Origin of the sequence: Ruoffia tabacinasalis (assembly GCF_005864045.1) — a bacterium.
Classification (GTDB): Bacteria; Bacillota; Bacilli; order Lactobacillales; family Aerococcaceae; genus Ruoffia; species Ruoffia tabacinasalis.
The window spans coordinates 1-90582 of the sequence record NZ_VBSP01000004.1 but is presented as its reverse complement, the minus strand read 5'-3'; the positions used below and the strand labels follow the sequence as shown (position 1 = coordinate 90582).

Annotated in this window: 88 protein-coding genes, 1 pseudogene and 1 riboswitch; of the genes and pseudogenes, 40 read left to right on the top strand and 49 right to left on the bottom strand. The window is 35.5% G+C overall.

Features of this window, described 5'->3' with window-relative positions:
* The coding region (locus FEZ33_RS02545; protein WP_212746656.1) for an ATP-binding protein at positions 1-674 on the top strand (674 nt) is incomplete at its 5' end.
* Between the two features lie 182 nt (positions 675-856).
* On the opposite strand, the gene FEZ33_RS02540 is transcribed toward FEZ33_RS02545, so the two are convergent.
* Both FEZ33_RS02540 and FEZ33_RS12395 read right to left on the bottom strand, forming a co-directional pair.
* Positions 857-1105 (bottom strand): response regulator, encoded by a 249-nt coding sequence (locus FEZ33_RS02540; RefSeq protein ID WP_138403826.1) that lies wholly within the window; start codon positions 1103-1105, stop codon positions 857-859.
* On the bottom strand, positions 1105-1776 hold the full coding sequence (locus FEZ33_RS12395; RefSeq protein WP_171031254.1) for a sensor histidine kinase: 672 nt from the start codon (positions 1774-1776) through the stop codon (positions 1105-1107). The genes FEZ33_RS02540 and FEZ33_RS12395 overlap by 1 nt, the downstream gene beginning before the upstream one ends.
* Before the next feature lie 767 nt (positions 1777-2543).
* Here FEZ33_RS12395 and FEZ33_RS02530 point away from each other — a divergent pair.
* The gene (locus FEZ33_RS02530; protein ID WP_138403824.1) at positions 2544-3176 is read left to right on the top strand and encodes a hypothetical protein; all 633 of its coding nucleotides are present in this window, start codon (positions 2544-2546) and stop codon (positions 3174-3176) included.
* Positions 3169-3825, top strand: a complete 657-nt coding sequence (locus tag FEZ33_RS02525; RefSeq protein WP_138403823.1) for a hypothetical protein — start codon at positions 3169-3171, stop codon at positions 3823-3825. Before FEZ33_RS02530 ends, FEZ33_RS02525 begins: the two co-directional genes overlap by 8 nt.
* Positions 3826-3883: 58 nt before the next feature.
* On the opposite strand, the gene FEZ33_RS02520 is transcribed toward FEZ33_RS02525, so the two are convergent.
* From FEZ33_RS02520 to FEZ33_RS02510, 3 genes are all read right to left on the bottom strand, one after another.
* Positions 3884-4795 (bottom strand): hypothetical protein, encoded by a 912-nt coding sequence (locus FEZ33_RS02520; RefSeq protein WP_138403822.1) that lies wholly within the window; start codon positions 4793-4795, stop codon positions 3884-3886.
* 97 nt (positions 4796-4892) lie between these two features.
* On the bottom strand, positions 4893-5411 hold the full coding sequence (locus FEZ33_RS02515) for an NUDIX hydrolase (RefSeq protein WP_138403821.1): 519 nt from the start codon (positions 5409-5411) through the stop codon (positions 4893-4895).
* A gap of 12 nt (positions 5412-5423) precedes the next feature.
* Positions 5424-6281, bottom strand: coding sequence for a GNAT family N-acetyltransferase (locus FEZ33_RS02510; RefSeq protein WP_138403820.1), 858 nt, complete (start codon positions 6279-6281; stop codon positions 5424-5426).
* A 90-nt stretch (positions 6282-6371) separates the two neighbouring features.
* On the opposite strand from FEZ33_RS02510, the gene FEZ33_RS02505 reads away from it, so the two are divergent.
* Positions 6372-6998: an HD domain-containing protein gene (locus FEZ33_RS02505; RefSeq protein ID WP_138403819.1), complete on the top strand. Its 627-nt coding sequence runs from the start codon at positions 6372-6374 to the stop codon at positions 6996-6998.
* 101 nt (positions 6999-7099) lie between these two features.
* Here the strand turns inward: FEZ33_RS02505 and FEZ33_RS02500 are convergent, their stop codons facing one another.
* From FEZ33_RS02500 to FEZ33_RS02480, 6 genes and pseudogenes are all read right to left on the bottom strand, one after another.
* Positions 7100-7918 (bottom strand): metallophosphoesterase, encoded by an 819-nt coding sequence (locus tag FEZ33_RS02500; RefSeq protein ID WP_138403818.1) that lies wholly within the window; start codon positions 7916-7918, stop codon positions 7100-7102.
* 108 nt (positions 7919-8026) lie between these two features.
* Positions 8027-8266, bottom strand: a pseudogene (locus tag FEZ33_RS02495) (ATP-binding cassette domain-containing protein); the annotation flags it as partial.
* A 1-nt stretch (position 8267) separates the two neighbouring features.
* Positions 8268-8369 carry a DNA/RNA helicase domain-containing protein gene (locus FEZ33_RS12685; RefSeq protein ID WP_138403816.1) on the bottom strand — a complete coding sequence of 34 codons (102 nt, stop codon included), beginning with the start codon at positions 8367-8369 and terminating at the stop codon, positions 8268-8270.
* Between the two features lie 117 nt (positions 8370-8486).
* On the bottom strand, positions 8487-8627 hold the full coding sequence (locus FEZ33_RS12390; RefSeq protein ID WP_171031253.1) for a hypothetical protein: 141 nt from the start codon (positions 8625-8627) through the stop codon (positions 8487-8489).
* 9 nt (positions 8628-8636) lie between these two features.
* On the bottom strand, positions 8637-8930 hold the full coding sequence (locus FEZ33_RS02485; protein ID WP_212746655.1) for a hypothetical protein: 294 nt from the start codon (positions 8928-8930) through the stop codon (positions 8637-8639).
* Positions 8931-9301: 371 nt separating this feature from the next.
* Positions 9302-10045, bottom strand: coding sequence for a sugar phosphate isomerase/epimerase family protein (locus FEZ33_RS02480; protein ID WP_138403814.1), 744 nt, complete (start codon positions 10043-10045; stop codon positions 9302-9304).
* A gap of 209 nt (positions 10046-10254) precedes the next feature.
* Here FEZ33_RS02480 and FEZ33_RS02475 point away from each other — a divergent pair, with 209 nt between their 5' ends.
* The 5 genes from FEZ33_RS02475 (at position 10255) to FEZ33_RS02455 (ending at position 14827) form a co-directional block, all read left to right on the top strand.
* Positions 10255-11172 carry a phosphate/phosphite/phosphonate ABC transporter substrate-binding protein gene (locus FEZ33_RS02475; RefSeq protein ID WP_138403813.1) on the top strand — a complete coding sequence of 306 codons (918 nt, stop codon included), beginning with the start codon at positions 10255-10257 and terminating at the stop codon, positions 11170-11172.
* 97 nt (positions 11173-11269) lie between these two features.
* The gene (gene phnC, locus FEZ33_RS02470; protein ID WP_138403812.1) at positions 11270-12100 is read left to right on the top strand and encodes a phosphonate ABC transporter ATP-binding protein; all 831 of its coding nucleotides are present in this window, start codon (positions 11270-11272) and stop codon (positions 12098-12100) included.
* Between the two features lie 14 nt (positions 12101-12114).
* Entirely contained in the window at positions 12115-12894 is a 780-nt protein-coding gene (phnE, locus tag FEZ33_RS02465; RefSeq protein WP_138403811.1) for a phosphonate ABC transporter, permease protein PhnE, read from the top strand.
* Complete coding sequence (gene phnE, locus FEZ33_RS02460; protein WP_138403810.1) at positions 12894-13670, top strand: phosphonate ABC transporter, permease protein PhnE; 777 nt, start codon at positions 12894-12896, stop codon at positions 13668-13670. The genes phnE (FEZ33_RS02465) and phnE (FEZ33_RS02460) overlap by 1 nt, the downstream gene beginning before the upstream one ends.
* Positions 13671-13684: 14 nt before the next feature.
* A complete protein-coding gene (locus FEZ33_RS02455) occupies positions 13685-14827 on the top strand; it encodes a metallophosphoesterase (protein WP_138403809.1) in 1143 nt (380 codons plus the stop codon).
* Between the two features lie 113 nt (positions 14828-14940).
* On the opposite strand, the gene FEZ33_RS02450 is transcribed toward FEZ33_RS02455, so the two are convergent.
* From FEZ33_RS02450 to FEZ33_RS02425, 7 genes are all read right to left on the bottom strand, one after another.
* Positions 14941-15579: an ATP-binding cassette domain-containing protein gene (locus FEZ33_RS02450; protein WP_138403808.1), complete on the bottom strand. Its 639-nt coding sequence runs from the start codon at positions 15577-15579 to the stop codon at positions 14941-14943.
* Entirely contained in the window at positions 15567-16424 is an 858-nt protein-coding gene (locus tag FEZ33_RS12555) for a hypothetical protein (RefSeq protein ID WP_212746654.1), read from the bottom strand. Before FEZ33_RS12555 ends, FEZ33_RS02450 begins: the two co-directional genes overlap by 13 nt.
* Complete coding sequence (locus tag FEZ33_RS02445) at positions 16421-17065, bottom strand: hypothetical protein (protein WP_138403807.1); 645 nt, start codon at positions 17063-17065, stop codon at positions 16421-16423. Before FEZ33_RS02445 ends, FEZ33_RS12555 begins: the two co-directional genes overlap by 4 nt.
* 179 nt (positions 17066-17244) lie before the next feature.
* Entirely contained in the window at positions 17245-18267 is a 1023-nt protein-coding gene (locus tag FEZ33_RS02440; RefSeq protein ID WP_138403806.1) for a hypothetical protein, read from the bottom strand.
* Positions 18268-18364: 97 nt separating this feature from the next.
* Complete coding sequence (locus tag FEZ33_RS02435) at positions 18365-18769, bottom strand: hypothetical protein (protein ID WP_138403805.1); 405 nt, start codon at positions 18767-18769, stop codon at positions 18365-18367.
* A gap of 100 nt (positions 18770-18869) precedes the next feature.
* Entirely contained in the window at positions 18870-19667 is a 798-nt protein-coding gene (locus tag FEZ33_RS02430) for a hypothetical protein (RefSeq protein WP_138403804.1), read from the bottom strand.
* A 351-nt stretch (positions 19668-20018) separates the two neighbouring features.
* Complete coding sequence (locus FEZ33_RS02425; RefSeq protein WP_138403803.1) at positions 20019-20621, bottom strand: accessory gene regulator B family protein; 603 nt, start codon at positions 20619-20621, stop codon at positions 20019-20021.
* A gap of 329 nt (positions 20622-20950) precedes the next feature.
* Between FEZ33_RS02425 and FEZ33_RS02420 the strand changes: the two genes are divergently transcribed.
* The 3 genes from FEZ33_RS02420 to FEZ33_RS02405 all read left to right on the top strand — a co-directional run bounded on the left by FEZ33_RS02420 (position 20951) and on the right by FEZ33_RS02405 (position 23867).
* Positions 20951-22231: a sensor histidine kinase gene (locus FEZ33_RS02420; protein WP_138403802.1), complete on the top strand. Its 1281-nt coding sequence runs from the start codon at positions 20951-20953 to the stop codon at positions 22229-22231.
* Between the two features lie 23 nt (positions 22232-22254).
* A complete protein-coding gene (locus FEZ33_RS02415) occupies positions 22255-22968 on the top strand; it encodes a LytR/AlgR family response regulator transcription factor (protein WP_138403801.1) in 714 nt (237 codons plus the stop codon).
* Positions 22969-23522: 554 nt separating this feature from the next.
* Positions 23523-23867: a hypothetical protein gene (locus FEZ33_RS02405; RefSeq protein ID WP_138403800.1), complete on the top strand. Its 345-nt coding sequence runs from the start codon at positions 23523-23525 to the stop codon at positions 23865-23867.
* Positions 23868-23969: 102 nt separating this feature from the next.
* Here the strand turns inward: FEZ33_RS02405 and FEZ33_RS02400 are convergent, their stop codons facing one another.
* Positions 23970-24782 carry an APH(3') family aminoglycoside O-phosphotransferase gene (locus FEZ33_RS02400; protein ID WP_138403799.1) on the bottom strand — a complete coding sequence of 271 codons (813 nt, stop codon included), beginning with the start codon at positions 24780-24782 and terminating at the stop codon, positions 23970-23972.
* Positions 24783-25021: 239 nt separating this feature from the next.
* Between FEZ33_RS02400 and FEZ33_RS02395 the strand changes: the two genes are divergently transcribed.
* The gene (locus FEZ33_RS02395) at positions 25022-25768 is read left to right on the top strand and encodes an NAD-dependent epimerase/dehydratase family protein (protein WP_138403798.1); all 747 of its coding nucleotides are present in this window, start codon (positions 25022-25024) and stop codon (positions 25766-25768) included.
* A 40-nt stretch (positions 25769-25808) separates the two neighbouring features.
* Here FEZ33_RS02395 and FEZ33_RS02390 read toward each other — a convergent pair whose 3' ends face one another.
* The 3 genes from FEZ33_RS02390 to FEZ33_RS12825 all read right to left on the bottom strand — a co-directional run bounded on the left by FEZ33_RS02390 (position 25809) and on the right by FEZ33_RS12825 (position 28979).
* A complete protein-coding gene (locus tag FEZ33_RS02390) occupies positions 25809-26501 on the bottom strand; it encodes a DNA alkylation repair protein (RefSeq protein WP_138403797.1) in 693 nt (230 codons plus the stop codon).
* A gap of 109 nt (positions 26502-26610) precedes the next feature.
* Entirely contained in the window at positions 26611-27162 is a 552-nt protein-coding gene (locus FEZ33_RS02385; RefSeq protein ID WP_138403796.1) for a DUF7010 family protein, read from the bottom strand.
* A gap of 113 nt (positions 27163-27275) precedes the next feature.
* Positions 27276-28979, bottom strand: a complete 1704-nt coding sequence (locus FEZ33_RS12825; RefSeq protein WP_138403795.1) for an ABC transporter ATP-binding protein — start codon at positions 28977-28979, stop codon at positions 27276-27278.
* A gap of 220 nt (positions 28980-29199) precedes the next feature.
* Between FEZ33_RS12825 and FEZ33_RS02375 the strand changes: the two genes are divergently transcribed.
* The 4 genes from FEZ33_RS02375 (at position 29200) to FEZ33_RS02360 (ending at position 35187) form a co-directional block, all read left to right on the top strand.
* Positions 29200-30579: an ABC transporter permease gene (locus FEZ33_RS02375; protein ID WP_212746653.1), complete on the top strand. Its 1380-nt coding sequence runs from the start codon at positions 29200-29202 to the stop codon at positions 30577-30579.
* 24 nt (positions 30580-30603) lie between these two features.
* Positions 30604-32055 carry an ABC transporter permease gene (locus tag FEZ33_RS02370; RefSeq protein ID WP_212746652.1) on the top strand — a complete coding sequence of 484 codons (1452 nt, stop codon included), beginning with the start codon at positions 30604-30606 and terminating at the stop codon, positions 32053-32055.
* Between the two features lie 106 nt (positions 32056-32161).
* On the top strand, positions 32162-33964 hold the full coding sequence (locus FEZ33_RS02365) for an ABC transporter substrate-binding protein (protein ID WP_138403794.1): 1803 nt from the start codon (positions 32162-32164) through the stop codon (positions 33962-33964).
* 272 nt (positions 33965-34236) lie between these two features.
* Positions 34237-35187, top strand: coding sequence for a LysR family transcriptional regulator (locus tag FEZ33_RS02360; RefSeq protein ID WP_171031252.1), 951 nt, complete (start codon positions 34237-34239; stop codon positions 35185-35187).
* Between the two features lie 81 nt (positions 35188-35268).
* Here the strand turns inward: FEZ33_RS02360 and lepB are convergent, their stop codons facing one another.
* The 4 genes from lepB to mnmE all read right to left on the bottom strand — a co-directional run bounded on the left by lepB (position 35269) and on the right by mnmE (position 39758).
* Entirely contained in the window at positions 35269-35796 is a 528-nt protein-coding gene (gene lepB / locus FEZ33_RS02355) for a signal peptidase I (RefSeq protein ID WP_138403792.1), read from the bottom strand.
* Positions 35797-35940: 144 nt separating this feature from the next.
* Complete coding sequence (gene mnmG / locus FEZ33_RS02350; RefSeq protein ID WP_138403791.1) at positions 35941-37854, bottom strand: tRNA uridine-5-carboxymethylaminomethyl(34) synthesis enzyme MnmG; 1914 nt, start codon at positions 37852-37854, stop codon at positions 35941-35943.
* A gap of 13 nt (positions 37855-37867) precedes the next feature.
* Positions 37868-38356, bottom strand: coding sequence for an NUDIX hydrolase (locus FEZ33_RS02345; protein ID WP_138403790.1), 489 nt, complete (start codon positions 38354-38356; stop codon positions 37868-37870).
* A gap of 22 nt (positions 38357-38378) precedes the next feature.
* A complete protein-coding gene (gene mnmE, locus FEZ33_RS02340) occupies positions 38379-39758 on the bottom strand; it encodes a tRNA uridine-5-carboxymethylaminomethyl(34) synthesis GTPase MnmE (protein WP_138403789.1) in 1380 nt (459 codons plus the stop codon).
* A gap of 284 nt (positions 39759-40042) precedes the next feature.
* Between mnmE and treR the strand changes: the two genes are divergently transcribed.
* Complete coding sequence (gene treR / locus FEZ33_RS02335) at positions 40043-40768, top strand: trehalose operon repressor (RefSeq protein WP_138403788.1); 726 nt, start codon at positions 40043-40045, stop codon at positions 40766-40768.
* Positions 40769-40799: 31 nt separating this feature from the next.
* Positions 40800-42233, top strand: a complete 1434-nt coding sequence (locus FEZ33_RS02330) for a serine hydrolase (RefSeq protein WP_138403787.1) — start codon at positions 40800-40802, stop codon at positions 42231-42233.
* 43 nt (positions 42234-42276) lie between these two features.
* Here the strand turns inward: FEZ33_RS02330 and FEZ33_RS02325 are convergent, their stop codons facing one another.
* Both FEZ33_RS02325 and FEZ33_RS02320 read right to left on the bottom strand, forming a co-directional pair.
* Positions 42277-42717, bottom strand: a complete 441-nt coding sequence (locus tag FEZ33_RS02325) for an anthrone oxygenase family protein (protein ID WP_171031251.1) — start codon at positions 42715-42717, stop codon at positions 42277-42279.
* A 19-nt stretch (positions 42718-42736) separates the two neighbouring features.
* A complete protein-coding gene (locus tag FEZ33_RS02320; protein ID WP_138403785.1) occupies positions 42737-44035 on the bottom strand; it encodes a GerMN domain-containing protein in 1299 nt (432 codons plus the stop codon).
* 197 nt (positions 44036-44232) lie between these two features.
* On the opposite strand from FEZ33_RS02320, the gene FEZ33_RS02315 reads away from it, so the two are divergent.
* Positions 44233-44799 (top strand): NADPH-dependent FMN reductase, encoded by a 567-nt coding sequence (locus FEZ33_RS02315; RefSeq protein WP_138403784.1) that lies wholly within the window; start codon positions 44233-44235, stop codon positions 44797-44799.
* A gap of 434 nt (positions 44800-45233) precedes the next feature.
* Here the strand turns inward: FEZ33_RS02315 and FEZ33_RS02310 are convergent, their stop codons facing one another.
* The 12 genes from FEZ33_RS02310 to FEZ33_RS02255 all read right to left on the bottom strand — a co-directional run bounded on the left by FEZ33_RS02310 (position 45234) and on the right by FEZ33_RS02255 (position 57571).
* Complete coding sequence (locus FEZ33_RS02310) at positions 45234-45815, bottom strand: sugar O-acetyltransferase (protein WP_138403783.1); 582 nt, start codon at positions 45813-45815, stop codon at positions 45234-45236.
* 23 nt (positions 45816-45838) lie between these two features.
* On the bottom strand, positions 45839-47497 hold the full coding sequence (gene treC / locus FEZ33_RS02305) for an alpha,alpha-phosphotrehalase (RefSeq protein WP_138403782.1): 1659 nt from the start codon (positions 47495-47497) through the stop codon (positions 45839-45841).
* Positions 47498-47572: 75 nt separating this feature from the next.
* Positions 47573-49048 carry a PTS system trehalose-specific EIIBC component gene (gene treP / locus FEZ33_RS02300; RefSeq protein WP_138403781.1) on the bottom strand — a complete coding sequence of 492 codons (1476 nt, stop codon included), beginning with the start codon at positions 49046-49048 and terminating at the stop codon, positions 47573-47575.
* 173 nt (positions 49049-49221) lie between these two features.
* Positions 49222-50421 (bottom strand): hypothetical protein, encoded by a 1200-nt coding sequence (locus FEZ33_RS02295; RefSeq protein ID WP_138403780.1) that lies wholly within the window; start codon positions 50419-50421, stop codon positions 49222-49224.
* 11 nt (positions 50422-50432) lie between these two features.
* Entirely contained in the window at positions 50433-51227 is a 795-nt protein-coding gene (locus FEZ33_RS02290; protein WP_138403779.1) for a hypothetical protein, read from the bottom strand.
* Positions 51227-51913, bottom strand: a complete 687-nt coding sequence (locus tag FEZ33_RS02285; RefSeq protein ID WP_138403778.1) for an ABC transporter ATP-binding protein — start codon at positions 51911-51913, stop codon at positions 51227-51229. Before FEZ33_RS02285 ends, FEZ33_RS02290 begins: the two co-directional genes overlap by 1 nt.
* Entirely contained in the window at positions 51900-52280 is a 381-nt protein-coding gene (locus FEZ33_RS02280) for a GntR family transcriptional regulator (protein ID WP_138403777.1), read from the bottom strand. The genes FEZ33_RS02285 and FEZ33_RS02280 overlap by 14 nt, the downstream gene beginning before the upstream one ends.
* A 138-nt stretch (positions 52281-52418) precedes the next feature.
* Positions 52419-53153: a glycerophosphodiester phosphodiesterase gene (locus FEZ33_RS02275; protein ID WP_138403776.1), complete on the bottom strand. Its 735-nt coding sequence runs from the start codon at positions 53151-53153 to the stop codon at positions 52419-52421.
* 3 nt (positions 53154-53156) lie between these two features.
* On the bottom strand, positions 53157-54287 hold the full coding sequence (locus FEZ33_RS02270; protein ID WP_138403775.1) for an ABC transporter ATP-binding protein: 1131 nt from the start codon (positions 54285-54287) through the stop codon (positions 53157-53159).
* Between the two features lie 27 nt (positions 54288-54314).
* Positions 54315-55175 (bottom strand): carbohydrate ABC transporter permease, encoded by an 861-nt coding sequence (locus FEZ33_RS02265; protein WP_138403774.1) that lies wholly within the window; start codon positions 55173-55175, stop codon positions 54315-54317.
* Complete coding sequence (locus tag FEZ33_RS02260) at positions 55175-56059, bottom strand: carbohydrate ABC transporter permease (RefSeq protein WP_138403773.1); 885 nt, start codon at positions 56057-56059, stop codon at positions 55175-55177. The genes FEZ33_RS02265 and FEZ33_RS02260 overlap by 1 nt, the downstream gene beginning before the upstream one ends.
* Before the next feature lie 195 nt (positions 56060-56254).
* Positions 56255-57571 (bottom strand): ABC transporter substrate-binding protein, encoded by a 1317-nt coding sequence (locus FEZ33_RS02255; RefSeq protein ID WP_235888747.1) that lies wholly within the window; start codon positions 57569-57571, stop codon positions 56255-56257.
* Between the two features lie 250 nt (positions 57572-57821).
* On the opposite strand from FEZ33_RS02255, the gene FEZ33_RS02250 reads away from it, so the two are divergent.
* Entirely contained in the window at positions 57822-58652 is an 831-nt protein-coding gene (locus FEZ33_RS02250; RefSeq protein WP_138403771.1) for a glycosyltransferase family 8 protein, read from the top strand.
* Between the two features lie 42 nt (positions 58653-58694).
* Here FEZ33_RS02250 and jag read toward each other — a convergent pair whose 3' ends face one another.
* The 4 genes from jag to rpmH all read right to left on the bottom strand — a co-directional run bounded on the left by jag (position 58695) and on the right by rpmH (position 61208).
* Positions 58695-59657 carry an RNA-binding cell elongation regulator Jag/EloR gene (gene jag, locus FEZ33_RS02245; RefSeq protein ID WP_138403770.1) on the bottom strand — a complete coding sequence of 321 codons (963 nt, stop codon included), beginning with the start codon at positions 59655-59657 and terminating at the stop codon, positions 58695-58697.
* A gap of 21 nt (positions 59658-59678) precedes the next feature.
* A complete protein-coding gene (gene yidC / locus FEZ33_RS02240) occupies positions 59679-60515 on the bottom strand; it encodes a membrane protein insertase YidC (protein WP_138403769.1) in 837 nt (278 codons plus the stop codon).
* A gap of 9 nt (positions 60516-60524) precedes the next feature.
* Positions 60525-60890, bottom strand: a complete 366-nt coding sequence (gene rnpA / locus FEZ33_RS02235) for a ribonuclease P protein component (RefSeq protein WP_138403768.1) — start codon at positions 60888-60890, stop codon at positions 60525-60527.
* A 180-nt stretch (positions 60891-61070) separates the two neighbouring features.
* Entirely contained in the window at positions 61071-61208 is a 138-nt protein-coding gene (gene rpmH, locus FEZ33_RS02230; protein ID WP_138403767.1) for a 50S ribosomal protein L34, read from the bottom strand.
* Positions 61209-61747: 539 nt separating this feature from the next.
* Between rpmH and dnaA the strand changes: the two genes are divergently transcribed.
* The 6 genes from dnaA (at position 61748) to gyrA (ending at position 70714) form a co-directional block, all read left to right on the top strand.
* A complete protein-coding gene (gene dnaA / locus FEZ33_RS02225; protein WP_138403766.1) occupies positions 61748-63085 on the top strand; it encodes a chromosomal replication initiator protein DnaA in 1338 nt (445 codons plus the stop codon).
* 172 nt (positions 63086-63257) lie between these two features.
* On the top strand, positions 63258-64406 hold the full coding sequence (gene dnaN / locus FEZ33_RS02220) for a DNA polymerase III subunit beta (protein WP_138403765.1): 1149 nt from the start codon (positions 63258-63260) through the stop codon (positions 64404-64406).
* Between the two features lie 375 nt (positions 64407-64781).
* Entirely contained in the window at positions 64782-65009 is a 228-nt protein-coding gene (gene yaaA, locus FEZ33_RS02215; protein ID WP_138403764.1) for a S4 domain-containing protein YaaA, read from the top strand.
* Positions 65009-66130, top strand: coding sequence for a DNA replication/repair protein RecF (gene recF / locus FEZ33_RS02210; RefSeq protein ID WP_138403763.1), 1122 nt, complete (start codon positions 65009-65011; stop codon positions 66128-66130). Before yaaA ends, recF begins: the two co-directional genes overlap by 1 nt.
* Before the next feature lie 3 nt (positions 66131-66133).
* Positions 66134-68053 carry a DNA topoisomerase (ATP-hydrolyzing) subunit B gene (gene gyrB / locus FEZ33_RS02205; protein ID WP_138403762.1) on the top strand — a complete coding sequence of 640 codons (1920 nt, stop codon included), beginning with the start codon at positions 66134-66136 and terminating at the stop codon, positions 68051-68053.
* A gap of 45 nt (positions 68054-68098) precedes the next feature.
* Positions 68099-70714, top strand: a complete 2616-nt coding sequence (gene gyrA / locus FEZ33_RS02200) for a DNA gyrase subunit A (RefSeq protein ID WP_138403761.1) — start codon at positions 68099-68101, stop codon at positions 70712-70714.
* A 71-nt stretch (positions 70715-70785) separates the two neighbouring features.
* Here the strand turns inward: gyrA and FEZ33_RS02195 are convergent, their stop codons facing one another.
* Positions 70786-71979: a 3-phosphoglycerate dehydrogenase family protein gene (locus FEZ33_RS02195; protein ID WP_138403760.1), complete on the bottom strand. Its 1194-nt coding sequence runs from the start codon at positions 71977-71979 to the stop codon at positions 70786-70788.
* Positions 71976-73076: a 3-phosphoserine/phosphohydroxythreonine transaminase gene (gene serC, locus FEZ33_RS02190; RefSeq protein WP_138403759.1), complete on the bottom strand. Its 1101-nt coding sequence runs from the start codon at positions 73074-73076 to the stop codon at positions 71976-71978. The genes FEZ33_RS02195 and serC overlap by 4 nt, the downstream gene beginning before the upstream one ends.
* 236 nt (positions 73077-73312) lie before the next feature.
* Here serC and rpsF point away from each other — a divergent pair, with 236 nt between their 5' ends.
* From rpsF to FEZ33_RS02155, 7 genes are all read left to right on the top strand, one after another.
* The gene (gene rpsF / locus FEZ33_RS02185; RefSeq protein WP_138403758.1) at positions 73313-73612 is read left to right on the top strand and encodes a 30S ribosomal protein S6; all 300 of its coding nucleotides are present in this window, start codon (positions 73313-73315) and stop codon (positions 73610-73612) included.
* Between the two features lie 35 nt (positions 73613-73647).
* A complete protein-coding gene (ssb, locus tag FEZ33_RS02180; protein ID WP_197104116.1) occupies positions 73648-74202 on the top strand; it encodes a single-stranded DNA-binding protein in 555 nt (184 codons plus the stop codon).
* A 41-nt stretch (positions 74203-74243) separates the two neighbouring features.
* Positions 74244-74477, top strand: a complete 234-nt coding sequence (gene rpsR / locus FEZ33_RS02175; protein WP_138403756.1) for a 30S ribosomal protein S18 — start codon at positions 74244-74246, stop codon at positions 74475-74477.
* 181 nt (positions 74478-74658) lie between these two features.
* Positions 74659-76662: a DHH family phosphoesterase gene (locus tag FEZ33_RS02170; protein WP_138403755.1), complete on the top strand. Its 2004-nt coding sequence runs from the start codon at positions 74659-74661 to the stop codon at positions 76660-76662.
* 12 nt (positions 76663-76674) lie between these two features.
* On the top strand, positions 76675-77127 hold the full coding sequence (gene rplI, locus FEZ33_RS02165; RefSeq protein ID WP_138403754.1) for a 50S ribosomal protein L9: 453 nt from the start codon (positions 76675-76677) through the stop codon (positions 77125-77127).
* Between the two features lie 215 nt (positions 77128-77342).
* The gene (dnaB, locus tag FEZ33_RS02160; RefSeq protein ID WP_171031250.1) at positions 77343-78743 is read left to right on the top strand and encodes a replicative DNA helicase; all 1401 of its coding nucleotides are present in this window, start codon (positions 77343-77345) and stop codon (positions 78741-78743) included.
* A gap of 238 nt (positions 78744-78981) precedes the next feature.
* Entirely contained in the window at positions 78982-80319 is a 1338-nt protein-coding gene (locus tag FEZ33_RS02155) for a hypothetical protein (RefSeq protein WP_138403753.1), read from the top strand.
* Positions 80320-80414: 95 nt separating this feature from the next.
* On the opposite strand, the gene FEZ33_RS02150 is transcribed toward FEZ33_RS02155, so the two are convergent.
* The 3 genes from FEZ33_RS02150 to FEZ33_RS02140 all read right to left on the bottom strand — a co-directional run bounded on the left by FEZ33_RS02150 (position 80415) and on the right by FEZ33_RS02140 (position 85168).
* Positions 80415-82460: an LPXTG cell wall anchor domain-containing protein gene (locus FEZ33_RS02150; RefSeq protein ID WP_138403752.1), complete on the bottom strand. Its 2046-nt coding sequence runs from the start codon at positions 82458-82460 to the stop codon at positions 80415-80417.
* 160 nt (positions 82461-82620) lie between these two features.
* Positions 82621-83910 carry an adenylosuccinate synthase gene (locus FEZ33_RS02145; RefSeq protein WP_138403751.1) on the bottom strand — a complete coding sequence of 430 codons (1290 nt, stop codon included), beginning with the start codon at positions 83908-83910 and terminating at the stop codon, positions 82621-82623.
* Positions 83911-84220: 310 nt separating this feature from the next.
* Positions 84221-85168 carry a C39 family peptidase gene (locus tag FEZ33_RS02140; protein WP_138403750.1) on the bottom strand — a complete coding sequence of 316 codons (948 nt, stop codon included), beginning with the start codon at positions 85166-85168 and terminating at the stop codon, positions 84221-84223.
* A gap of 263 nt (positions 85169-85431) precedes the next feature.
* Between FEZ33_RS02140 and FEZ33_RS02135 the strand changes: the two genes are divergently transcribed.
* The 6 genes from FEZ33_RS02135 to FEZ33_RS02110 all read left to right on the top strand — a co-directional run bounded on the left by FEZ33_RS02135 (position 85432) and on the right by FEZ33_RS02110 (position 90226).
* Entirely contained in the window at positions 85432-85767 is a 336-nt protein-coding gene (locus FEZ33_RS02135; protein ID WP_138403749.1) for a MerR family transcriptional regulator, read from the top strand.
* 27 nt (positions 85768-85794) lie between these two features.
* A complete protein-coding gene (glnA, locus tag FEZ33_RS02130) occupies positions 85795-87138 on the top strand; it encodes a type I glutamate--ammonia ligase (protein ID WP_138403748.1) in 1344 nt (447 codons plus the stop codon).
* 108 nt (positions 87139-87246) lie between these two features.
* Positions 87247-87343: riboswitch (TPP riboswitch) on the top strand.
* 108 nt (positions 87344-87451) lie between these two features.
* Entirely contained in the window at positions 87452-87748 is a 297-nt protein-coding gene (locus FEZ33_RS02125) for a thiamine-binding protein (RefSeq protein ID WP_171031249.1), read from the top strand.
* On the top strand, positions 87717-88505 hold the full coding sequence (locus FEZ33_RS02120) for an ABC transporter permease (protein WP_138403746.1): 789 nt from the start codon (positions 87717-87719) through the stop codon (positions 88503-88505). The genes FEZ33_RS02125 and FEZ33_RS02120 overlap by 32 nt, the downstream gene beginning before the upstream one ends.
* A 1-nt stretch (position 88506) precedes the next feature.
* A complete protein-coding gene (locus FEZ33_RS02115) occupies positions 88507-89493 on the top strand; it encodes an ABC transporter substrate-binding protein (RefSeq protein WP_138403745.1) in 987 nt (328 codons plus the stop codon).
* Between the two features lies 1 nt (position 89494).
* Positions 89495-90226 carry an ABC transporter ATP-binding protein gene (locus FEZ33_RS02110; protein WP_138403744.1) on the top strand — a complete coding sequence of 244 codons (732 nt, stop codon included), beginning with the start codon at positions 89495-89497 and terminating at the stop codon, positions 90224-90226.
* Positions 90227-90582: the final 356 nt, after the last annotated feature.

The following is a 90582-nucleotide window of genomic DNA, read 5'->3' as shown; positions in this document are numbered from 1 at the left end:
ACAAGCAATATAACGATTTGGGCTTCGAAGATCGCTTTAAGCTTTTAGTAGACAGCGAACATTCTCGTCGCAAAAGTAATAAGCTTCAACGCTTAATAAGGCAAGCTGCATTCGAAGTTCCTTCAGCATCAATTGAGGAGATTCAATATTTCGAAGACCGACGGTTACCAAAAGAAGAGATCTTACGCTTAGCTTCTGGGTTGTACTTAGAAAATAAGAATAACATCATTCTAATGGGAGCAACTGGGGCTGGGAAAACCTACTTAGCCTGTGCCTTTGGTATAGCTGCTTGTCGTCAATTTTATAAAGTACAGTATGTTCGCCTACCTGAACTTCTAGATGAGTTTAAAATAGCAAAAAATCAACCAGATGACAGCTATAAGAAATTAATGCGTAAGTATACGAAGAAAGAACTACTCATTATTGATGAGTGGCTTCTTCATGACTTAACAGAAGAAGAACTATACTTGACCATGGAAATCATAGAAAAAAGGGAAAAGACGACATCTACGATCTTCTGTACCCAGTTCAACACTGCTGGATGGCATTCTAAGTTGGGAGGTGGACCAACAGGCGAAGCAGTTATTGATCGGATTGTTCATAATTCCTACACCATCACTATCGATGGTGAAACATCTATGCGTGAACGACTGGGTTTATCCAATAACTTCTAGGATATTACTATGAAAAACTAATATAATCCTATGGATTATGTAAAGATATCCCATAACTAACTTAAATCACAGTGGTTATGGGATATTTCTTTAGTGGTACATTAAGCTGGCAAAAGGTGGTACATTCTTTGGCAAACAGTGGTAAGAAAGTTGGCATCAGTGGTACAAATGTGTGGCAGTAGTCAGTCATCAACCTTTCTTATCTCTTTAGCTAAGTCTAAACCATTCATATCATGGTTTAAATCAATATCAAGAAAATAGATTGCATTCGAAGCTTTTTCAGACCTAATTGCTTCTAAAAGAATGAGTGGGTTCACAGATGCCAGGCTGAGTTCCATATCAAGTGATTCAATCATAATGTAATTAGCAATGACTTCACTCATATAGGCTAATTGCTTCTTGTCATCTTCGCAAATATAAATAGATTGCATCAAATCACCTCTCTTGGGATGATCAGCTCTTGAGTAAACACCTGATCATTAATTTGAGTATTAAGCAGTATCATAGACTTATCTACTAGTCTATCTAAGTTAAAGAGTCCAATCCCTCGTTCTGCCCCTTTGGTTGAATATCCGTTTTCTTTTAATGTAACTAAACTTTCAATATTTACTCGGCAAGAGTTTTCTACAATTATTAGGGACTCCAATTCTTCTTGGATTAATGAAACCGATAGCTCTCCATGTTGAATTTCTGCCGCTTCTTCGATGGCATTATCTAAAATAATGCCTAACATACGTGGCAATGATAATGTTTCATCTGTTTCAATAAACATACTTTCTGACACTTCAATGTTCACAACAATCCCTCGTGACTTGGCATATAATAGTTTAGTATAGATTAAGTTTCGTAAGTCAGCATTTTGTAAGTAAATTAGTTTACCTAATTGCCGATTGGTATCATCTGTTTGAATGTCATGTTTATCTAAGACTCGTTCAAAATAATCCCGTAATTGATCCCACTCTTCAGCTTTTATGAATCCATCAAGACTAAGCAATATATTTTGATAATCATGACGAAACTGACGAACATCATCATATTGCCTTGTAATCAACTGATTATATTGTTGATTAACTTCTTCTTGAGCTTTTTCTTGTTCAATCATTCGAATTTGCTCACTGCTATTGTGAAAGAATATAAGTACTAGAACAAATAATACACTCGCGAATAAATAAACACTTCTAAATATAGTAAGCATTGAATCATTGAGTAAGAAATACTCGAAAAGATTCATCAGTTGAGCATAATAAACAACAAAGAAAATGCACAAAATAATAATATAAATGAATGTTTTTGCATTGATATAATATCTGTAGAACCACTTTATAAGTTGTCGAGTAAGGAAAGTCAGAATACTAATAAAAGCTAAAGTAATTATAATTGTCATCCAAAAATGAGGTAGTTGAACATAGCTCATTGATTCTGTAGCTATGTAATAAATAATTAAAGGTAAAGCACTATATATAGTACTAATAGAAACAGTTCTGTAATGCCAGTAAGTCGATACGAAAAAGACCATAAATATTAAAAATGTTTGTAAAGCTTCACGGTAATTCAAATTTAATTGCGCTGTGATTATAACAACGATGATACATATAAAACCTGAAACTACTTTATTTATTTTTGGCTTTTGAATGAAATATGAGTATAAAATATAAGTTGGTACAATATATTGAAAAATATTGAAATTCATTGTGCACTCCTTTACTTTAGGCTGATTATGAGTGAAAAAACATCGTTTATGAATAAATTAACTTTACTATCATCATATCTATTATAGTATAAGTAAGAAGTTGAAAATTGTTTTGTTACTGAAAGTATAGATTTGCTAAAGTATTTCGTCAACAATAAATTCCAAGGAGGATGGTTTAAATGAAATTTTCACGCAGTACTGTAGTTACGTTAGCCGTTATATTTTTGATAAATTTCTTTACAATTTCATTAGTTGAAGCACATGATGGTTTTGGAGATTTTCCGTATGAAGGTACTTATCTCACCGATGAAAACCAAGCGATACGAGGGTTTACTTTCGATACTGAGTCGCAATCAATTACTATTCTTACTCAACAGTCGAGTCAAAATGAAGATATTCGTCGTTTATTAGAGATTAGAAACAGTGGAAACCATACTGCTTTAATCGATCCATTTATCTCAGCTGAAGAAGTAAATGACATGCGCGAAAAATGGGGATTAGACGATATAGATTATTCAAAAATATTGCTAGAAGCAGCAGATAAAGTAGAGCCTTGGATGACTCGTAAGGATGCATTGAGACTCGCTTTTCAAGAAATTCCGGGAGTGCATTCTTTATCGGACATTGATTCTGACTTCAATAGTGATATTTTGATTTCAAAACCTGAAATTCTACAATCCCAAGATTTATGGATTGTTGGCATTATGGGAGACCCACGGATTCTTCGTTTTGAGATGAACGAGAGTACCGACAGTATCACAGATGAGTACGGAATCGTTTATACCTTAGAAGAAGGTAATCAAAATGAATAAGTTAATAAAATTAATTATTCTTTTAGGTTTAATCGTCACGCAGGTTCAAATCGTTTCAGCTCAAATCTTTGATTATGATGGAACTTATCTAACTGATGATGAAACACAAGTTATTTCAGGTTTTCACTTTGATCAAAAAAATAATACTGTTGTTGTTATTACCCAAAATTCACCCACCATGAATCCAACTAATTTGAGTAACCGGACACGTCTAAGTAATATCCAAACTTATATAGATGATCATATTGATTTTAACTCTATGACCAATGAAGAAGTGAGCTCATTCAATGAAAAACATGGTATTGACTATGCTGAAGCTTATCGAGCAACAGCAGATATCGTAGCAAATAGTGGTGGTGAGACTTGGCGTTTTATCTTTGATTTACAAAATCCAGGCATTCTAAATTTAGCTTCTTTCAACTTTTCATCCAATTCGGCGCAAGGTAGGACGCCACACGTCCTGTATATCAACGAGCCTAATATTAAGTTCAATCGAAATTTATGGGAAGTATCAATGTATGATATTTCTACTCCCCTATTACGTTTTGAAGCTAATACTAATACAACTTATATTAAGGATGACTACGGTGTTGTCTACAATTTAGAAACTGATGTTCCTGACGATCTCGATTTTCTTTTGTTTGATTAAGCCTCATCATAAAATACAAATATCCCCATCAGCTTGGTTGCTGATGGGGATATTTAACTTATTCTCCGCTATATCTCAATGAATTCTCATACGTTAATTGGCGGTCATGGAATGCCTGGATTTCTGCTTCAATACTTGGGTAAATTTCTTTTACTACAACATCTTCACTGCTAGCACTATTTTGAGCTTCTTGATATAGTGACAGGACTTTATCGGGTCCTGCTTGATTCAGTCTTCCATAAGTTAATTCTGAATTAGCGATAATAATCGAACTAATTGCACTGTATGTTTCATAGTTCTCATTACGCAATAGATTTAAATCAGGGTATTCATTCGCAATATCTCGGTACAATTCTAAGTATATATCTTCGCTACCGGCTTCTTGATGAGTATGATATCGATTGACTAAAAATTCACTATCGACCTCACGTAATTGTTCACGGTTAATTGGTTGTTCTGTAATCATATTGTCGTGGATTATATAAGCAAGCTCTTCTTCAGCATTGCGGTTAAACGTCACTTCTGGCTGAGGGATTAAGATATCTTCATTCTCATCATAGACAAAGTAGAAGTTTTCAGTCGTCATGGCTGCTTCTTCATCACCATAACGCATTGAATAATCATTAATATTTGTGTTAAGAATATAAAGTGTTCTCTCTGAATTATCGTCAATACCATCCACTTCAAAGTTCTCTTCAACTTGAGTCATATCAATAGTATAGTAGACTGAGCCATTGTAATCATCTGTTATTATCATTTGGTTACCACGCAAGATAGCCGACTGACTCGTCATGTCACCTTCATACGACCAGACACCTTGAATCTCTTCTGGGATTCCTTCAAACTCATTCAACTCTTGGGCCAATATTAATTCCGGTTGCTCTAGCGTCATCGATTGATCATGGGCTGTTACATTGACAATAGCTATCGTACATAATAAAGCTAAAACAATATCACGAATACGTCTCATCTAATCCCTCCCTATTGCTTGTTATATCAATTATAGCAATCATTCAAAGGGAATGGTGTGAAGTTTGCTTGAAGTTTATGACGTTATTGTGACATTCTTAAGTTAATTTAAGGTGCTTTAATTTGATTTCTTTAATTCGCTCTATGACTTCATTTGTTAAACGGACTAAACTATCTGTATTTGATATAGCTAAGACTTCGTCTTCACTCAACCACTGGAAACCTTGAGTCTCTCCTGCTTGTAATTGAATGGAGTTTTTATCTATATTAGTTAAACAAAAGAAACTTTTTTGTAAATATCGTTTCTCTTCTCGAATAATGACTGGCGTCAATTCATAGAGTGCATCTGCTTTAATCCCTGTTTCTTCATATAATTCTCGCCAAGCACCCTCACTAAAGTCTTCACCTTTGATTGTACTTCCACCAGCAGTTAACTCATATTCTCCTGCACGACTTTCTTTATCATCCGAACGCTTCATTAAAAGATAATCCCCATCAACATGCTGCACAATAATATTCACAATCTTATGATAGGTACCTTCAGGAATCGTATCTCCTCGTCCATGATTCGTACTAACGATGTTTCCACTCCGATCAAATAAGTCCCATAATTCCAAAAATTCCCTCCGTTATTCTTTTAAATAAACGACTTCTGATATGACCCCAAAGCCATTCTTTTGATATAAATGTTTAGCGTGTGCATTTTCTTTTTCTACTGATAAGCGAAATAGACGTTCGTCCTCTGCATTTAACTGCTTCATCATTTGATAGATACCTTGCGTTCCAAAGCCCTGTCCTTGATAATTTGGATCCACGGCTAAGCCAAGGAGATAATAATATTCTTCCGTTGTGTTCACTGAACTGGAGCCAACAATGTCTCCCTCCTGATTCAAGAAAACAAAGATCTCATGATCATCTTCACCAATACTGCCTTCTGCATAGGTCATCGCTTCTTGAAAAGAACTCTCGAAAACTTTTGCTTGAAATGAAGCGATACTTCTCGCATCTGTCATCACTGCTTTTCGTACTTGGATAGTTGCTTCTGGATATTCTTGCTCAACCATTACTTTAGCTTCCATCAAATATTCTGTCTCGTGCCAGTCGATTTGATACGTTCTGTGTAGATAATTCGTTTTTTCAATGAAGCGTCGCTCACTTATGTAAGATATATCAGCAATACGAAAGGATTTAATAATCTCTTTAGCTTGTTCTATTAGAGCTGTGGCAATACCTTGTTGTCTATAAGTTGGGTGCACAATCACTGATAATTCAGCTTCTTCAATATTATCAGCATATATGGATAGAAAACCAATCAAGTAATTTTCAACCCAAGCAAATAAAAATGCGGGCATTCTTTGGTCAAAATTAAAGCGATTATCTAAATAAATATCATGATATGTTCCGTCATGCGTTTGAACCATTGCTTCTAATTCATTGATTTGCTTTATTGTCGTATTATCTAAGGTGTTTCTTGCTTCTATCTTCATCTTATTTCCCCTATTTTTTAATTAATTCTAATTTTAGCACATTTAATTCTAATTATGTTATACTAACAAAAATATCAATGAGGTGTTAAAATGATAAATCAAAAATTAGTTGAGTATATTGAATCAAAAATAATTCCTCAGTACAAAGCCTATGATGGCGCTCATCAACCTGATCATGTATATCAAGTAATTGAGAATAGTTTGGATATCGCAAAAAATTATAATGTGAATCTAAACATTGTCTATGCTATCGCAGCTTATCACGATATTGGCTTAAAGTTTGGCCGACAAGGACATGAATCAGCCTCTCGTAAAATTATCGAAGCGGATTTTGTCTTAAAAACATTTTTTACTGATAATGAAATAAAGACGATTGCCCAAGCAGCAGAAGATCACCGTGCATCTTTACCTTATGAACCCCGTTCACTTTATGGCAAGATTATTTCTGAGGCGGATCGCGATATCAACTTTGAAAGATTACTGAGTCGAACCATTCTATATAGTTTGGATCACTATCCTGACTACGTTAAAGAGGATACTTTTAAACGGGTTTATACGCATATGATTGAGAAATATGGTCCTTCAGGACGAATTAAACTTTGGCTAGAATACGAGCCTAATGTCGAGAACTTAAAAAAAGTTCATGCGACTCTTGCGGACGAAACAGCCTTTCGTAAAGCTTTTGAACCTCTGTACTCAAAATACAAACAAAACTAATCATATTTACAACATTATCTTAGGAGCTTCTTCCTAGATAATGTTATTTTTATACTAAAAAAGCTTAACCATACTTAGAGATAGTTAAGCTTTTTAGCATTTCAATGTAAATCGACGATGACAATTTCAGGTGGATTAAAGATACGTGGGAACTGTTGATTTTGAATCATCAAGCCGCGACTGACAATCATCGTAGCCTCATTCTCTAATTCATATTCGCCACCGGCGTAAGCTGGGAAAAAGCCCTGTTGCGGTGAGTAAAGGCCGTTAATTAAGCCAGGTAATCGGAATTGTCCTCCATGAGCGTGTCCCGCTAATATTAAGTCAAACGGGTATTTTTCATATTGTTCAACTTGTTCAGGGCGATGACTGATTAAGATATTAAGATACTCTGTATCTATTTTTTTTCCTACGTACTTCAATTGTTTTTTAAATGTACGTTTGTGTTTCGCATCATCCACACCATTTATTACTAGTGTTGTTTGACCCACTTCTACTTTCGCACGGTCTCCTTCTAACACTTGAATATTCATCTCGCGAATCAAGCGTTTAAAGCCAGCTAAATGTTTCATACGTAATTCATGATTCCCCGTGACGTAAAATGTTGGGTAATGTTGGCCTAACCAATCGAGGAGCTTAGTTGTTGGGTGGACATTTCCAACGTAGTCGAAAAGGTCACCTCCTAAAAGCACAATATCAGGCTTTTGTTCGGAAATTTGTTCTATCAAGATAGATTGATTATCACCAAACTGGTTATTATGTAAATCACTTAAGAACATCACCCGAACATTATTGTTTACTTTATTGCTCTTCATTTGGTATTTTCTAATTTGAATGCTTGTATCAAAGGCTCTTCTTACAATTGCAACCCCTGCGAACGTTAAGGCTAATTTAGTTAATGTCTTCATTTTCATCGTCATCACCCACTCCCTTATAACTTACTATTCTACTACGAAAACCCTCTCATTTAAGTTAAATTTTACTAATAATGTCGTCATCAATTTCTCTTTTAGTCACTGGAATCTCATTTAACGAAGATGTATGAGCTTTTCTTCATCTATTTGATACACTGGATCAGCGACTCGGCTCACAAATTCCTTATCATGAGATGTAAAAATAACCGTACCTGAATACTTCTGGATAAAGCTTTCTAAAGCTTCAATCGTAAAAACATCGATAAAATTAGTTGGCTCATCTAGAATCAATACATTACTTGCTTTGACAAACATCTCTGCCATAGCCACCCGTGTTGCCTCACCCCCACTTAATTTATTCAAGGTGATTTTGATAATTAAAGTTATTGAAGGCATCCCTGTTTGATAATAGAAGATGAGCTTCATCTACTAAGACAACGTCCGCTTGCTTTCTCAAATCGTAATATGCTTGTGGTCTCCACTATATTGTAATGATCCAATTCGTCCGACGAATATTTCCGATTTCACCGTTCTCTACAATCGCTTTTATTTTTTGATAAAGCGGGTTATTACGTTAATTGAACATAATTGCATAAGAAAATTCATCTTTTTTAGACTCTGCAACTTCGTTTAATTTTTTAACCTGTTCTGTATATACACCTGCTGACTTTTCGTTTAATACGTGTAAACCATTTTCCAAAGCATAAATCGCCATTTCAGGGTGTTAGTAATGTGGTATCTCTTTCAATACTGCGTCACCGTATCCACTATTAACCATCTCTTTATAGTTACGATAAATTTTAGTGTTTGGAAAGTCTGCTTTGATTTTCTCGTCTTTAGCCTCATCAATATCTGTAACCGCTACTACTGCCATTTTGTCAACTTTACCTTCAGTGACTAAACTTCCATAGAATCCACCTTGTTGTCCGTATCCAATAATACCTAAGTTAACTTGTTCCATTTCCATGTCTCCTTTTAATAAACTATTTTTTCTAACCATTTGTTTTGGATAGCTCACTTTTAACTTTCTTTTTTAGAAAGTGAATAATGCAATCCGAAACCTTTAAAGAGCTTATAATAGGAAACAAGAGCACTTTCAACTGATAAATGAAATAAATAGCTCTTTATATTTAGTTTTTAAGACTCACATTTTCTTATAAGGAAACTTATTTTATATTATTAATTTTTTTGACATTCTTTCACAATCGTATCCTTTTTAAATTAAGTATTTCCATAGACATGTGTGAAAATATTTAATAAAAAATTTACTCTTTTTCATCCGAGTCATCGAATGTTTTATTTTAATTTTTTCATGTTTATTTGGTTTTTCTATCAAAAAAACTGCAATTATTCCATTAATTGCAGTTTTAAAGTACTATTTAATTCTGACTATTTCTTTTTTAATTTCTCGATTTCGCCTTTTACCGTCTCAAATGGATTACCGCCACATGGGTATTCAATTGCCCGATTGACTTCTTCTGAAAATACAGCTAATATTTCGAGCATACTGATATCCCTTTCATCAATCAGAGTCATTTCTTTAGTATCGGCTTTAATGTTTTTCATATGAATGAACGTGACATCATCTTTTAATGCTTTCGCACTTTCTAATGGGGACTGGCCTGTTGCTAAGAAGTTTCCTGTATCAAAAGTCATTCCAGCGTCAATACCTGCGTCTTTAAGTTTACTAAGAATCCTTTTTATCTTCTCTGGTGTTGAGTAGTCTTCTTGATCGTTCTCTAATGTAAGGTGTAAGATACCGTATTCTGTCATTAGAGATTTAAGTATTTCAATATCCACATCATTTATATCTTCATCATAACCTGCAATGATTTTGAATTGTTTAGCACTTAATTCGCTATATTCTTCAAAGTACTGACGCAAAGTTTCTTTACTCATTAATACGCCCGGGAATAAAACATCAGGTACAGCAAAGAATAAAGTCATATTCAATTCTTCGGCTTTTTCTTTTAATTCGGCTAATTCTTTTCTATCACGTAAATACTCACGACGAATCTCAACTGTTTGAATCCCCAAGTCTTTGATTTTTTCTAACCATTCAATCTGAAATTGCCCTTGTTTCATGAGTTCTTCGAATACATATGTATTCAGAACTAAATTTTTATCTTCCATATGATGTATCTCCCTTTAATTGAATAAATTATAATAAATATTTTGTAAGTGTTACCATTTTTTTGGAAAGCTTGAAACTTTTATATCTTTGATAGTAAAATTGCGAACAATTTTGCTCTCTTTACCAAAATAATATATATAATTTACACAATCTTTACAATTATAACGTATAATCAATATAGATTAATAGAATGGGAGAGATTCATACAATGTTTAAGAAAATCAAAACGCTTTTGTTAAGTAGTTTAGTATTAGGTGGCTTAGTTGGTGCCGTCCAACCTAACCAAGCTGCTGTTGCTCAAGAAGAAGCTTTAGAAGTACAATTTGTTCCGACAAATAACGATGGTTCAATGGAAGCTCGTGCACAACCTCTTGCTGATTTCTTATCAGAGCAATTAGGTCGTGAAGTGAATGTTACCTTAGCAACTGATTATACGACGATTGTTCAAGCGATGGCATCGGGTCAAGTAGACTTAGGTATTATGCCACCTGCTGCTTATGTTCAAGCGCGTGACTTAGGCTCGGCTGAAGCAATCTTAACATCTGTATTAGGGGCCTTCGATGATGAAACAGGTTTACCAGTTGAAGGTGAGACGACTGGCTCATTCCAAGGTGAAATTTTAGTTCGTGCTGATAGTGACATGGAAGAATTAACTGACTTAGTTGGTAAAAAGATCGCAACATTAAGCCCTAATTCAGCATCAGGTTATATCTATCCTGTAGCAGAGATGATTGAAGCTGGTATTGATGTAACAAGTGATGTGACTTTAACAACAGTTAATGACATTCCAAGTGAAATTACAGCCGTATTAAACGGTCAACAAGATGCAGCATTCGTATTCGAAGGTGCGCGTGTTGTATTCGGTGGTGCTTTCCCAGATAACGACTTAATGGAAGAATTAAAAGTTCTTTATTTAACTGACGGTGAAATTCCTAATGACGCTATCGCTGTTCAACCAGATATGGATGAAGAATTACGCGAAGCAATCAAAGAAGCATTCTTAACAATGGCAGATTCAGAAGAAGGACTTGAAATTATGTCATTATGGAGTCACGAAGGCTATACAGAAGTAGATGAGTCAGTATATGACCAAATCTCAGAATACACTGAGATTGCTGCTCAATAATTTTTAACCTTACATTTATGATGGCTACCTTTCACGCGTGATGTTATCGTTGAAAGGTGGCTATTTTTTTAATGACTTACTATAACGGAGGTATTCAATGATAGAATTCAAAAATGTATCAAAAGTATTCGACAATGGCGTCGTAGGTTTAAACGATATTAATCTGACGATTGATAACGGAGAATTTGTTTGTATTATTGGTTTAAGCGGAGCAGGTAAAAGCACTTTACTACGGAGTTTAAACCGGTTAAACAACATTACTCAAGGTGACATCTCTATTAATGGGGAATCGATCACACAAGCTAATGCCAAAGAATTACGTCATATGCGTCGTAATATTGGCATGATTTTCCAACAATTTAACCTCGTAAGAAAAAACACAGTCCAAAAAAATGTTATTTCAGGTCGTTTAGGCTACTACAATAACTGGCAAACTCTACTTGGTCTCTTCTCTAAAGAAGATTATGATCGAACTGAGAAAGCTTTAGAAAAAGTCGGGTTAGCTGATAAACTAAAAGTTCGTAGCGATTCCTTAAGTGGAGGGCAACAACAACGTGTATCCATCGCTAGAACAATTGTCCAAGAAGCTGAACTAATTCTAGCAGATGAACCTGTATCTGCCTTAGATCCTGTTACGTCTGAAACAGTCATGAATGACTTCAAGCGCTTAAACGAAGAAGCAAATCGCACAATCATTATTAATATCCACTCAGTGCCCTTAGCTCGTAAATATGCTTCACGTATTATTGGGATGCGAGACGGCGAGATTGTCTTTGATGGACCTGCTTCAGAAGCTACCGATGCTAAACTTAGTGAAATCTATGGTAAAGCTATCTTTGAAACTGAAAAAGAAGCTCGTCAAGAAGCAATAGAGGCACGTATTGAAAGCGACGTTCAACAAGAAATTCAAGAAGAAACAAACATATAGAATGGAGGTCGAACATGAAATTAAAACAAACCATTCATGATAATTTGTTCAAACACATGGGCTTAACATTCTTGATTATTATTCTCTTTTTAGGTGCTGGAACAGTCATTGATGCTGATTGGACTGAAGTGATGGAGAATCACCGACAAGCAACGATTTTTCTTCAGGGGTTCTTACAACCTGAGTGGAGTTACATTAATCAGTTGGTTGAACCGATGATTGAGACTATATTAATGTCAGTTTCAGGGACATTCTTAGGCGTTGTCTTTGCTATTCCTGCAGCCTTTTTAGGCACTTATATTGTCACACGAAACTATATTATTACTTATATCTTCCGTTCATTCTTTAGTCTCATCCGGACGGTACCCAACTTACTTTTAGCCGCTTTATTTGTTGCGATTATTGGTATAGGTGAATTAACTGGGGTCTTAACGATTGCGGTGTTTACATTTGGGATGGTGTCACAATTGATTTTTGCAAATATTGAAACCATTGATGATGGACCGATTGAAGCAGATGAATCTATTGGTGCAACGCGTTTCCAAATCGCCGTGAACTCTATTTGGCCCCAAGTATCACAAAGTGTCTATGCATACGCCTTGTATGCCTTTGAAGTGAATATACGCGCTTCTGTTGTCTTGGGTTACGTTGGTGCTGGAGGTATTGGTGTGATGTTAAATACTGCGTTAAGCTTTATGCAGTTTGGTCGAGTGAGTTTAATCATCATTATTATTCTAGTTTTAGTGTCAGCAACAAATTGGATTAGTGAATATATTCGACGGGAGGTTATCTAATGACTAAAAAGAAACTGATTAATTATAGTCTACTGATTATCCTTGTTCTCCTGGTCGTTTACTCATTCATACGTTTAGACTACTCAAATATTGTTAACTTACAGTTTAATCATGTTTGGAATATCTTTATTAGTTTACTGCAACCAGATATAAGCTATGTATATGATGGCTCAAGCGAAGATTTAATCCATCTAATGTTTGAAACCGTTGTGATTGCTTTTTATGGAACCATTTTAGGATCGGTTCTATCTCTACCATTTATCTTACTGAGTGCCAAGTCTATTTGGGGGCGATTCCAAATAATTCCAACGTTGAGTCGAGGATTATTGAATTTACTCCGCTCAATTCCAGCTTTAATCTATGCTATCCTATTCGTAAGAGTAGTTGGACCAGGTCCATTTGCTGGAGCGTTGGCTTTAGGTGTTCAATTAATTGGTATGCTTGGTAAATTAGTGAGTGAAGAATTAGACCGAGTAGACGAAACTCCTGTTGAAGCGGTTGTAGCTGCTGGTTCGACGAATATGCAGTCCTTTCAATATGCAAGACTGCCACAAGTCGTACCAATCGCAGCTTCTCATATTCTCAACCACTTTGAAATCAATGTTCGGAGTGCTACGACACTTGGATTAGTTGGTGCCGGAGGTATCGGAGCCCCAATTATATTCGCCCTACAACAACGTAATTGGGCACGTGTTAGTATTATATTAATTGGAATTATAATGGTTGTCGTATTGATTGACTTATTCAGTACAGCTATTCGAAAGAAATTACGTTAGAAAGTGGTGGAGTAATGAAGAATGTATCAATACTCGCAACAACGGATGTACATGGATATGTTGATGAAGGCTTAGCAAATCTTAAACAAGTTAGGGAAGATTTAAAAGCAAACTTACTCATCGATAATGGAGACTTTCTTATTGGTAGTCCTTTAGCTACTTATGGCTACAGCCAAAGTCAATATACTCCTTTAGTAGAATTAGCTAATGAGATAGGTTATGATATTATGATTCCAGGTAATCATGATTTAGATTTTGGTTTAGAATGGCTGCTTAAGCAAGTGAGTAAACTTGATGCTGAATATGTATGCGCTAATTTATATGATAATCAAGGTCAGTTAATATTTAAACCCTATACAACCAAGACGATTAACGGTGTAAAGATTGCTGTCATAGGACTTCTTACTGGTGCATGCAGTCAATTAGCTACAAACTCGTCAGTATTAGATGTGGTGGTTAAACCACCGATCAACAAATTGAATAGTTTAATCACCCAAGTTAAACAAGAGTCTGATCTTATTATTGTTGCTTATCATGGCGGATTAACGAATCATCCGTCGACCGGAGACCTTTGGACTTATCCTTCTCGAGAAGATGAAGCGTATCAGCTTATGGAACAATTTCCAGATATCAATAGTTTGATTTGTGGCCATCAACATTTTATAAATGTTGGTATCCACCCAAGTAATATTGCATTGATTCAACCTGGTACACAAGGAAAAGTGGCTGGCTATCAAGTATTTAGCTTTGCTGATGAAAACTCAGTGACAATTGTAGATAATAAAATCATTCAACTGAATACTCAGGAGATGTCTTTTGATACCCGCTCTGATTATGAAGATTGGATAGAGACACCAGTGGATTTAGCAAAAGTGGCTGAATATATTACGGAAAATTTTCCAGCTGACTTTCATTTTTTAAATTATACAGCTCAAACCTTAGATGATTTAATCGCTGATACTCAAGGTCCTTTCCCATTAAGTCGTTATTATTTATCAGGAGAAGAATTAGCGGATCACTTGGATTTAGAAGGTATCATTGATACTTCTAAAAATTATAACGTCATAGCCTCTCCAGGAATATTACCTGATTATCGTATTCGAGAGCAGTATTTAATTCCATTGTTTGATGAAATTGTTAAATATCAAGCGTATTAATAAGAAGCCAGTACTGATATGCTCACATCAGTACTGGCTTCTTTTATTATCTTTATTAAATGATTATATACAATACAAAATGGAATCCTTTATCCTCGTAATATAATTGTAGATTAAAATGATTGTTGAATACTTCCCTCTTTTATTTCAAAGACATAATCACATAAGTAATCAATATCTTCTGAATTATGTGATGTTATTAAAATTATTCTACCTTCTTGCTTTAAACTCATAATAAGTTCCCTAATTAAAATAACGCCGCTTTTATCAAGACTATTCATTGGCTCATCTAAAATCAGTAATTCTGGATTTTCCATAATTGCTTGTGCCACACCTAGCCTCTGCTTCATTCCTAAAGAAAAGTTTCTAACTTTCTCTTTATTATTTGGATCTAAGCCAACAGATTCTATCGCATTAAGAATACCTTGTTTTTCAATCTTCCCATTTATATCTGAGAGTAATTTTAAGTTCTGATATTGATTATAATCTAGAATAAAAGAAGGTATCTCGATTAAAAAACCAGTGTTTAAAGAGAATTCAATGTCTTTTCCAATTCTATCGGAATCCATCCATATTTCACCGGTATTTAATGGTATAAGACCTAGAATCGATTTCATTAAAATTGTTTTTCCGCTACCATTATCCCCAACTAACCCATATATATGTCCGGAGGAAAGTTCTAAATTAACATCTGAAAATAACTCTTTATCTTTAAATTTTTGACTCACATTCTTAACTATTAGTTGTTCCATAAAATTAGTTTTCTCCTTAATTTGTCGTTATAAGCAATATAATAAATTGCAGTAATCATTATTATTATTCCTACAACTAAAATTGTTATGGCAAAGCTCAGTGTAGGGTATCCGTCAAGTTGAGATGTCGAAATATTTGACAAAGAAATCCAAGAAAAGACAGAAATATAAAAGCCATAAAATTTATTAAAGTGTCTGATTGCCAGACATAAGAATATGAATACAGAGTATAATACCAGTCCAAGTCCTGGTCTAATTATATTGAATAGCATCAACATTAATCCTGAAAAGAAGAATATTAAAATCATCATTATTACAGTCATTATAAAAAGTTGCAGGGGTGTGTAATTAACCACTAATGTCGAAGGAATATTTATAGCAATTTCGTATTGATTAATAATATCTGGATAATAATTAAGTGATCCTATCAACTTTCCCCAGTCATTAGAATGAAAAGTAATATATGAAAGCGAAATAATAATATAACTAAGCATAATATTTATTATATATATAAAAATACTAAAGATTATATACAATATTTGTGATGTAATCCATTTACTCGTAGAAGTTCTGTGAATCAGATAGGACTGCATCTCATTATTCATAGGAATATTCGATAGTATAAGCAAAAAAGATAGTGTTATGACAATTATAAAAATTGGATCTGTGTGTAAAAAAGGATAAAGAGATATGTGTAAATCTAAATTAAATTCATCAGCAAAAGCAAGAATTGGATTTAAAATTGAATACATATATAACCATTGCAGTATTATAGCAAATAGAACTCTTTTTTGAGTATAATTTGTAACGAGATGAATCCAGATCATTTGAAAGATTTGCCTCATCGATATCCTCCTTCAAACTTCTTTTTATATAAAAAGATAATGAGTAGAAAAATAATAACTACTACTGTTATTAGATATAAAATAGGATAGATTGTTGATATCCCAATATTATTTTCAATATCCCCTTCTCCAAAGTACAAACCTAGAGAATTATACATTGAAAAAACTTTGCGAGGATCTAATAGAAATGGCAATATTTTTACTTTATCTAAAAAGATAATCACAACATTTGATGTTAAGGGGACAGTAAATAGAACAAGTTTGTTCTGGCTAAAAAAACTAACAACTAAACTGATTAAAGACATGCAGTTCATCTCAGCTGATTGTTTAAATATTAACCATCCATAAAACCATATAGCCGAGTGTTCTCTTATTAAGAAACCATTGGATAGTCCATATAGAATGTTAGAATTACTTTCAATAGGATTTGTAATCAAAGGAAAGTTCAAAGATAAAAGATATATTACTATCGCATTGCTTAGTCCAACAATTAAGAATGAACAAGAAATACATATAAATATTTTACTCAAAAAGTACTTACTTTTCCCCATCCTGGGTAAGGTATATTGTAAAACGCCTTGTCTTATGTCTCGTGCAATAAAGTCAGCGACAAATAGATTTACAATCGTCGATAATGCCAATGATATCGACGTATGATTAGTACTAACGGTCCATATATAGGCTATATTTACTTCATGTGTACGCTCAAAAAGTAACTCTTGATAGAACGGTATAATCAAAAATAAAATATAACCTAATATTATCAACAAAAAATATGAAGTTAGAATATTGTTCCTTAGTTCAGAAGTAATATACTTAATCAATGTAATGTTAACTCCTTTTTAGTTTCAGCATCAGTAAATATATATGTAGGATAAGTCACTCCATCTACTTCCTGTTCAATAACTCCTAACCACACAGGGATATATATGTCTGATTCTTCACTCGTTTTAGAGCCTAACAAATGCAGATACACTAGTTCCAAGGATGATAATTTAGTATCGTTAAGAATAATTATATTCTCATATTTATTTTCAATTAATGAAATTATTTCTTCAGCATTCAAATTAATTTGACTTAATCTTTCACCAACTTTGTTATAACCCCTAAGATCTGAATTTTCTAGACCATTTTCAGAAAAAGTTAATTGAAACACAGTATCTTCAGCAACAATACCTGCTTCATAATCTCCCATTGCAAAATCATTAATAGGGATATCTTCTATAAAAAATTTAACTGAAGCCATGTATAAATCAGTCGCAGTCTGACTAATCTCCTCATCGCCACCTTCAACGTTAAAGTATTCTTTTAATAATACACTCATCTCATTCGCTGTAATACTTTGTAACTCAATTGAATAGTCTAATTCAATACCTAAACTATGTATTAAAGTATCAATTTCTTGCGTAATTTCCTCTCTAGTCGCAAAAGATAAATCATCCTCCGTCGACACTTCAAGTCCATTCTCTTTAACTACATTTTGAACATCATAATACACAAAACCTTCACTTCTGGTATATCCATAAGCAATGCTGTTCTCCACTTGAGCAACGCTCAATATATAAGACTCATTCTCGAAAGAATACCGTTCCATTGTTAGTTCTGGTATTGAACTATGTTCAAAATCTGCAACTTCCAGATTATGATATTCCGCCACTCCTTCTAAAAAGTCATTCACATCTTGTTGTATTATTTCATATTTAAAACTTTCTTCAGGATATTCATCATGTATAAGTTCATCACTAACTGAATACTCACCTTGTGCAGTGACAGTGCTTAAGTGAATATTCACCATAATCATCAATCCTAACAAACTAGTAAATAACTTCATCAATTTATTCATAATTTTTCTCCTTATCTTATGATATGAAAAAACTACATAGCAGTCTAATTTCTCAGAAAAAATCGCTATGTAGCAAATAAGATTTCATAATTCTTTATTAAGGTGCCCAATATCCTTTAACTGTCGCACTATTTCTAGATTGACCTGCGTCCATTGATGCTGCTAAGTAATAATCTTCACCGGCTATTGCTAAGCCACTATAGTACGGAAGATATTGACGATAGTGCCCAGAATAGTCCCTATAATCAGTCGCTATCCCTCCGCCTGTTGCGAATCTCACTCTAAAAGTTACGTATATTCCACCATAAATACCAGAGTTTGGTGTAACTGCTGCTGAAGCATAATCGTATTTTTTTCTATATCCACCACTATCTCTATAACCTCCCGCAGTAACATTAACCGTAAATGGCGTTCTATCTTGAGCTAATACTTCTTCTCCAGGCATAAATATGCCTGTTAAAGATAATATAAATAGAAAAATTAATTTTGATTTGTTTTTCATAATAAAATCTTTCTTCTCGTCTTATATTTTTTATATTATGTGGCTATAATATTAGTTAATAAAAAACAACATACTTACACATCGTTTTAGTGTAGTGCTATTAATCATAATATGATTTATCTTGTAAATTAAAATATGTAATTTTATTTATCGATTTTGATTTGTATATTGTTGCTTTTACTTTCCAATCATTATACTTTAAATCATTGTCTGGCTTTTTTTCTATGAGAGTAAATATCCAATTCTGTTTAATAGTATCTTTATTTTCTTCTTCTTTTACTAACTCTAGATTTTCAACCAAATAATCTTTTTCGCTTTCTAAAGATAAGTAATACATCTCAGTTAGGTCTCCATTTATTAACATTTTTTCTAAATAGTTACTTTCGACTAATTCAATGTACTTTTCATTCATTAATTTAATTAGTTGTTCACTATCATAAGAATATGAAGTTGGTGAGTTCTCACCTTCAGAATCTTGTTGGCTTTCATTCATAGCAATCGCTTCTAATTCTAGAATTTGAGCAAATTCTTTAGCTTCTTTATATGTAATGTTATACGTTGCTTCAATAAAATCTTTTTCAATTGTTTTTACTGTACTATTGTATACCTTAGCAGCTCCTCTTTTTATTGCATCACAAATTCCATTACCATACGGACAAGCTCCAATCGCAAATGGTGTAATATCAGAACCATCGTCATATAATATCGTAAAGTTATCTCCAAAGTAATCTTGTGTTGTACTTCTCGCTTCTATAAATTCACTTGTAGACTCTAAATGCTCAAAATCATGAGCAATATCATGTGCATGTACTTTCTGCGATGTAATCAATGTACCTAATAAAAAGATCAAGAGCGAAAGAAAAAAAGTTCCTTTTATAAAATTTTGCTTATTATACATATATTTTGTCCTCTCGTTTTTTTACTTTATTTTAGCTAAAATTAGTTATAGAAATCTAAACAGTTATTTATTTAGGGGATATTTAATTATATTTTCTCAACAATTCAAAAAATAAACTATTATCATAGCACAAAATCCAACGTAATATAAACGTTACTTCTAAACAGTCAATTCGCTCTTACGCTTTTGAAAGAAGTTTCAATAAACTTAAATTCCATCAAAGAGGTTATTAAATTTTTATTTGATATAACTGTTTGACTCCCATGATTCCTAATTAAATACGTTTGAGATAATTCACTTATGGAAGAATAATTCTGATCACTAAATTTAATTTTATATATTAACTTAACTTTAAAATCTAGCAGTCCGCTTTTCCTTAAATAAATTCAGAATTTGATTTCTAATTCCCATAACTAGTAATATTACATTGGCATTCAGTGCTAATGTTATATATTGCATGATATGTTTCTTACCTATAAAAAAAGCAATTACATAAATAATTAACATAACTAATAGAATGATTTTAATTTGATTAGTATTCTCGATAAAAACGAGATTCTTAACAAATATTTTTATCCATTGATGTACAATTCCAAACACTACTAAGAAAGATATAATAAAAATCCAATGAAGGGTTGAGTAATCCAATTCGAAAAACTTTAGACAAATCGACATTAATGTAAACATCACTCCTGAATAAAACAAACAATAACTTGGTCTGCTTGCATGATATCCACCACCATAAATTCTTAGAGGAATGAAAAAGGTAATAACAAACATTAATTCTATTAATACGCCAAACACAATAGCAATTAACCCAGCTATTATGAAGCATATAATTTGATGTATTACTACATTCATTCCAAAATCAATACATTCTTTTTCAATATCTGATAACCTATAAGCATTCTCAATCATTAATATTGTCTTGTTGATAATTTTTCTTTTTAACATAGTCTCTTATATCCTGACTCGCTTTGAATTGATAAATAAACATCAAACTTCTTTGACTCACTACATTCCAACTCACTAATCCTATTAGTGAGTTATACAATAACTTACCGAATTTTTTTTTGAAATTAACCAACTATCATTCTTCCCTCTATTTCACTATATAATACTTTTATCAATAATCAGTAAAGTTGTAATGAAAACCCTATAAATTGTAATAGAAAAGTTTTATTGTGTCTTATCATATTTAATATCATTTTTTGAATTTTAAATGTTATACTTAATTTTATTCTAATGAGAGTTGAATTCATAAACTAATTAGGTGGTGCTACTTGGATTTTTTTAATATTTTTTATGCAATTGTTAATCCCTTTTATCTTTACATATTATGGTTATACTTTACTGTATGGTTCGGTAAAAGTAGTGCGACAATAAGCAATAAGTTATTAATTTGGTTGATTTCATATTTAGCTATTACTTTTTCTTTCTTATTTATTCAAATACCGTATATCACTCTTATAACTAATCTAGCTAGTTTTAGCTTAATTTTGAGTTTGTTTAAGGGTGTTTTATCAAAAAAAATATTATCTGTTTTTATTTTGGTGTCTTGTTTATTAAGCATCGAAATATTAGTTGTTTCACTTTTTAATAATCCAACACCTACTTTAATAAAACAGTATAATTTTCAAAATATCACATCTCTAGTCTTAAGCTACTTAATAGAATACGTATTAGTAAAATACTTAATTCGAAGAAAATATAATTTTATTTCAATTTATAATAATCGTTTACTTTCTTTTAGCCAATTAGTCATTCCATTATTAACAACTATTGTTTTCCTTATCTTTATTAAAGATTCCTCTATTTCCGAATTTCAATTCATTACCTTAGCTCTATTTTTTATATTAATTAATGTCATTTTATTTGAATTATATGATGCTCTTTCAAGAAGTTTTAATTTATTAAGCGAACAACAAAATTTCAAACAAGAACAATTAGATTACGCTAATCAATTAAAGATGATAAAGTCTCATGATGAAGAATGGCGTGAATTTCGTCATGATTTGGCTAACCGATTAACGCCTCTGTATGGGTTTGTTGATCAATACCCTAACAGAGAATTACAAGATATTATTTTCGATATCGTTCCAGAACCACTTAAAGAACCAATAAGCAAGACAGGGCATATTGCCATAGACAGTATTATTAACACTAAACTTCAACCTGCATCTACTGAAAGTATCAATTTAACAACTGAAATATGGATACCGAAGAAAATTAAAATTGATAGCATTGATTTAGCTGTGCTGTTAGGTAATTTACTTGATAATGCAATAGAAGGCTGCTTGACTATCCAAGAAAATCGATTCATTGATATCAAACTACTATTTGAATCAAATCAGCTTAAATTAAGGATCTCCAATTCTTTTGATGGTGAGGTCGATAAGCAGGGCGAGCGAATTTTGTCACGGAAAAGAAATAATAATATACATGGATTTGGCTTATCGAGTGTTCAAAAAATTGTTAATAAATATGATGGAATGCATGATATTCACTACACACATGATTCGTTTTCAATTAAAATACTTTTATTCGAACCTGTTGTTGAATAGATTTGAAAATTAGGAGGGTGTTTATGGTCGAAATATTAATTTGTGATGATCAGGAATTTATTACAGAGTGCTTAAGTAAATATATACTGGATCAAATTATTATTAAAAACTTAAATGTTACAGTTAAAAGTTTTTTGACAGGCGAAAGCCTAATCGAATACTTGCAATATGCTCAACCAAAAAAACGGATTATCTTATTAGATATTGAAATGATTCCTATGGACGGCTTATCAGTAGCAAAGTATATTCGTAATGCTTTAAATGATTATACAACTGAAATTATTTTTGTAACAGGTACAAATGGTTATGAACGTGATTTGTTTGAAGTTCGTCCTTCTGGGTTTATTTCTAAGCCGATTAATTTTGATGCTCTTTACAACACGCTCACAAGAGTTTATAACCTTCTGAACTCTGAACATGTATATTTCCAGTACTCTCAACATGGAATAAAGAAATCAATTCGCTTAGATGACATCCTCTATTTTGAGAGCATGAATCGGAAAATTAAGTTAGTAAGTACAAACCACACTGATTCATTTTACGAAAAAATGACTACACTAAACAACAGACTTGTTGATTATCCTCACTTTGTCTCTTGCCATCGATCTTTTACTATCAATGTTAATAAGATTATAAGAAGAGAAGGATCCCGTCTTATAATGACCGATGATAAGTCTATTCCCATTAGCAATAATAAAAAAGACTTGGTTGAAAAAGCTTTGTTGCAATTTATATAGCACCAAGACAAAAAGAAGGAAAACTGATGACTCATTTTCCTTCTTTTCTTTATTTAAAGCCAATTACTAACTCTTTACCACTCTTTTTTGCTAATTCATCGAGAGTTTGAATCGTGACATTTAAGTTTCCATTTTCAATTCATGCAATAACCGATTGGATCTTCCCCGTCTTTTCAGCAAATTCTTTTTGTGTCATATGCTGTGACTCTCTTAGTTGCATAACTTTAACGGCGATATCTAATCTGATACTTTCTTTTCTATACTCTTCTTTTAAAATGCGGATTCTGAGCAATATCCTTATTTATCAAGTCTCTTATTTTACTCATTATAATCCCCTCAAACCAGCTTAGTCATTCGTCTACTAAAACCAACTCATCCTAATCCGACTCTAATTTTTTCCCAATGAATACATTCCAAAGTAGTTTTAAATTTTCGCTAGTTTTAGTATGGCAGATGATGCAGTATTATTTTTCCTGTTTATCCATTCTTCATACTTTAGACCAATGTCGTACACGTTTGAATTGACTAAAATGGTATTATAAGGAGTGATTCAGATGGAAAAGATTAATAAATTTATTGCAAAAACGCCTCGAAAATTCTGGCTTTACAATAGTATTGTCGCTCTTATCTTTTTTCTTATTGCGCCACACAATTTTTTTCAAGCAATTTTATTCCCGTTTGTTGTCATCACAGTTCGCTACATCACTTTGAATTATTTAACAAATGTCACCGTTAAATACTTGGGCTTTTATCCCTTCAAGAAAGATATAAAATGGTTCTTAATTACTTTGGCAATTAGTTTTGTGCTTTATCAAACGTCATTTACCATTATGATTTTAGGTGGATTACTCATTCTATGGCAGGAAGGTTATTTTGATCACTTCAAGATTAAGAAATAACTTAAAAAGGGGCCAGTACTGATGAACTAGCCCCTTTTTTAACTCTTATTGTATAATGATGAAAACTAGGCCGATACTAATTTTCATCATTATCAAACTTAATTAAAACAACTCATCCAACAAGATATAATACTTAATCTTATCCCAATCAGGCTCTATCCCTATTTTTTGGAAGAACAACTTCCCGTAATTTTCAACTTCGTATTCAGTATAGGTTCTTAGTACACCGAATTTACCACGAAGATTATCCAATAAGCTTCGGTAACATAAAGCAATATCTTGGTAGATATCTGATACACCACTTTGCCCAAGGTCAATAAAGCCTGTTAAGTAGGAACCACTAGCAATTAGATTAGGTAAACTAAAATCTCCATGAGACAATACTAATTTCTCTTCTTCAGGACGATTATTATCCAACCAATCCCATAATGCCTCTGGGCTATTGAATCCATCTTCACCAAACGTTCCTTCCTCAGCATCATTCACATCAACCAAGTTCTTTTCTACACGCTCTTTTGCTGCTGCTAACTTGTCTTCTAACAATTGTGAACTGGGGCAATGTGTTATATCCACATTCCAAAGTAACTTAAGACTATCAGCTAACAACTCAATTAAATCCTCAGTCGATCGTCTGACAATGACTTCATAAGACGGATCTCCTTTTAATTTCTCCATTAATAAGTAGTTTATTCCTTCGACTTGAATATTTTCTAAAATTTCAGGTACTGGTAGATGATAATTATTCCACCAATTAAGCATTAGCACTTCGTTTTTAACTTCATCAGAAGATGATTCTATCTTAAGAACGCAATCATCTAAAATCATTTTCTTTGCCTTCGATTTACCTATCAAATCAATTTGAAAATTCTGGTTATCAATATATTTTCGGATTTCTTTGGGTATTACTAGATTCATCTCATCACTCCTCAATTCTATTCAATACTCTATTATATACATGTAATAGGAAAGCGATATCATTTTGTATTACTCTTGATTTTACACCATGGAAGTCATTTTGCAAATGGATTCGAATCTTTCATTACTTTTTTATAAACAAATTGTACAATATTCTTTTCTTCGCAAGTGTTTTTAATTGTATTTTTTGCACTATAAACGTAATCTTAAGTAACAATATAATAAAAGGAGACAATACTATGGCAAAGATACTCATAACTGGAGCAACAGGTACCATTGGTGTCGAATTAGCAAAGCACCTTATTACTAAACACGCGCTTACTTTAGTCGGACGTGATTTTTCTGACCTTCCTGATGATATTCAAAATAAAGCAACCATTGTTAAACGCGATTTACTTGAACCTGAAAATTGGAACGGCTTACTAGATGGCATCGAATATGTCATTCAATTGGCTGGTGAAGCTGATCAAGAGGCTGATTTTTATGACAGTTTATTAGATTTAAACTACAAAATCCCACATAACTTATATAATGAAGCGACTAAAGCGAAAGACTTGAAGCGCATCATTGTCGCTAGTTCTATCCATATCGTTGATGGTTATCCAAACGGGGTTGAAGTCAAGACCACGGATCCAATCCGTCCTGCTAACTTATATGGCGTATCTAAAGCATACTTAGAAGGTTTAGCTGCTTACCATGCTTATTCAAATGGCATTGAATCCATTGCGGTCCGGATTGCTGATTATAAAGCGAGCGACGAAGAATTAGATGAAGAAGTTGATGAGTACGGCATGGCGATGTACTTATCTAAAGAAGATATGAATCGTCTCATAGATGGCTGTATCGAAGCAGAATTAAAAGAACCCTTCTTAATTATTAATGGAGTCTCTAATAACACATTTACTCGCCTATCTAATGAAGAAGCAAGAGTCAATTTAGGTTACAATCCTCAAGATAATGCGTTCGAGAAGAAGAATATTTTTTAATCAACAAAAGACGTAGATGAAAATCTACGTCTTTTGTTGTCTACATATTTATATGTTTTGATGCTTCTCGAATTGATAAAGGAGCTAGTTCGGTCTGATACTGCCTAAGAAAATTCTTGACCCATTCTTCATTTATTCGCGCATAATCACGTAATGCCCAACCAATGGCTTTATTAATAAAGAATTCGTTGCTTCCTAAATTATTCATAATCGTTCGAGTCAGTAATTGAGTATCGGTTGCTTCCTTCATACTTAATTGATGAATAATCGCTACGCGTCGCAACCATAAATCATCTGATACACTCCATTCAATGATTGTTTCTTTTAACTCTGGATACTGTGTTTGAAGATAGCCCACTCTTTTCACTAAAGCATCCACAGAATCCCACCAGGACTTTGTTGTAATAAGTTTTTTCAAATGATTGATATCGTCTTTTTTCAAATACGTTTGCATATCATTTAAATAGTCAGTGGCAACATATTGGAATTCACGTTCCTCCTGTTGCCAACATTCTTGGACGAAATTCCAATCGATAATAGGTGTATCTGGATTCACTTTAGACAGTGCTCGTGCTTCTTGTTTAGCTTCTTTAAAATACGGCTTTATTATATTCCGACGTGCCACGCTTTTAAGACCTAAAAAAGGAAACTGATTTCTTAAGTACGCTGACATTGCTTGGGCATCGTCTGTTCGGTGGCCTTTCATCTCTGTGATTAATTGTTCAGTATCCATTGTGATTCCTACTCCTTTCAACAAATTTTTGATATATTCTCAATCTTGGAGGATGGATTTGAACTTTCTTTTAAATCCACATCTCATCACTTTCTTGCTCTTCCTCAAGTTAAATGATGTATCCTGATAGTAAGTATAATGCATTCATCAATAAGAGCCCCCCGGTTGCATAACAAGCTAGCCCAGCACTTTTAGCGGATATTATTAATTGATTGTCTTTACTTTTACCATAAATAACGGCCAATATTACTGATAGAACAATCGGCATAATAATATAAGCAACTTCTTGATACAGCCAAGCATACATTAGAAAATGAACCGCACCTACGATGCTAAATATAAAAGGAATGATAGTATAGTGCTCTCTTTGGAACATAGCAATCAACAATGGTATTGCTAACAATTGACTCATCGCAATGATAATACTTAATGAATTTAAAATGCCCGTATCCGGCCGTAAGGTAAACGCACCAACAATATATAAAATGAGTAAAGCGATTGGTAAAGCAACCATTCCCTGAAACAGAGTGGCAATAGCTGCATAGTTTAATTTGATTTTTTGCCATAATACTCCGCATATTAACCATGTTATACCGTAAGCGACCAGAAAAGGGGCACCTGAGTAATTTACTCTAGCAAGCTCTTCCAACAATTCAATCATAACTTTAGCTCCTTCCTAACTTTAAACAACTTCTCTATGACTTAATCCTACCTGATTGCGTTTAATTCACCTAATAAAAAACATCCCTACTTCATAAGTAAGTATGCCATATGTTAATAATTAGCTACATAGTGTCCGGGAGTTACCTCTTTTAATGCTACAACTTCTTTATTTGGTTGCCACGCTTTTAGCGGATTAGAGTCTACCACCTTCGACTTCATCTGTGCATCTAACCTTGGAACAGCTTGAAGTAATTGTTGTGTGTAGGGGTGTAACGGATTCGAGTATAATTCATTCGTTTCTGCAACTTCTACAATTTGTCCTTGTTTCATCACAGCCACACGATCACTAATTTGTTTCACGACGGCTAAATCATGAGCAATAAATAAGTACGTTAAACCTAATTTGTCTTGTAATTTCTTTAAAAGTTCAATAATTTGAGCTTGGATTGACACGTCTAAGGCAGATAAAGGCTCATCAGCCACAATAAAATCGGGCTCAACAGCTAACGCACGTGCAATCCCAATCCGTTGTCGTTGCCCTCCTGAGAACTCATGGGGGAAGCGTGTCGCAAAGTTTGGATCGAGCTCAACTAAGCGAAGCAATTCCTCCACTCGCGCCCGTCTTTCTTTCGAGTTCTTTACTAAACCGTGCGTGTCTAGAGCTTCTCCAATAATATCTTCGACTTTCATTCTGGGGTTTAATGATGCATAGGGATCTTGAAAGATTATTTGCATATCTTTACGGACTTTCAACATTTCAGCTTTGGTTAACTGTTGTAAATCAAACCCTTGGAAGATAATTCGTCCACTCGTTGGTTTATATAATTGAAGGATGGCACGCCCTAATGTGGATTTTCCAGAACCTGACTCGCCTACAAGCCCTAAAGTCTCTCCTTTATAAATATCCAAATTAACTTGATTGACAGCCTTTAATTGCTTCCCTTTACCAATATCAAAGACTTGTTCCAATTGCTCAACCGATATTAAAGGTTGAGCTTTATCTTTTTCTTGGGTATTTTTTTCTTCTTCAATTCTTGGGACAGCATCAAGCAATAGGCGTGTATATGGATGTTGAGGGTGATTAAATATCTCATCAATCGGACCTTGTTCAACGATTTCACCTTTTTGCATCACAATCACTCGACTACAAATTTGAGCGACAACACCGAAGTCATGTGTAATCAGCACCACTGATAAGTTCAATTCTTTTTGTAACTCTTTAATCAGTGCTAAGATTTGAGCTTGAATGGTCACATCTAAAGCCGTCGTTGGCTCATCCGCTATGAGTAAACTTGGATTCGCTGCTAAGGCAATCGCAATCATAATTCTTTGTCTCATCCCACCCGAAAACTCATGTGGGTAGTGATTAAAGCGTGTTTGAGCATCTTTAATACCAATGGATGTCATCAATTCAATTGTCTTTTCTCGTGCTTGCTTTTTGCTCATCCGTTGATGCAAGCCAATCACTTCCACCACTTGATCTCCAACAGTCATCGTTGGGTTAAGCGAACTTAAAGGATCTTGGAAAATCATCCCAATCTCTTCACCTAATATTTTTCTTAATGCTTTTGGTTTAATGTCTAAAAGTTTTTGCCCATTAAATTCAATCTCACTCTCAGGATGAATCATCGCATTATCAGGTAATAACTGAGTAATCGAGCGAGCGGTCATACTTTTCCCACTACCTGATTCTCCGATAATCCCAACAATTTCACCTTTTTCTACTGAAAAGGAAATATTTTTTAATACTTCCTCTTGTTGGTCTTCACTTTCAAAGCTTAAGCCTAGTTGGTTGACCTTCAAAATCTCAGACATTGACTCACTCCTATACTTCTTTATCTACGTTAATTTCACTTTTATATACAGCGAGTATTATAACATAGGGATTTTGCCAAAGAGACGAACTCATTCGATAATCGTCATTCATAAATCCGAATGCTAGCCTTCGAAAATCCCCATGACTGGTTTTAGTCTTGAAGCGTTATACTAAATTAGTCTGATTCAATCCGTTATTTTTTCTTTGGAGGTGAAATATTTGAATCAATCTGAACAATGGTCTTTGATTTACCAACAAATGCAAAGACAATGGCTTTATAAGGTAGCCCTTTGGGTACTCGGCTTTCCTTTACATATTATCTTTTTCGTCCTTCAAATCGTAAATTACTTGAAGAACAGAGCCCAACCAGCCGTCGAGCGACTCTCTCAGACAGAGAAAGAAGCGATAAAACAACAATTATTAGAAGAAGAGCGTAATAAACAACGCTACTTCAAACAAAATATTAGTAAAGAGCAAACTGAAAAAATCGTTGATCAGCGATTAAATAACTACATACAATCTTTAATCACTGAAGATGATGATATTTCAAAAAGTGTTTCTCTTTCAGATATTTATTCCCAATGGGTTTCGACCCCAATCGGCTTTATTTCGAGTATTATGTTAGCTTTACCGATGTATCTTTTAATGATAATTTATCGTTTTCCAATTGTTAGATACATTGCTGAAAGACTATTCTTAATGGTCTTTGTTATCTTTGGGGTGACTTGGATTGTCTTTACTTTACTTTATTTTTCACCCTCAGATCCAGCCCAAAACATCTTAGGTATTCAAGCAACACCTGAACAAATTGAGAATTTCAATGCGCTTCATGGCTTAGACGATTCGTATTGGGTTCAGCTCCTGCGAACAATTAAAGGAGTTGTAACCTTTGATTTAGGCTTCACATATGTGGGGAATGAATTGGTTATCGACGCTTTAATGCGCCGTTTCCCTATTACTTTACAAGTTACTTTCTTCTCTTTAGCTATTTCATTAGTTATTGCGATTCCTGCTGGTATTTATTCGGCGGTGAAAGTGAATTCTTTATTTGACCAGTTCTTTATGTTCATTGCTTTAATCGGTCTATCTATTCCAACATTTTGGTTAGGTTTAATCTTTATCTTAAACTTTTCAATTCGTAATCGTTGGTTGCCTGCAACCTTTAATCCGGACAATCCGTGGTCACTGCTGATGCCTGCGATTGTCTTAGGAACAAGCTTAGCTGCTTCTGTTGCACGAATGACCCGGGCTTCGACTTTAGAAGTGATTCATGAAGATTACCTTCTAACAGCCAGATCAAAAGGAATGTCGAATTGGCGCATCATTTGGCGTCACATTATTCCTAATGCGCTCATTCCAGTTATTACAGTGATTGGTCTGCAATTTGGTGGGATGTTAGGTGGATCAGCAGTCACCGAACAAGTTTTTAATATTAATGGGGTTGGTAGTTATATTGTAGAGAAACAATTTGTGCCGGATATTCCAGCTGTGTTAGGCGGGGTTATCTATATCGCGATTATTGTCTCTCTAGTCAATTTAGTCGTTGACCTACTGTATGCACTTATTGATCCACGAATTCGAACAACGTTAAAAAATTAAACTTAGATAGAAAGGAGTTTGGCTTTGATTCAATCTTATTCACCGGTAGCAAAACGCTATTTACGTTTTGCTTCGACACTTTCGATCGTCTTCTCATTAGCGGTCATTTTATTTACATATTTAAGACAAGGAACAGATTGGAGTTTAGTGACTATCGGCTTCGCCCTTACTCACCTGATACTCAGCTTCATAAACTTCTTTATTGCCAGACACATTCAAAACAATGGAAAAGTTCACCCTGTGCACCGCGTATGGGGTTTTGTCCTTATGTTATCCGTCTTATTAGGGAATCCATTTAACTTTATAACGGGGATGTTCTTAATATTACGTAAACTCATGTCGTATCAAATTTATTTGATTTTTGCGGTCCTCGTTGACTTAACGATTATTGCGACAACGAGTTTAAACTTTTTCAAACCTACAATGAGCCCGACGTTTATTATCGGTTTAGTCCTATTGGGCGTCAGTTTACTCTTTCATTGGGGACTTTCTCTATTTAGTGCTCATTTGAAAAATGTATCCAAAACTCAGTTATATATTATTATCGCCTTCCTTGTAGTCACTTCATTCAGTGGAAATTTATTAGGATTGATTGCTGCTTGGTTAATTTGGCGTGAACATCATAATCAAGCAAATGTGCGCCGACGTAGTGTCTTTTCAAACATTTCTCGTCATGAAGTTGCTATCTTTGGGCTTTATATTATTACCTTTATATTCGCCATGGCAATTACAAGTTACTTAACCTTTGAGTATAGTTACGCCGTAGAAAATAATTATACGGCGATTTTACAGGCACCAAGTATGACGTATCCTTTAGGAACTGATAATTTCGGGCGCGATGTCTTTTCACGCATGGTCTTTGGTGGTCGGATTTCTTTATTAGTTGGGGTCTTGGCTACTTTAGCGCCTCTACTAATTGGTGGTTTCCTAGGTGCAGTCTCAGGTTATTACTCACACCGTGTTGACCAAACAATTATGCGTTCCTTGGATGTTTTGTACGCAATTCCGGGTATTTTACTAGCGATTACGATTGTGACGGCTTTTGGTACCTCAACGCAAAACTTAATTCTTGCTTTGAGTATCGGTGGCATTCCTGGTTACGCCAGAACAATGCGGGCCAACGTCCTTCAAGTGAAGCAATTAGAATACGTTGAAGCTGCCCACGCCGTTGGGGTTAGTGATGTAAAAATCATTTTGAAACATATTATTCCTAATGCGAGCGCCCCTATGATTATTCGCTCATCGCTTACTGTCGCGACGGCAGTTATTTCAACAAGTAGTTTAAGTTATTTAGGTTTAGGAGTTGAAAGTCATATTCCTGAGTGGGGTAACATCTTACGTATCGGAAGTGATTATCTAGAAACACAACCTTACTTAGCTATCTATCCAGGTTTAGCTATTATTGCCCTAGTTTTATCATTTAACTTCTTAGGAGACGGCTTACGTGATGCTTTAGATCCTAAGATGACTCAATAACACGTAAGCATTTTATGAAGAAAGTTGGTGAGCTGTATCGATGAACACAGATGAAGATTGTTGTAAGTGTCGTAAATATTCAAAGCAAAATAAAAGGAGATTTTTCATGAATAAAATTTTAAACAAATTATTTTTAACAGCCTTAGTATTAGTTGGGGTAGTCGCTCCAGTCGCAACTACTGTACAAACTGCCAATGCTCAAGAAGCCATTCCCATTACTATCTTAGCTCAATCAGCATCTGAACAAGATGTTAATATTGTCCGTGACCAATTAACTCGTGCTGGCTTCCAAGTTGAGACAAGTTTACAACCGGATTATGCAAGTTTTAATGCTCAAAAAGAAGCAGGTAATTATGACTTAGCTATCTCAAGTTGGACGACCGTTACAGGGAACCCTGATTATGCTGTTCGTTCATTATTTAAATCAGATGGGGATAACAGTATTATGAGTAACCCGGAAGTGGATGAGCTAATTGAACAAGCAGCAACGGAAACACCAGAAGAATATGTGGATACATATACTGAATTCGAGAATCAATTAGTGACTGAAAATGCATATATCGTGCCTTTATATACATCACTAAAAGCACAAGCCTTTAATCAAGAAGTATTAAACCCAGATTCCATTCGTTTGTCTAAATCAAGAGCCTTTGCTTGGGAGCCCGTTTCTTATGTTGATGACAGTCAACATGCTGAACGTCCACTACTTTTAACACAAACGTCATCACAATTGACTTCATTAGACCCAATTAAAGGGAACGACGGAAGTATCAACCAATTGAATACGAATATGTATGTACGTTTAATCAACCTAACGGATGATGACCAAATTACTTCAGAGAATTCATTAAGTTATAATCATGCGATTGCAGACGGAAACTCAGAGTATTACTTCATCTTACGTGATGATATTAACTTTGCTCAAATCAAAGACGGTGCAGCAGTTGATACAGGTGATTTAGTATCGGCTGAAGATGTTGTTTACTCACTCAATCGTGCCAAAGACCCTAATTCAGTTCCTGATCACCGTACTTATAGTTTACATGAGCATATTGACGAAGTTTCAATTGTCGAAGATATTGCTGAATTAGAAGAAGCGACACTTTCTGGAAGTGACTCATCTGTAAAAGATGCCTTAGAAGAAGGGTTAGAAACACCTATCTCATCTGTTGTTGCTTCTGAAGATGAGGTCGATAATGCAAATGGTAATTATCAAGTCGTTAAATTAACAACAACACAACCATTTCCACAAGTATTAAATTACTTAGGTCACCAATCAGCAGGTATCGTGTCAGAACAACAAGTTGAAGCAATAAATACTTATGATATCGAGTCTTATGATGTAAACTCAGACATCGCTTATGGAGACCAACGTGCTGTCACTGAAGGTGGCTCTTATGATAACCATCTATGGACAAGTGGTCCTTACATCATGGTTGATAAAAATGATTACCAAGCAAACTTTGTTAAAAACCCAGCATACCGTCCTGATACAGATGCAGATGCAAACATTGAGCAAGTCACAGTCCGCTTTATCGCTGATTCAAGTAGTGCTTTATCTGCCTTACGCTCGAACGAAGTTGATCTGTACTATGGTTTAGGTGAAGTTGATTACCCAATTGTTGAGAACGAGTCAAGTTTAGCACTCCAATCAATTCCAAGTAATGCGGTAACTTATATGTTATTCAACGTCAATACACCCGGCCGCCCGGTATCAGACAGTGCTGACTTAAGAAAATCAGTTCTTTATGCTATCAACCAAGAAGAAATTAATGCTGCTTACCAAGGATTAAAATTACCAGCTTACTCAACATTATCGCCACTTGTTGAAACTGGGAATACTTTAGTCGCTGACCAAGCAAAAGTAGAAGAGTTTAGAAACAATTACTTAAATTCAGCTACTGAATAAAATGTTTAAGCCCTCAACTACCTTGTAAATAGGATGGTTGAGGGCTTTTTCTGTGGAATAATTTCGTAGTTATCTCGGAATCGTTTTAGAACCGAATGCGGGTTTACAGTTTTTCTCAAGTTTTTCATTAAAATTTTATATAGTCAATTAACATTTACAACAAATTGCGGTATGATAATTAACATTGAAAGATTTATTACGGTATATTTAAATATCGTATCCAAATCCAACTTAGAGAGCATTTCTATAGTTTCAGAAAGGAACGGATGTATTTGAATATACAGCAATTAAAGTATTTAGACTATATTGAAAAAACCGGATCGATTAACCGCGCAGCTGAGTTGTTATTTGTATCCCCTTCAACCATATCAGTCTCACTTAAAGAACTCGAGGCTGAAGTCGGTCAACAATTATTTACCCGTTCAAGTAGCGGAATGACCACAACACATGAAGGGCATGAATTTATAACTCAAGCTCGACAAGTCTTAAGCCAACTTGATGTCATGCGCGATTTGTTTGTTAATAATGAGTCGGAACGTCAATTCTTTTCTGTCTCAAGTCAGCATTATGACTTCGCTTCAGAAGCTTTCAGCAAATTTATTAATAAACATCCAGGTGAACGCTTTGTCTATCGCTTCTTTGAAGTAGATACCTATTCAGTCATTAAAAATGTTTCGCAAAATGTTAGTGAAATTGGCTTCGTATACTTAAGTGAATTTAACCGCCGAATGTTAACTCGCTTATTCGAACAAGAAAATCTACAATTCCATGTGATGTGGGAATTCCAGCCTCATGTCTTTATTCGAAAAGACCATCCTTTAACTGAATTTGAAAGTATAAAATATAAGGACTTAATGGATTATCCTGCGATCACATTCGAACAAACAGAGCATCAAAACGACTTCTTAACTGAACATCCCTTAGAAGTTCAAGCAAATGATCAGAAGGTTGTTGTAAGTGACCGGATGAGTGCAATTAATATCATTACGGGGTCAAATGCTTATTTAACAGGCTCGGGCATTATGACAAACCGCATTACTGATGATTATGTTACGTCAATTCCTTTAGAAAGCTCAGAAAGTCACCATATTTGCTGGATTGCTCCGAAGAATCAGGAATTATCAACGAATGCGCAAAATTATTTGAAGATAGCTGATCAAATACTATGTAAACGTGTTAAAAACTTGGAAAGTGTTCATTCACCAGATAATTATACAATTTAATCGGTTAAACTAACCATTCACACAAATTAACCACCTCCATTAAACGGTTTAAACACGTCTAGTGAAGGTGGTTATTTCTATTTAATCAGTTTCATCGACGGTTCCAAAAGTATCTAATGGCCAAAATCTGAATAATATTTCAGCATTAATTGATTCTTCAGGAATCGGTCCAAACTCTGTACTATCGAATGAATGATTTCGGTTATCTCCCATAACAAAGTATTCCCCTTCAGGAATTGTTAATGGAGCAAAATTAATGGTGTTCGTATTATTCTGAAGAGTTTCTTCCGATAAGTAAGTTTCTGATAATGGTTCGTCGTTAATATAAATCACATCATCTTGAGATGAAATTGTATCACCAGGTAAGCCAATCACACGTTTAATGTATTGCTTTCCTTCCTCAGTCGGCGAATCAAGTATCACGATATCAAATCGATCCACCTTGAAGATATTCGCACCGAATAATCGATCGCCGTGTGCTAAAGTATAATTCATCGAAGGTCCATCGACTTCAAAGGGTGTAAACACAAATAATCTTAGTAAAACCATTCCAACGATGAGTAATAAAAATAAGCCATTCTCTTTAAAAAAACGTTTAATACTGTTCATGATAATCTCCTAGCAAATAACATAATAAGAATATTATACATCCCATATAAATACTTAACAACCTTTGGGCCTAAAGCTAATGATTTCTTAAAAAATATGGAGGCGGCACGCTGAATCATCAGTGTGTCGCCTCCATTTATAATGTTATGATGCTGTTGGTTCGCCAACACGTTTAATTTTACCTTGTTGGATATAAACAGAAAGGATCGCAATATCTGCTGGGTTTACCCCACTCACACGACTTGCTTGTCCTAAAGTGCTTGGATTGATTAGTTTTAATCGTTCTCTTGCTTCATTTGCTAGGTTCCCAATTGCATCCCAATCAATGTCTTCTGGAATTTGTTTTTCTTCCATAGCACTCATTTTTTCTACTTTTCGAACAGCTTTATTAATATAACCTTCGTATTTAATTTGAATTTCAACTTGTTCACCGACTTGACGGTTCAATGGTCCTTCTTCGCGAGGAATTAATGTCACTAAGTCAAAGTAACGAATTTCTGGTCGTTTTAATAAGTCGCTTGCTAAGATCCCATCTTTTAATAAGGCTGATCCAACACGTTCGAATAAATCAACTAAACCTTCCGTATGTGGTGTTAAGCGGATTTTGCTTAAGCGTTCTAACTCTTGATCAACGAGTGCTTGTTTCGCTTTGAAAGCTTCATAATGGTCTTCAGATACTAAACCAATCTCGTGTCCAATCTCAGTTAAACGCATATCAGCATTATCATGACGTAATAATAATCGATATTCCGCACGTGACGTAAGTAAACGGTATGGCTCTGTTGTCCCTTTTGTTACTAAGTCATCAATCATCACACCGATATAAGCTTCATTACGTTTTAAGATGAGCGGGTCTTTTCCTTGGACTTTACGTGCTGCGTTAATACCAGCCATAATTCCTTGACCTGCTGCTTCTTCATAACCACTTGTTCCGTTCATTTGACCTGCAGTAAATAAACCAGGTAATGATTTCACTTCAAGTGACAAGTCTAATTGATGTGGTATAACGACATCATATTCAATCGCATAGCCTGGACGCATCAGTTTCGCATTTTCCATACCTTTTACCGTACGTAACATCTCAACTTGAACTTCCTCTGGCAATGATGTTGAAAGGCCTTGAACGTACATTTCTTTCGTGTTTGCGCCTTCTGGTTCAATGAAGATTTGGTGACGTGGTTTGTCACTGAATCGAACGATTTTATCTTCGATAGATGGACAATAACGAGCACCAACACCTTCTACCATTCCACTAAACATTGGGGCACGGTGTAGGTTTGCTTGAATAATTTCGTGTGTTTGGGCATTCGTATGCGTTAACCAGCACGAAACACTTTCTTCTTTGAAGTCTTCGTCGGGAGTTAAAAATGAGAAATGATTCGGCATTGTATCACCAGGTTGCTCAACAGTATCTTCAAACGTTACTGAATCAGCGTGGATTCTTGGCGGTGTTCCTGTTTTGAATCTAGCTAATTCAACACCTAATTCCAGTAAGTTTTCAGATAATTTGATCGAAGGTAATGTATTATTTGGCCCAGATGAATAATCTAAATCACCAATAATAATTTTACCACGTGAAGATGTACCGGCTGTTAATACAACAGCGTCAGCTAAATACTTAGCACCTGAGTTTGTAATAACACCTTTTACTTGGCCATCTTCGACATATAATTCTTCAACCATTCCTTGTTTAAGTGTTAAGTTTTCTTCTTCTTCAAGAACTTGACGCATGTTTTTTGCATACGTTTCTTTATCTGCTTGGGCACGTAAAGCTTGTACTGCTGGGCCTTTACTTGTATTTAATAAACGCATTTGAATGTAGTTTCTATCGATATTGCGCCCCATTTCGCCACCCAGTGCGTCGATTTCTCGAACGACTACCCCTTTGGCTGGTCCACCAATGGATGGATTACACGGCATAAACGCAATCATTTCTAAGCTTAATGTTAATAAAAGTGTTTTAGATCCCATACGGGCTGCTGCTAAAGCGGCTTCTGATCCAGCATGTCCTGCTCCAACAACAATAACATCATATTGTCCTGCTTCATATATTTGCATAATTAACTCCTTTCTAGTCTTTCTTCTCTTCTTTAAATTCAACGGTATGTTCGGTTAATTCGCCATTTGTATCATAAGTAAATTTTGCTGAGAAATATGGTGTATGTTTCACTAACCAATCTAAGTAAATGTAATCCCCTTCCCAAGTCGGTTTTGCCATGACTTGGTCATAAGGAACCCATTCCAGTGTTCCTTCATCGCATTCTTCAAGGAGTTCGCCTTCGAACTCAGTCACGACATAGACAAAACTATACCAATCTTCACCATCATGTTTGAAATCTGGAAAGGTAATAAAGCCTCTTAAATCAAGTTTTGTAGCGGTTAAGCCTGTCTCTTCTTTAATCTCACGGATGGCGCATTCTTCAGGTGTTTCACCTGCTTCAAATTTACCACCGACACTAATCCATTTTCCTTCATGAATGTCATTCGGCTTTTTATTGCGATGCAGCAGTAAAATCTCTGATCCATTATCGAGATAACAAATAGTTGATAGTTTTGTCATGATTTTGTCGTCCTTTCTACCTTTACTTACCTAAACAGAATTGGCTAAATAATTTATTTAATAGTTCGTCTTGGACAGAATCTCCGGTAATTTCACCAAGTAAATCCCAAGCACGTGTGAAGTCCATCTGAATTAAATCAACAGGCAACATCATCTCAGTTGACTCAAGCACTTCATCCAGTGAGCTAATTGCTTGGCGTAGTAATTGTGTATGACGTGTGTTCAGTAAATAGTTCACGTCACCAGACTTGATTTCACCACTGAAGAATCTTTGTTCAATTTGAGCTTCTAACTCATCAATCCCAGATTCTTCAAGCATCGATGTTGCGATTAAATCGGCATCTTGAATGTAAGGTTCTAAGTCAGCGTGAGTTAATTTAGGCTCTAAATCTTGTTTATTTAATAAAATAATGCGATTTTGATCCTTAGTTAATTCTAGGAGTTCAATGTCTACTTCTTGTAAGGCTTGCGCTTGGTTTAAGATTAGAATCACTAAATCTGCTTCTTCCATAACTTTACGACTGCGTTCAACACCAATTCGTTCAACGACTTCATCAGTTTGGCGAATTCCAGCTGTATCGATAAGTCGAAGTGGTACACCACGAACGTTAACGTATTCTTCAATCGTATCACGCGTTGTTCCTTCAATATCAGTTACAATTGCCTTCTCTAAACCAGTTAATCGGTTTAATAAGCTTGACTTACCAACGTTTGGACGTCCGATAATCGCAGTATTAATTCCATCACGGAATAAACGGCCGTGTTGCGCTTGATGTAAGATTTTTTGGATTTGTTCCTTCACATGTACGGCTGTTTCATTCAGTTGCTTCAATGACATCTCTTCGACATCATCGTATTCTGGGTAGTCAATTGTTACTTCCACTTGTGCAAGTGTGTCTAGCATTTCCTGACGTAATGAACGTATTTTAGTTGAAAGACTTCCTTGTAATTGGTTCATTGACGCATCCATTGCTTTATCCGTCTTCGCTTGGATTAGGTCCATCACTGCTTCTGCCTGTGATAAATCAATACGACCATTTAAAAATGCACGCTTCGAAAATTCTCCTGGCTCAGCCAATCTCGCACCATTCGCTAAGACTGCTTCAAGTACTCTTTGGATAGCCATAATCCCACCGTGTGAGTTGATTTCAACACTATCTTCCGTTGTATAAGATCTTGGTGCCTTCAATACACTCACCATCACTTCATCAATGACTTTTCCTGTTTCAGGGTCAATGATATGGCCATAGTTAATTGTATGCGAATCTACGTTATTTAAGTTCTTACCTTTGAAGATTTTACTCGCAATCTCAATCGCTTCATCTCCACTCAATCTCACAATGCCAATCGCACTTTCTCCCAGTGCTGTAGCAATAGCTGCAATTGTATCTGTTGTATACATTGAATGACTCCTTTCTAATTTTGCTCACAAAAAAAATGCCTAAACTCCCCCTATATGCATGATTTCTCCATGTTGATATACGGTTCGTAAGCACTTTGACTGCTACTACATTCAATTTCTTTAGCATTATACAAGATTCATTTGAATATTGCAAATGGTTTTGATAGGTTGGGGTGAGAAATTTTATCTTATTTACACTGCCTCCCCAACTCTCACCTGAATATCATTTACCTTCCTATCAGTAGCGTGATAGAATAGGGTTGATTAAAGAAGAGGTGAGTTTTATGAATAAGTTTGAATATATATACCTAGATATTGAAAACAAAATAAAAGAAAACATTTATCCAGTGGGGTCTTTACTTCCAGGTGAAACTTCACTCGCAACAGAGTATAATGTTTCTCGTGAGACGATTCGTAAAGCGCAACGGATGTTATCAGATAATGGATTTATCTTTAAAAAACAAGGACACGGGTCCATTGTTTTAGATTATCGACGTTTCGCTTTGCCAATTAGTGGTTTAGTGAGTTATAAAGAATTAAGTGAGGAAAATAATCTCGCCAGTACGACACAAGTTATTAAAAATGATATTATTCCTGTTCCAGATTTTATATTAAATGATGTAAAAATGAGTTCCAAAGAGAAGTTTATTCACTTAATTCGAACACGCTCAATTGCTGGCGAAGTCGTGATTATCGATGAAGATTATATTCGTCAAAGTATCGTGTCTGAAATACCAAACCAAGTAGCAGAAGATTCCATCTATCAATACTTTGAAGGCGATCTTGGTCTAGAAATCGGCTTCGCATCGAAAGAATTTATCGGTGAACCCGCCGATGATTTAGATATTAAATACTTAAAAATTAAACCAGAAGACTACACAATCACAGTGAGGAGCCAAGTATTTCTAAAGGACGCGACGTTTTTTCAATATACGATTTCACGTCACCGAATTGACCGCTTTCGTTTTCAAGAGTTCGCTCCGCGTCATAATCGGTTTATAAATCCGTGATATAATGAATATCGCTTAAAGGAGTTAATGAATGCAAAATAATCAAAATTTGCGGTGGGGTCTAATTATCCTCATTGTAATAGGCTTTACTTTTATTTTATACCTTAATTACGACAGTAAAGGAGAGGCGCCTAGTAAAACATCTTCACAAGATGTATCGTCTCAAGCAAATCAATCCAGTGAAGAAACTGTCGAAAGTGTTAGCGAAGCGAGTTCTCAAACGGATGAATCAGAACTAGAGAGTGAAAGTGACGTGGAAACGACACTGGACGTAGATACAACTAACCAAAGTAATCGCGTGGCAGTTGTACCTAGCCAAAGTAGCGAAGAAGAAAGTGATTCTTCTGAAAGTAGTTCTGAAGATGAAAGCCGAGAAGAAGATGAGACAAATGAAGCTGAATCCGAAGCAAGCAGCGCATCATCTGAAAGCAGTTCTGAAGATGAAAGCATCGAGGAAGACGAGACGAATGAATCAGAATCCGAAGCAAGCAGTACGTCATCTGAAAGCAGTTCTGAAGATGAAAGTACCGAGGAAGACGAGACAAGTGAGTCTGATTCCGAAGCAAGCATCGCATCATCTGAAAGCAGTTCTCAAGATGAAAGCCAAGAAGACGAATCGACAGAAAGTTCTTCAGAATCTGAGCTTACATTTGACGACATCTATCAAACTGATTTGATGGACGAAAATGGAATTGAACCTTTAGACTTAGACGCCTATAAAAATATGGCTGATGTCATAGACCAAACACTTACTGAGTTTAACGTCAACTCATCTAAAATTAGTTTAGCTTATTATAACTTCCACAATGATGAACATTACTATCTGAACGAGAATGAATTATTTACTGCAGCAAGTATAACGAAAGTTCCACTGTCTGCCTTATATATTGATTTAATCAACTCAGGTGAGTATCAATTAGATAGTGAACTTGATTACAGTGAAGCATTATTTGAAGCCGGGGCTGGAAACATTACAAACGGTCCTTTGGAAAACAGTTATAGGATAGAGGAACTGATTACAGAAGCAGTCACTCATTCAGATAATACTGCAATGAATATACTTAAAGCCGAGTACGATAAAGAATTCGGTAATTTCCGCGAAGATATTTTAACGTTTGCTGGAATTGATGAGAAACCAGAAGACTTCTTAAACAATAATCTAAGTTCAGCTTATATTACTGAGCAAGTATTAATTAAAATTGCTCAAGATGAATCCTACAGTGACTTGATTAACTTAATGTTTGAAACAAGTCCGGCCCAATTGTTCACGTCATATGTTAATAATGAGATGATGGCGAATAAATTTGGTCGCTATGAGCAAGCAGTTAACGATAGTGGAATCTATTATGAAAATAATCAGCCCCAGTACGCTTTAGTCGTTCTTTCCGATAATATTAATCAAGCTGATCAATTTCTAGAAGTAATGAACTTACGAGTGAATCAATGGTTTAGAGCACATAATTAATGCAAATAAAAAGTGGGTTTGGACAATTTCCAAACCCACTTTTTTAATAGAATAATTCAAGCAAAATAATTGTTGAAGCTAGCAAACCCACAATAGCTCGAATCGTATTCCAGCGAGTCCACTCGCTAACATATTCTTGCCAACTGGTCTCATCGGCTTCATTCATCAGTCGATTGTTCCAGGGAACATTTTTCACAATGGTTACTAAAAAGCTTCCGATAATATGTAGCAAACTCCCCACCCAAAACAAGATAGAATTCATATTCATCAAAACCATGGCGACCGCTAGTAAAGGGGATCCAAAGAACAACAGGAAAAATGGACTGTTCTGTATTACATCATTGATTCGATTCATTATTCGAATACCAATACGAGCATCCTCTTCTTGCTTTAGCACAGGCATAATAGTATTAGAAAAAGTAAAATACAATCCACTGATAGTTGTGTTAAATAGAATAAACATAATTACGATTATGTTAGACATCATTTGCTCCTACCCACTGTTAAAGTGATTCTGAACCGGTTGTTGTTTGACTTTCATCTGTAGTTGCAGATTCATTCATTGACGAAGCGTTCGATGTTGACTCACTTGATTCAACTGACGCATCGACGGTCTCTAAAGGAGTCGTTATTGTACTCACTTGATAGATACCATTCGTAGGGTATTCTAGCGTATCTGGTAACATACCACTATTATTCACTGTTAAACGTACTTGATCCGTATTAAAGAAATTCCCTAATGTCGTTACAATTGAAGCAATCACTGCTTGTTCTGAAGCTTCATGACTATTCAATACAGCTACTACCCCAGGTGAGAAGTCAATAATGACAACTCCTTCATCTAAAGTGACCGATTGGACTGTAATCGTATCATCTAAAATGCCCATCTCTTTAAACATACTATCAAAAGCACTTGCGAAATTCCCGTTCGTTTGCCACGAGAATGCTGCTTGCCCAGGCTCAACCATCGCATCATCCGTTGTCGGCAACATCACTTCAACATTATTGATAATACGGTTCTCATGATAGATTGCTTGTGCTTGCCATACTTGCGTCACCGTACCTGCTTCGTCTGCTTCGACGGTCGCTACGACACCTTCATTTTGTGCATAATATTCGACTAAAGTACCTGATTCAAGTGTTGAAGTAACTTCAATCACATTCTCTAACTCCAGATCTCTTATCGTTGCTTGGCTATAGATCGCAGTAATCTCACTTGTTGTCGCCGCATCACGTTGCCAATTTGTACCAACTTGCAGGGGTGCTTGCAGCAAGAGTTCAGATTCCTGAGTCGCTTGGTTAGCCATCCCTGTTAGATGGTTCACATATGGATTTAATTCTGAACTTTCTTCTAGGCGAGTGATTTGTGAATTTCCCCAACTAAAGATGTTCACGATGGGAGCTTGATCTGTTATACGTGTTTCCACTTGCATCATGTTCAATGTTTGGTCCACAAAGTCAGGGTAGTCAATACGTGACGTCTCCCCATTACTATATTGCTTAATTTGATACATATCATTTGGTAAGTAATCTTCAATATCTAACTGAACGGTCTCTTCTAAAGCGACCCATTCACTCGTATCGAAGCTAGTTAGAATCTGGCTATTACTTGTTTCTTCAGGTTCTTGACTTTGAGTGTCCTCACCTTCTGCACTTTCATCTTCTGTCTGGTTGCCTTCTAGACTTTGACGTTTCTCTTCAATAATACTTTGGTTCTCTTCGCTTAAGGTAATCATTGGTTGACTTGCACATCCGACGAGCAAGAAAGCGAGTGAGCTTAAAATAAGTTGTTTTAATTTCATAAGTATTCACATTCGTCTCCTCAAAATATTAATTTCATTATAGCATAGTCTTCTTCGTTGAGTAGAGTGTTGTGAGGAATTTACTAGATAATTTTATAGTAATAAAGTTTATATTCATTTATTAGCATATTCGTTTGTAAAAATCTCATACTTAAGCTAAAATTGTTAGGTTATTAAAATTATTAGGAGGCTATCATATGGTTAAAATTGGTATTATTACAGGTAGTACACGTAACTCACGTGTTAATTTACAAGTGGCAGAATGGATTTTAGAATTTGCGAAAGCTCACAATAATAACGCAGAATTCGAATTAGTGGATATTAAAGAGTTTGATCTTCCACGCTTTGACGAGGTTATTCCTCCTATTGCAACAGATGATCGTCCAAATCCTAACGTTAAGAGATGGTCTGATAAAGTGAAAGAATTAGATGGCTTTATCTTTGTTACACCAGAATACAATAAAGCTGTAACGGGTGGCTTAAAAGATGCGATTGATTACTTAGCAAGTGAATTCTTCCACAAAGCAGCTGGAATTGTGTCATACGGTGGACAATTAGGAATTAGCGCAAGTGTGATGATGCGTCCAATGTTAGGTAACTTAAAAGTTGCTGTTGTTGGTCCTCAAGTAACATTCAGTATGAACACCGACTTCGAACAAATGAGCACGTTTAAACCTGCTGATTACCATACAGATTCAATAAATAATATGTTAAACGATGTTGTTAGCTGGTCAGAAGCTTTACAAACAGTACGTAATAAATAATTATATAGAAAAAGCTGTCTAACTCTAAGTTAACAGCTTTTTTTGTGCAATAAAAAAACAGAACTCTTAGAAGTTCTGTGGTAGATGGATAACGATATTTGTATAAAATATGAGAGGTTTGGGGGGCTTCTAATATTTGAACAGACTCGTTATCGATATATCTGTTATAAGGGAATGGTTCCTTAAGGAAAAGTATATGCTGTTTATTCTGAGACACATTGGCTATGTCTCATTACAAATATGATAACACCCTTCATAATTATTTGCAACAGTTTTTATTTATAAAAAACCAATAAAAATATGCTTTCATTAAGTTTCCACAGAATAAACTATAACAGTTATAAGAAAAATTGAAACAGTTTATTATCTGTAGTAATAGAAATAGAATAAGAGCGAAACACCCTATGACAGTGCTTCGCTCTTATCTCACAGCTTTATTTATCTTTTATTTGATCTGTTTGATCGATTTCTCTAACAATGCGCGCAGGCGAACCCATAACTAATGAATTAGCTGGAATATCACGTGTCACAACACTTCCAGCTCCAATCACACACCCGTCACCAATCTCTACTCCTGGCATAATAGCAACATGGGCTCCAATCCAAACATTATTTCCGACGACAATCGGTGAAGCTTTCTCAAGCCCAATATTACGACTTGAATAATCCAATGGATGAGCAGCTGTATAGAAACCAGTGTTAGGACCGATAAAGACATTATTTCCAATTGTAATGCCGCCACCATCCATGAAGTAAACATTACTATTAACAAATACGTCATGCCCAAATTGGGTAAGTGACCCATAATCACAAGTTAATGGACTAGAGATTCCAACGTTGTCTAACTTTTGTTGAAATAATTTTTCTTGAATGTCTTGTCGCTTTTCTTCTTCTAAAGGTGACGTTTGATTAAATTGAAAACACAAGCCTTGCGCAATTCTACGTTCTTCCACAAGTCCTTCGCCATAATTCGCGTCATACCACTCGCCATTTAGCATCTTTTCACGTTCTGTCATAGTCTTCTCCTAACATTTGTCTATTATTTTATTAAAAATGCCACAGTCTCGTAAGCTTTCAACGTGATTGAATCAGACATTATCTCTAAAGCGCCATTACCAATCAGTTTCTTAGCTGATAAGCCTTTGAATTCATCTGGTAAAGTTACTGTAACTTCGCTTGGATAGAAATGACTGAGGACTAATAACTTCTCATCTTCTAATTCACGCACATAAGCCATTACTTCTGGATGATCTAATAATAACCCACGGTAAGTCCCATCACTTATCACATCGTATTCACGACGTAGTTTAATTAACTCTTGATAATATGAAAAGATTTGGCCATTCGCTAATTCATTAGTGGCATTCACTTCTTTATAATTCGGTGCGACATTTAACCAAGGATCGCCAGTTGTAAACCCTGCGTGATCACTGTCATCCCATTGAACGGGTGTACGACCGTTATCACGTGATTTCGCTTGAATAATCTCAAGAGCTTCCTCTTCTGAAACACCTTTATCTAAGAGAATTTGGTAATTGTTATGCGTTTCAATATCATTGTATTCTTCAATCGACGTATAATTAGGATTGGTCATTCCAATCTCTTCACCTTGATAAATATAAGGCGTTCCGCGTAGAAATTGAATAGTTTGAGCTAACATCGTCGCTGTTTCAATCGGATAGTTCTCAACATCTCCGAAGCGGCTATTCGCACGTGGTTGGTCATGATTACTTAAGAATAAAGCATTCCATCCGTCACCATCTGACATTCCTGTTTGCCATTCATCTAAAATTCGTTTTAACTCAAGAAAATCAAAGTCAGGATTGCTCCATTTCTCCCCATTTTCATAATCCACTTTTAAATGATGGAAATTAAATATCATACTTAACTCTTCTTCAGCCGGATTCGTGTAACGAACACCATTGGGTATGTTTGTCGATGACATTTCCCCGACAGTGACAATATCTTCACGTGTCCCAAAAGAGGCTTTATTTAATTCTTTTACCCACTGATGAACGATTGGTGTATCGGTATACAATGACTTTTCTTGAGCTGAACCTGGTTCTTCACTATCAACAAAAGGTAATTCTTTCCCAATCACATTGAGTACATCAAACCGGAAGCCTTTGACCCCTTTGTCTAACCAAAAGTTTAAGACTTTCTGCAATTCTTCACGCACATTTGGATTATACCAATTTAAATCTGCTTGGTGCACGTCATATAAGTGTAAATAATATAAATCAGTATCGCCGAATTTCTCCCAAGCCGGTCCACCAAATTTAGAATCCCAATTGGTTGGCAACGATCCGTCTTCTTTAGCTGGTTCTAAGTAGAAGAAATCTTGATAATATTGATCCCCTGCTAAAGCTTTTTGGAACCACTCATGTTCCGTTGATACATGGTTAAATACCATATCCATCATTAAATCAATCCCACGCTTTTGAAGCTCTTCCATTAACTCATCGAAGTCTTCCATTGTCCCATAATCTGGATTGATCCCCGTATAATCACTCACATCATAACCATTGTCATATTGCGGTGAAGGATAGAATGGACTTGACCAAATCATATCAATACCAAGCTCTTTTAAGTAATCTAATCTTTTTATTATTCCTTGTAAATCTCCATAACCATCACCTGTTGTATCTTGAAATGATTTTGGATAGATTTGATACATTACACGTTTTGATAATTTCATTCTTAAATTCCTCCTGTAATAAAAGAGCAGCAAGTTAGGATCAACTTGCTGCTTCTATTGTATATATAAACTTGCTTATGCTTCCTTCTCAGATTTGCTGTTAAAGAATGGGATATCGAAGTTTAATCCAGCATCTGTTAAGAAACCAACTTTATTAAAGACAAGTGTTAGAACAAATGGCACCACTAATGCTACTACCATCGCAATCCAGAACCACATTTGTGAATCAATATGAATAACTAGGAAACCAGGTAATCCACCAACACCAATCGCATTCGATTGAACGTTAAATGTTGTTGAAATAAAGCCGGCAATTCCTGATCCTAACATCGCTGCAATAAATGGATAAATATATTTCAATGTTACCCCAAACATCGCTGGCTCTGTAACACCTAAGAATGATGATACTGCTGATGGAATCGTAATTTGAGACTCATCTGCGTCTTTACGCGTTAACCACCATACACCCATTACAGCTGAACCTTGAGCAATATTAGATAAAGCAATCATTGGCCACAGACCTGTTGTACCAGTATCTGCGATTAATTGTGAATCGATCGCATTTGACATGTGATGTAATCCAGTAATAACTAATGGAGAGTAGAGTGCTCCGAATAAGAAACCGAATAATGATTTTAATGGTCCTGATAATCCAGCCAGAACAATTGTTGAAATTCCGTCACCAATCCACCAACCAATTGGTCCAAGCACCGTATGTGCAAGAATGACTGCTGGTAATAGTGATAGAAATGGAACAAAAATCATTGATACCATTTCTGGAACGACACGACGCCAGAATTTTTCTAAGTAACCTAATGACAGACCCGCTAACATCGCTGGTACAACTTGTGCTTGGTAACCGATCATATCTAATTGAACAAAACCAAAGTCCCATTGTGGTACTTCACCTGTAGCTAATGCATCTGCTGCTCCATAGGCATTCAGTAATTGAGGTGATACTAATGTAAGTCCTAGTACAATACCTAGAATCTGTGTTGTACCCATCTTACGTGTCACTGCCCAAGTAATACCTACCGGTAAGAAGTGGAATATTGCCTCACCCGGTAACCATAAGAAATGATTAATTCCATTCCAGAATACAGATGATTCTGCAATTGTTTGTCCGCCTAAACGTTCCCACGCAACACCTTCTAAAATATTACGGAAACCTAAGATAAGTCCCCCTACGATAATAGCTGGAATAATCGGTGCGAAAATTTCAGCTAAGAACGTCATTGCTCTTTGCCACCATGATTGGTTTGTTTCTGATGCTTGTTTTACATCTGCTTTTGAAGCTTCTGATACGCCAGAAATCGCCGCAAAGTCTTTATAAAATTCTGACACGTTATTACCAATAATGACTTGAAATTGACCTGCTTGCGTAAAACTTCCTTTTACAGATGGTATAGCTTCAATTGCTTGAATATCCGCTTCACTTGGATCTTTTAACGCGAAACGCATACGTGTCGCACAGTGCGTTGCAGCATTAATATTATCGGATCCACCAATATGCTCCAATAAGGCTTTAGCATCTTTTTCAAAATTTGCCATGTTCATCCTCCTTTTACTTGTCTATACAACTTGTTTACACCTTATATTATATAATGAAAGCGTTTGACTTGCAACTTATATGTGTCGTATTTTCGAATTTTTTGTAAAGAATCTGTAATAATTGAGATGTAACACAAAAAACTGCAAACACCTAAGGCATTTGCAGAAAATTCTTAATATTGACGAGTTACAAAGTTTGTAGATAGGAATTGATATTGTGAGCTTCCTTTAATGGTATAAATCTTCTCCCCATCTGTCTCTCCACTTAAGATATCGACATGTTCTACTCGAACTTGCTTCTCATCTTCAATCATACTCATGTACAATTGACTATTTTGTAAAGTATAGGCGATTCCTTTGAAGTCCAAAAACTCTCTATTCCAAAGTTCTTCGAAATCCTCCCCATCAAAATCATATTCATACATAGTCATAAGACTAGAAGGATCCTCGACCTCTTCAGTATGTGCCGTATCAATCTTCAAGTAATACAAATGATTTTCCCTAACCATGACCAAGTTCGTTTCACCATAAAATTCTTCATCATCCGTGGACTCAGAATTACTTACGACAATATCATTCACCTCAAGGGTAATGGGATCAATGACTGCCACTTCATAATTGTTATAAGAAGAGAGTTGGCTATGATTAACTGACAAGGAATCTGGATTAACGTGGCTTTTCAGTATGAGATGGAAATGAGGTTGATCTAATTGATAACCTGCATTCGATAGCGCATAATAGTCCGTTAAGTCTTCCTCAATACTCTCTTCATTCACTACCTCAGCGGTCTCTTTATTGATAGTTAATTGAGTCGTATGGGTAGGATTCCGTTCCATACCATCGATTGTCAACAATAGATAATAGTTGGAATCATCTTCAGCATAGCTAATAACTGAATAGTTAGAATCCTTATCTTCTCCTAAGTCATAACTCCCTTCAGTGAAAACCGAAGCGTCCTTATCCACGATCTTATAATCGAAGATTAAGCTATCATCATCTTGATCTCTCAGGTAGGAACTTTGATACCATAATTGAATGGAACTATTCGGATTAACTACCCCATATTCACGCAGATTAGGTCTATTCGTTAATGGAAATGCTGAATACACTTCATCATAGACAGATTGCATTAATGACTGTGAAGAAATGTAATCATTGATGAGGTGAGTGAACTTGCCATCTTGCTCCATGAAAGCAACATAACTAACTTCTTTGTCTTTGTCCTTCAATACAAATTCTAAGTCCGCCCAATTGATATCTTCATCTTGAGACTGGACTTGGATTGGATTGACCTGGGTCTGACTAACCCATATTACTATCACTACAAGGACCATAAGAATAATCCAAGATAGAGTTAAGGCATTTCTTTTCATATTCAACCCTCCTATATACTAATGTAATAATTCATGAGCCAATACATCCATCCACTATGGATGATTAGATAGCCGACTAGGAATACGATAACCATTGTTGTCACTTCTGTAGTAGTCAATGGATTGCGAATCGATAGGAAGAATCCTATCAATAAAGCTAACATGATTACATCATAGACCAAAGTCAGACCTATTGTCTTAAGTAATCCATGACCTTTATAACTAAAGATCAAGATACAGTTATTCATCAAGACTAATAAGAAACAAATCCCAAAGCCATAGTTGAATAGGGCTGTCAAAGGATGAAGCGGAAATAAGATATAACTTATAGTAAATTGTTGAGCTATCTGAAGAAGAACCCCTAATCCTAAGTAATTATCTTGGAACACCATCTGAAGAATCCAATGGGTTACATAGAAAATCCCTAACTGTAACAAGAGTAGGCCCGACATCAGCAGTAATATGGTTGCTACTTTAGCAAAAGCAATCGGTGCTCGGTTCCCAGGTAAGATAAGTAAGCGGTACATATAATTTCCTTGAAAATACCATTCACGTAACCAGATAAAAACAGCATATAAGATTAAAGCAAAGGCTGCTCCTCCAATAACCATCGGATATAAACCAGATGAATCAAAAAAATCTGTTAAATAAAGTGCTACAGGATGACCTTCACGAACAGTCTGACGGTTTCTTATTATCATATTACCGATATTGAAAGCTTGGACTAAAAGCACACTAATCATGAGTAGGCCATAGAATATACGAGCGCGTCTCAACTCATCAGTTAATAAGTTTAAGAATTTCATTATCTATACACCTCCCGCATCTTATCCACAATACTATGCCCTTCTTCAAAACGGACTGATTCTGGATAGAATTCATTCACCACATGGCCATCTTTTAACATAACGACTTTGTCAATTAACATCTCAATATCATTAATCTCGTGGGTTGATATGAGAACACCTCGCCCTTCAATAATCTTAGAAGTAAAGACACTAGCAATCTCTTCACGCGTAAGAATATCAATACCAGAGAAAGGTTCATCCATAATAACGTAGTCTGTATCTAAGGACAGACCTAATAATAAGTTGACCTTGGCAATATTCCCTTTGGATAAGCGACTAATCTGATCATGGCGGTTCAGATGGAAGAATTCAATCATTTCATCCGCCCGTTTAGGATTGAATGAAGTGTAATAGGTTGCCATAAAATCAAGCGCTTGTTGAATGGTCATATGCTTCAAGACAATAATCTGATCTGGAATATAGGAGATACGGTTGAAGTCTTGGAAGCGAATCGCTTGGCCATCGATTAAGAATTCACCTGAATCATTAGGCAATAACCTCATTAAGAGATTCATTAAGGTAGTCTTTCCTGACCCATTCTCCCCAATCAAGCACGTAATCTCTCCTTTGTTGATAGTAAAGGACACATCCTTCAATACCTCTTTCTTACCGAAAGACCGACTTACTCCTTTAATCTCTATCATCTATACCACTCCTTTCCTCAATATATTCCCCTAAAGAGGCTAATAGTTCATGGGCTTCAATCCCAAGAGGTTGAATCGCATCATAGAACTGGACCATCGCATCATGTAACATGCTTTGTTTCAACTTTTCAATCACTTCTGTATTCATCGTTACAGTACTTGGTACATTTGGCTCTGACACAATAATCTCCTCCTCTTCAAGTTCCTTAAAGGCTCTCTGAACGGTATTAGGGTTAATCTTAAACTCTTGGGCAATCTCTCTACGCGAAGGGAGCTTATCCCCCGCCTTATAGTCTCCCACCACAATGATTTGCTTATAATGATGCTTCAATTGCTCATATATGGGGGACCGCTTATCAAATTCCATGGTCTAGCCTCCTCCCTAAAAGTGTATTATCCACTTAATACAATTCACAAGTGTATTATATGAGTAATACAGTTAGATGTCAACAAAAAATCCTGATAAACCTTTGAGGAGTTTATCAGGATATGGAAAGTCACTCTATTAAACTAACGTCATGGCTAATTCGACTTCATTGGTAATAATTCCTTCAATGCCTAAGTCTAATAAGGCTTGAATATGTTCTCTTTCATTGGCTGTGTAGGCATTAATGCCTACATTAAGGTCTTTACATTCCTTCACTATCTCAGGGTTCAAAAGAGCTGAGACGAACATAGGATGATAATGTTCCACCCCATATTTTTTGCAGTATTGTCCTGGATTCAATATGTTAGCTACTGTTAAGAAACCACATGCTATGTTCGAATCGATTTCTTTAATCGCTTGAATTGAAAAATGATTGAAAGAAGAGAAGATAACACGGTCTTCTAAGCCACGTTCTTTCACTAAGTCTACGGTAATGCCTGCCATCTCATCATAAGCAAAGTAAGATGTCTTCAGTTCAATATTAACCATAATATCGGTTGTCTGGAACCAGTCTAAAAACTCAACTAAAGTGGGTATCTTAATATTATCCGTACTCTCATCTTCTAAGTCTTCCATCCCATTACGGAATTCATACGTTTTTAATTCTTCTAAAGTCAGATTCGCGATGAAGCCTTGGCCATTCGATGTACGATCAATTTTTTCATCATGACAGATTACAATTTCTTTATCTTTAGTTAATTGAATATCTAATTCAATCCCTTGAGCACCGTATTCTACAGCTTTAGTAAATGCGAGCAAAGTGTTCTCAGGGAATCTTCCGCTATAACCACGGTGTGCAATTATTTTACTCATATCTTATAGGACTCCTTCTACTGAACGTGCAGTAAGAATTGTTTGTTGGCTCTCTTTATCAAACAATAAAGCTCTCGTTAAATCAAGTGAAATGTGTACTTCAGTCTCAATTGGAACCATACGTGGTGGGTTGAATCTGGCTGCACATTCACGTTTGGCAGATTCTAGGTCGAAATAAACAAAGGTATCTGAACCGATTTGTTCTACATTCTTAGCAAGGACAGTCACGGTATTCTCGTCTTCTGCAGTAGCTTGATAGTGAATATTCTCTGGACGAATACCTAGTAAGACTTCTTGACCTTGAATATCAACATGAATACGGTCAACCAATTCTTGAGGTAGGTAGATTTTTTTATCTGTGGCTGTGAAGAAGACATCACCAGCTTCTTTGACTAATCTACCTTCTAACATATTCATCTGTGGGCTTCCGATGAATTCTGCCACAAAGACATTGTCAGGGTTATAGTAAAGGTTAGCAGGTGTATCGAATTGTCCAACGTTCCCAACACTAATCACCGCAATACGCGTTCCCATTGTCATTGCTTCAGTCTGGTCATGGGTTACATAGACAAAAGTCGTTTGTAGCTTACGGTGTAAGCTGACAATCTCAGAACGCATGGTGACACGTAATTTTGCATCTAAGTTAGATAAAGGCTCATCTAATAAGAATACTTTAGGATTACGAACCATGGCACGACCTAGCGCCACACGTTGACGTTGACCCCCTGATAAAGCTCCTGGCTTCTTATGCAATAATTCAGATAATTGTAAGATTCTTGCGACTTCATCAACACGCTTATATCGTTCTTGCTTATTCACACCCGCCATACGCATGGCAAAGGCAATGTTATCACGTACGGTCATATGGGGATATAAAGCATAGGATTGGAATACCATCGCGATATCGCGCTCTTTAGGAGGAATATTATTGACTAATGTATCACCAATATACATTTCACCTTCTGATATTCCTTCAAGTCCTGCAATCATACGTAACGTCGTAGATTTTCCACATCCTGAAGGTCCTACTAATACAATAAACTCTTTATCTTCAATATCTAAATCAATGTTTTTAACAGCTTTATAGCTATCCTCATAAACTTTTGCTACTTTTTTTAATTGTAATTTTGCCATATTATTTCCTTCTCCTTAACATTGGAATTAACCTTTAACTGCCCCTGAAGTCAAGCCTTTAACCATATTACGTTGACCTACAATGAATATCACTAAACTTGGAATCATACAGATCACAACACCTGCAACCATTAGAACTAATGATTGTGAATCCACACTATTTAGCATACTAATACCAATTTGAACTGTTCGGTTCGAATCATCATTCGTCACTAATAACGGCCACATATACATGTTCCATCCCGCTAGGAATGATTGAACTGCCATAGCACCAATTGTAGGTTTAATTAATGGTAAGACCATTGAAAAAGCAAATCGGAAGTCACTACAGCCATCTATTTTAGCTGACTCATAAATCTCATATGGGAAGTTTTCTAGTGCTTGCACACATAAGAATATATTGAAGGCTGAAACAATAAAAGGAATTATCAATACAGTGATTGAATCAGTTAATCCCCAGCCTGAAACCATTAAGAATTGTGAAATAATAACGGCTTCTCCAGGAATCATCATTGTCGATAAGATGAGGCCATAGATAATGCCTTTCCCCTTAAAATTCAAAAATCTAAAAGCAAAGGCTGCTAAGATTGAAGTTGTTATCTGCAATAAAGTAATTGAAACAGCTACAATTAGCGAGTTCATAATATAGCGACCGATGGGTGCAATATCAAATACATCAACAAAGTTTGTTAATGTTGGGTTTTGAGGGAATAACACACTATTCGGATCATATAATTCACCTGATGGTTTTATCGCCATCAAAAATGCATAAATTAATGGGAACATAATAATTAACCAGGCAATAACATTTAATACGACTAGGGCAAATCTCCCTAATTTTCGGCGTCGAATATATCTTTTATCAGTAGCATTTATTGGTGCTTGCATTAGCTATTTGCCCCCTTTCTAAATTTAAACATAATCACTGTGAGTATCATTACAATAATGAATAATACAACAGACTCCGCTGAAGCAAATCCATAACGGTAATTCATAAAAGCATTTCGGTAGATATCGTAAACAATTACGTTCGTAGATTGTCCTGGACCACCTTTTGTTAAGATATTAATCTGCCCGAAACCTTGGAAAGCATTAATGACATTCGTCACAATAACGAAGAATAACGTTGGCTTTAAAGAAGGGAGTGTGATGAATATAAATTTCTGAAAACCATTCGCTCCATCAATTGACCCACTTTCATATAATGATTCATCAATACTTGCTAAACCTGAACTGAAATAAAGAAAATTCATTCCACTGTTTAACCAACCAGTTAGAATACCTACTGCGAGAAGAGCATAGTCTGGATTCGCTAAATAGTTAGTAAATGTACCAAATAAACGGTTAACAATACCTACGGTTGGATTTAGCATCACTTGAAAAATCATCGCCATTCCTGCAGATGCTATTGCCATAGGCATTGCATAACTTGCACTGAAAAATTTAATACCTGGGAATGTTTTCTGACACAATAGAGCAGTTAAGAACCCAATAACTACTCCAACACCTACAACAATTAATACAAAGTTTAACGTTACCAGCACACTATTCCAGAAACTACTACTAGTTAATAACTCTTGATAGTTACCTAAACCAAGAAACTTTGCATTCTCCCCTAAATTATTCGTTAGGAATAAACTTCTATAAAGCGTCTGAATGAATGGCCAAAACATGAACACACCTAAAACTATGATAGCAGGTAATAAATAGCCATAACCTTTTATTCGATCAAATAAAGAGCGCTCTTCTTTAATGATTTTTGCTTGTTCCATATTTGTCTCCTTGTCTTTCTTTTCTAAAAAATAAAAGTTGGGTATACGACGTCAACAGTATATTCCCAACCTTTAAATTTATGTTAATGATTAAATGTACTTCTATAAAATTACAATAGGATACAACCACTTCTTAGTTTTTAAACTAAGATTAAGTAATTGTCTCCTATTGAATTGTTCTTATATTAAAGAATATTATTGGTTTGCTGCGTTGTAGTTTTCAATTGCTGCGTTTACTTGATCAGCCATCGATTGAGTTGCTCCAGCTGCGTCTGTTGAACCATTTAATAAGTTTTCTAATTCATTCTCATAAATTTGACGTGCTTCTTGGTTCACACCAGATAATGCTCCTTGTGATTCAGGAGTTGACTCATGTAATTGGTCAATCGCTGTTTGGAATTGCGGGAACTCAGCTAAGTTATCTAAGAATACTTGCTCTTCGTGAGTTGCTGTTGTGATTGGGAAGTATCCTGTATCACGATTCCATTTCGCTTGTGATTCTGGTGAAATTAAGAACTCAATGAATTCCCAAGTTGCTTGTTTCTTAGCGTCGTCACCAGATTCGATCATCCATAATGAAGCTCCACCGATTGAAACGCCACCTTGGTCTTCTTCGTCAACACCTGGGAAGTAGGCAGTACCTACTTCAAAACGTCCGTCAACTTCTGTTAAGATTTGACGTAAACTTGCAGTAGAACCAATTGTAATTGCCGATTGTCCAGCTACGAATTCAGGTTGTCCACCTGTACGTCCTACGTTAGGGATTGCTCCGGCTTCCATACCTTCTAACCATTTAGAGATAGTTTTTTCCATTGCTCCGTTTTCAACGAATACAGTTTCAGTTGGCGCGCCTTCACGTCCATTACCGTTGTCATAGATATCTTCTTCTTGTTTAGAGAACCATTGTTCTAAATACCAACCGTAGATTTGTAGAGAGATTGGCATTGCTGCTCCAGCTTCTTGTAATTGTGGTGAAATTTCAAGGATTTCTGCTAAAGAACTAGGTGCTTCTTCAATACCTGCTGCTTCAAAAATGTCAGCGTTATAATACATTATTGGAGTTGAAGAGTTGAATGGCATAGAGTTTAATTGACCATCAATTGTATAGTATGCAGCTAAGTTTGGTTCGATTTGAGAGATGTCGTAACCACTTGAATCTATATAATTTTGAACCGGTACAGTTAATCCCGAATCAATCATAAAAGTAGTTCCTAATTCGAATACTTGAACAATGTCAGCTCCAACTTGAGATCCTGAAGCAGATGAGCGTAATTTTGTTAACGTCTCATCATAAGTTCCTTGATATTGTGCATTAACAATAATACCATCTTGAGATTCATTGAATTCATCAACTAATCTTTGTAATGCTTCACCAGCATTACCACCCATTCCATGCCAGAAAACTAATTCAACAGGCTCCTGAGCATAAACACCTGTTGCAGTTAATCCTAAGTTACCCACAAATAATATGGCTAAAATAATAAATGTAAAAACTTTTTTAATTGTATTCAAGATACAATTCCTCCTTATAATTAATTTTAGAAACGCAACAACCCTGCATTCATTTCCGACTTTTATCATATAAAGTGGATATTAATTTAACGTAAATATTATGTAAAGATTGGTCTTTCTATGTAAAGTTTATGTAAATTTAATGTTAAGGCATCTTATTGTATCGAACTTTATAATAACTATTCCTTCATATTCAACTAGCTCTAATTTTGGTATAATCGATTCAACAGTAAAAATGGAGGCTTTTAAGATGAATCTATTATTTTCAATTTCTGATAATTTTACGGAACCACTCCTTACTACCTTATTATCCATTAGAAATAATACAAAAGAAGAATCGTATGTTGTCTATGTACTTCAAAAAGAAGAATTAAAAGATAACAAGTTAATTCATAAATTTTGTCAGCAACTCCAAATGGAATATAAGCCTATTATTATCGGAAAGAATATATTCCAAAACGCTCCCGCTAGTGAAAGATGGCCCGAATCAATCTATTATAGATTGCTAGCCCATGAATTTCTTCCTTCAGATCTTGATAAGATTCTATATTTAGATGCTGATGTTTTGTGTATTAATGATTTATCCTTCTTATATAATAAAAATATTAATGATTATCTCTATGCAGCGTCTAGCCATACTCGTTTAGAAGTAACGGATACTATAAACCGTCTACGCTTAGGTAATCGTGAATTGAAAAGCTATTTTAATTCCGGTGTTCTACTGATGAATTTAACTTTGATTCGACAAGAAGTGAAAAGTGAAACCATCTATAATTTCATAAAGGAAAATCATGACTTCTTGCTTATGCCCGATCAAGATGTACTAAATGGTCTATATGGAAACCAAATCTTACCTCTACCTGATGAATTATATAATTTTGATTCAAGATTACCTTTTCTTTATGAAATAATGAGTCAAAAAGAGATTTCCTATGATTGGATTATGGATAATACCGTTATCTTACACTTTTGTGGTAAAAATAAACCTTGGAATGAAAGTGAACGAAGTAAATTCTCTGTACTTTACAAGCATTACTACTCTCAAATGAAGCGTGTAACTAATAAAATCACCTCCAAATAAAAAAGCTAGGACCGAAGTCCTAGCTTTTTTGTGTGAATTCACTTATTTATATTCTACTACTAAATAACGATTTGGTTCTTTACCTTCTGAGTGTGTTTTAATTCGATCAATTCTTGCTAAATGTGCGTGAATTTGCTTACGTTCATATGCTGGTAAAGGATCTAAGATTACGGTTTGTTTCGTCTCTAATACTTCATCGGCCGTTCGTTGAGCAATTTGTCTCAGGACATTTGCGCGACGATCACGGTAATCACCCACATTCAATAGAATAGATGTGCGACGACGGTATAAGCTTTGGAAGTAAGTTTGCGATAAAATCTGAAGGGAATTAATGATTTTACCATGCTTACCAATAACTAAGCCTGATTTATCCGTTTCAATATTAAACATCACTTGTGAACGTGATATTTCAAACTCAACATCAGCTTTCGCACCGTAGGATTGAATCACTTCTTGAATGTAGACTGCCACTTTCTGACTTGCTTCTTCAATTGTAAATGTCTCTTGTTGGTCGTCTTCATCTGATTTTGATTCAGTTATTGCTTCAGCTTTTACTTCTTTTTCAGCTTCTACAGAAGGTTTTGGTTGAGGTTTTTTCACTTCTTTTTTAACTGGTTCTTCAGTCACAGTTTCTTCAACCGCTTTTGCTTCAACCACTTCTGATTTTGGAGCAACTTTTTCTTTAGGTTGTTCTTTCACTTCAGTGATTTTAATTTCTTCGTCAACTTCAACAACCATCGGTTCGGCTTCAATGGGAGTCTCTGTTGTATCTGATTTTACTTTTTGCTCTTCTTCCAATTGTTCAGTAATTTCTGATAATGATAACTCATTTTTCGCTGTTACTTCAACAATGGCATCTTGCTTACCAAAACCAAATAATCCTTTTTTACCTTCACTAATAACATGAATTTCTGCTTCAGAACGTGAGATGTTCAGTTCGGCTAATCCTTTTTCGATTGCTTTATCAACCGTCTCAGCTCTAACAGTTGTACTGTGTTCTAACATCGTATCTTCCTTTCGAGACTTCTATTTCTTTTTACTAGTGGCACGTCTTAATTGACGTTTTAATTCTCGTTGTTTTTCTTTTTCAGCTTCTGCTTTTGCTTCACGCTCAGCAATAATCTTGTATGGATTATTAAAGATAAATGTTTGAGCTAGTGTAAAGGCATTTGAAATTACCCAGTATAAAGCAATCGCACTTGGTAGTGTGAAACCAATTAATAAGATCATTAATGGTGAAACAAATGTCATACTTTTCGTCATAGTATTTTGCACAGGATTACTCTTCATTGAGAAGTATGTTGTTGCAAATGTTAATAGAGCAGCAATGACAGGTAAGACGAAGTATGGGTCAGGTTGACCTAAGTTCATCCATAAGAAGTTACCTTGACGTAATTCTTCTGTTCTTAAGATTGCTTGATAAAGTGCCATCATTACTGGTAGTTGAATTAACATTGGTAAACATCCAGCAAATTGATTTACACCGCGGTCTTGCATTAAAGCTTGTTGCTCTTCTTGCATTGCTTCCATTGAAGCACGGTCCTTGTTAGGATATTTAGCTTTAATTGCATCTAATTCCGGTTGCAGCTCTTGTGTTTTGCGCTGTGTTTTAATTTGCATTTGGAATAATGGTAGTAATAATGCACGAATAATTATCGTAAAGACTGCAATACCTAAAGGATAGCTACCACCAAATAAATTAGATAACCATAGAATCAGTTGAGATAAATTATAAATAATATAACGATCCCATAAACCAGTACTTTCAGCATTGACTGCCTCTTGTGTGGAACCACATGCTGTCAGAAAAACTACAAAACCTAGTAATACTAAGACTTTGAGCCATTTATTATATTTTTTCATTGACGCCTCCTACTTTTTATTTATTATTGGATTCTTTTTATCAAGAATCCCCGCTATATTCATAACGTGAATAATCGAGCTTTTTACTTCGTGGAAAGTCTTTGTTTGAATATCTTTTCGAGCGATCAAAAGAAAATCGATATCTGATTGTATCGCAGGCTCTAATTCTTGCAAAGCTTGTCGAATGTAGCGCTTAACTTGATTTCTTTCAACCGCATTCCCAATCTTCTTACCAACCGATAATCCGACACGAAAATGTGCTTGTTCAGGTTTCGGATAAACATAAAGCACTAACTGCCGATTGGCTACGGATTCCCCTTCACGAAATGCCCGTTGAAACTCATATTCTTTTTTTACACGATATTCTTTTCTCACAAACTTCCCTCATTCATCTAAATTCTTGACATTCACTGTCTTTCATTATAGCGAATTTTCTACTAAAAGAAAAACGGTTTCTGTCGTTTCATCTATATTAATACAAAAAAACAAGCATTCATCTAATCCAACGATCTTTTCGCGAAATTAGATGAATGCTTGCAATAAATATCATTATTATTATGCTGATATTTTCTTACGTCCTTTTAGACGACGTCTTTTTAAAACATTACGGCCGTTTTTAGTACTCATTCTCTTACGGAATCCATGTACTCTACTACGTTTACGTTTCTTTGGTTGATAAGTTCTTTTTGTCATGGTATACACCTCCTAAATGCAATATGTGTACAATACTCAAATATTTTATAGAAGTAAGGGATGATTGTCAAGTTATTAATTAATTATTTTTTTCAAATAAATTCTATTTGCTTTTATTTTACGTTATACATTTTAACATAAACACTGCAACTTATAAACAAACTTATCCACAACTAATTTTACCTTGTGCATAAGTTGAAATGTATATTTTTTTATCCACAAGTTTTTCTTTGAGTTATGAACATATCAACAAGGTGTTTATTGTGTGTATAATTTCACTCAGATTTAGTGCATAACTTTTTAGAATGTGATAAGATAGGCAAGTATTGAGACTAACTTATCCACAACTGGGTGTTGATAACTCTATTTTAATTCACTTATGCACAGTTCTTTTTCACCTGTTGATAACTCAAATGTGCATGAGTGCATAACTTATTTTTGTTTTTATAGCTTGTGGAAAACTCATAATATGCTAAAATTATTTTACTTATAATTATATGGTGAAATTTGTTTTCGGTAATTGAGAGGAATTGAATCTAATGGAAGAAAAAGAAAAATTTTGGAGGGATTGCCAGCACTATATAAGTGAACGCCTGTCCGATCAATCATTCGATAATTGGGTTGCACCAGTCTATCCAACTCGAATTGGAGATCAGACTATCACTTTAGCTGTACCAAATGCTCTAACCAAAAACTATTGGGAAAGACATCTATCTGGTTACGTCATTCAGTTTAGTCTTGAAGTGTATGGTTTAGAATATACACCGACTTTTGTAATCGTACCTGAAGATCAACGTGAATCGAATCAAGCTAAGAAAGTCGTACCTGAGGTCGAAGACACAGGTGAATTCTCAGAATCACAGTTAAACCCAAATTACGTGTTTGAGACATTTGTTATCGGTGAAGGTAATAAGATGGCTAATGGAGCGGCTTTAGCGGTCGTTGATTCGCCAGGAAAAACCTACAATCCTCTATTAATATACGGAGGCGTTGGTTTAGGTAAAACTCACTTAATGCAAGCAATTGGTAATGAGATCAAGCGCAAGCAACCCTCAGCAAGAATAAAATACTCTACCAGTGAATCTTTCATGAATGACTTTATTACAGCGATTCGTGATGGGTCACAAGCAGAGTTTAGAAGTATGTACCGTGAAATTGATGTTCTATTAATAGATGACATTCAGTTTTTATCTAAGAAAGATAAAACTCAAGAAGAGTTTTTCCATACATTTAATGAGCTTTATAATAATAATAAGCAAATTGTTCTAACGAGTGATCGTCTACCGAACAACATTACAAATTTGGAAGAACGTTTAATAAGCCGCTTTAAATGGGGCTTATCAACGGACATTACTCCACCGGATTTGGAGACACGGATTGCGATTCTTCGTAAAAAAGCGTCTAGTGAGCAATTAGATGTGAGCCCTGATACATTAACGTATATCGCCAATAACGTCGACACCAACATTCGTGAATTAGAAGGTGCTTTAGTGCGAGTGATTGCTTATGCAGCCATTCAAGGAAAAGAAATTGATACCGAACTTGCTGCCTCTGCATTACATAATATCATTAATAAAGGCGAAGCGAAGCCTCTAACACCTGATGAAGTTATTGATTACGTCAGTCGCTATTATCAAATCACCCCTGAAGACATTCGTGGTAAAAAACGAACTAAAAATATTGTCTTCCCGCGCCAAGTAGCGATGTATCTAACACGTGAATTAACGGAAATGTCTTTCCCTAAAATCGGAGAATACTTTGGGAATAAAAATCATACAACCGTCATTCATGCCTATGAGAAAATCACAGATGAGATTGAAACAGACATTCAATTGAAGAATGAAATCAATCAATTGAAGCAAAGACTTCAAAGATAAATTATTAACATGTGTATAAGTTGTGACTGAACTCTGGACTTATGCACATGTTGACGAACAAGCATTTTGGCTTACATTCATGCATCAATGATGATTATGCACAGAATTAACAGCCCCTACTACTACTATTACTTATTTATTAATATATAATATATATATAAGGAGTGACGATATGAAATTTACTATTGGAAGAGCAGCATTTACTGCACAATTAATTGACGTATCTCGAGCAATTCCCTCGAAAGCAACAATCCCTATTTTAACTGGTATAAAAATTACAGCGACAAAAGAAGGTATTACTTTAATTGGTTCTGACGCTGAGATATCTATTGAAAGTTTCTTATCAGTACAAGATGATTCTTTAGGTTTAGAAATTGAAGAAACTGGTAGTATCGTTGTAACAGCTAGAATTTTTAATGATATTGTACGAAAACTACCTACAACTAAAGTGACGATCGAAACAAATGAGCAATTCATATTAACAGCTACTTCAGGAGAAGCGATTTTCTCATTGAACGGTACAGATGGACAATCATACCCTCGCTTACCTGAGATTGAATCCGATCGTAAGATCAACTTACCAACGGTATTATTTAAAGAATTAATTAGTCAAACAATCTTCTCAGCATCAAATCAAGAAAGCCGTCCTGTCTTAACAGGGGTTCACTTAATGATGAACGAAGGTCACATTACAGGTGTTGCTACAGATAGTCACCGACTAAGTCGTCGCCAAATCCCTGTTGAATTTACAACGGATCAAGCTAACTTTGAAGCAATCACAATACCTAAGAAAACATTGAATGAATTAGAACGGATTGTTCAAGATGATCAAATGATTGAAATGATTGTGACAGAACAACAAGTTATCTTTTTAATTGATAATTTAACAATCTATTCTCGTTTACTTGAAGGGAATTATCCTGATACAGATCGTTTATTACCTTCATCACATACGACTGAAATTGTCTTAAACGCAGATCAATTCCTACATGCGATTGACCGTGCAAGTCTAATGTCACATCAAGGTAAAAATAACGTCGTTCAATTAGACATTACGGATGACAACATTGATTTATCTGTTCAAGGAAGCAGTTTAGGTTCCGCGAATGAATCAATCAGTGCTAAGTCAATCACAGGTGAACCAATTAAAATTTCATTTAACCCTGATTATATGAAAGATGCTTTACGCTCATTTAGTGGTGTTGACATTAATGTTGGCTTTACTTCAAGTGTCCGTCCTTTATTAATTTCGGCTCTTGAGAAAAGTGAAACACCTAACAATGAATTACTGCAATTATTAACACCAATTCGTACGCACTAATTTTGAAATGAAGCTCCTGTCTTATCTAGCCCAAGCGGTTAGTAAGATTAGGAGTTTTTTTATATTAAGTTGTCTGAAACGAGCAACTAAGTTATAATGAACTGTTGCGAAAATAAGTAGTTTCGCTTAGAAAAGTTATCCCCATGTGCATAACTTTTCTAAGCGAGAAGAATTATTTTAAAATTAGTTGCCAAACCAGTCATTTTCCATAAATACAAAAAATAGCCGGTTTTGGGTAAATGTTAAAAAATAAGCTTTTCTACCTAATAATGTATTTAAAAGCTAAAATGACGTAAAAATAGCTATTAAATTTGATGTTTAGACAATTTAAAGGTATAATATAAGAGAATAAATATGCTGATTGGGTGATAAAAAATGGATGAACGTGTAATAGAAATTACGACGGAGTATGTAACTTTAGGTCAAGTTTTAAAAATTACTGATATTATCCAAAGTGGTGGAATGGCAAAATGGTATTTAAGCGAATATTTTGTCTATGTAAATGATGAAGAAGAACAACGCCGTGGACGTAAACTACGCGAAGGCGATGTCATTGAATTCCCTCACGAGGAAGTAAAAGTATTCATTAAAAATAGAGATTAATGAAAGTAAAGCAACTACAACTAAAAAATTATCGTAATTATGAATTGCTTGACTTAACATTTAATGACGGCTTAACGATTTTAACTGGTGAAAATGCCCAAGGAAAAACCAATCTCCTTGAGGCGATTTTTTTGTTATCCATGGCAAAAAGTCATCGGACCAACCATGATAATGAGTTAATTCGTTGGGGTGAATCTTACGCTCAAGTTGAAGCGACAATTGAAACCAAAAATTATGACTTTCCTTTGTCACTGTCTTTAGGCCCTAAAGGTAAAATTGCTAAGGTAAACTATATTGAACAAGCAAAGCTAAGTCATTTTATCGGAAAATTAAATGTCGTTTTATTTGCACCGGAGGATCTTCAGTTAATTAAAGGCTCTCCTAGTTTGAGACGCAAATTTTTAGATTCTGAGTTGGGACAATCCCATCCAGTTTATCTACAAGCACTTCTTGATTACAATCGCATTTTAAAGCAGCGCAATCGCTATTTAAAAGAAAATGGCTACAAAAAACAATTCGATCCAGTTTATTTTGATGTGATTACGGACCAGCTCATCGAAAAAGCGGTTGAAATCATTACTTATCGAATTGAATTTGTAGAAGCTCTTGATGAACTTGCTCGCCCTATTCATAAGTCACTTTCAAATCAACGTGATATTTTGAGTTTGGAATATAAGAGCAGTACATCGAAGTTAGATTATGAGCAATTAGATACACTTGACCAACAATTCCATCGTTTATATGAGAATTCTCTCGAAAGAGAAAAAGAACGGGGCGTTACCGCTTATGGGCCCCATCGTGATGATTTGTATTTTTCATTGAATGAAAAAGATGCACAAAACTTCGCATCGCAAGGACAGCAAAGAACAATTGTCCTATCTTTGAAGTTAGCTGAGATTGAATGGCTAAATAATCGGATTGGAGAATATCCAATTTTACTATTAGATGATGTCTTATCTGAATTAGATGATAATCGACAACATATATTAATGAGCCAGATTGAAGGGAAAGTTCAAACATTCCTAACGACAGCTACAATTAAAGGGTTAAACCTGACACAATTAGAACATGCACAAATCTTGTATGTTGAAGATGGGCAGATTACCGAAGAAGGAGAGTAGAACATGCCAGATAATATTAATGAACAAAACTATGACGCGAATCAGATTCAAGTCCTTGAAGGTCTTGAAGCGGTTCGTAAGCGTCCAGGTATGTATATAGGAACGACAAGTATTGATGGTTTACATCACTTAGTGTGGGAAATCGTTGATAATTCAATTGACGAGGCACTTGCAGGTTATAGTGATCATATCGAAGTCGTTATCGAAGCAGATAATACAATTACAGTTACCGATAATGGTCGTGGAATTCCAGTAGATACTCAAGAAAAAACGGGTCGTCCCGCTGTTGAGACCGTCTTTACGATGCTTCACTCTGGAGGTAAATTCGGTGGGGGCGGTTATAAAGTTTCCGGAGGACTTCACGGGGTAGGTGCAGCAGTCGTAAACGCACTGTCTTCTCACTTATACGTCGAGGTTTCCCGTAATGGTAAAGTATACCGTGAAGAATTTGAACGCGGGAATATCGCGAAAGAATTGGAAATCGTCGGAACATCTGAACATACAGGAACAAAAGTAAACTTTAAAGCCGATCCAACGATCTTTACTGATACAACGGACTTTAAATACAATATCTTAAAAGAACGTATTCGTGAATTAGCTTTCTTAAATAAAGGTTTACGTATTAGTCTAGAAGATAAACGTGAAGAGCGTGAAGAATCAGATAGTTTCTTCTACGAAGGTGGTATTCAAAGTTTTGTTGAATATATCAATGAAGACAAGCAAGTTTTACATGAGAAACCAATTTATTTAGAAGGTGAATCTGACGGGATTCAAGTTGAGATTGCTTTACAATATACAACCGATTACGTAACTAAAATTCTATCTTTTGCTAATAATATTCATACCCACGAAGGTGGAACACATGAATCTGGGTTAAAAGCTGGATTAACGCGTGTCATCAATGATTATGCACGTTCAAATAACTTACTAAAAGACTCAGATGATAATTTATCTGGAGATGATACTCGAGAAGGTTTAACTATTGTATTGTCTGTTAAACATCCGGACCCACAATTTGAGGGACAAACAAAGACGAAACTTGGTAACTCTGAAGTTCGTACAATTACAGACCGTCTTTTTTCGTCTAATTACGAATCTTTCTTATTAGAAAATCCAAAAGTAGCAAAAATCATTATCGAAAAAGGTATTTTAGCTTCACGCGCAAGAAATGCGGCAAAACGTGCCCGTGAAATGACACGTAAGAAATCTGGCTTAGAAATTGCTAACTTACCAGGTAAGTTAGCTGACTGTTCAAGTCGTGATCCAGAAAAAAGTGAATTATTTATCGTGGAGGGTGACTCTGCCGGTGGATCAGCGAAACAAGGACGTTCAAGAATGTACCAAGCAATTTTACCCATTCGTGGTAAAATTCTTAACGTTGAAAAAGCGTCAATGGATCGTATCTTAAATAACGAAGAAATCCGTTCATTATTTACTGCAATGGGAACAGGTTTTGGTGCTGAATTTGATGTATCAAAAGCTCGTTATCATAAATTAATTTTGATGACCGATGCGGATGTTGATGGAGCACATATTCGTACGCTATTATTAACATTAATTTTCCGTTATATGCGTCCGTTACTAGAAGCGGGTTACATTTATATTGCTCAACCGCCTCTTTACCAAATTAAACAAGGTAAAAAAGAATTGTACCTTGATACAGACGAACAATTACGCAAATGGCAAGCAGAAAATCCAGATGCGCGTTACTCTCTACAACGCTATAAAGGTCTTGGAGAGATGGACTACGAGCAACTGTGGGATACAACAATGAATCCAGAAAATCGTCGCTTACTTCGTGTAACGATCGATGATGCTGAGATTGCTAACGATGTTATGGAAATGCTTATGGGGGACGAAGTTCCGCCACGTCGTGAATTTATTGAAGAAAATGCCGTTTATGTACAAAATTTAGATACATAATTACTACAACGTATCTATGTCTCATAAACAGAAAGGAATAAAAATATGAGTGAAATTTTCGGAGATAATCACCGCGAAATTGAATCAATTAATCTTCCAGATGAAATGCGAACGTCATTCCTTGACTATGCAATGAGTGTTATTGTCTCACGTGCACTTCCAGATGTACGTGATGGTTTGAAACCCGTTCAGCGCCGTATTTTATATGGGATGAATGAATTAGGAGTTACCCCTGATAAACCACATAAGAAATCTGCACGTATTGTTGGGGATGTTATGGGGAAATATCACCCCCATGGGGACTCAGCAATCTATGAAGCGATGGTACGTATGGCACAACCATTTAGTTACCGTCAATTACTCGTGGATGGGCACGGGAACTTTGGTTCAGTCGATGGTGACGGAGCAGCGGCAATGCGTTATACGGAAGCACGTATGTCGAAAATTGCCTTAGAAATGCTTCGTGATATTAATAAAGATACTATTGATTTTCAAGAAAACTATTCTCAAGAAGAAAAAGAACCCGTAGTATTACCTGCTCGTTTCCCTAACCTGTTGGTAAACGGTGCGGCTGGTATTGCTGTGGGGATGGCAACAAATATTCCGCCACATAATTTAGGTGAAGTCATTGATGGTGTGATTGCGCTAATGCACAATCCAGAAATTACTGTCGAAGAAATTATGGAACACATTCCAGGTCCGGATTTCCCAACGGGTGGTATTGTTATGGGGAAATCAGGTATTCGTAAAGCCTACAAAACAGGTAAAGGGAAAATCATTATCCGTTCAAAAGTAGACATTGAACCCATTGGTAATGATCGTGAACGTATTATTGTTTCAGAATTACCCTATGGAGTAAATAAAGCGAATTTAGTTAAACGTATTGCTGAATTAGCTCGTGAAAAACGAATCGAAGGTATTACTTATGCTAACGACGAGTCTGCACGTGAAGGGACACGTGTGGTTATTGAAGTAAGACGTGATGTTTCTGCCAGTGTTGTCTTGAATAACCTTTACAAATACACTCCAATGCAAGTGTCATTTGGTTTTAATATGCTTGCGATTGACGGTGGCGTACCTAAAGTCCTAGGTATTAAAGATATTCTTGATAAGTATTTAGATCACCAAATTGAAGTGATTCGTCGTAGAACTGAATTCGAGAAACGTAAAGCAGAAAATCGTGACCATATCTTACAAGGATTATTGATTGCTTTAGATCATATTGATGAAATTATTACGATTATCCGTTCATCTCGTGATGGTGAGACAGCTAAAACACAATTAATCGAAAATTACGGACTTACAGATGTCCAAGCACAAGCAATACTCGATATGCGTTTAGTTCGTTTAACTGGCTTAGAACGTGAAAAAATTGAGAAAGAACACAATGATTTACTCGCATTGATTGAACGCTTAACTGAGATTTTAAGTAACCAAGAGCGTATGTTTGAAATTATTGAAGATGAATTAACAGATTTAAAAACACGTTTTGGCGATGAACGTCGAACGGAATTACAAATTGGGGATTTAATGAACATCGATGACGAAGATTTAATCGATGAAGAAGATGTATTAATCACTTTAACTGCTAACGGATATGTGAAGCGAATGACTCAAGATGAATTCCAAGTTCAAAACCGTGGTGGACGTGGTGTTAAAGGTATGGGCTTAGGAGATAACGATGAAATTCAAACACTTGTCTCAGCTTCAACCCATGATACCCTATTATTCTTTACGAACCTCGGACGCGTATTCAGCCTTAAAGGGTACGATATTCCAGAATACGGACGTCAGGCAAAAGGTTTACCAATCGTAAACTTAATTAGTCTTGGTACTGGAGAAGTAGTGAAACAAATTATTTCAGTGAATAAATCAACCGAAGAATCTGGTCAATCTGATAGTTACTTATTCTTTGTAACGCGAAGTGGTACAGCAAAACGTACTGATTCATCAGATTATTATAATATTCGTCAAAATGGATTAATCGCAATTAACTTAAAAGAAGGCGATGAATTAGTCAATGTTATGGAAACAACGGGTGAACACAACATTATTATCGGAACACATAACGGAAACGCGATGACTTTCAATGAAAGTGATGTTCGTGTGATGGGGCGTACTGCCACAGGTGTCCGTGGTATTAAATTACGTGATGATGATTATGTTGTTGGATCTGATGTATTGACTGATGAGCACGAAGTCTTAGTTGTAACTGAAAATGGTTATGGTAAACGAACACCTGCTTCAGAATATACACCTAAAAATCGTGGAGGTCTTGGAGTGAAAACGTCCAATATCTCTGAGAAGAGTGGTAAATTAGCAGGTATCGTGACTGTTAAAGGTGATGAAGACTTGATGATTATGACTGATCAAGGTGTTGTAATCAGATCAAACGTTGGTGGTATTTCCCAAACATCTCGTGCTACCCTTGGTGTTCGTATGATTCGCTTAGATGACGATGCTATTGTTAGTTCGATCGCTACGATTCCAACAGCTGAAGAAGATGTTACAGAGGAAGAGGTCATTGAACATATTGATGACGTCAAAGTTGACCGTGAGTCGGTAACTTCCGAAGATGTTGAACTCAATGAAGAATTATCAGAAAGAATTTCAGAAGCAGTAGAAGATACTGAAGAAGAGTTTGATGAAGATAATGAATAATAAATGAACAAAGAAGCGACAAGCTTTCATCATTTGATGAGCTTATCGCTTCTTTTATGTGCTTATTTTTCTTAGTTTGTTGACGGTTTAAGATGTCGAACACGGACGACACCTTCGATATTTTCAAGTGCAATTTTATCATTTTCTTCGATATCATTGTCTAAATCAATCATTGTACAAGCCCAGCCATTGCGAGGTTTGTTCGTTAATCGGTTAATATTCAGATTGTGTTGAGAAAGTACATGAGTAATCTGACCAATCATGTTCGGAATATTACGGTGTAACACTGTTATACGGCAAACTGTTTGAATTGGACCAAAATTAATCGTAGGGAAATTCACTGAATGATGAATGTTTCCATTTTTTAAGTAATCCATTACTTGATCAATGACCATATTTGCTGCATTCGCTTCACTTTCAGGCGTTGATGCACCGAGATGTGGAATATTAATCGTATTTTTCATAGTTAATGTTTTTTCATCAGGGAAATCGACGACATATTTACCTATACTTCCATTATTAATTGCGTCTTCCAAAGCATTTAAATCCACTAAACCACCACGGGCACAGTTAATAATGATTTGACCTTTTTTGGCTTCAGCTAATAATTCTGCATTTAAATAATTTTTAGTACTGTCATTGTATGGAATATGTAATGTGATGTAATCACAGTTTTGCATAATATAATTAATATCATATTGAGTTTTTGTTGAGGGATTTAAGCCGAGAGCGTGTTGGACCGATAAGTATGGGTCATAACCGTAGACATCCATCCCTAAACTTAAACACATATTAGCAACAAGCACACCAATGGCACCTAAACCAATGATGCCAATTTTCTTATGGGCTAATTCGGGTCCAACAAATTGCTTTTTACCCGCCTCAACTTTTGAACCAATATCAGACTCGCCTATGAGTGTTTGTGTCCAATCTAAGGCCGATTCAATATTTCTTGAAGATATGATCAAAGCAGACAGAACTAACTCTTTCACACCGTTTGCGTTGGCTCCTGGTGCATTTGCAACAACAATTCCCCTCTCAGTCAATTCATCAATTGGGATATTGTTAACACCTGAACCTGCTCGTCCGACAAATTTTAAATTCTCTGGCAAATCCATTTGATGCATATCAGCACTTCTTACAATGATGGCATCCGCTTCAGAATCGCTATGATTTAAAGTAAATTCGTGTGTTAGCTTACTTAATGCATTGGCATCAATATTATTTAATGTTTTAATTTTAAATCTTTTTTCTGTATAGCTCATTTCGTACCTCGCTTATTATTATTTTCAAAGTCCTTCATAAAGTTAATGAGTGCATCGATACCTTCCATCGGCATGGCGTTATAGATACTCGCACGCATGCCACCGACTGATCGGTGCCCCTTCAAGTTATGGAGACCTTTTTCTTGGGCTTCTTTAGCGAAAGCTTTATCTAAATCCTCTGAATCGGTTCTAAAAGTCACATTCATAATTGAACGGTTCTCTTTACGAGCTGTCCCTTGATAGAAATCACTTTGGTCAATGTAGTCATAAAGTTTAGCCGTTTTTTCTTTATTGATTGCTTCGATGGCTTTCACACCACCTTGCTCTTCTAACCAAGCAAATACTTGACCAGCTACATAAATAGCAAAAGTAGGAGGTGTGTTATACATTGAATCTTTATCAATTTGTGTCGCATAATCGAGCATTGTAGGCGTGATATCTTGAGCCTTACCTACTAGGTCTTTACGCACAATGACAACAGTTAGACCCGCTGGTCCCATATTTTTTTGAGCTCCAGCATAGATTAGGCCAAATTTAGAGACATCATATTCTTCTGATAGAATATTCGAAGACATATCAGCGACTAAAGTAATATTGTCAAATTGAGGGAGTTCCTCTGGTTTAAAACGCGTTCCATAGATTGTATTGTTCAAACACAAATGTACATAATCAGCATCTGGACGGACATTAATAGCGTCATTATTCGGAATATAAGTAAAATCATCTTCTTCAGTACTTGCTGCGACTTGAATGTCACCGTAGCGAAGGGCTTCTTTATAAGCTTTTTTAGAGAAACTACCTGTTAAGATATAGTCAGCTTTACCTGATTGATTTAATAAATTTAATGGTACACTTGAAAACTGAGTTGATGCCCCACCTTGTAAGAATAAAATTTCGTAAGTATCTGGAATATTCATTAAGTTGCGTAATGACTGTTTAGCATTCGCATGAATTTCCATGTAGGATGGAGATCGGTGGCTCATTTCCATAACGGATAGGCCTTGCCCTTGGTAATTTGTCAGGTTTTTACTAACATCTTCTAATACTGAAACTGGCAGTGTAGACGGTCCTGCAGAGAAATTATAAATGCGATTCATCTCAAACGCTCCTTTTTTAATTAATGATATGATCATTATATCACAAAATAAATAAAAACTAAGGGGTTTATTAAAATAAGATGAAAATAATGTAAAATATCTCATAAAAAACTTTCAAATAAAGCTTGTAATCAAATGATGATAATTGTATAATTCATTGATGTGAGTATTTAACTATACTCTCCTTGCTCTAATAAATATTTAGGGCCATCAGACCAAAAGGAGGTGCAAGCCAAATGAGCCAAACAACAAAATACGAAATTTTATATATTATCCGTCCTGACTTAAACGAAGACGAGAAAAATGAATTAGTAGAACGTTTCGATGGTATCTTAACAGCAAACGGAACTACAATTGTTGAGTCGAAAGACTGGGCAAAACGTCGCTTAGCATATGAGATTAATGATTATAAAGAAGGAATTTATCATTTAATCACAGCTGAAGCTTCAGATGCTACAGGAATCAACGAATTCGACCGTTTAGCTGCGATCAATCGCGGAATCTTACGTTTTATGATTACTAAAGTAGAAGCTTAATTTGTTTCACGTGAAACACTTTGAAGGAGGATGTAATTGTGAACACAGTTCAATTAGTGGGACGTTTGACACGAGAAGTTGACTTGAAGTTTACTTCGTCAGGTATTGCAGTAGGTACTTTTACCATAGCCGTTAATCGCAATTTTACTAATCAACAAGGTGAGCGTGAAGCCGATTTTATTAGTTGCGTAATCTGGCGTAAATCAGCAGAAAACTTTGCTAACTTTACCCGTAAAGGATCTCAAGTTGGAGTCGAAGGACGTATTCAAACACGTAATTACGAAAACCAACAAGGTCAACGTGTCTATGTTACTGAAGTAGTTGTAGAACAGTTCCATTTATTGGAGCCACGTTCAGTTACAGAACAAAGACCTGCGGATACTAGCAACAATAATAGCAGTAGTAGTTATGGTGGCGGACAAAGTTATAACAATAACAACTCTCAAAACCAACAAAACAACTACAACAATAACCAATCATCATATCAAAACAATAATTCAAATAACAATAGTGGAGGATTCGGTAACTCACCATTTAACATGGAAGATGGCACGCCAGTTGACATCTCTGAAGATGACTTACCATTCTAATCTTTCAACATTCGTTTAAAATATAAAGGAGGATAACACCTATGGGACAACGTCGTGGTGGAAGACGCAGAAAAAAAGTATGTTTTTTCTGTGCAAATCATATTGATCACCCTGATTATAAAGACGTGGATTTAGTTAGCCGTTTCGTATCTGAAAAAGGTAAAATTTTACCTCGTCGAGTTACAGGTACTTGTGCTAAACATCAACGTACTTTAACTTCAACAGTTAAACGTACTCGTATTATGGCACTAATTCCATTTACAATTAAAGACTAATTTAATTAGCTGAGAGTAGGACCTTGTGTTCTACTCTCTTTTTTTATTGACGAATAACATAAATGTTTCACATGAAACTTTTAACTTATTTTCTAGAAAGTTAGTAAACTTCGGAACAATAGCATTAGAACATTGATTATGTTAAAATACTTAGTATATTATTAATTAGATGAGGTGAAATATGTTTAACAAAGAAAGACTTAAAGCATTCTTTGAACAATTTCATTCATTAGATATTAGTTGGCAAATTTATAGTTTAGTCATTTTATATACAATCATTATGCTTGCTGCATTAATGTTACGCTGGGAAATCGGTGTAATGCTTTTTATACTATTAATTGCAGTTGTCGTATTTTTTGTGTTTAATTATGAAAACTTTATTCGTAACTTAAGTACAATGGCGAGTCGCCTCTCTCAATCAGTACGAGGTGCACAGGAAGATGCAATGTACCGCTCTCCTATTGGAATCCTATTATATGGTCAAGATTCTAATCATCGCATTAAGTGGGTCAATCCAGCGATGCAACATTTGTTTGGATCGCAGGAGTTACTTGGAGAACCACTAGTATCTATAAATAAAGAGTTTGACAAAATGATAGCAATTGAATCTGATAAACATTGGCATACTGTTCCTTTTATGGACCGGTATTACCGTATATTACACCAAACAGATGTGAAAGCATTATATATGATTGATGTAACAGATGAAGTGTTGATTCGAGAACAAAAGAAATTCGATCAAGTTGTATTCGGTTATCTTTTCTTGGATGACTATAACGAGATTGTAGAAACACTCGATGATCAACAGGCAACCAATTTTGACTCTATTATATTGAATGATATCAATGAATGGGCTGAATCCTATGGCGTTTTTACTAAACGAATCAATGAGGAAAAATTTATTCTACTTCTAAACCAATATGTGCTTGATAAACTTGAAAAAGATAAATTTAAGTTTTTCGATGAGATGCGTGAACGCAATTCTTTAAGAAATATGCCATTATCAATTAGTATTGGCGTATCTTATCCAGATTCACCAAGTTATCGTATTGATGACTTATCAGACCAAGCACAACTTAACTTAGATTTAGCGCTTGGACGCGGCGGCGACCAAATTGTCGTTCGATCGCAGTCTGGTAAAGCAAGATTTTATGGTGGTAAGACAAATCCTACAGAGAAACGTACAAACATAAAATCACGACTAGTTTTTCAAGCCTTACGCACGTCAATTCAACAAGCGGAACAAATACTCATATCTGGCCATAAAACCCCTGATATGGACTCTATGGGCTCTGCAATAGGTATTTATAAGATTGTCAGATCCTTTGGGGTCCCAGCTCGTATTCTGATTAATGAAGATGAGTTTAATCAAGATATTCGTCAGTTATTGGCCTTAGATCAAGCTCGTTACTTATGGGATGAAGATATCTTCGTTAATAAAGAAGAAGCTGAAAAATATATGTCTGATGAAACTTTAATGATTTTAGTCGATCATCATCGTCCGTCATTAAGTGAAGCTGAAGAATTGATAAATGGACATGATGTGGTTATTATTGACCATCACCGTCGTGGTGAGGAGTTCCCAGAGCAAACGGTCCTGACATATATCGAACCTTATGCGTCGTCAACATCAGAGTTGATTACTGAATTCTTCATTAATATGCGTAATACGAATGAAGCATTAAATAAGTTTGAGGCAACAGCATTACTTGCTGGGGTGATTGTAGATACGAATAATTTCTCATCAAGAACAGGTTCAAGAACTTTTGATGTAGCAAGTTATTTAAAATCTCGTGGAGCAGACCGTGTTCAAATCCAACGCTTACTTAAAGAAGATTTATCAAACTTAATTGAGCGTAACAAACTATTAGAGCATACAAAATTTGTCAAAGATGGCTATGCAGTTATTATTGGACCTAATGAAGAAGTTTTTGATAATATAACAGCGTCACAAACTGCTGATGTTTTACTAGACGTTAAAGGTGTTGAAGCTTCCTTTGTTATCTACCGTAGAAGTGATTCTGTTGTAGGGATTAGCGCACGAAGTTTAGGAAGTATTAACGTCCAAACGATTATGGAAAGATTAGGTGGCGGAGGTCATTTATCGAATGCGGCGACGCAAATTGAAGATAAATCGACTGAAGAGGTCTATATTCAATTATCAGAAGAAATAAATAAAGAATAAGGAGGACTTTGAATGAAAGTAATTCTATTGAAAGATGTCAAGAAACAAGGTAAAAAAGGTGATGTGATTGAAGTATCAGATGGTTACGGACGTAATTATCTAATCAAGAACAACCTTGCTAAAGTAGCGGATGGTGCAGCTTTAAATCAGCTGAAATCTAAAAAAGAAGCTGAAGCTAGACTGGCTAAAGAAGAATTAGCTGAATCTAAAGAAATTAAAGAAGCCATTGAAAAAGAAGAGACAGTTGTTACGATTGCAGCTAAAACAGGTGAAGATGGTCGATTATTCGGTACTATCCCTTCTAAACAAATTGCAGAAGAGCTTGAAAAGCAATATAACATCGAGGTTGATCGCCGTAAGATCCAATTAGGTGAAAATTTAAACTCTTTAGGACGTTACAACGTTCCAGTGAAACTTCATAGTGAAGTCTCAGCAGATATTAAAGTACATATCGTTGAACAATAGTTTCATATGAAACATTTTAAGCATTTTAATAGTGTATTCATTTGGTATTCAAACCAATGAATACACTATTTTTATTGGTTTGAATTATTAAGATATGAATATTACTAAAAGGCTTTAAATAAAAGTTATTAACATGTTGATAACTATGAAAAAGGCTGAGAATTTGGTATGATTTATATACTTGTATTTAAGAGTGAATCGAGTAGAATATAGAAATGAAGAAAGAAGGTGAACCGTTGGAAAATAAACCAATGGATAGACAACTACCATATAATATAGAAGCTGAACAATCAGTGCTCGGCGCATTACTTATCAATCCTATTAAAGTAGGAACGGTTCAATCAATTATTGAGGAAGATGACTTTTATTTACGTAAACACCGCATTATCTTTAATGCGATGGCGAATATCTTCGATTCACCTGATTATGAACTTGATGCCATCACCTTAATTGATCGACTTACGAGTTATGGAGAAATTGAAAATGTAGGTGGCCATGATTATATAATTGAGTTAACCCAAACAGCACCAACAGCTGTAAACGTTGACCATTATGCAAAGATAGTAAAAGATAAATCAATCTTACGTAGTTTAATCTCAGCTAGTACACAAATAAGCCAGACGGCTTATGAAGAAGGTGATGAGATTTCTAATATCATCGAAAAAAGTGAGAAACTAATCTTATCAATTGGTGAAGGGAAGAATAATGACGGACCTGTCTCTATACGCTCGTTAATTTCAGATGCATTTGAGAACATTGTTCGATTATCGGAAGAGAAAAGAGACGTTGTTGGTTTACCAACAGGTTATATCGACTTAGATAAATTAACGAGTGGTTTCCAACCAGACCAATTGATTATTCTAGCTGCGAGACCATCCGTAGGTAAAACAGCCTTTGCTTTAAACATTGCCCAAAACGTTGCCACGAAATCTAAAATACCTGTTGTAATATTCTCACTAGAGATGGGTGCATTAGATTTAGTAAACCGTATTATTTGTGCGGAAGGTAATATACATGCATCTAATTTACGTACAGGACAACTTACCGATGATGAATGGAATAGTTTCACGGTGGCTACAAACACACTTAAAGATGCACCGATCTTTATTGATGATACAGCAGGGATTAAAGTATCTGAAATTCGTGCGAAAAGTAGACGATTAAAACAAGAAAATCCAGATTTAGGTCTGATTGTGATTGACTATCTTCAATTAATTGAAGGATCCGGTGGCGAAAGTCGTCAGCAAGAAGTATCTGAAATTTCTCGTCAATTGAAGAAATTAGCCAAAGAATTAGGCGTACCTGTCATTGCACTGTCTCAATTATCTCGTGGTGTGGAACACCGTCAGAATAAACGACCTATCTTAAGTGATATTCGTGAGTCTGGATCGATTGAGCAAGATGCGGATATCGTTGCCTTCTTATACCGTGAGGATTATCACCAACAAGAAGGTGATGAAGAACCAGTTCAAGATGATGATCTGCCTGATAATACTGTTGAGGTTATCTTAGCTAAGAACCGTGCAGGAGCTAGAGATACAGTTCGCTTATTATTTAAAAAGGAATATAATAAATTCTCAAGTCTTTCATTTGTACCCGAACCACCCATGATGTAACTTACAATGAACTCTTTCTAATTAAATTTAGAAAGAGTTTTTTGTGTTTAACTCGATTAAAGTGGCGATTAATCAGTTTAACCACTATTTAAATAGGTGTGTAAAGTAGTAAAAAACCGAATATATGTTCCACGTGAAACTTTATAGTGGGAACATGCGTTCTTTTTGTTATTCCTTTCTCTTTAAGCTGGTTTGTATTAAACTTATAATATATTACATTGAAAGCGGAGGTAACAATATGGAGACGGTCGAAAAGAATCATCAAAATGTTGTAAGCAAGTTAAAATTGAACACTTTAACTCTTCTATCTTTTTTTATTGTGTTATTTGCTTTACCAGTTAGTACGAATGCTACTACAATTGAGTCGCTTGATAGCATAGACTATACTCAAGCTGATCACACACAAGTAGTCGAAGCTGAACCTGTTGATGAAGCCATATACGAAAATATAGATACTGATACAACGATTTATCCTCAAAGTGACTATACGTTGATTGAAGCTGAATTGCCAAGTGATCAAGTATCAATTAATGAAGACAATTTATTTACTGATGAAGCTCTACTGCCATTTGCTCAGACGGATGAAGTTTATAATTTCGTTCACTTTAATGCGTATAAAGATACATATAGAGATATAGCCACTTATATTTCATATTACATCTATTACTCGGCTGACCCCGAAGATCATTATTTAGTCGCACCCATGAATTTAACTACTGACGTTGTCGATTTATACAATTATAGTGATTTAATCGCGATGCAACGCTTGGATATTAATCATAAACTTAGACAAATTTATTTTAATGAATATTCCGAAGATTTAGTTGAATGTTACGAATTAAAACAAATGATTCCGACTTCAGTGTATGCCGATGCTAAAGCTTCAATGTTACGTGCTGAGGAATTATATAGCCAAATTGATTCGGAAAGTGATGATTATGATTTAGCTACCGAAGTGATTGAGATTGCTCGAGAAGAATTTAGTATTTTAACAAATAAATATAATAATGGACATCTAGAAGAACCAGTTTTACATTATTTTATCTCTGATCAAATCGAAGATGATGCTATCTTAGATGAAAATATCGCTTTGATTGAAGAGGTTGTTGAAACATTACCGAGTGAAATCAAACGCCGACTTTCAAATATTTATGTTTTAGCGGAAAGCGAAATGCCACCTTCAGAAACACCTGGATTTACTTTACATGGTTTAGCTAAGGATGATGGGACAGTATATTTTGTAGGGGATAAACCAATCTATAAAAATCTGATTTATCATGAATTTGGTCATACGTTAGATTTTGCTAGCTATGCATTAATCGATTGGGATAAAGAAATAGAAGATTCTTGGTCAACGCAAGATGATTGGCAGGCCATTTATGAAAGTGAATGGGCAGATGAGGAGTCTTATTACAATTCAACCATTGAATCATTTGCAGAAGGCTTTGGTGTGTATTCACTGAAGTATTTCTTAGATGAAGAACCCGATTTATCGGCTTATCCAGATAGTTCGCTTGAAGATAGACCTGAGACAGTTGCATACTTTGACCAGTTATTCGAAACATTAGACTACTAAACAAATGAGTAAACAAAAATACCCTAAGCACTCTTTAGTCTCTCAACTATAGAGTGCTTAGGGTTTATTTAATTCTATTTATCTATCGATTTGTCTTAGTTATTATGACGACGTCCAGAGATGAATAAGTAAATACCTCCACCGATTAAAGCTAATGCAGCTACAATAATAAGCCAAATTGAACTATTTTCACCAGTGTTTGGTAAGTTTTCTTCATTCTCTTCTACGGATGAACTGATAGATACATCAACACTTGATGATTCTTCATTGTCATCACTTGAAGGTGTTTGAGAACCACCACCGTTGACTACATCTGGATATCTTTCAGTTAAGTAATTAGTTACATCTACATAATTCACTTCACCAGATTCATTCGGTTGAACAGCCCATAGAATATCTTCAAATTGCATTTGATCAACTTGATCTTGAGTGATAGTTGTATTTTGAATGATGTTGTTTTTAGCTTCAACAACTAAATCATTAAACATGTCTGGATACATTGTTACTAACTGTTGGAAAATGTAGCTAGGTACTTTTGCATCAGCATTCTTAGCTTCATTGTACCATTCAGCGAATGTACGATCACTAAATTCATTCAAGATAGCATCTGTTGTTGGTGTTTGATTAACGACAGCTTCACGAACAGGAGTAATTGCACTTGCTAATTGATCATCACTGAAATTCACGTAACCAGCAATTACAATTTCATCGCGTAAAGCAGTTAATTCTTCTGAAGAAGTACTTTCAGTTGAAAGTCCCAATCTATCCATCAAACTAGTAATATGTTCATCACTAAATTGCTTTAATTGTTCCATCGTTAAATCAGTTTGACCGACTAATTCTTCACGGTAAATATCTAAAACACTTGCTGGTTCGGATTCACTTGAGTCAGATGATTCTTCTTCATCAGAGGATTCCTCATCAGAAGACTCTTCATCGGATGATTCTTCGCTTGAAGAACTTTCATCTGAAGATGTTTCTGCATCATCAACAGTAATACCGTAATTTTCTTGCATTGCTAATGCCAAGGCTTCCATGTCTTCTGCGTTATTTTCTTGGAAGACTGAAAATTCTTGCCATAGTAATTCAGCATCAGGTACTTCTAATAACTCTTCTTCATTTAAGTTATAATCCGAAACTAAAGCGTCTCTAAAACGACTGGCTTCAGGACCAAAGACTTCTGGGTTATCGTATACAGCTGTGTTATAAGCTCCACCAATATCAGTACCTGCTTGATTTCCTTCACCTACCATACTTACTAAGTAAATGTCATCAAGTTGGTCTAATTGTTCTTGAGTTGCAGGTGTTGATTCAATGAATGCTTCACGAATCTTAGTAGCAACTGAACCGACCTGTTCATCGGTAAAGATTTCAGGATTTAATTCGATGATTTGGTCGCGGACAATGTCCATCGTTTCTTGAGCGTAATCTCCATTTTCAGCAGTTGTTTTAATCGGTGCTAATTCTTCCTCAGTGAATTGACTGAATTGCTCTTCTGTAATATCAGTATATTCCAAAATCGCTGCTTCAAATTCATCTTCAGGTGCTGGAGTTTCACCATTCCCATTGTCTTCGCCATTTTCTCTTTCAGTACGACGTTCGATGTAAGCATCACGTGCTTGGGTAATTTGTGGCACGATTGATTCAACAGCAGCTTGCTCGTCATCGTTATTTTCTAACAATGCGTTCGTATACCATCCTAAGATGTCACTAGGTAAAGCCGTGTTTAAATCTGAATAGCTATATTCTGAATAAGTAGAAATAGCCTCTGCTGCTTCATTATAAGCTTGTAAGTCCTCACCTGTTAAAAGGTTTAATTGAGGGTAATCGATTGCTAACTGGTTATACATTTCTAACCATACATCCAGTTCAGGATTCGATTCTGCTTCAGTATTTTTTGTAGTATATAAATCAACTAAATATTGATCCTCTACTTCTAATAATTGTTCTAAGTTAACAGGTTGAACGCCCGCTAAGTTATTTTTTATTTGAACGAGTAATTCTTGGTCCACCTCTGTTGTTGTTTCTTCTTGGGCATGAACGGTTTGACTCGTTGGTAGTAAAGCATTATTTCCAAGAGTAGTTCCTGCTCCGATTGCTAAAGCACATGTAGATACTAATAATAATTTTTTTAATCTCATTTTGCGCCCTCCTCTATCTGTTAATTCCATCATACGCTGTAAATGTGAATTTTTATCGAAGGAAAAATGTGGAATTCGCCATTTATTTTGTGAATATTGTATTAAATTTAAAACAAAAAAGAGCCAGAGGTTATATAACCACGGGCTCTTAAAAGGGAGTTTATCCCCAAACGCTATCTAAAATCATTGTTTGTTCACGGTCAGGACCAACAGATAAAGTTGCAATCTTAACTCCAACTAATTCACTGATGCGACGAACGTAGTTACGTGCATTTTGCGGTAAGTCTTCAAGTGATTTCGCCCCTGTGATATCTTCTGACCAACCAGGTAATTCTTCATAAACTGGCGTACAGTCAGCTAGAACTTTTAGACTTGCTGGGTAATATTCAATACGTTCACCAGCAGAAGTTTCGTAAGCAGTACAAATCTTAACTGTCTCTAAACCAGTCAATACGTCGATTGAGTTTAATGATAGATTTGTAATACCTGATACTCGGCGTGAGTGACGCATAACAACTGAATCAAACCAACCTACACGACGTGGACGCCCTGTAGTTGTTCCGTATTCTCTACCTACTTCACGAATTTGTTCTCCAACTTCATCAAACAATTCTGTTGGGAATGGTCCATCTCCTACACGTGATGTATAAGCTTTACATACACCAACGACTGTATCAATTTTTGATGGTCCTACTCCACTACCAATCGTTACCCCACCAGCTACTGGGTTTGAAGAAGTAACGAATGGATATGTACCTTGATCGATATCTAACATGACACCTTGAGCACCTTCGAATAATACACGTTTACCTTCATCAATCGCATCGTTTAAAATGACTGATGTATCAGTAACATACTTCGCAATTTCTTGACCATATGCGTAGTATTCTTCGAAAATTTCTTCAAAAGATAAAGGTGAATTGTCATAAACACGCTCGAATAATTTATTCTTTTCAGCTAAGTTTACTTTTAAACGCTCTTTAAAGATTTCTTTATCTAATAAATCAGCAATACGGATTCCAACACGAGCAGCTTTATCCATGTAAGCTGGGCCAATCCCTTTAATGGTTGTTCCGATTTTGTTATCACCTTTAGAATCTTCTTGAAGTTGATCCATTAAGATGTGGTAAGGCAAGATAACATGAGCGCGTGAAGAAATACGTAAACTACTTGTATCAACACCTTCAGCTGCTAAATAGTTCAATTCTTTAACAATTGACTTTGGATTCACGACAACACCGTTTCCGATAACACTGATTTTACTATTATCAAAAATACCTGAAGGGATTAAGTGTAATTTAAATGTTTTACCATCAAATTGAATCGTATGCCCTGCATTGTCTCCACCTTGATAACGTGCAATTACTTCAGCGTTATTACTTAGAAAGTCAGTAATTTTACCTTTACCTTCGTCTCCCCATTGTGTTCCTACAACTACTACTGATGTCATTGTTAGATCTCCTTTTTATATAATAATATTTCAATCTTGAGCACAATATGTCTCCGCGCGATACATAACATCCCGACTTCTATATTATACCTCATTATCTTTGCAACGTCTTTTGTTAATTCAGTTGGTAAGATGAGATTGAATAATATTTCGCCTTCAATCATGACATTGATGGCGTATTTATCTCAAAGTCTAATAATATCATAATGCCTATAACAATAAAACAAGCAAATGTTGTTACTCAATAAATCACTTGTAAAAAAAGAAACATCCATCCCAATTTTTTGGAATGGATGTTAGATTATTTAAATTATTTTGAGAAAGACCAGTAATTGATTCCTTCTGCGAGTAACACTTCTTCATCAATGCCTTGGATACTATACATTTTTTGAGCATCATCATTTGGATCATTGACGTAGACTTGACCGTTTTCGTAGCCACGAATGACAATTATGTGACCAACTTCTGTAAAGAAGCCTGGTACGACAGAGGCAACAATTAATTCACCGTTGTTTACAGCTTCCATTGCGCTATAGAAATCATTTCCATAGTTATAAAAGTCGTAATTATGTTCAACCGCAAAATCATGGAAGATTTGCCAAGATGTTCCGGCATTATCTACCCAATATTTTTCCTCGCTCCATTCAAGTATTTCTTTTGGATTCACTTCACGATTCTCAAAAGCAGCATGAACCATGGCTAGAGACAGGATTGCACAGCCATTTTCACCCAGTTGTTGGGTTGTATTACTTCCGTATTTTTCTGTTCGCCAGTTCGCATCTTTTTGTAGATACAATGGAACATCAATTTGGTTTCCAGTTGCAGCAGCTGTGTTTTCTGCTGGATAATCTGGTAAGAATAAGTAACCAAGTTCTTCCACATCAAGATCATTTGCATGGATGGCCGCAAGAATCTCGTCTTGGGCTTGAATTAAGTTTCCATCAAATTCTGTTTGGGTTAATTCAGCAATCGTTTCTTCCATTGCTTTATCTTTAGGCGAGTATGTACTCAGTGTTTCTGCCAGAGTGGCTGGTGTTTCGATGCTTTCATCGGGGACACTTTCAGTCTGTTGAGAAACAACGGGCTCAGTTTGTAAAGAAATTAACTCTTCTTGAGTAGATTGTTGTTGGTGCTCTGCAATAATTGAATTATTGTTCGCAGTTAATTTATTTAAAAGTATAATTAAACTTAAACAAATGGCAATGAATATAAGAGAGCCAATTGTTGCTATTGGCGTATAGTTACGCGTTTTTGGCATTTCAAAAACTCCTTTTAAAAAAACATTTCTAAATAAAAGAATACGCTAACTGACTCGAGAATACCATAGGAAATGTTGAATATTTGAATAAAGTAATGAAAGTTTAATATTCTGTTCATAATTTCAAAAGCTAAATGACTGTATAATAATAATTATTAGTCTGGGATTCATTCATGTGATATTTCTTTACAAATAGTGTTATAATATGTTTGCGAGAGCTTTTTAATCGTCGTATAATAATTTTCTAAGAGAGGAGAATGGTGATGGCAAGAAAGGAATTTCGTAAGTCACTAGCAGTTTTTCCAATAGGTACGGTTATGGAGTTGACGGAGTTAACCGCTCGTCAAATTCGTTATTACGAAGAACAGGGATTAATCGAGCCTCAACGTAGCGAAACCAACCGTAGGCTATACTCTTTAAATGATGTCGATCGATTACTGGACATCATTGACCTAATGGATGAAGGCATGACAATTAAAGGTATTAAAAATAGATATCGCTTTAGTGACAGAGTATCTAAAAACTCAGTACCTCTAACTGACCAAGATGTGCGACGTATCTTAAGGGATGAACTAGATTTTCAATCTAGATTCGAATAACCTATTAAAAGAGAGGATTTTGAAGCAATGACAAAATGGACGAAAGATCGTATTATTGCTGATGCGCATGAGAATAACGTACACTTTATACGATTAATGTTTACGGATATTAGAGGAACAATTAAGAATGTTGAAATTCCTTTAACACAGTTAGAAAAGGCATTAGAAAATAATATGACATTTGATGGCTCATCAATTGAAGGATTTGTACGTATTGAAGAGAGTGATATGTATTTAATTCCTGATTACGACTCTTGGATGATTTTTAACTGGGATGTCCCATCAGATGGTGGACGCATTGCTTGTTTAATCTGTGATGTAGATACAACTAAACGAGAGCCTTTCTTAGGTGACCCTCGTGGGAATTTAAGACGAGTGTTAGATAAGATGGAGGCTTTAGGCTTTTCTTCATTCAACTTAGGCCCAGAACCTGAATTTTTCTTATTAAAACTGGATGAAGATGGTCGACCAACGATGGATTTAAATGACGATGGTGGCTACTTTGACTTTGCACCAACGGATTTAGGCGAGAACTGTCGACGTGATATTGTGCTTGAATTAGAGCGTTTAGATTTTGAAATCGAAGCAAGTCACCACGAAGTAGCGCCAGGGCAACATGAGATTGATTGGAAATATAATGATGCGATTCGCGCCTGTGATAAAATTCAATTGTTTAAATTGATTGTTAAAACAGTGGCCCGTCGTCATAATTTATATGCAACATTCATGCCTAAGCCTATCTATGGTGAGAGTGGATCTGGAATGCACTTTAACGTTTCTTTATTCGATAAAGAAGGAAAAAATGCTTTCTTTGATGAATCGACTCCAGATCAATTATCGAAGGATGCTCATTACTTTATTGGTGGTTTAATTAAGCATGCAAGTGCTTATACAGCCATTTGTAATCCATTAGTGAATTCTTACAAACGATTAGTTGAAGGGTATGAAGCACCAGTATATATTGCTTGGAGTGAGAGAAACCGTTCTCCACTGATTCGTATTCCTTCATCACGTGGAAATTCAACGCGTATTGAATTAAGAAGTGTGGATCCTTCTGCGAATCCTTATCTAGCTTTAGCAGTAATCTTGCAAGCTGGTTTAGATGGGATTGAGAACAAGATTGAACCACCAATGCCAATTGACCGTAATATTTATACGATGACTCCAGAAGAGCGTATGGCTGAAGGGGTTTTTGACCTGCCATCATCACTTAGCGAAGCCATTGCTGAATTTGAAGCGAGCCCAATTATGAGAGATGCTTTAGGCCCACATATTTCAGGTAACTTTATCGCTGAAAAAACAATGGAATTTGAGTCATATAAAAAACAAGTAACACAATGGGAATTAAATAAATATTTAATGATGTATTAAATTATTTGAATCAGCTCGAAGGACCTATTTATCTGGGTTCTTCGAGCTTTTTTGATGGAAAAATGTGAATCCGGTTGCACATTGTTTATGAATATGCTAAACTTTCTACTATAACACAAGGGGTGCTTCGGCTGAGATGGGATTACCTGAACTCTATGAACCTGAATGAGTTAAGACTCGCGTAGGGAAGTGAATAAGTAAAGTTTATGTATATTGGTGCAGTATGCAATTTGTGCGAATATATCTTTATAAATATCACTCAACCTGCCTTAATTCAGACACTTTGTGTTGTGAATATGAGGGAGGTTTTTTTATGGTTAATTGTAGTATTGCTTTACAAATTTTACCGCTAGGTGCATCGCAAGAAGCGACACTTGAAGTGGTTGATTCTGTCATTGCTTTTATAGCATCAAAGACGGATAACTATGAAGTGGCGGCGTTTGAGACAACGATTCAAGGTGATTATGATACTTTGATGCCTATCTTAAAAGAGGCGATCGAAATCGCTTCTCAAACACATCACAAAATTTTTACTAACGTCAAAATTAGTTATGATGCGAAAGGGTCAGTGTTAACGATTGAAGATAAAACTACAAAACATCGCCACTAAATATGCTTCATGGATCTTAGGTCTGGGGCTATTACTGCTTTGGGAAGTGGCTGCTAGAGTTGGTTGGTTACCTGAGTTTATTATTCCCGCACCAAGTGATGTCCTAATCGCTTTGTGGCAAGACCGAGTGAATTTATGGATGAACAGCCGGGTGACACTGATTCAAGCGTTTATTGGTCTCGCTATAGGAATTTTCCTCGCTTTCTTTTTAGCGATTATTATGGATGTGATTCCTTGGTTGAACCGAGCCTTATATCCAATGTTGGTGGTTACACAAACCATTCCAACTGTAGCAATTGCACCGATATTAGTGCTTTGGCTAGGTTATGACATGACACCAAAGATTGTTTTAGTCATTTTAACGACATTATTTCCCATTATTATTAGTATATTGAACGGCTTTGCTAACGCGGATAAGGATGCGATTCAATTACTCCAATTAATGGGAGCAAATCGTTGGCAGATATTACGTCATGTGAAGTTACCGTCGAGTATGTCATTTTTCTTAAGTGGCTTGAAGGTCAGTGTGTCTTACGCTTTTGTGAGTTCGGTTGTCGCTGAGTGGCTTGGTGGCTTTGAAGGTTTAGGGGTTTATATGATTCAAACCAAACGTGCCTTTAGCTATGACAAGATGTTTGCGGTCATTGTTTTAATTTCGTTATTAAGTCTGTTCTTTATGGGTGTTGTATCTTATATTGAAAAATATTTAACACCTTGGCGTTTTAATCAAAAAAAGAAAATCAGAGGAGAAGAATAATATGATGAATTATTTCAAGAAAATGCTTGTTGCTTTAATCGTTAGTATGTCAGTATTAATTCCTATGAGTGCATCGGCTCAAGCCAGTCAGATTGAGTTTATTTTAGATTGGGTACCGAATACAAATCATACCGGATTATATGTTGCTTTAGAAAAAGGGTATTTTGAAGAAGCGGGCGTGGAAGTAACGATTCGCCGTCCACCAGAAGGCAGTACGACTGAATTAGTAGGTTTGGGTCAAGCTCAATTTGGCATTAGTTTCCAAGATTCTTTAGCTACACGTCTAGCAGGAGGTTTACCTGTAACAGCTGTCGCAACAATTATCGAACATAATACAAGTGGTATTATTGCTAGAGAAGACAGCCAAATTACAAAACCGGTGGAGATGGAAGGTCATACTTATGGAACATGGAATGATCCTATTGAACTGGGAATGTTAGAGCATATTATTAATAACGAAGGCGGCGATTATTCACAAATCGAATTAGTCCCTAATCAAGCAGATAATTCCATTGTTGGTTTAGCCAATTCGATGTTTGAATCAGCGTGGGTTTATTACGCTTGGGACGGTATAATGGCTGAGAGCCAGGGCGTTCCAACGAATTTCTTTTACTTCAGAGATTACGCAGAAGAATTAGATTTCTACTCACCAATAATTATTGCAAATAACGATTATTTAGCGAATAGTCCTGAAGAAGCGACGCAAGTAGTTCAAGCCATCAAACGCGGTTATCAATATGCAATCGAGAATCCAGAAGAAGCAACCGATATTCTCCTGAAACATGCACCGGAATTAGAAGGGCAACGTGATTTTGTTCTTGCTTCCCAAGAATGGATTAACGAAGCCTATACAAGTAAACCAGAACAATGGGGTTATATCGATGAAGAGCGCTGGAATGCTTTCTACACATGGTTATACGAAAGTAACTTAACGGAAGTTGACTTGACTGAAGGGACATACTTTACGAACGAATTTTTAGGAGAATAACATGTTATCAATTCAAGATGTTGGTTTTCGATACGGGAATCGTCAAGTACTAAAAAATATTAACATTCAACTTCAAAAAGGGGAGACCGTTGCCATTATTGGCCCGAGTGGGGTTGGAAAAACAACCCTTTTTAACCTCATTGCAGGAATTATCGATGCCCAACAAGGTCAGATTGAGTTGGATGGATCCAAAGAAATTAAAGGTAAGATAAGTTACATGCTTCAAAAAGATATGTTGTATCCGCATTATACTGTCATTGAAAATATTATGTTGCCACGGATTATACAGGGTGAAAGCAAGAAACACGCACGTGAGCATGCGTTAGAATTACTCGATATCTTTCAATTTAAAGAATGGGCGAATTATTATCCCCACGCCCTAAGTGGTGGGATGAGACAACGCGTGGCTTTTATGCGAACAGCTGCATTTGACAGACCATGGCTATTGTTAGATGAAGCTTTTAGTGCTCTTGACGCCATTACAAGACGTCAACTTCATCAATGGTTTATGAATTACCGCGAGAAGATGGGCTGGTCTTCATTAATCATTACCCATGATGTAGATGAAGCTTTAATCTTATCGGATAGGGTTTATATTATTAAAGGGCAACCCGGTGAAATTACATTTGAGTTGCACGTCGACTTTAAAAGCTTTGATGTTGAGAAAATAATTTTTGAACCTGAGTTTATCGAAGCCAAACGTCAGTTACTTAATGAATTAAAAGAAGTATAAAAATAGCAAGGCGCTGAGGTGACCCCCGAAAGTTAGAGTTAAAAATCTAACTTTACGGGGGTCGTTTTTGTGTCACAAAAGTATTCATATGAATTCAAATTATAGGTTGTCGAAGAGTATCTAAATGGGACATTAGGTTACACCTTACTCGCTAAGAAACACCATATTTCAACGACAAGTTTGATTGAAAAATGGGTTAACCAATTCAAAACCAATGGGAAAGAAGGCCGACGAATTTACAATTTAAGTGCAACAACAATAATAAAATAAAAAAAGATCCATAGTTTTCCTATAAAATAGATGTACCAACCAACTATTAGAAGGAGAAAGCTATGAATCCATACACACATCTTACC

Excerpts from the sequence above, each read along its gene's own strand:
- FEZ33_RS02395 (WP_138403798.1), top strand. The coding sequence starts at position 25,022 with ATGGCAAAGATACTCATAACTGGAGCAACAGGTACCATTGGTGTCGAA.
- FEZ33_RS02520 (WP_138403822.1), bottom strand. The coding sequence starts at position 4,795 with ATGAGACGTATTCGTGATATTGTTTTAGCTTTATTATGTACGATAGCT.
- FEZ33_RS12390 (WP_171031253.1), bottom strand. The coding sequence starts at position 8,627 with ATGGCGATTTATGCTTTGGAAAATGGTTTACACGTATTAAACGAAAAG.
- lepB (WP_138403792.1), bottom strand. The coding sequence starts at position 35,796 with ATGAACAGTATTAAACGTTTTTTTAAAGAGAATGGCTTATTTTTATTA.
- FEZ33_RS02480 (WP_138403814.1), bottom strand. The coding sequence starts at position 10,045 with ATGGAAGATAAAAATTTAGTTCTGAATACATATGTATTCGAAGAACTC.
- FEZ33_RS02345 (WP_138403790.1), bottom strand. The coding sequence starts at position 38,356 with ATGACAAAACTATCAACTATTTGTTATCTCGATAATGGATCAGAGATT.
- FEZ33_RS02400 (WP_138403799.1), bottom strand. The coding sequence starts at position 24,782 with ATGAATCTAGTAATACCCAAAGAAATCCGAAAATATATTGATAACCAG.
- FEZ33_RS02290 (WP_138403779.1), bottom strand. The coding sequence starts at position 51,227 with ATGAAATTCTTAAACTTATTAACTGATGAGTTGAGACGCGCTCGTATA.
- FEZ33_RS02260 (WP_138403773.1), bottom strand. The coding sequence starts at position 56,059 with ATGGAACAAGCAAAAATCATTAAAGAAGAGCGCTCTTTATTTGATCGA.
- treC (WP_138403782.1), bottom strand. The coding sequence starts at position 47,497 with ATGAAATTATCAAAACGTGTAATGTATCAAATCTATCCAAAATCATTT.
- glnA (WP_138403748.1), top strand. The coding sequence starts at position 85,795 with ATGACAAAATGGACGAAAGATCGTATTATTGCTGATGCGCATGAGAAT.
- phnE (WP_138403811.1), top strand. The coding sequence starts at position 12,115 with ATGAAATTAAAACAAACCATTCATGATAATTTGTTCAAACACATGGGC.
- FEZ33_RS02270 (WP_138403775.1), bottom strand. The coding sequence starts at position 54,287 with ATGGCAAAATTACAATTAAAAAAAGTAGCAAAAGTTTATGAGGATAGC.
- FEZ33_RS02320 (WP_138403785.1), bottom strand. The coding sequence starts at position 44,035 with ATGAAATTAAAACAACTTATTTTAAGCTCACTCGCTTTCTTGCTCGTC.
- yidC (WP_138403769.1), bottom strand. The coding sequence starts at position 60,515 with ATGAAAAAATATAATAAATGGCTCAAAGTCTTAGTATTACTAGGTTTT.
- FEZ33_RS12825 (WP_138403795.1), bottom strand. The coding sequence starts at position 28,979 with ATGTCTGAGATTTTGAAGGTCAACCAACTAGGCTTAAGCTTTGAAAGT.
- FEZ33_RS02505 (WP_138403819.1), top strand. The coding sequence starts at position 6,372 with ATGATAAATCAAAAATTAGTTGAGTATATTGAATCAAAAATAATTCCT.
- FEZ33_RS02525 (WP_138403823.1), top strand. The coding sequence starts at position 3,169 with ATGAATAAGTTAATAAAATTAATTATTCTTTTAGGTTTAATCGTCACG.
- dnaA (WP_138403766.1), top strand. The coding sequence starts at position 61,748 with ATGGAAGAAAAAGAAAAATTTTGGAGGGATTGCCAGCACTATATAAGT.
- FEZ33_RS02325 (WP_171031251.1), bottom strand. The coding sequence starts at position 42,717 with ATGTCTAACATAATCGTAATTATGTTTATTCTATTTAACACAACTATC.
- rpmH (WP_138403767.1), bottom strand. The coding sequence starts at position 61,208 with ATGACAAAAAGAACTTATCAACCAAAGAAACGTAAACGTAGTAGAGTA.
- FEZ33_RS02415 (WP_138403801.1), top strand. The coding sequence starts at position 22,255 with ATGGTCGAAATATTAATTTGTGATGATCAGGAATTTATTACAGAGTGC.
- gyrA (WP_138403761.1), top strand. The coding sequence starts at position 68,099 with ATGAGTGAAATTTTCGGAGATAATCACCGCGAAATTGAATCAATTAAT.
- FEZ33_RS02125 (WP_171031249.1), top strand. The coding sequence starts at position 87,452 with ATGGTTAATTGTAGTATTGCTTTACAAATTTTACCGCTAGGTGCATCG.
- FEZ33_RS02265 (WP_138403774.1), bottom strand. The coding sequence starts at position 55,175 with ATGCAAGCACCAATAAATGCTACTGATAAAAGATATATTCGACGCCGA.
- FEZ33_RS02385 (WP_138403796.1), bottom strand. The coding sequence starts at position 27,162 with ATGATTGAATTGTTGGAAGAGCTTGCTAGAGTAAATTACTCAGGTGCC.
- FEZ33_RS02295 (WP_138403780.1), bottom strand. The coding sequence starts at position 50,421 with ATGAAAAGAAATGCCTTAACTCTATCTTGGATTATTCTTATGGTCCTT.
- FEZ33_RS02110 (WP_138403744.1), top strand. The coding sequence starts at position 89,495 with ATGTTATCAATTCAAGATGTTGGTTTTCGATACGGGAATCGTCAAGTA.
- FEZ33_RS02115 (WP_138403745.1), top strand. The coding sequence starts at position 88,507 with ATGATGAATTATTTCAAGAAAATGCTTGTTGCTTTAATCGTTAGTATG.
- FEZ33_RS02450 (WP_138403808.1), bottom strand. The coding sequence starts at position 15,579 with ATGGAACAACTAATAGTTAAGAATGTGAGTCAAAAATTTAAAGATAAA.
- FEZ33_RS02365 (WP_138403794.1), top strand. The coding sequence starts at position 32,162 with ATGAATAAAATTTTAAACAAATTATTTTTAACAGCCTTAGTATTAGTT.
- FEZ33_RS02145 (WP_138403751.1), bottom strand. The coding sequence starts at position 83,910 with ATGACATCAGTAGTAGTTGTAGGAACACAATGGGGAGACGAAGGTAAA.
- FEZ33_RS02310 (WP_138403783.1), bottom strand. The coding sequence starts at position 45,815 with ATGACAGAACGTGAAAAGATGCTAAATGGCGAGTGGTATGACGCGAAT.
- serC (WP_138403759.1), bottom strand. The coding sequence starts at position 73,076 with ATGAATCGCATTTATAATTTCTCTGCAGGACCGTCTACACTGCCAGTT.
- FEZ33_RS02195 (WP_138403760.1), bottom strand. The coding sequence starts at position 71,979 with ATGAGCTATACAGAAAAAAGATTTAAAATTAAAACATTAAATAATATT.
- FEZ33_RS02510 (WP_138403820.1), bottom strand. The coding sequence starts at position 6,281 with ATGAAGATAGAAGCAAGAAACACCTTAGATAATACGACAATAAAGCAA.
- FEZ33_RS02475 (WP_138403813.1), top strand. The coding sequence starts at position 10,255 with ATGTTTAAGAAAATCAAAACGCTTTTGTTAAGTAGTTTAGTATTAGGT.
- jag (WP_138403770.1), bottom strand. The coding sequence starts at position 59,657 with ATGTTAGAACACAGTACAACTGTTAGAGCTGAGACGGTTGATAAAGCA.
- FEZ33_RS02540 (WP_138403826.1), bottom strand. The coding sequence starts at position 1,105 with ATGCAATCTATTTATATTTGCGAAGATGACAAGAAGCAATTAGCCTAT.
- FEZ33_RS02250 (WP_138403771.1), top strand. The coding sequence starts at position 57,822 with ATGAATCTATTATTTTCAATTTCTGATAATTTTACGGAACCACTCCTT.
- FEZ33_RS02440 (WP_138403806.1), bottom strand. The coding sequence starts at position 18,267 with ATGAATAAATTGATGAAGTTATTTACTAGTTTGTTAGGATTGATGATT.
- FEZ33_RS02280 (WP_138403777.1), bottom strand. The coding sequence starts at position 52,280 with ATGGAATTTGATAAGCGGTCCCCCATATATGAGCAATTGAAGCATCAT.
- FEZ33_RS02135 (WP_138403749.1), top strand. The coding sequence starts at position 85,432 with ATGGCAAGAAAGGAATTTCGTAAGTCACTAGCAGTTTTTCCAATAGGT.
- FEZ33_RS02285 (WP_138403778.1), bottom strand. The coding sequence starts at position 51,913 with ATGATAGAGATTAAAGGAGTAAGTCGGTCTTTCGGTAAGAAAGAGGTA.
- FEZ33_RS02435 (WP_138403805.1), bottom strand. The coding sequence starts at position 18,769 with ATGAAAAACAAATCAAAATTAATTTTTCTATTTATATTATCTTTAACA.
- treP (WP_138403781.1), bottom strand. The coding sequence starts at position 49,048 with ATGGCAAATTTTGAAAAAGATGCTAAAGCCTTATTGGAGCATATTGGT.
- FEZ33_RS02500 (WP_138403818.1), bottom strand. The coding sequence starts at position 7,918 with ATGACGATGAAAATGAAGACATTAACTAAATTAGCCTTAACGTTCGCA.
- treR (WP_138403788.1), top strand. The coding sequence starts at position 40,043 with ATGAATAAGTTTGAATATATATACCTAGATATTGAAAACAAAATAAAA.
- yaaA (WP_138403764.1), top strand. The coding sequence starts at position 64,782 with ATGGATGAACGTGTAATAGAAATTACGACGGAGTATGTAACTTTAGGT.
- dnaB (WP_171031250.1), top strand. The coding sequence starts at position 77,343 with ATGAAGAAAGAAGGTGAACCGTTGGAAAATAAACCAATGGATAGACAA.
- phnC (WP_138403812.1), top strand. The coding sequence starts at position 11,270 with ATGATAGAATTCAAAAATGTATCAAAAGTATTCGACAATGGCGTCGTA.
- FEZ33_RS12395 (WP_171031254.1), bottom strand. The coding sequence starts at position 1,776 with ATGATTGAACAAGAAAAAGCTCAAGAAGAAGTTAATCAACAATATAAT.
- mnmE (WP_138403789.1), bottom strand. The coding sequence starts at position 39,758 with ATGTATACAACAGATACAATTGCAGCTATTGCTACAGCACTGGGAGAA.
- FEZ33_RS02275 (WP_138403776.1), bottom strand. The coding sequence starts at position 53,153 with ATGAGTAAAATAATTGCACACCGTGGTTATAGCGGAAGATTCCCTGAG.
- FEZ33_RS02170 (WP_138403755.1), top strand. The coding sequence starts at position 74,659 with ATGTTTAACAAAGAAAGACTTAAAGCATTCTTTGAACAATTTCATTCA.
- FEZ33_RS02315 (WP_138403784.1), top strand. The coding sequence starts at position 44,233 with ATGGTTAAAATTGGTATTATTACAGGTAGTACACGTAACTCACGTGTT.
- FEZ33_RS02140 (WP_138403750.1), bottom strand. The coding sequence starts at position 85,168 with ATGCCAAAAACGCGTAACTATACGCCAATAGCAACAATTGGCTCTCTT.
- phnE (WP_138403810.1), top strand. The coding sequence starts at position 12,894 with ATGACTAAAAAGAAACTGATTAATTATAGTCTACTGATTATCCTTGTT.
- mnmG (WP_138403791.1), bottom strand. The coding sequence starts at position 37,854 with ATGCAAATATATGAAGCAGGACAATATGATGTTATTGTTGTTGGAGCA.
- rplI (WP_138403754.1), top strand. The coding sequence starts at position 76,675 with ATGAAAGTAATTCTATTGAAAGATGTCAAGAAACAAGGTAAAAAAGGT.
- FEZ33_RS02530 (WP_138403824.1), top strand. The coding sequence starts at position 2,544 with ATGAAATTTTCACGCAGTACTGTAGTTACGTTAGCCGTTATATTTTTG.
- FEZ33_RS02425 (WP_138403803.1), bottom strand. The coding sequence starts at position 20,621 with ATGTTAAAAAGAAAAATTATCAACAAGACAATATTAATGATTGAGAAT.
- FEZ33_RS02155 (WP_138403753.1), top strand. The coding sequence starts at position 78,982 with ATGGAGACGGTCGAAAAGAATCATCAAAATGTTGTAAGCAAGTTAAAA.
- FEZ33_RS02390 (WP_138403797.1), bottom strand. The coding sequence starts at position 26,501 with ATGGATACTGAACAATTAATCACAGAGATGAAAGGCCACCGAACAGAC.
- rpsR (WP_138403756.1), top strand. The coding sequence starts at position 74,244 with ATGGGACAACGTCGTGGTGGAAGACGCAGAAAAAAAGTATGTTTTTTC.
- FEZ33_RS02150 (WP_138403752.1), bottom strand. The coding sequence starts at position 82,460 with ATGAGATTAAAAAAATTATTATTAGTATCTACATGTGCTTTAGCAATC.
- gyrB (WP_138403762.1), top strand. The coding sequence starts at position 66,134 with ATGCCAGATAATATTAATGAACAAAACTATGACGCGAATCAGATTCAA.
- FEZ33_RS02405 (WP_138403800.1), top strand. The coding sequence starts at position 23,523 with ATGGAAAAGATTAATAAATTTATTGCAAAAACGCCTCGAAAATTCTGG.
- dnaN (WP_138403765.1), top strand. The coding sequence starts at position 63,258 with ATGAAATTTACTATTGGAAGAGCAGCATTTACTGCACAATTAATTGAC.
- recF (WP_138403763.1), top strand. The coding sequence starts at position 65,009 with ATGAAAGTAAAGCAACTACAACTAAAAAATTATCGTAATTATGAATTG.
- FEZ33_RS02455 (WP_138403809.1), top strand. The coding sequence starts at position 13,685 with ATGAAGAATGTATCAATACTCGCAACAACGGATGTACATGGATATGTT.
- FEZ33_RS02330 (WP_138403787.1), top strand. The coding sequence starts at position 40,800 with ATGCAAAATAATCAAAATTTGCGGTGGGGTCTAATTATCCTCATTGTA.
- rpsF (WP_138403758.1), top strand. The coding sequence starts at position 73,313 with ATGAGCCAAACAACAAAATACGAAATTTTATATATTATCCGTCCTGAC.
- FEZ33_RS12555 (WP_212746654.1), bottom strand. The coding sequence starts at position 16,424 with ATGAGGCAAATCTTTCAAATGATCTGGATTCATCTCGTTACAAATTAT.
- FEZ33_RS02430 (WP_138403804.1), bottom strand. The coding sequence starts at position 19,667 with ATGTATAATAAGCAAAATTTTATAAAAGGAACTTTTTTTCTTTCGCTC.